This is a genomic window from Nostoc sp. DedQUE08 (assembly GCF_034530895.1).
Classification (GTDB): Bacteria; Cyanobacteriota; Cyanobacteriia; order Cyanobacteriales; family Nostocaceae; genus Nostoc.
Map to the genome: position 1 here is coordinate 57,672 of NZ_JAVRCD010000002.1, position 115,343 is coordinate 173,014.

The following is a 115,343-nucleotide window of genomic DNA, read 5'->3' on the forward strand; positions in this document are numbered from 1 at the left end:
CTCCAGGCTGTGACTGACTTTAATTCCACTTCCCAACTGGGAGAATTTAAGCTCAGGTAGTGGGCGAAGTTCGTCACCGTCCAACCCTGTTGAGGAAAGTCTTTGGTAAAGGCGTAGGCTAAAGTTTTCTCTGTTCCCTTTTTGTGATGTCCGAAGGTTTCTCCATCTGTCGCCACAGAAATCAACTGTGCCAGACGATGATCCCCACGTACTGCCGAACCAATACGTCCGGCAAAGTGACTGGAATTATAAACCACATCACTAAAACCCATATCCCGCGATATCGGCCCGTCGTAAAAGAAGATATCAATGTAGGGTAATTCTTCTGTACTACTATCGTTGGGGCTAGTGGCGATCGCCTCCGGCGGGGCGTAGCCCATCGCACTCAGAGGTGAAGATGAAGTATCTAGCGTCGGCTTCAAATAACAACGATAGGGACGGGTGGAATCAATCTGACTACCACCGACTTCGATCCATTCAGGATGGGGACGATCTGGAGTCGGGAGGGGACGGCAACGCAGGGCTTGAGATGGTGCCAGGACAATGAAGCGAATACCCTCAGCCACAAGAGCTTCTAGGGTGGCGTAGTCTACAGCAGTTTCTGCTAGCCACATTCCTTCGGGATCGCGGCCAAAGCGGGAGCGGAAGTCTTCTTTACCCCAGCGAATTTGGGTATATTTGTCGCGCTCGTTCGCCAGAGGCATGATGATGTGATTGTATACTTGCGCGATCGCATTGCCGTGACCATGCAAGCGTTGGCTACTCTTGGCATCCGCCTCTAAAATGCGCTGATAAACCTCCACATCGTAGCGTTCTAGCCACGACATCAGCGTTGGGCCAATATTAAAACTGAAATACTCGTAATTATTGACGATCCCCACCACTTCACCTTGGTCATTTAAGACTCTGGCAAAGGCGTTTGGACGATAGCATTCCCAATGAATCCGCTCATTCCAATCATGGAAAGGTGCAGCGCTCGGTTGGCGTTCAATTGCGTCCAGATAAGGGTTTTCCCTTGGTGGCTGGTAAAAATGACCATGCACCGTCACATAAACACCATTAGCCTTTCTCAGGGGATCGGTTTCGTGAGCGTTTTTGGGATCTGAATGTAATGTTAACGTTGAGCCAGAGCTAGCTGGCATTTCAGCAGCAGAAGTCATGTATATTTATCCAAAACAAAAAACTTACAGTTGCACCGAAAACATTGTGCGTAAACCTTTCTCCAATGGTTTGAGCGCAAAATCCGGTATAAACAACAACTATGAAATCTAACTAAATTTTTGACAAATCTTCCTCATTGTAGTGGCAAATCTGCGTTATCGCACAGCCCTTTCCCTAAAGGCTTAAATGTAATTAGCCATTGAACAAAGACTCAGTTAGGGGTTTCCTCGTTAGTAGCGCCAATTAAAATTTTAATTGTCTTTTAATATATTAAACCCCATTTTTGGTGTAATATTTTGGCTCAAATTCATAGTTTTGCAACAAAAGATTACGAAAACTCATTATATCGCAATTTTGCTTTACACAACATCTGCAACCTTGAACGGAAAACAGTACAATTTCTGAATTGCTCTACAGGCGGTTGAGAGTATCCTATGGGAGTGCTGAATCAAAGTGATTGTTAATTCAACACTCCAAATTTGAAACTTAGGATTGCTCGCTGTGAATGATACCCTCAACTTAAGACAACAAATGTCAACCAAAAACATTATTCTTTTCGCTTTACTTCTGTTTATCCCAGTTTCCTTAGCAGCCCACTTTCTGGAGTGGGGAGAATTGGCAGTTTTCATTACAGCCGGATTAGCTATTCTGCCCTTAGCAGCTTGGATGGGTACAGCAACAGAAGAAATTGCTGTCGTAGTTGGGCCATCGCTGGGGGGCTTGTTAAACGCCACCTTTGGCAATGCTACAGAATTAATCATTGCCTTAGTAGCGTTGAACGCTGGGTTAATAGATGTAGTCAAAGCCAGTATCACGGGATCGATTATTAGCAACTTACTACTAGTGATGGGTTTTTCCATGCTTTTGGGAGGACTGCGCTACAAAGAACAGACATTTCAGCCAATTGTGGCGCGGGTGAATGCTGCTTCGATGAATTTGGCAGTGATTGCGATTTTGATGCCAACAGCAATGAACTATACTTCTCAAGGAATCAACGAACAAACATTGCAAAATCTTTCTATTGCTGTTGCCGTAGTTTTAATCTTGGTTTACGCCCTAACGCTGCTATTTTCGATGAAAACCCACTCCTATTTATATGATGTGGGTGTTGCGGAAACAGAAGAAGAGGAGATTCCTCATAAAAAACCAAATATGATGTTGTGGGTTGGCGTGCTGCTAGTATGTACCTTGCTAGTGGCACTTGAGTCAGAAATGTTGGTCGATTCTCTGGAAGTGGCTACATCTCAGCTAGGTTTAACGGCGCTGTTTACAGGGGTAATTTTGGTTCCCATCGTCGGTAACGCGGCTGAACACGCTACAGCAGTCACCGTGGCGATGAAAGACAAGATGGATCTTTCTCTTTCGGTAGCTGTGGGATCGAGTATGCAGATTGCCTTATTTGTTGCACCCGTGTTAGTTATAGCAGGGCGGGTATTGGGGCAACCAATGGATTTGGATTTCAAACCCTTTGAATTAGTCGCTGTAGTTGTGTCAGTGTTGATTGCCAACAGTATTAGTTCCGACGGAAAGTCTAATTGGCTGGAAGGCACTTTGTTATTAGCTGCTTATACAGTGTTGGGGTTCGCCTTTTACTTCCATCCAGTTATGGAAGGTATGGGGTAGTTAGCAGGACGGAAGTTAGAAAGAGGAAAAGGGGCAGGGGGCAGGGAGCAGGGGGAAACCCTATAAATAAATTTACTTTCTCTGTACCTTTTTATTTCTCCTAAAAAGTTCGTAGTAAGGAATTTAGTGCTTATCTTCTAAGCACGCTTTGTGCTTAGTACAAACCCTCAAAACGAGCTTATTGTACTAGTTAGTAGTGCGACGCCGAATAGCCCGTCGTAGAGATCGCTCATATTTTAACGGATTCGCAAAAGTCTCCACCCTTAACGCCAGTAAAATAAAGAGATATAAGAGCGATCGCCTGTATGAGCTACTGCCTTAACCCTCATTGTCCTAAGCCTGAAAATCCCAATCATGTCAATTTTTGCGTGACTTGCGGTACCAAGTTACTCCTCAAAGAACGTTATCGTGCTATCAAACCAATCGGACAAGGTGGTTTTGGCAAAACTTTCTTAGCTATGGATGAGGATAAACCCTCAAAACCACGCTGCGTAATTAAGCAATTTTATCCTCAATCTCAAGGCACTAGCACTCTGGCAAAAGCCGTAGAGTTATTTAATCAAGAAGCGGTGCAGTTAGATGAATTGGGCAAACATCCCCAAATTCCCGAACTACTGGCATATTTTACCCAAGAAGCTCGGCAGTATCTTGTACAAGAATTTATCGACGGGCAAAACTTAGCTCAGGAATTGGCACATAGAGGTGCTTTTAGTGAAATAGAAATTTGGCAACTATTAAACGATTTATTATCAGTTTTACAATTTTGTCACGCCAAACACGTAATTCACCGCGATATTAAACCAGAAAATATTATTTTACGCGAGAGCGATCGCAAACTAGTACTAGTAGATTTTGGTGCTGCTAAATCTGCCACTGGCGCTGCCTTAAATAAAACTGGTACTACTATTGGGAGTCCAGAATATGTTGCCCCGGAACAAATGAGAGGTAGGGCTATTTTTGCTAGTGATATTTATAGTTTAGGTGCGACTTGTATTAATTTATTAACAGCGCGATCGCCCTTCGATTCTTATGATACCAGCAACGATACTTGGGTATGGCAGCAATACTTACAAACTCCCGTCAGTAATCAGTTGAGTCGCATTCTCAACAAGATGCTAGAAAGTATTCCAATTCGGCGTTATCAAACAGTAGATGAAGTTCTCAAAGACTTAAATCAACAGCCACAAGTAGCAGCACCAGCGATTGCACCAAAGCCTATCTCTCAATCACCACCAAATTCTCCACCCGCTTTTTTATCGAAATCTCCTAGTCAACTTGAGAAAGAATTAGAAGAAATGAAAACCCAATTTATGGGTAGTAGTAAACCTCAACCAAATAAAATACAGCCACCAAACCCGACACCTCAGCCTTCTAGTAAAAGCAAAATAGATGAAGAATTAGAAGAATTAAAAACCAAATATCTTGGTAATAATAACTCTTAATATTAAGGTAGTGAAAAAGACATAAGCTGTTATACATCTAAGAAAGCACATTTAGGCAGCAGAGAGGCAGAGGAACAAGAGAGAAAGATTGATGCCTTTTCTCTAAAATGAAAAATATGCAAGTTAATTAGACCTCTTGCATAAATCAAAAATAAAGAACCCCACCCCGCATTTGAGTAAGACAAACACTCCCCTCCTCGCAAGCAAAGAGGGATTGGGGGTGGGGTGTTAAGGACTTTTGCAAGAGGTCTAATGTGTATTAGCTTAACAATTAACAGTGATAACTGAACAAAAAAAGTGGCTCTTTACAGAGCCACTTTAAAATTTACAATTTAAAACTCTCTAAACTTTTGGAGAAGTTGTAGGTGTTGTAGGTGTAGTTGGTTCTGAAGTTTGCAGCTCTCTTGGTGTGGAAGTTTGCACTGATGCTTCAGAAATCGGTGTCCATTCGGTGTGGAAAGCTCCGGGCTTATCAAGTCGCTCGTAGGTGTGCGCCCCGAAGTAGTCGCGTTGAGCTTGAGTGAGGTTTTGGGGCAAGCGATCGCGTCGATAGCTGTCAAAATAATCTAATGACGCACTGAATGCTGGCACTGGAATTCCCAGTTTTGCTGCTGTTGCCAACACTTCCCGCCAAGCTGTTTGTCTGTCGAGAATCGTCTGCTTGAATTCCGGGGCTAATAGCAGGTTAGGTGGCGCTGGATTTTCGTTAAATGCCTTCTTAATCTTATTCAAAAATCCAGCACGAATAATACAGCCACCCTTCCAAATCCGTGCCATTTCACCTAAATTCAAGTTAAAATTATAGGTTTTTGAAGCTGTAGCTAGCAGTGCCATGCCCTGAGCGTAAGAACAGATTTTCGAGCAATACAGGGCATCTCGCACCATGTTGATAAAGGCTTTGGTATCTCCCTCATACTTGCCAGAAGGGCCTGTAAGTATCTTGGATGCTGCTACCCGTTCTTTTTTGAAGGAAGACATGATCCGGGCGTTCACCGCTGCAATGATTGTTGGTACAGAAACACCCAAATCCATTGCAGTTTGCACTGTCCAGCGTCCGGTTCCCTTTTGCCCTGCGGCATCAACAATCAAATCGACTAAGGGTAGATTTGTTTCTGGATCAATGTAGGGGAAAATCTTTGCCGTAATTTCAATCAAAAACGAATTGAGTTCGTCGGTAGTGTTCCATTCGGTAAAAACTTCGTGTAGCTGATTATGGTCTAGTCCAGCAACATTTTTCAGCAAGTCGTAGGCTTCAGCAATCAGCTGCATATCGCCATACTCAATGCCGTTATGTACCATTTTGACGTAGTGACCGGCGCCACCAGGACCACAATAGGTTACGCAAGGACCATCGTCAACTTGGGCAGCAATTTTATTAAAAATTGGCGATAGATACTCGTAGGAGCTTTCTGTACCTCCTGGCATGAGTGAAGGCCCATTTAGCGCACCTTCTTCACCACCGCTGACACCCATCCCGATAAACCGAAGTCCAGCCGGTTCTAGTTCCTGAGTGCGTCGTTCCGTATCTTCAAACCAAGAGTTGCCACCGTCGATAATGATATCGCCTTCGTCTAACAAAGGTTTGAGTTGAGCAATCACCGCATCCACTGGCTTACCAGCTTGCACCATCACTAGAATTTTGCGGGGACGTTCCAATAAGGCAACGAATTCTTCTAGAGTAAAGGCGGCTTTGACGTTCCGTCCTGGCGCACGCTGCGCCATAAACGCATCCGTTTTTTCTCGGGAGCGGTTGTAAACTGCAATTGGGAAGCCATTGCGCTCTACGTTTAGAGCGATGTTCTCACCCATAACGGCTAATCCAATCACACCAAAGCTTTGTAGTGTCATAAAAAATTTCTGGCTAACTCTTGCAGATCCTTTTACTTTAAGGGTAGTCCGATATTTTCCCTTCTCTCCTAAAGAAGACCTTAAGACTTGAATAAATGACAAAAATCCACAACTAACAGGGATAATTAATTTTAAATTGTATCTAAATCAACAATTGACTGGCAAAATTTGCAAAATTGAAATAATTAAAGGACGTAGTAAGGAGTAACCAAATAATGCTGGCATATGTCCTAGCTTTGGTGGTCGGTCTTGGTAGTTTAGCCATTTACATAGCAGCTTTCTTTTTCCCAGAAATCCACCGCAAGAATGACTTTATCTGGAGTGGTGTAGGATTATTCTACGCCTTAGTCTTATGGGTGTTTGCACCACGCATTACTGGGGGTTTGTTGCTCGGTCATGTGGCTAGTGTGGCTCTTTTGGTCTGGTTTGGCTGGCAAACTCTATCATTACGTCGGCAATTGACCCCGCAGGTACAACAAACCCAAGTACCCAGTGCTGAGACAGTAAAAACTGGCATTCAGGAACAGGTGAATAAGTTGTCGCTTCAGGAACGGCTGGGCCAGTTGCAAAAAGGTCTGGGTAACACTTTCAGTGGCGCGAAAGACAAGGTGCAGCAGACTGTGAGTAAAAAGACACCCACAACCCCTAAATCTGAAGATATTATCTCTGTAATGTCAGAGAAACCTGCTGTTGAGATTATTGACAAAACTATTGTCATACCAGAACCACCAGCAGAGGAGACAGTTACTACCGACACCAAAGCAAAAACCGAGAGTGTACCGGAAGCGATTCCCCCACATCCTCCATCTCCTGAATTGGTGGAAGCAGCGCAACCAGATTTTGAAATCGAGGATAAGCAACCGATTCCTGTAGAAGAAATTGCGCCGGATGCGGTACTCGCTCCCCCAGCAGAAACGCCACCTGAACAAATACCGCCTAATCAAGGTAGTTGAATTCAGTGAAACCCAACGTTAACCTAATATAGTGTTGGGTTTCACTATTTCCATCAGGCTATTTTAGAGCTAATTTCAAACGCTAATTCAGAACGATAGAAGCACACATCAAACGCTAAAAAGAAATTCATGTGTCCTAAAATCAATGGGGCATTTCTATCTTTTGTCCAAGCAAAAGCTAACTCTACTGTCGGAAATTGTTCAACATTCGCCATCAACACCAATGCCCTCGCCTCAAACCTAGCCAGATTACCACCCAATGGAACGGAGAGTCTTTGACGTTCCCAAACTGCTCCCAGCCTTAACCCGATTTCGTAGGGCAATACGTTGACAGTAGAACCAGTATCTAGCAAGCCTGATACACTTACTGAACGATTTTCATAAGTAAGAATTAGAGGTAGATAAGGCAACGTACTTAATGCACCAAGTTCTGGATTTACCTCAGTAAATGCAAATCTAACTTTATCAACCATGTGTTGCCGCTTTTTCTTCTGCTAATGCCTTCGCTAAAACAGCAGCAGCTTCAAAAGAATCATATAAGCCAAGACTAGCTATTTTGTCTTGAGCATCCAATGGGACTAAACTTGATTCCTTTAACAATTCGGTTGCCAGTAAATGCATTAGTAAAAGTTTATCAGTGTGGGATAATTCTTTAAGTAGCGGTATAAGTTCGGTAAGAAGCATAAGTTAAGGCTTTAATGAATTTAGATAATTAGATAAATTTTAGAGCATAGTTTGGGGGATGCTTGCAAGATACTGTTCTAATTCTGGTGGCAAGTTCAGGGTTAAGGTCATAAGTCTCTTTTGAGTGACACCATACATTTATTCAAGAAAAGATTGAAAAAAACAGAAAAATATTTTGGGATGAGAAAGGCGATATACCTGATGACTTTGCTGCTGGATTGTCTGCTTCTCTCATGGCAGAAGAAATTAGCGATTCAAAAATTTCTGACAAATTTTTACTGAATAATTTTTACTCCTTACCCACTCCAACGGTTAGCAGTGATAATACTGCCGTCTGGCATAGTGGTGTTATGGAGAATAACAGTATCATGACTGTCAAAACTCATATTGGTGACATTCATCAAATTGGTATTGGTAAAGTCAACATTCCTGAAAGAAACGTTAGTTAAATCGGCACCAGTCAGGTTAGCATCCCTCAAGATAGTATCTTCCAGGCAAGACCGATACAAATCAGCACCACTGAGGTCAGCCCCCGTCAGATTAACGCCCTCGAAAAGAACAGTCAGGGAGGCATCTCTGAAGTCAGTCCCAGCGAAGTTAGCACTTCCTCTTACGTAAACACTTTCCAACTTGGCTCTTCTCAAATCAGCCCCAGCGAAGTTAGCACCAATCAATTCCGCATTATCCAACCTGACTCTAAACAAATTAGCACCACTCAAATTGGAACTGATGAGATTAGCACTACTCAAATTGGCAAAACTCAAGTTAGCTCCAGTAAGATTGATACCACTCAAGTCAGCCCAACTCAAATCAACCCCAGTAAAATCTCTTTCCCCAGCAGTATATCGCTGCAACAACTCTTCAGCAGTTATCCTCATGTATATACCTCCGCACTAATCAACACATATAAAGATAACCCACTCAACCTGTGGCAATCACTATTCGACCCCACCTTCAACACCACTGTTTAGACTATCTTTAATTCTCAGTATTCCCAAACAGAGAACGCCGTCTAACTAACACCAGGATATTTATGTAGAATTAAATGTATGAATAAAAACTTTAATTCAGGCGATCGCACTTTTGAAAGTAAGATTAGTACCCAAATAAATTGTTAATTTGAGCCGTTCATGACTCAATGTCTGATTAGACGTTCTTAACTTTCACGAAGAAACAACTTTCAAATGTGAGCCATGATGAGATAGGTAGCTGGAGTTAATCACCCGATTACGCCCAGAGGTTTTAGCCTGTAACAAACATTGATCGGCACGATGCAGCAGACTCTCTCCTTTCTCGTCATCCTCAGCTTGCAGAGAGGCTGTACCCAAACTAATGGTGACATTAATTGTCAGTTTATTGTTGAGTGCAAATGGTTCGTCGCTGACTACGCGATTGAGACGACGGGCTACTAATAGTGCTTCGTCATCGGTAGTGTTAGCTAGAAGAATTACAAATTCTTCGCCACCATAGCGGAATGCTGTATCTTGGCAGCGCAGATTGTGGCGCAAACGCTGACATAATATTTGCAAGATGCGATCGCCTATTAAATGCCCATGAGTATCGTTAACTTTCTTAAAATGATCTACATCCAGAATAATCAAGCTCAAGGAAGTTTTTTGAGTTCTCGCTCTTTGAATTTGCCTTGGTAAGTCCCATTCTAAAGCACGACGATTATTTAATTCTGTCAAGGAATCGGCTAAGGCGATCGCAGATAACATATCATTTGTCCGAATCAAATCTCGGTATTTTTGTGCTTTCCGCAAACCAACTGTCAATTGAGCAAGTATTAGTCCATGATTGGCAGTCAACTCTGCCAAGCTATAGTCTGTTTTTTCTTCAATAAGATGCCAAATATATGCATCGGCTCCTTGCTTTAGTGCCGCAGCACTCATTTCCAATTCCCTATGCCAACCTTTATTTCGATCGGTAAGCTGCTGGGAACGATCCTCGAAAAGAATACAATATATCCACGATAGTTTTGTTTGATCTTTCAACCAACCGCAGAGTTCCATACTACTATCCAGGCTAGCCTGCACCAGGATTATATCGGGGGGTGTTGTTTTAATCCGCGCCACTGCTCGATCCAAATTGTCTATAACTTCTACACTAAAAGCAGTCGCATAACGGATCTGATCTGGAAGTGTGGCGATAAAATTATTTTTTCCAAAGATCAGAATAGAAATATTCATTGCTTTATTTTTTATCCTATTTAAATTTTAAATAAATTCACTTGGGTAACTACTGCTTTTGTCGTCTAATACTAAATATTATGTTTTAGGCTCAATTATATTTTTTCATCTTGTTTTTTAAGCATCGATTAGATAGTGAAATTCCAAACTTAATCTCATTTGAAGACTTTATGTTTACTACTACCGTTTCGGAAAGATTCCTCTCTAATAACTAATGTCTTCTTTACAGTTTATTTTTAAAACAGTAAAAATACTGAATATTATTTAAATGTATAAAAACTATAATTGTGGGTTCTTAAGTACTATTCACATGATGAAAATACCGAAACAAATAGTTTGTAATAACCATTGCATTAGGTAAATAAATTTATTTTCAAGTAAAAAAATAAAGAAAATATAAAATTTTTAATTGAGTTATAAAATCCGAAATTCTATTATGCAATTCAAAATATTATTTCCCATAAAAATTTTTAGCTTTTTTATTTATAAGCTAGGGTTAGATCGCATATTAAGAAAGTGTTGAAAATAATATATAATATACACCGCAAAACTATATCCTGCTATGTACAGGAGCTTTTTGGGGCTTAACTCCCATCGAAAGAAAGACAGAAGCTGTTGGGTAAAAATTTATAATTTAATTAAAATTTTGTCCCCAAAAAACAATGCGTTAGCAGGAGAAATAAAATATTTCTGCCGAGGTTTTATCTAGATTTGCCTATTTACTTAATTCACGTCTTTTTTATTAGCTGTAACATCATAAATTTAGAAAACAAAGCTAAATAAAAAAATTATGTCAAAACCTGCTACTAATTTGGGGAAGTTATTTCTATTCCGCCTTTCTACAGGCAGAAAATATAAAAAAATTTTGTTAGTCTCGCTTGAGATATTAAAGTCTAAACTTCTTCTGTGAAAAGCTGGAATCCGATCGATAACCTTCTCCAGCGTAACCACCAGCAGCAACAATTACCTGTTTGATTGACTCCTCAGAAGCTTCGGACTCCACCGTGACAGTTTTAGCGTTAATATCGACATCCACTTTGACTTCAGGTTCTGTAACCTAGTAATTATTTTTGCACATCCCTCAAAAGCAATATTTGATACTTTCAGTTTTAGTGCCATTTGCTACCTCAGTATGGGATTTTTAAAGTATTTCTTAATGATTAATTTTAAGCATTGAAATGCGATGTTTACGACGGGCTACGCCTATGGACATCCTGCCAAAGTGAGATAGTAGCTTAATAGCATCCTAGTAACTGCATATATATCGCCCAATGGCAGAATTCGCTGGCAGTAATATGAAACAAAATGCAAGAATATATAAAGCTATTTATGAAAATACACTTACCTAGTGCCGCTACGCCTAAGTCTCAAGTCTAAAGTTAAAAACACCTATGTCTTCAAATCCCCAGTACCTAAGCGGTAACGAAATTCGCAACATATTTCTCGACTTCTTTGCCCAACGGGAACACCAAATTCTCCCAAGTGCCTCCCTCGTGCCAGAAGACCCAACTGTGCTGCTGACGATCGCGGGGATGCTACCATTTAAGCCAATATTCTTAGGGCAGCGCACGCCAGAATTTAAACGGGCTACGACTTCGCAAAAGTGTATCCGCACCAACGACATTGAGAATGTTGGACGCACCAAACGGCATCACACCTTTTTTGAGATGCTGGGTAATTTCAGCTTTGGTGATTATTTTAAAGAACAAGCGATCGCTTGGGGTTGGGAAATCTCCACGCAAGTCTTTGGCTTTTCCCCCCAAAATCTCGTAGTCAGCGTTTTTGAAGATGATGATGAAGCCTTTGGAATTTGGCGCGATCGAATCGGGGTGCCGATAGCGAGAATTAAACGCTTGGGCGAAGATGATAACTTTTGGGTATCCGGGCCGACTGGGCCTTGTGGCCCTTGTTCGGAAATTTATTACGATTTCCACCCAGAACGGGGTGACGAAAATATAGATTTAGAAGACGATTCCCGGTTCATCGAGTTTTACAATCTCGTGTTTATGCAATATAACCGGGATGCGTCAGGCAATTTAACGCCGCTACAAAACAAAAACATCGACACCGGCATGGGTTTGGATAGAATGGCGCAAATTCTCCAAAAAGTGCCGAATAACTACGAAACTGACCTGATTTTTCCAATCATCCAAACAGCAGGAAAAATTGCTGGTGTTGATTACCACAGCAGTGATGAAAAAACCAAAACTTCCCTAAAAGTCATTGGCGATCATATTCGCGCTGTCATCCACATGATCGCTGATGAAATTCGCGCTTCCAATGTCGGACGCGGTTATGTGCTGCGGCGATTAATTCGGCGGGTAGTGCGTCATGGGCGATTAATTGGGATTTCTGGTGAATTTACTACCCAAGTTGCTGAAACTGCGATCGCTCTTTCCGAATCAGCTTACCCCAATGTGCGCCAACGAGAAGCAGCAATTAAAGCTGAGTTGCAACGGGAAGAATCGAATTTCCTCAGAACTCTGGATAGAGGCGAAAAACTCCTAGAAGAAATCATTCAAGAGGTGAAACAGCGAGGGGAAACTCAAATTAGTGGTGAAAGTGCATTTACCCTTTATGACACCTACGGGTTTCCCCTCGAACTTACTCAAGAAGTTGCCGAGGAAAATAATCTGACAGTAGATGACGCGGGATTCAATGCCGAAATGCAAAAACAGGTGGAACGTGCCAAAGCAGCACATGAAACCATCGATTTAACTGTGCAAGGTTCCCTCGATAAATTAGCAGAACACATCCAAGTCACCGAGTTTTTAGGTTATACCCAATCGGCAGCGACGGCAAAAGTTGAAGCGATTTTGGTAGAAGGTGTTTCTCAAGAGGAAGCAGAAGCGGGGACACAGGTGCAAGTAGTGCTTGACAAAACGCCATTTTATGGTGAATCTGGGGGACAAATTGGCGATCGCGGTTATATCTCTGGTGATGGTATCGTAGTTCGGGTAGAAGACGTGAAGAAAGAATCTGATTTCTTTGTTCACTTCGGACGTATCGAACGCGGTACACTGCGCGTAGGCGATAATGTTACAGCCCAAATCGATCCGGCTTGTCGCCGTCGCGCCCAAGCTAACCATACCGCAACGCACCTATTGCAAGCGGCGTTGAAGAAAATTGTTGATGATGGCATATCTCAAGCAGGTTCCCTAGTTTCCTTTGATAGGTTGCGCTTCGACTTCAACTGTCCCCGCGCTTTGACAGCAGAGGAAGTTCAACAAGTTGAAGAACAGGTGAACACTTGGATTGCTGAGGCTCATGCTGCAAAAGTGGAAGTATTACCAATAGCCGAGGCGAAAGCTAGGGGTGCTGTTGCCATGTTCGGAGAAAAATACGGTGAGGAAGTGCGCGTGATTGACTTTCCTAGCGTATCAATGGAACTATGCGGTGGGACTCACGTAAGTAATACTGCTGAAATCGGCGTCTTCAAGATTATCTCGGAAGCTGGCGTGGCTTCTGGCGTGCGGCGGATTGAAGCTGTTTCGGGGCCAGCAATCTTAGATTATCTGAATCTGCGGGATAAAGTAGTTAAAGATTTGAGCGATCGCTTTAAAGTTAAACCCGAAGAATTACCAGACAGAATCACAAGTCTGCAAAGCGAACTGAGAAATAGCCAGAAGGAACTAGAAACCTTAAAGGTACAGCTAGCGATCGCAAAATCAGACAGCTTGCTACAAACAGCCCAAACTGTAGGCGATTCTAAAATTATTGTCGCCCAATTAGAAGATGTCGATCCAGAATCATTGAAAACCGCAGCCGAACGTTTATTACAAAAAATTGGTAACGGTGCAGTGGTACTCGGTTCTGTTCCCGAAGAGGGAAAAGTGAGTATAGTTGCAGCTTTTAGTCCAGAAGTGAACAAAAAAGGTTTGCAAGCTGGTAAATTTGTGGGTGCGATCGCTAAAATTTGCGGTGGCGGCGGCGGTGGAAGACCAAACCTAGCCCAAGCCGGCGGACGCGATGCAAGTAAATTACCAGATGCATTGCAACAAGCGGAAAGTGAATTAAAGTCCGCTTTGGGTTAATCTCTTCCTGACTTTTCGCGTCATCTGGAAAAGAAGAGGGTGAAACCTAATCCCATTCCCGACGCGGGAAGAAAACTACAGTTTACTCACAAGTTCTTTGACCTGCAATGCCATTGTTAGTCGAAACAATGGCATTACTCTCGTTCCCATCTTCTGCATGAGAATATAGCGGTTCTCAATTGTATGAAATACAGACCTAACCCCCAGCCCCTTCCCTACTAGCGTTGGGGAGTAAGATTCAAAGCCTCTCTCCTTTTAGGAGAGAGGAATGGAAGTGAGGTCAAACTGTATTGCATCCAAGCGAGAAACGCTATAAGCAAAGCTTCACCAAGCTAAGTCTTTAGGACTATTATTCTCCTATTCCCAATTCCCCATTCCCCAGATATGCTTCAGACTTTTCTATAATTAAGTGATTCCCGTCATCAAAAACAGCCTGTGACTACCACTCCCCTATCTCCAAGTTCAACTGCTCAGGTTCCAGATACACTCGGCCGCTTCGGACGCTTTGGCGGTAAGTATGTACCTGAAACCCTCATGCCTGCGCTTGCTGAACTAGAAACAGCTTATCAGCAATACCGCAATGACCCTGGTTTTCAAGCAGAACTACAGCAGTTGTTACGAGACTATGTAGGACGTGCGACACCATTGTATTTTGCTGAACGCCTGACTGCTCATTATGCTAGACCCGATCGCACCGGGCCACAAATTTACTTGAAACGTGAAGATTTAAATCATACTGGCGCTCACAAAATCAATAATGCTGTTGGTCAAGTATTGTTGGCGAAACGCATGGGTAAGCAACGGATTATTGCCGAAACGGGTGCTGGACAACATGGAGTGGCTACAGCTACAGTTTGCGCTCGTTTTGGGCTGGAATGCATAATTTACATGGGCGTTCAGGACATGGAACGCCAAGCTTTAAATGTGTTTAGAATGCGGTTGATGGGGGCAGAAGTGCGTCCGGTGGAGGCGGGAACCGGAACTTTGAAGGATGCTACTTCTGAAGCAATCCGCGATTGGGTGACAAATGTAGAAACAACTCACTACATTCTGGGTTCGGTAGCAGGGCCTCATCCTTACCCGATGATGGTACGTGATTTCCATGCAATAATCGGCGAAGAAACTCGCGCCCAAGCAATCGAAAAGTGGGGTGGATTACCTGATATTCTCTTGGCTTGTGTGGGTGGTGGTTCCAATGCGATGGGACTATTTTATGAGTTTATTAATGAGTCTTCTGTACGCTTCATTGGGGTTGAGGCAGCCGGCGAAGGTGTCAATACCGAAAAACACGCCGCAACCTTGACAAAAGGACGAGTTGGTGTATTGCACGGAGCAATGAGCTACCTGCTGCAAGATGAAGATGGGCAAATCATTGAGGCACACTCAATTAGTGCGGGGTTAGATTATCCCGGTGTGGGGCCAGAACATAGTTATTTGAAAGATATTGGTCGCGCTGAATACTATAGCGTGACGGATGCCGAGGCTTTGGCGGCATTCCAGCGATTAGCGAAATTGGAAGGGATTATCCCGGCATTAGAAACAGCCCATGCGATCGCTTATCTCGAAACTCTCTGTCCTCAACTAACCGGCAGTCCTCGGATTGTAATTAACTGCTCTGGACGTGGTGACAAAGATGTACAAACCGTAGCCAAATTATTGTATCCAGCGTAAATATAGCTCAAATTTTTGGGAGGAAGCAATCATGAATCGACAATTCCAACACCCAATGTTACCGCAACCTACTCACGACGAGTTGGCACGCCAAAACTTTGTGCAAACTATGAAAATGCACATTTTCAAGAATGTCACTCCTGGTAATAAAGAAATTTATGAAAAACTAGCCAAGCCGAAGTTTGAACAAGAACATCAGCGCCCTCCCGAAAATCGTTATGAAATTCGGGAAGTAATGCAGCACGAACCCTACTATCGCTGGACTAGTGCCCTGAAGCGCATCAACCAGGAAATGTTATGGGATGCTGTAAATGCCAACGTTGACAGAGAACTGCCTGAGTTGATTGAGCGTGCCAAAAATAAGGGTGGTGAACTGGGTACTTTAACCCTCGACCCAAATTTTCAAATACCTGCTTATCAAAAGGCTGTAGACATTCACTGTATGCCCGGAGGATATCACAGTGAATTCACTGCTGATGATGTCGCAGCCGGTGCAACCTACGATCGCGGCGCTTACGTTTATGGACTAGGTTGGTTGGGGCCGCTCAACGATGATATGGGGCTATCTTTAGTCCAAAACTACCTTTTAGCAGAGTTTCCCAACTTTCGACCGAGAAAAATCCTCGATATGGGATGTTCTATTGGCAATAGCACATTACCTTATGTCGATGGTTTCCCAGATGCAGAAGTCCATGCTATAGATATAGGCGCATCTATACTGCGTTATGCTCATGCAAGAGCCGAAGCCTTGGGAAAACGGGTACACTTCTCTCAGCAAAATGCCGAACATACTAACTTCCCTGATGAATCATTTGATTTAGTGGTTTCTCACATTTTGCTGCATGAAATCCCTCCATCATCTGTGCGTAAAGTTATGCAAGAGTCTTATCGTCTACTGGCTCCTGGTGGCATGATGATTCATCTAGAAGCACCCCTTTATCGTCACATGGATGTTTATACACAGTTTATTTATGATTGGGAAACCGCTAACAACAACGAACCTTTCTGGAGTGCTGTACGCGATTTAGATTTGGTGCCGCTAGTTACTGAGGCTGGTTTTGCAGCAGATAAGACATTCGAGAAATTTGTCCCGAATGGGGCATGGAAAGCAAAAGAAACTAATGGTATGTTTCAAAATCGTAACTCAGCCACCCAAGGCACGTGGTTTGTGGTTGCTGCAACTAAGTAAGCAGAGAAAATTTTGTAATTCGTAATAGGCTATGGCCTGCTACGAAGACAATAATTTGTAATTGGGAAAGTCAGATTTTTTCTGGCTTTCCTCATTTTGTATGTCTAGTCTTATTTTTGGAGAATTGGTATCAGGATGACAAAAATAGCCAAGGGTAAACGACCTGTTTACTTAGAAAATCCGCAAACTGATAAATTGTTAGCGATCGTCATGGCCTTGACTGGTGAGGTGTCCGTGCTGCATGAGCGGCTAGACACCATCGAACGATTGCTAGAGGTGAAAGGTATTTTATCGACTAGTGAAATTGAAGCTTACGAACCGGATGTCAAAGTAACCAAGGAACGGGAACAGTGGCGTGCAGAATATATTGCACGGGTATTGCGTGTGATACAGGAAGAGGTAGAAACCTTGAAATAAAGCTAGTTAAAATTACGTAGAAAAATGGCTGAATAAATCCAGCCATTTTTTATGCGACATTCCGCATATTCAACTGCCACAATCGGTTTTTACTGTTTTTGTCACATAAATCAGCTATTTAATATACTTAGGTACAGTAAAATAGCTGAATTTATGAAGATGAATAAGCATAATCTAGAACTAATAAATTCAAAAAACTCTAGTAATTACACTATAGAACAGTTTAAATGCGGAATCTTGAATAAAAAGAATCATACTAATGGTAGAAGACAAATATTGATTAAATAGTAGTAAATTTGCGTTAAATCATGCAGTTAAACGTTTGCTAGTAGTTTTTGAGCAAAAAAGCCCACAATTAAAGCAATTTAGACTTATAAGCAATTTGTCACATTGATATTCATTGGTTACATTGTCTAAAACTTTACTGAAAACAAATGATCAAACAAATAGTTTACAGCGTTGTTTTAGGCACTCTTGCTCTCAGTAGTGGAGCAATCGCTACTTCTGTAACAAATCCAACTTGTACCCCTGTGACTTCAAACGTATCGAATAATACTAATCAAATTGCAGCATCTAGTACGGACATTGCTGCTCTAGAACAGTCGATTTTTAACCAAATCAATAACTACAGAGTTTTCCAAGGGCTACCAGCGCTAACTCGTAACTCTGCTATGGATAATCAAGTTAGGCTTCACAGTAAGAACATGGCTAATGGTACTGTTCCCTTTGGACATAATGGATTTTCACAACGTCTTAATGCAACCGGTGTTTCTTACAGATCGGCTGCTGAAAATGTCGCTTACAACCAGGGATATGGCGATCCTGCCACAATGGCTGTTCAAGGCTGGCTCAAAAGTCCAGGGCATCTTGCTAATATCAGAGGTAATTATAATCTGACGGGGATTGGTGTTGCTAAAAACAGTCAAGGCGCAATCTACTTCACACAAATGTTCATTCGCCAATAGGTTGGACGCGATGTGCAACTTAATAGTTTGACCTAACTTCTATTCCTCTCTCCTGCAAAGAGCTATCCATTACCCGGATCTTTTTCAAAATTTATGAGAGTATTCACTCACGTTTTTTATAACCCTGATTCGTTCGTCGTTAATTCTCAATAAAAACCTACTTTTAGCGAGAAGATTAAGAGCTAACTTGTCAAGTATGCCACACACCGAGTGTGTCAAGATTGTAAAGAAAGATGTGACTAATGGATAGCCTGCAAAAAGAGAGAGGCTTTGAATTTTACCTATTTCTGATTGTTAGGCAAGGAGATTAGGTTTGAGTAAAAATTGTACATAGCGTTAGATTTGGTAAAGTTTAGGTTTTTTCGTAAATTCCCCAGACTTTAACCTGTTAGTAAAGCTTTTGCTAGATAATTCATGAAAATCTGAAATTATTAGCCAAATTAACCATGATTTTCATGAAGCTGACCTATTGAAGTACTGACAATTGGAAATTATTGTTTGTGTTACTTGTAAAGGATGTAGCCAAATTGCCGAAATTCATCATTACTTAATAGTATTGTGGTATATATCCTTGGAACAATAGGGTAGAGTAGAAGTCTTATATCTCTACACATTACGCAATTCTCCATGTTCCGACAAACTGCTTTTGGCATCGCTTTAAGTGCGCTTGTCCTTGCTAGTGGATTAACGACTGCTCCGATACCAAATCATACTTCTACGAATACATCCACCCGTAATAAGCTGTTGTCGCTTTTTTCTAGTCAAGTTGCAATATCGACTCCTACTTTTAAAACTACTGAGCTAGAAAAATCAGTATTTGACCAAATTAATCGATATCGGGCTTCTAAAGGGCTGCCAAAGTTGACTTTAAATGCAAATTTAACTCGACAGGCAAGAATTCATAGTCAAAATATGGCTAAAGGTAAAACCCCATTTAGCCATCAGGGATTTGAAGGGCGAGTCAAAGCTATTCCGATTCGCTACAACAGTGCAGCAGAAAATGTTGCTTTTAACCGGGGATATAGCAACCCTGTAGAGGAAGCTGTTACTGGTTGGATCAAAAGTCCCGGACACCTAAAGAATCTTAAAGGAAATTACAACTTGACTGGAATTGGCGTTGCTACTAATAATCAAGGCGAAGTCTACCTAACACAGATGTTTTTTCGCACTAGGTAGATTTAATTTTTGATTTTTTTGCACAATAATAATGTAGTGTCTGACAAGACTTTTTTCTGCTGGACACTGCTATTATTTTTGAACAATTGATGACATTACTAGATTTTCAGGTGAGCGATCGCGACCTCAGTGACGCAGCCCTTAGCCAGTATTTAGAATCTACAGCGATCGCAGTTGATACAGAAACGATGGGATTGCTGCCGTTGCGCGATCGCTTGTGTCTCGTCCAGCTGTGCAATCTTGAAGGGAAAGTAACTGCAATCCGCATAGCTAAAGGACAAGCTGACGCCCCCAACTTAAAAAAACTCTTGGAAGCAGTCAATGTCGTGAAAGTGTTTCACTTTGCTAGATTTGACTTGGCCACTTTGCGAGCCAATCTGGGTATTCAGGTACGGCCAATTTTTTGCACTAAAATTGCCAGTAAATTAGCCCGTACTTACACAAATCGCCACGGACTCAAAGACGTGGTACAAGAGTTAGAACAAGTGGAACTAGATAAAAGCTCTCAAAGTTCTGATTGGGGTAACGCCGTTAGCTTATCTGAAGCTCAACTAAGCTATGCTGCCAACGATGTACGCTATTTACTTAGTGTGCAGCAGAAGTTAATACAAATGCTGAAACGAGAAGAACGTTGGCAAATTGCTCAAGAATGTTTTGAGTTTCTACCAACTATAGTTTCCTTAGATTTATTGCAATTCAAGGATCTATTTGAACACTAATTGAATAGGGAATAGTGACAAGAAATTTTTATTGATCGTCAATTCCTACTAGTTATATGTCAAGTTGAAATTGATAGATAAGCAGGTTCGTAGTAAGTACTAAAGTCGTTATTTTTTCCCAGGCACTAAAGTGCTTACTACAAACCCTTATACTAAATTACAGCAGATTTCAAGTTAGTGGAATACACAAAGGTTAGTCTCAAAGCCAGGTATATATAAAGCCTCTTTTACTTTTGGATTCTGACGCCTTGGCGGAGCGTCTTTGGCTTTGCTCCCGAATTCTGAATTCTGCTGTATTTTTTACCTAAGAGCCAACATTGGAATCATTGCTGTCTCTAGAAGTAGATTCACTAATGCCTTCCTTGAGGTTACTTGCTTGCTCTTGAGCGCCTTCCTTGAGCTTACTTGCTTGCTCTTGAGCGCCTTCCTTGAGGTTACTTGCTTGCTCTTGAATGCCTTCCTTAAGGTTACTTGCTCCTTCTTGAATGCCTTCCTTAAGGTTACTTGCTCCCTGTTTAATGGAATCCGTGACGCTAGTACCGCCCTTTTGCAGATTTTCTTCGTGGTTTTTTAGCCGATCTACAACATTGTACTCATCTGCACCTGCGGCAGTTTTTGATTCAACAATACCTTCTGTTGGGCCGCCGATCGCCTTCCATGCGCCAAGACCACCTTTGAGTTGGGAGACATGCTCAAATCCATTAGAACGCAGTTGTTGTGCGGCTTGGGCAGTGTCTTGTTCATTATCACCGTAAAGGTAAATGTCACGGCTCTTATCTAAAGAAGCTACTGCACGCTCTACCAATTCATCTGCTGGCATTGGCATTGCCCCCATGATGTGACCTTCGTTGAAGGTAGCGCGATCGCGCACATCCAGGATTGTAAAAGCTGGTTCGCCCCATTCCAGACGACTCTTTAGGATATGAGCTTCAGTTTGTGCTTCTATTGGTGGTTGTGGAGGAATGATGCCGCCGACTAAGTTATTAACCATAATTTTTCCTTGCTGACGATGTTAATAGTAATTTAGCGAACTGAAGATATTCAATTGATCTTTCTCTGGTATGAATATTTTCAAACTCTCTCCTCAGATAGACGAGTATTTTTCCGAAAATCAACCAATTAATCAATTGTAAATAATGCCCTTTGAGAGTATGAATAGACAATATTTTCTTTAAATTTAATTTAATATATTTAAAGTTTATCTTTTTTTGATATTTTAGTTATTTAGATATTTGAGATTTTACTGAATTCCTCATCAATCGATAAAATATTAGTTTTAAATAAAAAAATTAACAATAAAATAGTAATTGATACCTTTTTAATAACAGCGATCGCTAATAATCATCTCTCCTCATTTCCTGCCAAACTTGTAGAGTTATATACAGCAGATTAGAAGTTTGTGAGGTACATAAGTTAAATCTGTTAAGTAGGCAGACATAATTAAATATAAAATAAATTCCTAGTTTGTAGTGAGCATTTTATTGCTCAGAGCAAGGATTATTAGGACTAAAGTCCTTACTACAAACTTTAAATTTATTTCTGCCTAGATACTTACCCAAATACAAAGGGTTTTTACTTCTTAATTCTGCTGTCAGCAGTACTATTGAAACAAGCTCCTAGCAAGTTATTGACATCATAATATTGCTAGAGCAATTCTTGTTGCTATTGCTTTTGTCTGTTAAAGCTGGTTTTGACGCCCTATATACCTTTTGGTGATGCTTTCAGTCTTTTTGTCATAGCTCAGGCTGAAACTTGTAGTATAGTATATGCTTAAGAGGGCAGCTACATGTAAATGCACCAGGGTAGATTTTCGTAGACCTTCTTCAAGAGAACATACCTGTTGGTTATAGTACAGTCGAGTAAGTAGGAGTTGAGAATCTAGATTGGCTGATAAGTTAGTTTCTCAGCCTTTGTAGAGACCTAATTAACCAGGGAGTGCGTTACTCTTTTAAATTTGTAGCAATTACCGTCGCTTCTGGATGTGTCTTTTGACTATTTGCGGTTACGGAGATGGTTTTTAATTACACTTATTCCAAACGTAAAAATTTAATATTATACAATACAAATTCAAAATTATGCAAAAATCATGCCATAATTATAAATTTTATTGGCACTATCGTGGCTGAGGTTGCGATCGGCTTCATGGAAAATTAAATGTACACAAGTACTACAGTAGCGGTGGTACTCAACAGAAACACGTAAAGCTGGCACAACAGCAAATCGCCCAATCTACAAATAGATAGCATTATGGTTATGGTTACTGCTACTACTACTCCCAAAATTCTGATCGTTGATGACGACTTTGGCGTGCGAAATCTTGTCTATCGTTTTTTAAGTCGGAAATATCAAATAGAGTCGGCAGCAGATGGTAGGACTGCTTTATCATTGTTTGAGCAATTCAACCCAGCTTTAGTAATTCTGGATTGGAATTTGCCGGATGTTACTGGTTATAGCCTTTGCCAAGAAATGCAGAGTCGTACTAATGTTTTAGTGCTGATACTAACTAGTAGGACTGATGAGGCTGATAAAATTAAAATCTTAAGCGCAGGTGCTGATGATTTCATGACTAAACCATTTAGTCTTGCAGAAGTTGAAGTTAGAGTAGAAGCTCTTTTGAGGCGGATACGCTACATTAATCCCTCCCCAACACAACGTATCGTTTTCAAGCAGCTAGTAATTAATCCAGAGGGTCGCGAGGTAACACTTAACGATAAAACTCTTCCCTTAACAGCACTAGAATTTAATATCTTACATTTTTTGGCAAGTCATCCTAATCAAGCTTGGAGTCGTCCACAGCTAATCCAAAAAATCTGGGGTTGCGACTATGTAGGAGATGGCCGGGTAGTTGATGTACATATTGGTCAACTTCGCAAAAAGATGGAAGTCGACCCCAGCATACCGGAATTTATTAAAACTGTGCGAGGCTATGGTTATAAGTTTGAAGCACCCGACTAGAATACTAGTTTTTATGGCTACCACAAAAGTGCAAATAACACCGAAATAAAAAAGAAATGCTTAACTGAACCATATTCAGAACTGATTTGGTCGTGTCTTGAAGATTTTAAGCAAAGCTGCACTTAAAAATTATTTATTATAGCAAGGGACTGGGGACTGGTGACTGGGGATTGGGTGAAAAGTCTTGTTGTGTCTAAGTTTTATCATCTGTTAATGTCCTAACCACGAAGGCTTGTGCTATATTTTTCTTAGCCAATCTTTGACTAACTAACTCAGCGGCTAAATGTATTGCTGCTTTCATACTCGTAGCATCAGCAATTCCCCTACCCGCAATATCAAACGCTGTTCCATGATCGGGTGAAGTGCGAACGAAAGGAAGACCAATAGAAGTATTAACTGCCCGATCGAATGCCATCAGCTTCACCGGAATTAAGCCTTGGTCGTGGTAAAGTGCTAAGTAGCCATCAGCAGGATTTTGTACTAAAGAATTTCCATACCAAGCTTGACCAGGTTTAACCCACATCGTATCTGGCGGTATCGGCCCATCTAACTGCAATTGCGGTCGATTTTGACGCTCTTGCTCCAACCAGGGAATTAACCAATCTTGTTCTTCATGTCCAATTTGTCCCTGTTCGCCACTGTGGGGATTCAAACCTGCGATCGCAATTCTCCCTCTATATATACCAAAATCTTTCTCTAAACACTCCACCAGCAAATCCAGTTTTTGTGTCAATAACTGCGGTGTCAACACATCGGCTACTTGACGTAGGGGAATATGTGTGGTGGCTAGTAAAGCGCGGAGTGTCCAACCAGTATGAGGCGATCGCGCTACAAATAACATCCCAAAACGGTCAACACTTGATTTTTGTGCTAAAAGTTCTGTTTGCCCTGGATAATTATATCCTGCGGCCTTCCAAGCAGATTTAGCGATCGGCCCTGTGACAATACCATCAAATTTACCAGCCAGTGTTTGAGCGATCGCATATTCCATATACGCAAAACTAGCCGCACCACTGGCTGCATTACCTATTCCTGAAATAATTCGATCTTTAATTTTTCCATCCAACTGCACATCGCTAACTGACAAGTCATCTGGATTTGCCAAAGCTACTAAATTCTCAGTTAAATTCAGTTTGTAATAAATCTGTGCCAGCAAATCTCCGTTACCCACTACTGTAACGTCATATTTTTGACGAATTTCTGGATCGGCTAAAGCTTTCAAAATCACTTCCGGCCCAATTCCCGCCGGATCTCCGAGCGTCAGCGCCAAACGCGGACGATTCTTTTTCACAAAATTTATTAAATCACCTTGATTATTTTGATACATAAAAATTCTTCATAATTATTATCATCAGAATGTTCCAATTTACCCATCTTCCCTTCTACCAAGAATGGGGATTACCCCCCAAGCCAGTAAGGATTAGCTGCTAAACTAGTTTAAAATTGTTTACACAGGTCTAATCCTAGCAACTGTTGAAAAGCTTCTGGTAGACCTAGTTTACACACCAATTTGCATAAGGAGAATCACACTAATGGGCGGCGAAATTTTGAATGCAGCTCTATTGTCTTTCGGTTTAATCTTCGTAGGCTGGGGCTTAGGCGCGTTGTTACTGAAAATTCAAGGCACAGAAGAATAATTGAGTGCTGACTTAGAAGTACAGACGCGATTAATCGCGTCTGTACAAGAGTTATTATTCTCCCCATTCCCTACTCCCTACTCCCTTTTTCATCGAAATGAGAAAAAAGCTTGTCCGTTAATCGGACAGCTATTTTTTCATGAGTCCATCCAAATAAATTGATTTTCTGAGAAAAGATGTAAACTTTTGTTTGCATAGGTTATTCTGATAACATTCTTTTCATAAAACATTAAAATTTATTACAACCCTGATGACTTTATTAATCGTCGGTGCCACTGGCACCTTAGGAAGACAAGTGGCTCGTCGTGCTATCGATGAGGGATATAAAGTACGCTGTCTTGTCCGCAGCAGTAAAAAAGCAGCTTTCCTTAAAGAATGGGGAGCAGAACTCGTCCCTGGAAATTTACGTTACCCCGATACTCTAGCGGAAGCTTTAGTTGGTGTAACCCAAGTTATTGATGCCTCAACCTCTCGCCCTACAGATTCACTAAGTATCAAACAAGTGGACTGGGAAGGCAAAGTAGCATTGATTCAAGCAGCAAAAGCCGCGGGTGTCGAGCGTTTTATCTTCTTTTCAATTTTAGATGCTGATAAATACCCAGAAGTGCCGCTAATGGAAATTAAGCGGTGTACAGAACTATTCTTGGCTGAGTCAGGGTTGAACTATACCATCTTGCGGCTAGCTGGGTTTATGCAAGGGTTAATCGGGCAGTATGGGATTCCTATTTTGGAAGGACAGCCAGTTTGGGTAACAGGTAATTCTTCTCCCATCGCCTATATGGACACTCAGGACATTGCTAAGTTTGCAATCCGAGCATTGAGTGTACCAGAAACAGAAAACCAAGCTTTTCCTGTAGTCGGTACTCGTGCATGGAGTGCAGAAGAAATTATCAACCTGTGCGAACGCTTATCTGGAAAAGATGCCAGAGTAACGCGGATGCCAATAAACTTACTGCGTGCTGTACGGGGCATAATGCGATTCTTTCAGTGGGGATGGAACGTAGCAGACAGGCTAGCCTTTACAGAAGTATTGGCTAGTGGTAAACAGTTAAATGCTTCAATGGATGAAGTATACACAGTGTTTGGTTTAGATCCGCAACAAACCACAACCCTAGAAAGTTATCTCCAAGAGTACTTCAGCCGAATAATGAAGAAACTCAAAGAAGTAGACTACCAGAAAAATAAAAATAAAAAGCAAAAACCTAAAAAAACTCCTTTTAAACAGTCTTCAAAAGCTAATAGTCAATAGTCATTACGAAACAGACATTAGTCGTAAAACCCTAGACTCTGGATCTTTGACTCTAGATTAATGACTACATGACCAAAATGTGTAACGATTACATAATACAGAGCATCGCCTAAACTTGGATATTTGAGTGTGCCGAAAGCAGGCATTATCTACAATGACGTTAAACCGATAGCGGGCCGTGTCGCTATTGAGTTGAAAGACAAGCTAACCGCAGCCGGTTGGAATGTATGTATCACATCGAGTATCGGTGGGATATTGGGCTACCCTAATCCAGAGAGTCCTGTGTGCCACACTCCCATTGACGGTCTGACACCCCCTGGTTTTGATTCAGATATGGAGTTTGCAGTGGTATTAGGGGGAGACGGCACTGTTCTGGCAGCGTCTCGTCAAGTAGCCCCTTGTGGTATTCCACTGTTAACAGTGAATACCGGCCACATGGGATTTTTGACGGAAACTTTCCTGAATCAATTGCCTCAAGCACTAGAACAGGCAATGGCAGGTGAGTATGAAATTGAAGAACGAGCAATGCTCAATGTCAAAGTGTTTCGGGATGATTCAGTGCTATGGGAAGCCCTATGCCTGAATGAAATGGTGCTACACCGAGAACCTTTGACCTCTATGTGCCATTTTGAAATTGCCATAGGGCGTCATGCGCCAGTAGACATTGCCGCAGATGGTGTGATTGTTTCCACGCCTACTGGTTCTACAGCTTACTCATTGAGTGCTGGTGGCCCAGTGGTGACTCCTGGCGTACCTGTTTTACAATTAGTACCCATTTGTCCTCATTCCCTAGCTTCTAGAGCATTGGTCTTTCCAGATACTGAATCGGTCAATATCTACCCAGTCAATATTCCTCGGCTAGTGATGGTGGTAGATGGCAATGGGGGGTGCTATATCTTACCAGAAGATCGAGTATATATGGAGCGATCGCAATATAGTGCCCGATTTATTCGCCTGCAACCGCCTGAGTTTTTCCGAATTCTGCGAGAAAAATTAGGTTGGGGTTTGCCACATATCGCTAAACCAACTTCGGTAGAATTGCCGTAGTTATTGAGCGTTGGGCATTGGGCATTGGGCATTGGGCACAAGAAGCAGAGGGGCAGAGGGGAAAAACTTAGTGTAACTTCTCCTCTGCTACTATGCCCCATGCCCAAGAAAGCTGATTTCCTTCCAGAATTACTGGTATGGATATGGAATTTGGAGTTAGTTATTAAGATTGCATCCGAGAATTCGATAGCTGACACCTGAACGTGCTAAAACATCCTTAACATCGCGTCAAATCAGGATTGCTACATCACTAAAAGCTCGTAATTGCACTTTATAACTGATGTAAAAATTTTCTTTGGAATATCTTTACAATCCCAAATCCAATATCCCAAATTGTTATGACAGTTGCTCAAAGTCCTTGTGTTTTGGTGATTGAAACCGATGAGAGCCTTGCAAATCAGCTTTCTTGCGATTTGCAAGAGGCCGGTTATGAATCAATTTTGGCTCATGACGCAACGAGTGGTTTACAACACTGTCGCGATCGCCAACCTGCTTTAATTGTTTTAGACCGGATGCTAGCAGGAGAATCAGGACTCTCACTGTGCAAAAATATGAGAAGCACTGGTATGCGATCGCCTGTATTGATTTTAATGGCAAGGGATACAGTTGACGATCGTGTAGCTTGTCTAGAAGCTGGAGCGGATGATTATATCCTCAAACCTTACCGCTCAGAAGACTTTTTGAAATTGATTCGCCTCTACTTGAAACCCGATGTAGATACCACAGAGCAATTACGCTTTGGGGATTTAATTTTAGACATAGCAACTCGCCGTGCCATACACAACGGGCGACCAATTGACCTGACAATGAAGGAATTTGAACTATTAAAATTCTTAATGGAACATCCCCGTGAGGTATTAACCCGCGAACAAATTCTAGAAAATGTTTGGGGTTACGACTTTCTGGGTGAGTCAAATGTAATTGAAGTGTACATCCGTTACTTGCGGTTAAAAATCGAAGATGAAGGTCAAAAGCGCCTGATTCAAACAGTGCGAGGCGTAGGGTACGTTTTAAGAGAATCCTAGTATACTATAGCGGGAGTTTGCCTATCTCCTTGCCTCATTCCCAGTTTCGGATTGGGAATGTAAATTTGGGTGCTAGTGCCTTCCAGCCAAGGGGTTTTTCTGCCTACAACACTGTAAAATTGAAGTCTAAATAACAAAATCGAAAAGCTATATGACTCGTCGGCTAAGTTTGCTCTCGATAGTGCTGAGTATTTTTCTGATGGGTTGTTCTGTGCCAACAACTGCTAAATCTCCTAGCCCCACCTCTGATTCTAAAACTCCAGCACCAGAGAGTTTAGGTCAAAAACTACCAATTTCCGCTAAAGCCATTGTGCCGAATGGTACAACGATTCAATTAGAGGTAGCGCAGACGCCACAACAGCAAGCGATGGGGTTGATGTATCGACCAGCTTTACCAGATGACCGGGGGATGCTGTTTGGATTCCCTTCAGCACAACCAGTCAGTTTCTGGATGAAGAATGTACCTGTACCCCTGGACATGGTATTTCTACATAAAGGTGTAGTTAAATATATTCAGGCTGCTGCGCCTCCTTGTACAAGTGAGCCTTGTCCTACCTATGGCCCCAATACACCAATCGATAAGGTGATTGAACTTCGTTCTGGAAGAGCTGCCGAATTGAAGTTGAAAGTGGGCGATATTCTCAAAATTGAGTTTTGAAACTTTAGTGCTTTGCGGAGATAAAAACTTGGGTAATTACTCGGTTGAGAGCCTATACGGTCGAAATATATGTTTTTTTTGTAAAAAATGTCACTGTATGTGGTCAAATAGCACTTGTAACGCTACTATTTAAAAACTGTGGTAATAATGTAAAATTCTACTGTCTCAAACCGGAAATCGCAGTTTTCAGGTTTAGTCTCAAAAATATTCCCTTGGGCGTAAGTGTAAATAGTCGCCAATAAGAGAGTATAGGCTATGGAATCTTTATTACTACCTGTGTAATTAAATAAAACACAAAGGTAAATAAGATGAAGCCAATTTAATTAAGTAAAAATACTGCTTAATAAGCTAACGAATGATTTGTATGAGAATTTTATTTCTCAGACCATCTATAGGAAGCCTCTGTTGAAGGCGGATTAACAAAAACTGTGCTGGGGTGTATGGCCGAAAACGGCACAGTCACAGATGAAATACTAGCTACTGTCTACCGAGTAATGGTGAACTGATATATGACAATACATTCTGCACAAGGAGGTGAGATACAAATGTCACCATCAAAATATTCTCGGCTGATTCATTTTTTGCAAGAAGATTTGGCAATTTCCACAGCATCACTAGCGGTGGCACTTCGGCATCGGGAGCAAGACCCAGGTCCTTTGGCAATGATTCTTTGGCAATATGGGTTAGTTACTCTAGAGCAATTAGAACAAATTTATGATTGGCTAGAGACGGCGTAGGTTATAGCAATTTTGGCTTGTAGTTTTTAGACTTTGACTTAAAAGTTTCTACCAAATGCATATTAGCAAAATCTCAAACAATACTATTTATGCCAATTTTGGATGATACTAAGTTGCCAAAGTTAGTCTTGTTTGGTGTCAAAGATACAGTACGACTTTCTTCAAAGCAAATAATACTATCTAGGGCAACTTGGTGTTATTTAAAAGGATTGAGGTATGTGACATCAACTCTACCTTATGCAAAGGTTTCTACTCTATATACAAATCAAAAGAGCGAGTTGATAATTTAACTCGCTCTTTTGATTTATTACTCAGGACTGACTAAACACTTTAACTGCTGCTGCTATGCCAGAACCAGGGGTGAAATCTTCGTAGCCAAGTTCTGTGAGGGTAACTTCTAAGGATGCAATACAGCTAAGGATATCGCGATCGCTCACAAAACCCAAGTGACCAATACGGAAAATTTTATTGCTCAAATGATCTTGACCACCAGCTAGGGCAATATCAAAGCGTTTTTTCATCAATGACCGAATTTTATCGGGTTCAATTCCTTGTGGTGCTACAGCTGTAATCGCCGGACTAGCAGAATTATCTGCTGCAAGCAAAGGTAAATTTAACCCTTTTATGGCAGCGCGAGTAGCATTTTTCAGCCGTTCGTGTCGAGCAAATATTGATTCCAAGCCTTCCTCTTTCATGATTCGCAACGTGGTGTGTAACGCTACGATCAAGTTCACAGGCGGAGTAAATGGAGTTGTATTTTTGGCTGTGGCTTTGCGATATTTGCCTAAATCCAAATAATATTTTGGTAGCTTCGCAGTTTTGTAAGCTTCCCAAGCTTTGGCACTGACAGAAACAAAACCCAATCCCGGCGGAATCATATAACCTTTTTGGGAACCAGAAGCGACGATATCCAAGCCCCAAGCATCTACGGGTAGATTGAATGCACCCAAGCTAGTAACGGCATCAACGATAATTAAAGCTTCACCGTGTTCTTTAACGTGGCGGTTGATGGTTTCTAAGTCATTCAACACACCCGTCGAGGTTTCACTGTGGGTAATAATTACAGCTTTGATTTGCTTTTGGGTATCTGCTTGGAGTTTTTCGGCAAATACTGCGGGGTCTAAGGGTTTTCCCCATTCCACCTTAACTTCTTCTACATTCAAACCGTAGGCTTGACCGACTTCTACCCAGCGTTCGCCAAATTTACCATTAGAACCAACTAAAATGCGATCGCCTGGAGAGAGAAAATTGATTATTCCCGCTTCTACAGCACCCGTACCACTGACATTCAGCGTCAGCACATCACTTTGAGTTTGGTGCAGCCACTTGAGGTTTTCTGTCACCTCTGCCAATATGTTGCTAAATTCACTAGTACGATGCCCAATCGGATGCTTGGCTAATGCCAGTAAGGCAGCTTCTGGCACCGGTGTAGGGCCTGGAATCATCAGCATCAGCTTATCGTTCATGTTTCTATCCTAAAAGTCAAATAAAAGTCAAAATTGTGGAAAGTCGGTTAAGTCTGATAGCAAATCCTAGATATTCATCTACAAATTCCACTCAGACTGTCACCAGCATTGTTGTATATTTTCCAAATTTATAGGAAAAGTATTGTGGGAGTTAACGATCGGTCAGCTTGACCTTTGCAATTTATACCAGACTCCAACTCAGATAAAACCTCTGTTCCAGGCAATCTTACCACACACCTAGACGCCAGGTTAAGGTGTCTGCTCGTAGGCGAACGGCTATTTTAGCTAAGGATGAAACATCTATCTAGATGAGGCACAGGTACGATAAATTCTTAAAATCTACCCATAATCCACCTCAGTTGTTTTTATAGAAAAACACGAAATCGTTTTGAATATCGCGGTAATTATCGCTGAAAGAGTTGTGTTTTGCTTCCATGAAAGAAGTAACTCCCTACACTATACAGAAGACTTGGATGTTACCGTTTGCTAAGAGATAAAAGATACCCAACCCAAACTTTTCAATCTATTTGGGTCAAAGATTTGTTCTTGGGTTGCCATTCTCTAAACAATACCTTCGTTTATGATTTATTTGAGTCAAAATCGCTTTGATACCAATATCCAAGCCTTTTCTAGGTTATTTGATAGCGACTAATTTGATGCAGAAGTTGAGATATCTATGCTACTAATTGCTGCACTTTTTGATACTGCACTTAGTAGTAAGCAATGTCGGCGGCGGGTAGTAATAAACTATAAGTTTTTATACTATACTTACAAAATTGCTACAATCGTGCTTAGTCTCCTTAGTTACTATTCACGGTGAGTCGTTTTTAACTAGTGTTCAGTTCATAAAGTGTCACTCACTAGATCCCCGGTATTCTTACAAAAGAGATATTCTTAGTTAGTGCAAGGAGTGATACCATTTCACCACATGTTTGTCACAAGTTATCCCCGTAATACTCTCTCAGTAGGGAGTGTTGCAGATTTCAAATGTTGCATCAAACGAGTGAGTTGGTATAAGCTTTTACGGAAAAGCGCTTGAGTAAGCAAAATTCTCAAGCGCTTTTTTGTGTATAAATAAAACAGTCCAACTCTCTGGACAATCGGATAGATGTTTTTAAATACACATATACCAGAGAAGGAACCTACTGTTATAAAAATTGTTGCAACATATACTTGATAACTCAAGCATTTGTGCGTACCATCAAAACCTTGTTAAGTTACTGGACGTACCACACGAATTAGTTTTCCTTGCAAAGGTTCTTCTTTTGCCACAGCCTCATCTATCCGTGCTGCAAATTGTTGCCAATTACGATTATTCGTGCAAACAAAAATACCGAAGTGGTTAGAATCACGACGATGCAAACGGATAAAATCAACTCTGTTGATAGTTAATATTGAGCGTTCTTGACTTATGGCAAATGCTAGCACTTCCTCATCAGGTATACCTTGGTCTGCATTTTCTGCTTCTTGAACTGTCGAAACATCATGCCCCAAATCGCGTAATAATTCCACAACTGGAAAGGGAAACTGCTCATCTGCGTAAAACCGTGCCATTGATTAGGCTACCTCATTACGCTCAATTGCCAATTCGATTTCATCGGGATGAGCTTCTGCATATACCCAAGCATTAGCTAAATCTGTAGCTGTAATAGTTGGATAGCTCGTCAAAAGGTCAGCATCACTATATCCAAGACCGCGAGCTTCCACAAGTACCCAAACAGGAATACGAGTTTTAGCGATGCGAGCCTCTCCACCACAAACTCTAGGAGTTTTTTCAATTCCTTGCCAATTGTTGCCGAGACTTTGAGCAAGTAACTGTATAGCCTGCAATTTTTCATCAGGACTGAGGGCAAGAAGTTGTTGTTCTAACTCTTTGAGTGTCACGGATGTAAATCCTCTGATGTTTTGTCAGGCTAAATTTACAATTTTATCAATTGCTAAGTACAAGATTTCATTAATTCGTAGCGAATTCCCTATGGTAAGGCGTTCGCGTAGCGTCTCGTAGAGAAGCGCATCTACGTTTAAATTTCAACTCTCAATTTGCCACGATTTTATGCAAAACTGTACTTAGCTAACTACAAAATTCACTAACTTTCCAGGCACCACAATTACCTTTTTAATCTCTTTACCTTCGATGTAACGCTGGGCAATTTCTGATTCACGAGCATATTTTTCCAACGCTCCTTTATCTGCTTGTGCTGGTACTTGAATCGAGCCGCGAGTTTTACCCATAACTTGAATCACTAAAGTGATTTCATCAGCTATTAAAGCAGCTGGGTCAAATGATGGCCAAGTTTGAGTATGAACTGAATCACTTTCACCCAATAAATGCCACAATTCATCAGCAATATGTGGTGCAAATGGTGCTAGTAAAACCACCAAAGTGTGAATACCTTCTGCGTAAATTGGTGAATTTTTGCCGTCAGCATCAGTTAAGGCATTACTCAACTTCATCAATTCTGAAATAGCGGTATTGAATTGATATTCGTCTTCCACGTCTTCTGTCACTGCTTGAATCGCCGTGTGAATCGCCCGCCGCAATTCCTTTTCTACCTTAGTTAAATCAGATTGGGGTTTTTTATGGGATACCCCAGCCGCAATATAATCTGTTACCAAACGCCAAACCCGATTTAAAAACCGGAATTGTCCTTCCACATCGGCTTCATCCCATTCCAAGTCTTTTTCTGGCGGCGCTTTGAACAAGATGAACATCCGCGCTGTGTCTACACCGTATTTGGAAATTACATCTTCTGGCGCTACACCGTTGCCCTTTGATTTAGACATGGTAGCGTAGAGGCGTTGCAGTGGTTCGCCTGTTTGGGGGTCACGGGGGTCGGCTGAATTTACCAGATTAGAAGGAATCCATTTATCTTTCCCACCCTTATTAGGATTTAGATAAGTTAAACCCTGTACCATACCTTGAGTTAAGAGGCGTTGGAAGGGTTCATCAAAGTTTAACAAGCCTCTGTCCCGTAGTACCTTAGTAAAGAACCGCGAATACAACAAATGTAAAATTGCGTGTTCAATCCCACCCACATACTGGTCAACTGGCATCCAGTCGTTTATTTTACTAGAATCGAAAACTTGTTGTTCATTCTTAGCGTCAGGGAAGCGCAAGTAATACCACGAGGAATCAATAAAAGTATCCATCGTGTCAGTTTCCCGCTTTGCTGGAGTGCCACAAGTTGGACAAGGTACATTTACCCAACTCTCTAACTGAGTCAAAGGTGAACCACCACGTCCAGTAAATTCCACCTCTTCCGGTAACTGTACTGGCAAATCTCGATCGGGAACTGGTACTATCCCACAGTTGGGACAGTGAATTACAGGTATCGGTGCGCCCCAGTAACGTTGCCGTGAAATCAACCAATCCCGCAAGCGATATTGCACCCGTACTTTACCAAAACCTTGTTGTTCGGCGTATTCAATTATTGCTTGTTTAGCCTCTGTGGAAGTCATACCAGTAAAAGCCCCAGAATTAATTAAAATTCCTGGTTCAGTGTATGCCTGGTTATATTCAATTTGGATGAGTTGAGTGACTTCATCATTCTCTGATGTTGGAGTTAAGTCAAAACCTGCAACATCATCTGGGGAAGCTATGACAAAATCAACTGGCAAATCATAATTTTTGGCAAACTTAAAATCCCGGACATCGTGTGCCGGTACACCCATCACTGCTCCAGTACCATACTCATACAGTACATAATCAGCAATCCAAATCGGCACTTCTTCCCCTGAAAATGGGTTAATTGCCTTACCACCTGTGGGTATACCCCGCTTAGGTTTGTCTTCAGCAGTACGTTCCAACTCACTTTGATTAGAAACCTCTTTAATAAAGGCTTCTACCGCTGCTTGTTGTTCTTTTGTAGTGACGCGCTTTGTTAAAGGATGTTCTGGTGCTAACACTAGATAGCTAACACCATAAACTGTATCTGGGCGTGTGGTGTACACTCCAATTTTTTCATCTATCCCAATGATAGGGAATTCTAAGTAAGCGCCTGTAGATTTGCCAATCCAGTTTGCCTGCATCGACTTGACGCGTTCCGGCCAACCTGTCAATTGATGCAAGTCATTGAGTAATTCTTCGGCGTAGTCGGTAATCTTGAAAAACCACTGGCGTAATAATTTGCGCTCAACTATTGCCCCACTGCGCCAAGAACGTCCTTCGTTATCAACTTGTTCGTTTGCCAGTACAGTTTGGTCAATGGGATCCCAGTTTACAGCCGCTTCTTTTTGATAAGCTAAACCTGCTTGCAAAAACTGCAAAAAAATCCATTGCGTCCACTTGTAATAATCTGGCGAACAGGTAGCGAGTTCGCATTCCCAATCAATAGATAAACCGAGACGCTGCAATTGTTGCCGCATCTGAGCCATATTCTGATAAGTCCATTTTGCTGGCGGTACGCCACGGTCAATGGCGGCATTTTCTGCTGGCAAGCCAAAAGCATCCCAACCCATTGGGTGTATTACCCGATACCCTTGCATTCGTTTAAGGCGGGCAATCACATCGGTAATCGTATAATTACGGACGTGACCCATGTGTAGGCTGCCCGATGGATAAGGGAACATGGAAAGAGCATAGAATTTTGGCTTGTTGCTAACTGTCGGTGTCTTATCTAAGCCAAATTCTACCCATGTTTTTTGCCATTTTTCCTCAATTGCTGCTGGGTTATATCGGGAATCTACAGAATCACGTATTTCCAATGGTTTCATGCCTGTTACACTTTATTTCTACTAATTTTCTAGCATTTGCTTACTAGTACATCTGAACCACTATATTGAGGGAATTATCTGTCTAGTAATTTTCTAATTTAATTTACAAAATCAATTTACTATTTCTTTCTACCCCCTATTTCTATCTATCTTATATCCCTAAAGTTCAACAAGTTTAGGTATATATAGGACTTACGCATTGACAAGGTTGCCAAGAAGTGAATTCAGGGAAAACAAGGAAATTTTCAGGCGATCGCTAATTAACATAGGCACAGAAAGACCGATAATACCTATGTTGTCTTGATGATGTAGGGTTAGAGCTATCAGAGCAACGACTAAGGCATCTACAGCCAAATGTAATTTGGACACGTATACTCTGTTCTTATTGGCAGAGTCAAAATATGAATATACGCATGACTAAGACAATGATAGAGGAAGTGCAGCAACAAGATAACCCTCCTGAATTTTGTAGAGAAGCTATTCAAGAGAAGTTAGTAGGAATAAAGGGCAAGAGTAGTATTTAATTGTTTAACTTTTAATCTGAGTAAACAAAAATACCTCTAGAACTGATATCTAGAGGTATTCAACATCATAGGTTTTGATTGCTGTCAAGTTAGATGGTTAAAATAGGCGATGGTTGAATCAAATCTAAAATTTATTGATTTAGTACGGGTTTTTGTCTACGGCACGCTTAAGCCAGGTGAAGCTAACTATAAAAGATACTGTGCTGGCAAAGTAGTTGATGTCAAAACAGCCATTGTACAAGGCAAATTATTTGCTCTGCCAATGGGCTACCCAGCGATGACGCTAGGGAATAGCCAAGTTTACGGATATTTACTCTCTTTTTCCAACCCTAAGATTTTAAATGAGCTAGATGTGCTGGAAGATTACCAGCCCAATAGACAAACACCAGAAAACCTCTATAATCGACAAATTATCGAGGTTTATGAGCCACAGTCGCTCTCTTATAGTTGGGCTTGGGTTTATTTAATGACTCTAGAACAAGTTGAGCAATTAGGAGGTTTACTCCAACCTAGCGGCTGGTGGAGCGGCTGTGGTTTAACCCTAGAGTACAGTTTTGAACTGTAAACTTTGCGATTAGTTTATGTCCTGTTTGGGATCGTGTCGTTGCGGCTGAACCTGATAAATTGAATTTTCTGGAGAGGCTACTGCTGCTTTCGGAATTTCAATTACCGGGTTATTTAGTCCCACCATCAGCGGGGAAGGGGGAACTATAGACGCTGAGGACGTTTGTATCGGTTCTCTTTGTGGTTGTTGCGCCAGTTGCGGCACCATCGAACCACCACCTACTAAGCCAGATATTGCACCGATCGCACAAGCAGCAACAGCTGCACCTGCCGCTATCCAGTTTAAACGGGAGCGGCGGCGCAAACGTGTCAATACTTGCCCAACTGTTTCTTCTGGCGACTGTTGGGCTGCTGGCACTGGGAGCGTCCGCAAACCTTGGCGCAGTTTTAACAGTCGGGCATACAAACATTTAACTGAGGCATCATTTGCCAGCCATTCTTCTACTTGCCTGCGTTCGGTGGCTGTGACTTCACCATCGAGGTAAGCACTCAATAACTCGAAGCGATCGCGCTTCACCATATCCATAAGACCCGTTGATTCATTGGTATGCTTGGCCATTCCATCTGACAAATCTTGAGGAAGTTGCAAAGGAGAACGGTCGTAAAACTGAGAATCAGTCGTCATCTTAACATTATTACCAATTCATACACGGGTAAACTGGGCGGGAATTTTGGGAGAATTAGCCAATTTTCTACCTTTAGGCAGAAACAATCTACGTCTTTCTAGTAATTTTTAATCTATGCTTAAATTCTGCCCAATGGCAGAAGCAAGATACTGTAAATTAAGAAAATTAGGAGTCTAGATAATTCTGCAAGTGGGCTTGCAGCCTCGATCTAGCTCTGGCTATTCTGGACTTCACAGTTCCTAGAGAAACTCCAGTGATTTCGGCAATTTCTTCATAAGCCATGCCTTCGATTTCTCTGAGGACAATGGTAGTACGAAAAACTTCTGGTAAATCCGCGATCGCTTCCCGCAATTGCTCGTAAAATTCTCTCGTTGTCAGTTCTTCTTCAGGGCCTGGGGTATCACCAGCGATTTCCCAATCCATCTCGCCGTCCTCTAAGGAACGGGGAGCATCCAGTGACAAAGGACTCATCACCCGCTTGCGTTTACGTAACTCGTCGTAAAACAAGTTCGTGGCAATGCGGCTTAACCAACCGCGAAATTTAGCAGGCTCTTGTAATCGGTTAATGTTCCGATACACTCGAATCCAAACTTCTTGAGCCAAATCGGCTCTGTCAGGCCAATCTGGAGCTAAGTGGTATAGAACTCGATCGACTTGACTTTGATAGCGGCGTAATAGTTCCGCAAAAGCAGCACGATCTGGTCGCAGTCCGGCTTGACAGCGCAAAATTAAATCGTGGTTAGGGAGTTTGTCAACTTGCACTGATGCTTCTGGATACTTTGCATCAACCGTTGACCAGGATACAGTAATCGATTGACTCATAGATCGTACTGGCTCTAAATCATCCCTATCTATTAGACCTGCTAATGGTACAGAAGTTCCATGCTCAGGTGACGGATTTATGACTGGAACACTGAAGTAGACAATTTTGGATATATTTGTAGCAATAAGCAGAGCCACTTTTCCTTATACTGCTCCCATAGTTGCCTAAGACCTATCAACGAACAAAGGCGCGATCTAATGCACATTTTAATACTTTTAGCAACTGGGTATATACGCTTGCTCGAGATAATTAAATTTAGCTATAAAAATGAAGATAAAATTTTGTAATTCTAACTTCTTGATACCTTTAAAATTCGGGTAATAATTTCTGGAAGTTAGGTTGCTGTGGTTGCTAAGATGGTGATTTAATTTTTTGATTTCGTTACCAGAATAGTTGCTGATTGTTCTGATTGTGGACCGAAAGCAGTACTAGAGTTATGTTGCTCTGGTACGCGAACTTGAAAAAATAAATTGAGGGAAAATGTAATTGTTACCGCTAGCAATAGTTTTTCAAACATGGTTTTTCATCCACCTACACCATTAATGATTGATTGCTACATTTCAAGAGTTCCACTAAAAAGTCTGAGGAGAGGCTTACGACCCTCAAAACTTTGGAGGAATGAGGTTGCTCACTTGAAGTTTTGCCGCTGGGAAAATTTGCATAGTCTTAGTTTGCCCAGAGGTGTTGGCAGATTTATAGCGGAAATGATAAGTATTGATAAATTTTTGATGACCGGATGATGAACTCATCCAATTGCTCGGCTGGATATGTCAGGGATAAACAATAGGCGATGGCAATGGTAAGAAACGAATCTGTAGGGCGTATGGTAATGCTGCTTTGTTTTGGCACAGCATTTTTATCCTTAGCTGTCCATTGGCGCATTAGTACGGCGGAACGGCAGTATGAGAAGTCTGCATCTACTTCGATGCGGCGAGATTCTACCCGAACCAATCTTAAGGGAAGCCGGACTGAAGGAGTCTACAAGAATCTTTCCCAAGTGAGTTTGGGGGAAATTGCGCTGGGTGGATCTGTGCCACCTGATGAAGTTACCCAAGGCTCGACTGCCCAGAGGACGTTTACACCAAAGTCCTCTGCTATTAAACCTAAAACTAAATCAAAAATAATTAAGAAGAATCTAGCTAAAACAACTACTCGTAAAGCTTCTACACTCAAGTCTTCTACCATTAAGTCGCAAATAATTAAGAAGAATCTAGCGAAAGCAACTATTCGTAGGGCTTCTAAACTCAAGCCTGCTACCATTAAGCCTCAAACTAAACCCCAAATTATTAAGAATAATGTAGCTAAAGCAAGCGACTTACCAACTCAGCCGCAACTGGTAGCGCCAGTAGAAAGACAAAATCCAGTTGCAGATAGTTGGCCAAAAGGTCTGTGGTCTCAGGCTTCAGCCCAACAAGTACCATCTAGTAGGCTGGCAAATGTCAAGACGCAAGTGGTGGTTGATTTAAGCGATCGCCGCACTTATGTATATGCAGGAGAAGAGGTGATCGCCAGCTATCCCATTGCTGTCGGCAAGAAAGGTTGGGAAACGCCCACAGGTTCTTTCCAGGTGATCCACATGCGACATTATCCAATCTGGCGTCACCCGATTACTGGCAAAGTATTTGAGGCTGGTACGGATAGTCCCTTGGGAGATAGATGGATTGGTTTTTGGTCAGATGGACGGAATGAAATTGGCTTTCATGGCACGCCGGATGTTGACCTGGTAGGAACGGCTGTATCCCACGGCTGCTTAAGAATGCGAAATTCTGATGTCCGATTGTTATATGAGCAAGTGAGTATAGGGACAAAAGTGTTAGTACGTGATTAATTAGTTAAGAGTCATTAGTCCTTTGTCCTTTGTCCTTTGTCTAAAACAAATGACCAATGACTAATGACTAATGACTAATGACTCTTAAAATTATAATTTTTGCTCAAAGTTAGGCGCGTATGTTTGGAGTAAAGCACTAACTTGGCGTACAACCTCATTGCCAGTATTTTTACCCAATGCTTGCCGTTCTGGGAAGAAATTGGGTCGATCGAGGTAACGGTTAATCGCCTCGCTTATTTGTTGAGAAATTAAGTCTTGCAGTTGTGCCTGAGCCGTTTGGCGCTGGAAGTTAGCACCCTCTTCTGTAGTAGCATACAAAGGTGGTAGCCGATTGAGAGCGTAAGCGGCAATATCCCCGACATCTAAAGAACTTTCGCTGGTGGCTTCAATTTCTGCAACTCGGGCGATCGCTTCTGTCAGCACCAATTCTTCCATAACGTTAATGAATTGTTTGCGAGGTACCGCCACTACCTCACCAGTCAATAACGCACCCATTAGGCGATCTAACGCCATATACTCTTCAATTGAGAGTTCCGAGGCGTTATCACAGATTCTACCGACTTCTGCTTCCATAGCTGGTGTCAAATAACCATCCTGGAGAGCTTGTTCTACAATTTTTTCGATACTCATAACGCTTATCATCATTTATGTTGGCAAAGCTTGGTAGGGACGGTATCAATCCAATTTATTTTGCCTAATTCTCAGCAAAAAATACACAAATTATGCAAAGACAGGATCAATTCTGCCTCTACTAGTTAACAACCTTAGTTCGCCAAGGTGTTGGATCAACAGATTGTCCGTTGACATATAGACCCCAGTGTAAATGTGGCCCCGTGGCAGCACCTGTTGAACCTACTGCACCAATTAGTTGACCAGCTTTCACAAAATCACCTTCTTTAACGTTAATACGACTCAGGTGCATGAAAATACTAGTTACTCCTTGACCGTGGTCAATGCCAACTACGTTACCGTGTATCCGGAACCCTTGGGATACCCTACCTACCAAAGCAACTCGCCCAGCGGCTGGGGCAATTACCGGTGAACCGGCAGCACCAGCGTAGTCAAGACCACGATGATAGTAGTCTTTTGCAAATGTACCATTATAGTAGCGACGTACACCATAGTTTGTACTCATCCGCCCTGCATTTGGCTTCAGGAATACTCCATTCCAATACTTTTCTGGTGTTTGTAGCGCCTTAAAAGCTGCCACACGCTTAAGTTCATACTCTGTGGCATCCACTCCAGCTTTACCAGGTGGCAAAGTAATGCGTTGTATGGGGAATTTGCGATTAAGCACATTCACTGCTAAGTTTTGCACTTGACCATCCCCCGCAACCCGAAGTGTTCTAGTTCCAGCTTTTTCTAATGGAGTTGTGGGAACAAAAGCCCGATACTGATTGGGCGCAATTTCAAAGGCTGGGTATGTATTCTTTCCACTGGCTACTGTTGGTTTTGTACTATTCTCTGGATTATCTAGATTAATCTGCACCGAGAGTGTATCCCCTAATTTAGGATTAGTTGGAATCACCTTTACTTGCAAAGCATCTACAGGTAATGCCAAGGCGATCGGGAGAACAGCAAATATTCCCTTTAACACATTTATTGCACGGCAATTGGCTGTCAAAGTTTTGACATCAAAACCGAGCAAATTTTTGTTTGAACTACTAGCGCTATTCTCAATAATCATAGAACTACAAAAACCCTTGCTTGTATTGGAAAATAGATTAGCTTATTATCGCTAGTGTTTCCTGTTTGAAGCCGATGTTGTTGACAACCATAAATTTTCGGAAATTCTCCAGGTATTTATGGATTGCAAGGGCGAATCATTTTATCTGTAATTTTAGGAAATTGGTTTTAACTCTAATAACCAAGGTGTATGACATTGGCAATGAGCATAAAATTTAACTGTGATTACATAAATAATACTTGAAGGAAATCTCGGAATCAACTGGACACTTTTTCAACTGGACACTAATATCACATTCTTAGGTTGAAATTGGTATGGGGAAATTACTTAAACTAGGTAAGTAAGTCAGTGAAGATAAATTAAACTATATACATACCATTTGGAAATATTTTAAAATCTTACTGAGAATAGCGCTTTAGTTGCCAAAAAACTATGATACTAAGGCAAAAATGTGAGTCTGCCACGCCACACTTCAGATTTACTTTATAAATCAACTCTGAATCAGGGAATACGTTAATTAACTTTAGGCTGAAAGTATTACTTTTGACTTGAGTATGCCATCTTCCATCTGAACTATGCGATCGGCAATGTCTAGGATGCGGTTGTCATGAGTAACCATCAAAATGGTACAGCCTTGTTCTTTTGCCAATTTTTGCATGAGATTGACTATATCTCGTCCTGATTGACTGTCAAGGGCGGCGGTGGGTTCATCCGCGAGGATTATTTGAGGATGACTGACTAAAGCACGAGCGATCGCTACTCGTTGTTTTTGTCCCCCAGACAGTTTATCAGGATAGTAATGCAAATGATTTCCCAATCCTACTTGCTCTAACATTTGGGCTGACCTAGCTCGCATCTTTTTTAACCCAAGATGTTTGTGCAATTCTAAAGCCATTTTGACGTTTTGGAGTGCCGTTAAACTACCATGCAAATTATGTCCTTGGAAAATATAACCGTTACGGCGTCGCGCTTGCACTAGTTCTTCAGCACTAGCACCACAAAGTTCTCGTCCCAACACCTGCAAACTACCAGATTGAGCAGAACGCAACCCACCCGCTAAGGTTAGTAAGGTAGTCTTTCCAGAACCAGAAGGCCCAGTCATGATAATAATTTCACCAGCATTAATCTCTAAGTTGATATTACATAAAACTTGCTTGCAGAGTGAGCCGTGACCAAAGTGGTGGTCGAGATTTTTAATAGAGATGACGGGTTTACTAGTCATAAATAGCTCGATTACTCGTGATGATTGTCATTTGTCCTTAGTCATTAGTCCTTTTGAGTAACAAATGACAAATGACCAATGACAAATGACAATTTTTAGAACATATCAGCGGGATCGGTGGCTTGGAGTTTGCGGGTGGCGATCGCACCGGAAATTGTACACATAATGATGGTCAGTACTAATACCTGCAATGCCCGAATTGCAGTCATGTACATGGGCAAATTTGTAGCACTGCGAGTCAGTTGATAAAGCACTAAGGACACTCCCAGTCCGGGAAAGAAGCCCAATGCTGCCAAGATCAACGATTCTTCAAGCACCACACCTAGTAGGTAGTAATTGCGATATCCCATTGCTTTGAAGGTGGCGTATTCTCGAACGTGGGCATTAACATCGTTAGAGAGGACTTGATAGACGATGATCGTGCCTACCACAAATCCCATCGATACACCTAGACTGAAAATAAACCCAATTGGGGAATTTGTTCTCCAAAAGTTATTCTCAAATTCAATAAATTCGGCGTGGGTTAATACTCTGACATCATCTCTGAGGTAGGCTTTGAGCATTGCTGCTACTTTTTTCGAGTCATAGCCTGGTTTCAGAAGAATCAAACCTAGACTGACACTGCTCGACTGTCGCCCAGAAAATAGCCGCAAAAAGTTTTGATCGCTGGTAATCAGGTTGCCATCAAAGCCAAAGGAAGCCCCGACTTGGAATAAGCCACTAATGGTAATTGTGCGCCGTTCTATTTCAGTAGTCAGGGTTTTACCTTGGTCAATTTGAGCGATCGCTTTTTGATAATCTCCTCTTGCACCACGATCGAACAAGACGGTATCCGGCATTTTGATCGCTTGCAATTGCTGGTTAACATCTGGTAAGTCAAAGGCTGGTTTGTCTGGGTTAAAGCCGATAACTAACACCCCTGTCTCACGGTGTGTTTGGGGATTCTTCCAGATTGTGTTGTTAAAATACATTGGTTGTGCTGACTTCACCCCTGGTATATCCATTGCTTGGTAAAGTCGCCGCCGAGAAAATGTAGACAAGCTTGCTAAGTTACGGGCTTGGGGACTGGTTAAAACAATGTCTGCTTGCAAACTGCGATGTAGTCTGGTGTTACTGTCATACAGCGCAGTCTGAAAACCTAGCTGCATAAACATGAGAAGATCCGCAAAGGCAATGCCTGATAATGCCACTAAAAGACGGCTTTTTTCATGATTCAATTGCAGCCATCCTAGAGGAGTTCGCCGTCGCAGTTGTTTGAGCAATCCCATCATTAGGTACTGGGGGTTGGGGAGTGGGGAGTGGGGACAAGGGGGACAAGGGGGACAAGGGGGACAAGGGGGACAAGGGAAATAACCAATGTCCAATTGCCCCATGCCCAATGCCCCATGCCCAATGCCCTTTTCACAATTCAATTACTGCCTTAACTTGCATATTGGTTAAGGTGGCGGCTTTTTGGCTGGAAGTTTCATCTAGTCGAATGTGGACTTCTACTACTCTGTTGTCGATATTGCTGACGGGATCTGTGTTAATGACATTCTGCCGTCGCACTTGCAAGCCTTTGCGATCTACGATTCCCTGCAATTCAATCGGGAGGTTATCACCAAAGATTCGCACTTGCTGTCCTGAATGCACTTTGCCGATATCGCTTTCGTAGACTTCGGCGATGACATACATCTGGCTGGTTTGTCCAATATCTGCAATGCCATCATTTGATACTAATTCTCCAGGATGGGTATGGATCTCAAATACCTGTCCATTTTGGGGCGATCGCACTTCAGCTTGTTCTAGATTAACTTTTGCCAGATTCATCGCTGCTAGGGCACGATTGACTTCTGCTTTAGCAGCTTCTACATCCACTCCGCGCACTTCGGCGATTTCATCGAGTGTTGCTGTAGCTTGTTTAACTTGTTGCTGACTAGTTGATTGGGTACGATTTAACTGTGCTTGGGCTTCTTGCAAGGTTTTTTGAGCGGTTTCCAAGTTTAAACGCTTGCTATCCCGTTGCGAGGCGGGAATTGCGCCCTGTTGATATAGTTGCTGATAGCGTTCGTCTTCTGCTTGAGCGTTACGCACTTCGGCTTGAAATCGCTCAATTGTCGCGGCTTGGGCATTAATATCACCTTGGCGTTCGGCTTCTAGACGAGCGATCGCAGCTTTTTGGGCGGCAATTTCACCGCGTTTAGCACCTGCTTGGGTGCGGCTTAGGTTTGCTTGGGCTACTTTTACCTGTTCTTGCGCCTCTTTTAATGCTGCTTGGAGGCGATCGCGGCTGTTCAAAATTGCGATCGCTTGTCCTGCTTTTACCTTATCCCCCTCTTTCACTAATAACTTTTCTACCCGACTTCCTTCCGCAGACACCGCAGCAGAGAGTTTAATTACCTTTCCCTGTGGTTCGAGTCGCCCTAAAGCTGTTACTGTTTTTAATTGTGGCAATTGTGTTGCTGGCACTTGTGCCTCTTGATTGGCATAATTTTGCCCGCGTTTTACTATATAAAAACTTATGCCGCCAACCAATAAAGATATAGTTATACCTATAGCAACGGATGGACGCAGAATAGACTTAGGGGACGTTCTGTACCCTAGCTTTGAGTTTCGCACCATAGATTACCTCTTAACTAGTGGCGCAGAAAAAAGAACAGATTAGGCTTTTCTCCGTACTTGTTTGCTAATTGCTACTTCTTTAGTCAGTTATTCTTGATTTATAACTTCCAAGTCCATAAAATAATTTGGAAATTGTTGAGCTTTTACTTAGATGAAGTGATTTAGCTGGTTAGGATAACAACGAATATCTCTACCGAATTAGAGGTTTATGTTTTTAGCAAACTACTTTTGTTTTATGAAAGTACTCAGGTATAGTAAACGGTTTTAAAATTCTGGGTTGTAACAGCGCCAACAATCACAATCAAATTAAGTAAATAACAAAAAATATTTGCTGTGATTGCGATCGGTGGAAATTTATATCAAATTTTGATGATTATAGTGTTTCTTAATGACATGATGTACCTCACTCAGCGAAGAACCGCTATAATCCCATTCAAAGATAACGTTAACTAAACCGCATTGGGATACCTGTAGCTTGCAATTTTCACAAATCAAATAGGATTGCTGTATTAATTATGTTTGCTATTGGGAATTATAAAGATAGTGATACAGAACTTTCACAATAGTTTTGACGCATTTTTTATAGTATAATTGTAATATTTTTAGTTATACAGCCATGCAACCTCTTCAGCCAGTTAGCGGATCGGATTTGCAAAGTTTTTTGTCAGCGCCAGAGGAGTTATTGCAACAGTCAGTAGCATTGCAATTAGCCGTTGCTAGTTTTCATCAGACACCGCGTAGTCTCCTAGAGATTCTAGTTAATAGTCCTGATGAGCAGGTAGCACAAGCTGCAAGTTTGCACGTAAATTTGGCTGGTGAACTAACAGACGGATGGCAGCAAGCAGTAGATACGATGCTGCAACAACAGCAACTAGGGCAAAACGATCGCCTCGCTGTAGAACTGCTAAAGTTAGGCCCAGTACCACCATGCTTTCTCAGCGAGTGGGTTCCAGCCGAGCGACTAATTCAAGGGTTACGAAATCCCCAAATGCCCTTGCGCTATCGGTTGCAACTGTTAGAGCGACTGGCACAGGAGCCAACTTTAGAACCACGCTTGCAGGTAGCAGAGTCGCCAGAAACGCCGTCAGCAGTGTTGGAACAGTTAGCGGGTGATTTAGAATTACCAGTGCGGTTGGCGGTGAAATTTAATCCCAGTTGTCCACCACCATTAATTGAACTGGTAGAAGGGCAGCATACCATTGCCTCTGACTGGAATACAGATGCAGAACAGCTAGGGATGCTGGGGCAGAGTCGTTGGGCGTGGGTGCGGTTGGCTGTGGCGCAAAATCCCTCAGCGACAGCAGAGACGCTGATGCAGTTGGCTGGAGATGCGGTGTATAAAATTCAGTTAGCGGTAGCGAAGAATCCAGAAACACCGGCAGATGTGTTGGCTGTGTTGGCAGAAAATCAAGATAAAGCGATACAAGCAGCTGTCGCAGAACATAGGAATGCAACGGAAGAAATATTGCATCAATTATTTCCAACTCAACAGCAGCTTTTGAAAAGAAGGGAAAATTTACCAACTAGTATTTTAGAGCGATTTTTTAACGAAGTAGCGACTAACTCCAATACACCAATTACTGTTTTACAACTTCTTGCAGGTGACGAAAACTCCAGTGTACGCACTGCTGCGGCTAGCAATTCTAACCTACCTGAAACAATACTGACACAACTGGCAAACGATGAAAAAGTCGAAGTCCGCCGCGCAGTTGCTCAAAATCCCAACACACCTGCATCCATCCGCGAAACCCTCCGCGATTTAGTTGTCCAACCCACCACCCGCCAAACTAGTCCCACGTTGCGCGGACTCAGCCGCCTCTACAACCCCAGCACTGATGATTTAGTAAGCATACTTGCAGAATACGCGAGTTCAGAAAATGCCTTTGTGCGGTTCGTGACACTCCTCCACCCGCTAACTCCCCGTGAAGTCTTGACTCAAGCAGCGCAGTCTGCATCCTGGCTGGAACGCTACGCCGTTGCTGATAATTCTGGAACACTTGCCAAAGTTCGAGAAACGTTTCAACTTGTAATTGATGAAAAGCGCAATTTATTCAAAGATGTGTCGTCTATTCAACCTTCCGCTACCTTAACAACGCTCTTAGAAGAATATACTCAACTAGCAACTGCTATTAACACTGAAAAAGCGCGTTCAGAATTACTAATTATGCCAGTTCTGACGGAAGTTAGACGACAGTTGAATTATCGAATATCACTGTTTTCTGGAACAGATTTTGATGTAGATAGTAGTAAAGGATTAAATGGATTTTGTGATTTCATTCTCTCTGGTTCTGAAGAACAATTTTATATTAAAGCGCCTGTAATGACAATTGTTGAGGCGAAAAATGAAAATATAAAAGGTGGTTTAGGACAATGTATTGCCACTATGATAGCTGCCCAATCATTCAATCAAAATACTCAACAAGAAGTTAAGACAATCTATGGAGTTGTCACTAGTGGAACTAACTGGCGGTTTTTAATGTTGGAAGGACTAACAGCATACATTGATATAGTTGAATACTATATCAATGATGTTGAGAAAATTATTGGTATTCTGTTGCAACCATTTCAAACTGCTTTGCTACAAGCATCGTTATGATAATCATCGTAAATAAAAAAATAATTTGCTCAAGTATCAACCTTAAAATTAATTATAGCTAATTTATAAATTTTGAAACCGAAAAAATCTTAGCTACTCTCGAAATTATAACTGAGCAATACCTCAATTTCCATTTACCAAATAATGAAAATTCCTGTTTAGAACCTTTCTTTTGGGATGTAACTCAAAAAGGGGATTTTAGTTTACTTAATCTTGGATACGATCGAGGATGGATAACTCTAACGGATATTGATGTTGCTATAAAAAGTTGGCAAGCATTAGAACGTCGCGGTTATTTAAACCCAGATGATGATCCTGGTGACTATGAAGATGAAGATATTATCAGTTCTGAATTAGCTGATGAAAGAGCAAAGATATATCAGACATTGGCTGATACCATCCAAAAAAATATCTACAATATAGAAGTTTTTAAATTCAGTCAAATTCCTGCCTATTCATTTTATGTTGTGTTAGGGCAAAACCAAGAAAATAATTGGTTTTGTTTTTCTCAAACTGTTGCTAGAGAGACAAGATTAGAAGGAGAAATAAAATGCTCTAATATACCTGATTTAACAATGCAGTCATCTTTGGATAGCAATACCGCTAAATTGAAAGATGAATTTCAGCAAATCATCAATCAATTACAACCTATTAGTATTTATGGTTATTACGGTGGTGGTTATGATTATAGATTCAATCATTATTTAGTCACGGGGATAGCAAACTCTAAAGAAAAAGCTCTGTTAATAGCTCTACATCGAGCAGGAATGGTTGATATTGCTAAATTTTATGAATTTAGCCCAGAAGCTTTATCTTGGAGATGGGACAAAGATGAAATGGTTAATTTTTACCCCAAGTATCAAAAAATAAATCAATTTTTGACACAAAATCTTTCCGATTTAAGAATGATTAGATGTAGTTTTTGGAATCGTGAATGTATATATGTCATTGGTCAAACCAATGCTGGAGATGTAACTGGCATTTATATAGAAAGTGATTTTGATTACAATCCCTAAAAATATGTTGCTCGTTGATTGTATTGGATTTGTGAGAATTGCTCACAAAGAATCTGCTTAAGATGCTGCAACAACAGCACTGTCATTTACTAACTTACCATCTTCCATATAAACGATGCGATCGGCAATATCTAAAATGCGGTTGTCATGAGTAACCAAGAGAATGGTACAATCTTGTTCCTTAGCTAGTTTTTGCATCAGGTTAACTACATCTCGTCCCGATTTACTGTCAAGGGCGGCGGTGGGTTCATCTGCTAAGACAATTTTAGGACGACCGACCAACGCACGAGCGATCGCAACTCTTTGTTTTTGTCCCCCAGATAAATCATCAGGATAATAATTCAGGCGCTCTCCTAATCCTACCTCCTCTAACATTAGGGCTGACCGGGTTTTCATTTCTGTCACCGAAATATTATTATGCACTTCCAAACCCATTCTGACGTTCTGGAGCGCTGTCAGGCTACCGTGCAAGTTGTGGGCTTGAAAAATATAACCGTTATTGCGTCGTGCTTGGGTAAGTTGTCCTTTGTTAGCACCACACAGTTCTTGTTCTAATATCTGCAAACTGCCAGATTGGGCAGAACGCAAGCCGCCAACTAAAGTGAGAAGTGTAGTTTTACCAGAACCAGAAGGCCCAGTCATAATAATAATTTCGCCAGCGTTAATATCCAAATTGATATCAAAGAGAACTTGCTTGCGGAGTTGACCATGACCAAAATAGTGGTCGAGATTTTTAACAGAAATTACAGGTTGACTACTCATAAATAGCTCGATTACTCGTGATGATTGTCATTTGTCCTTAGTCATTAGTCCTTTTGAGTAACAAATGACAAATGACAAATGACAAATGACAAATTTAAAACATATCTGCGGGGTCAGCAGACTGTAATTTCCGAGTAGCGATCGCACCAGAAATTATACACATAATCATCGTCAGAGTTAATACCGTCAAAGCTCGTGCTACGGTCATGTAAACTGGCAAATTGGTGGCATTACGAGTTAAATGATAAAGTCCTAAAGGTGCGAGTGCTCCTGGGATAAAACCTAAAACCGCCAAAATTATCGCCTCTTCAAACACCACACCTAATAAATAGAGATTGTTATACCCCATTGCTTTGAAAGTAGCGTATTCTTTGATATGAGAATTCACATCTGTAGAAAGAACTTGATAGACGATAATCACGCCCACCAAAAACCCCATTGCTACACCCAGGCTGAAGATAAATCCGATCGCCGTATTTGTTTTCCAATAATTTATTTCAAATTCGAGAAATTCTGCTTTGGTTAAAACTTTAACATCATTATCTAAATGAGATTCTAAAGCTGCTTTCATCTGTTTCGGGTCATAGCCTGGTTGCAACTGCACCAAACCGAGACTGACACTACTGGCTTCTTGTCTGGGAAATAATCGCAGAAAGTTCTGGTCGCTGGTGATTAAAGTACCATCGGCTATGAAGGAAGCCCCGACTGAAAATAAGCCGCTAACGGTAATTGTCCGCCGTTCTATTTCGGTTGTGACAGTTTTACCTTGTTCAATTTTGGCAATCGCATCATTATAATCTCCTCTAGAGGCGCGATCGAACAGAACAGTATCTGGTAGCTTAATAGCATCTATCTGGCGATTCACATCCGCTAAGTTCAACATTTGCCGATCGGGATTGAACCCCATAACTAATATTGTCGTCTTCTGATGTGTTTGGGGATTTTTCCAATCAACAATGTTGACATACATTCCTTCTGCCGACTTTACACCTGGTACATCCATTACTTGATACAACCGCCGCCGCGTAAAGCTAGACATATATGCTAGATTACGTGCTTGCGGGCTGATGACAAACATATCAGCCTGCATACTCCGATGCAGCATTGTGTTACTTTCAAACAGGGCATTCTGAAACCCTAGCTGCATGAACATCAAAACATCGGCAAAGGCAATACCTGACAATGCCACCAAAAGACGACCTTTTTCATGACTTAGTTGCAGCCATCCTAAAGGCGTTCGCCGCCGTACTTGTTCGATTAATTTCATAAGAGGGAGTGGGGAGTGGGGAAATGAGGGAGAGGAGGGAGCAGGGGAAGCAGGGGGAGCAGGGGAGATGAGGGGACAAGGGGACAAGGGGACAAGGGGACAAGGGGACAAGGAGATAAACAAAACTCTTAACTCTTAACTCCTAACTCAGCACTCCTAACGCCCAATGCCCAATGCCCAATGCCCAATTCCCTTTAAAGTTCAATCACCGCCTTGACTTGTAAATTAGTTAAGTTAGAAGCATTTTGGCTGGATAGTTTATTTAGTTGCACATGCACTTCTACTACTCTGGCATCAATATTGCTAGAGGGGTCAGCATTGATCAGATTTTGCCGCTTTACCTGCATACCAATCCAATCCACTCTTCCCCCTAATTCATTGCGGAGGGAATCACTGCTTACCAGCACCGGTTGTCCCGGACGCACTCTCTTGATATCACTTTGGTAGACTTCTACTACTGCATACATCTGGTCGGTTTGACCTAAAGCCACAATTCCTTCATTGCCAACAGTTTCTCCGGCTCGTGTATTTATTTCCAAAATTTGACCGGCTTTAGGAGCCACAACGTATGCCTCTGCCAGTTCTGCTCTAATTTTCTCTACAGTGGCTTGAGCGCTGTCTATCTCTGCCTGTGCATTTGCTATATCTGTAGGACGAACTTCAGTGGTTTGATTTAGGTTAGCTTTTGCTTCGTTAATCTGCTGTTGCAAGCTGGCAAGGGTTTGATTTTGGTTGGCTTTTGCTTCGTTAAGCTGCTGTTGTAGGGTCGCTACAGTTCTTGTCTGGGTGGCTTGGCTTTCAATTAAGGCTTGAGTAGAAGTTTCAGCGCTTAAGCGTCTTTTATCAACTTCTTCGCTAGAAATTGCTCCTGCTTTGTATAAAGTTTCGTAGCGCTGTACGTCAGCTTGGGCATTATTTTTTTCGGCGGCTACGCGAGCTACTGTTGCTTGCAAGCTGCGTTGTTGCCCAAGGAGTTCTGCTTCTAGACGATTAATTGTGGCTTGCTGAGTTTTAATGTTTCCTTGTAGTTCTACTTGTACGCGATTCACTGTAGCTTGACGCGCTCCAATTTCTCCCTGTTTGGCTCCAGCTTTTACCTGGTTAAGGCGGGATTTGGCAACTTGAACTTGTTTTTGTGCTTCAGCCAAAGTAGCTTGTAGGCGAGCGCGGTTGTCCATGATCGCAACTACCTGCCCAGCTTTGACGCGATCGCCTTCTTTCACCAATAGTTGCTCTACCCGATTTCCTTCACCCATTGAAGAAGGCGCTGACAGTTTTATTACCTCTCCCTTTGGTTCCAACCGCCCTAATGCTGTTACTGTTTTTACCACAGGCTGAACTGCTACTGGTGCTTTTTGCTTTTCATTACCTGTAGCCTGAAGCCTCGATACTGTATAAACACTGAATGCACCTGTCGCAAAAGCTGCAATAATTGCAAGTAGAAGAGGCGATCGCAAAAGATTCTGAGAAGACCTTAAACCCTCTGAATTCCTGTTTTGCTCCATACTATTTTCCCCTTACCACCAGTAGCAACTTGTACTAAACTGTCCAGTTCAATTTATGCTAAACTAAACGGACTAGTTTAGTCAAGAAGATACAACCAAACTTGTCAATCAATTTACTCGGCATTATCCAGCAAAATGCTATTTCCTATTAAGATTGATTGTCTACCACAAGAAAGTAGCAGAGAGAAAAGCTGATAATAGAGGCTTTTGGGCTTTATCGAAGGGTATATTTATCACCGAAAGCATGAGGAAGACTGCCCCCTGCCCCCTGCCTCCTGCCTCCTGCCCCCTGCCCCCTGCCTCCTTCATTCATCCTGGGGCATTTTGCAGCATCTATTAATATTGTTTATAAGAAAGGATGATTAATAAATGGTACGCATCAAAGCTGACGAAGTGGATCGAGATAATTCCGTTGATAAAGTGGAGCAAATTCTGCAAGGGGCAATGCAAGAATTCCTTCAACATGGCTATGCTGGTACAAGCATGGATCGGGTAGCGGTAGCAGCAGGTGTTTCTAAAGCGACAGTCTACAGCCACTTTCAAGATAAAGAAGGACTTTTTAAAGTACTGTTAGAGCAACTGACAAGTAAAAAGAATAGCTCCATTTTTGGCACAGAACCGATTGAGGGAGAACCAGCCACAATACTGCGCCAGGTAGCAACCAAAGCATTAGATCAGATGCTTAATGACGAAGAACATAGTGCATTTATGCGAGTACTAATCGGAGAATCTGGGCGTTTTCCTGAGTTAGCTCAAATTTGTGTTCGGGTGATGATTAAACCAGTAGCAGAAACTCTCACTCACTACTTGGCGGCTCCAGAATTAAACATACCTGACCCAGAGGCAACAGCAAGAATTCTCTTAGGAACATTGGTGCATTTTCATATTACTCAAAATGTGATGCATGGACAGGACATCGTACCAATGGAAAGCGATCGCCTGATTGATGCCTTGACACACCTAATCACTAAATGTGCTGATTGATTTGGTTATCTCCCGGTGCGTAGCGCTTGTTTGGTCGAAAGGTCATAAACTGATAATTAAAAAACAAGCCCTAACAAAAATATGGCTATTGAAAACCTTCTGCTCACCGCCTTGCCCCGCGAGGTGTACAAGCGGATAGAAAGCAAACTGGAGCAGCTAGACCTTTCATCCGGCAAGATACTCAACAGACCGGGCGAAGCCATCGAAGATGTCTACTTCCCGCTCACCTGCCTGATCTCAGTCACCATCACGATGATGGACGGCATTACAGTAGAAGCCGGAGTGGTCGGAAGCCGCGAGATGGTAGGGATCAACGCCTTCATGGGCGGTGAGGAGACGACGCAGACCGAGTACATCATACAGATTCCCGGTAAGGCGGTGAAAATGAAGGCACATCTGCTGCTTCACGAGTTCGACACCAATAAGTCGTTGCGGGACGTGCTGCTCAAATACACACAGGCTTATATCGCGCAAATCTCGCAGAATGTTGCCTGTAACCGCACTCATACTATAGAAAAACGCATGGCCCGTTGGTTGCTTGAGTCGAGCGATCGTCTCTACTCCGATGAACTATTTTTGTCCCATGAGTTCCTCTCCCATATGCTGGGCGTGCGCCGTTCTGGTATTACCGAAACCGCCCACATCCTAGAAAAGAAAGGTCTCATCGAATGCAGCCGAAAGAAAATCAAAACCATCGATCGGCAGGGACTAGAAAAAGCTTCTTGTGAGTGTTATGAGGTAATCAAACAGGAATACGATCGCTTGCTAAAGTTTAAGCTAGAGAGATAACGAACAAAGTCCTTCTCACCTTTCTAGCGATAATAGAGGCTGATACGAGACGCGATCGGTGTCGCGCACCATCCAGCGCAAGCCTGTTAACTTGCCTTTAACATCGCGGATAGGAGCTACAGTTATAGCAGCCTCAAAAGGCTCACAGTCACGGGGCTGTATCTGTAATATCCACTTTTGCACATAGTCACACTCAGAACTGTGCATCTGGTTTAGTTGGCAACGAAACGCCTGACGTTCTTCTACTGCAATGAAACAGACCAACGGTTTGTTTACCAAAAATCGTTGTTGAAGATTGAACAGTGTAGCAGTGGCATAATTAGCTGACAGAATTTTCCCTTGTGTATCGCTCACCAAGTAAGCATTTGGTATGAAATTTAATAGGTCTTGGTAGCGCTTGTATACTTCTCTAAGCCGCGTTTGTACATTTACCAATTTTTGAGTTTGCTCGAACAGTTTCTCTGTAGCTATCTCTAGTGTTTTTGAAGCAGTATCAAGTTCTTTCAAGACTGCCAGCAGCAAATCGCTTTCTGGCTGTACTGTGGTGTTGGCATCTTCGTACAAGTTAGCTAAACGCTCTTGCAGTGACTGTAACTTCTGGGCAAACATATTTAGATTCATGATCAATTCAGGTGACATATAAGTTCAATCCCTGAATAGAAAGAGACTGTTAACCAATTCCTAATGGGTTTTATCCCACCAATCATTCGTTACTGGCTATAAACCTAGTAACGAGAAGTTAAGAGATATTGCCATTGATGAATTTGTTCTCAAATTTCTTAGACTTAGGGGTTACTTAGATTTAAGTATTGTTTAAAGACTAAAAAACTTAGTGGCTCCTAGTCAGTACGATTCCGTACAATAGACCTGCAAGAGGTCTATTATCTTCGCTCTAAAAAGTGATAAACGACATAAACCCAAAAGCCGCACCTTTAATTGTTAGTGCGGCTTTGAGTTCTACAGAGATGGGGTTGGCTCTATTAATATTTGTAAAAAGTATCTGGGATATTTTGATGTCCCAGTACTTGGGGTTATGGCATCCCCCACTGGTTTAAGATTTCATCATCTCCAGCGTAGCTCTGTGCAAGCACGACTTGATGCACAATGAAAAAATCCCCTTGCTGTCTTAAACAGAGAGAATGCCAATGTTTTTTTCATAGAAGCTACAGTGCCTTCCTTACAAGCTGCTACAACTATATCCTCCAGCGATCGCTAGATAACTAGGCAGGAATGACTTGAATAACTAGGGCACGTTTATCTAGCGACTGGATCTTACCTACTTTACTAAGATCGTTTGCAATTCGGTCTAGCATCTCTCCCGCTTTGTCACGATATTGATGTTCTCGGCCTCGTAAACGAATGGCAAACTTGACAGAATCGCCTTTACTCAACCATTGACCTGCTTGTTCGATGCGTAAATTGTAATCAGCCAGACCCACGTTTAGACCGAATCGAACTTCTTTTACCGTGGGTCTAGCACTTTGGCTTTGACGTTTTTTCTTTTGATACTGAAGCTTGCCATAGTTGAGAATCTTGGCGATTGGAGCGTCTTTACCTTGAGAGACTACAACTAAGTCAAGCTCTAAGCTTTCGGCTAGCTGTAACGCCTCATTGGTGTCGATTAGACCACGATTGTTATTCTCATGGTCGATCAAGAAGACGCTAGGTGACTTGATTTGTGAATTAATCAGTTGCTTTTGGATTGCGATAACGAATTTCTCCCATTTGTTCAATACTTTGCTTTACAAGCAGGTAATGCCAATTTAACACAACACAGAATCAGAGCAACTTTAAACAACACAATGAACGCCAATCTGTTAGAATGAAGCACTGCGGCACTCGCTCTCAGTCTTTGCGCTACTGCCCATCCAGCTTTTCAATGATTTTTATCCGTCCGCCTAAGACTGACGCCATCATTGGCGACAGGCCGATGTTATTTTTGGAGTCTTATGTCTTTTTCCAATCTCGGCTTGTCCAATGAAATTATCCGTGCAGTTACCGAACGAGGGTACACGGAACCCACGCCAATCCAGATGCAGGCGATTCCTGCTGTTTTGTCGGGTAAAGATTTATTAGCTGGGGCACAAACTGGCACTGGAAAGACCGCTAGTTTTACACTGCCGCTCTTGCATCGATTGTCGTCTAATAAGAGCAAAGGTACGCCAAATGGATACCCACCAATCCGGGCACTGATTCTCACCCCGACTCGCGAACTCGCTGCCCAAGTGGAAGAAAGCGTGCGCGAGTACGGCAAGTACTTAAATCTTAACTCGATGGTGATGTTTGGTGGAGTCAGTATTAATCTGCAAAAACAGCGTTTGAGGGGTCGAGTGGATATTTTGGTTGCGACTCCAGGGCGACTGCTAGACCACGTACAGCAGGGTACGCTGAATTTATCGCAGATTGAGGTTTTGGTGCTGGATGAAGCCGATCGGATGCTGGATATGGGTTTTATTAATGATATCCGCCGCATCCTCTTACTTTTGCCCAAACAACGACAGAATTTGCTATTTTTCGCGACTTTCTCAGACAAAATTAAGACACTAGCCGCCGGACTACTCAATAATCCGACGATGATTGAGGTAGCACGCCGCAACGTTACCGCCGATACGATCGCCCAGAAAGTTTACCAAGTAGACCGTGACAAAAAACGCCAATTACTTGCTCATCTGATTCGGCGAGACAATTGGTATCAAGTGCTAGTGTTCACTCGTACCAAGTATGGCGCCGATCGTTTGGTGAAGCAGTTGGGCGAAGACCGCATTCAAGCCTTGGCAATCCACGGTAATAAGAGCCAGCCTGTGCGTACCAACGCTCTGGCCAAGTTCAAAAATGGCACCTTACAAGTATTGGTGGCGACAGACATAGCTGCTAGGGGGCTTGACATCAGCGAACTGCCCCATGTTGTTAACTTTGATTTGCCCAATGTACCAGAAGATTATGTTCATCGTATTGGTCGCACCGGTCGCGCTGGCGCATCAGGTGAAGCTGTATCGCTAGTGTGTATCGATGAACAGCATCTATTGAAAGATATCGAAAAACTGATTGAGCAACGCTTGCCGAAGGAAGTGGTTGCTGGTTTTGCGCCTAACCCCGATACCAACCCCGAACCAATCCCAAATGGACGGCAACACAGAGCCAAGCCTGGAGGTGAGAAGCGTCCGGCTCGTACTCCTAAACCGTTACCACAGAAATCGGCTAAACGTAAAGCAGCGCCACCTGCCACCAATGGCGAGAAACCTGGCGCTCGTTCATCGGCATCGCGCCGTTCTGCTAAAGGCGATCGCTAACATTCGCTAGCTGTTCAATAGATTGATTTTTCACGGCTCCTGGAAAACATTCAATGTAATCTCTGTCACATACAGTTGTCGGAATGCAGTTAACAGTGTCATAAACAAAAGGTGAAGGTTAATCTGTAGGGTATAACTTACCTTAGAGTTGCTTGACCTCTAGCTTCGATGGATCTATCACACTCATGACTGAACTGACGCTACGCCTACAAGAGGGAGATACCGAAACCACGATCGCAGTTGACCAAGATGTATTTACAATTGGTCGTTTGCCGGAATGTAACTTGTACTTACCTTTTGGTGGAGTATCCCGCACCCATGCTCGCCTAGTAAAAACGGCTGACGGTGTGTGGACTATTGAGGATCTGGGCAGCAAAAACGGGACGCAAGTCAATAAATATCTGGTTAACTATCCCCAAGAGTTACATCATGGTGATATTGTTTGGCTGGGCAATGTTAGCCTGGTAGTGCTGCTCACAACCCCTGTTTCTCAACCGACACATGAGTATCCCGGAATTTCGGACATTAACGAGCAAAGAACAATCCTTCATAATGTTGAACAATTACAACAGCAATGGATTGCAGCTGATAGCAAAGATGGCAACATCAGTAATAAGGACAAAACTATTGCCCGTCTCAAAGATTTAGTTGACATAGCGAAAAATCTTTGTGCAGCCGCATCTATAGAAGAGATTTTTTCTCAGGTGCAGCAAGTAGTTTTTCGTTATCTTGATAGTATCGATCGCTTGGCATTATTAATTGATGTCAATGGTTGCGGCCAGTTGGAATTAATGAATGCTGCCACTCGAAATATTTCCCAACAGAAACATCTCCCTTCTGATGGTAGTTGGATTAGTCGTAGTATCTGTCAAAAAGTCTTTGACGAAAAAGTCGTCATTCAAACCGGTGATACTCATCAGGATGAACGGTTTGCTAGCGAACAGAGTATTTTAGTCAAAGGCATTCGTAGCGCGATGGCAGTGCCTTTATGGGATGAAAATAAAGTTGTGGGCGTATTGTATGCCGATGCCAATTTTTCTTCTTATCATTGGGCAAATGAAGGTGAAGAAGAATTGAGCTTTTTTTCCGCTTTAGCAAACCTTGTCGCTTCTAGCGTGCAGCGTTGGCTATTAGTAGAAAAACTCAAAACTGAAGAGATGATTCGTCACCGACTAGAACGCTATCATTCTCCAGCAGTTGTACAGCAGTTGATCTCTGTAGGCGGATTACCAGGTGGCCGTTTAGCTCCCACCGAGAGCGAAATCAGTATTTTGTTTGCTGATTTAGTTGGCTTTACGGCAATTTCTGAAAGATTAACACCAACTGCGATCGCTCAACTATTAAATAATTTATTTGAAGAAATGCTAAAAGAAGTGTTTACTTGCGGTGGCACTTTAGATAAATATATTGGCGATTGTATTATGGCATTTTTTGGCGCTCCAGAACCGCAAGCAGATCATGCCGATCGCGCTGTTACAGCTGCCAAGGGAATGCTCACTCGTCTCGAACATCTGAATGCCAATGGTTTTTGGCTCGAACCCCTGCAATTACGGATTGCGATTAATAGCGGTAAAGCAGTGGTGGGAGATGTCGGTAGTTCCCAAAGGGTAGATTATACGGCATTAGGCGCAACGATTAATCTTGCTGCTCGGATGGAAGCAGTTTGTCCCCCTAGTGAATGCGTGATTAGTGAAGCCACCCATACAATGCTTTCACAACCCTCAGACTTCCAAGAAATGGGAGATTATCGTTTCAAAGGTATTGAGCGACTAGTTAAGGTTTATCAGACAAAATTGCAACCAGTACCAACAATCATTGCTCCAATCATGAATCTTTAGGGATTGGGCATAATGGGGAATAGGAAAAAATCACTAATTATGAATTATGTTAGGGGCTTCTAAATAAAAAATATCTAACTATTTCTTGTGGGCTGGGTGTCTCACCCGCCCCATTGGTGTCAACTTAAAGTTAAAGAACAATTGTCAATAAGTCATCCTACTCAAAAGGTTGCTGAAATCAACTAATTTAATTTATTTAATCTTGGGATCACTTTTCTCTTGAGTAGTGATGGTGTATCCGCCCCCTTTATAGTGATCGCACTTTTGAAAGTTGGTAACAACTTTCTAGAAGTTCAATAATTTCAGTAGCTATTTAGTTATATAAGAAAGTCTACTTTTATACTAAGTTAGCTGTGATATAAGTCTACAAATGCGATCGCCTACGGTGGGTAGGTACGCCATCACTTTTCTCTTCAGTGGCACTGTTCAGCACTGAAGATGTTTATTAAGCCTCTGATTGCAGCGATCGCTTGATTCATATTTTGGTTCAGCAACACCGGAAATTTTCTATATTGTTTTTTAAACGGGGCCTATATACGGAAAAAGTTTGTCTGTTGCTCAAGAAGAAATATTACAGAGAAAGTTTCTATATATTTATAACAAATTAAGTAAATAAGCGGAGAAGCTCTAGTATATTATTGTTGCTATAGGAAAACTCTGTAACAGTACCAATTTCAAAATCCCCGATTGGAATTACAGGTAGTGAACAACCTAAGTAACAAGTATCTTAGACATCTGTAAGGTTAAACTTATGACTTCATTTGCTTCTCTCTATGAGAAATTTGATGCTTCTCAAGCTCGAAAACTTGCAGGATTCATTCAACAAGCCTATGACCAATTTGACCTAAGAGGAACAGGAATTTGGAAACTTGAAGGGTCTTACGAATTAGTTGGTCAACTTGGTACAGAAGAAGTTCCCTTTGGTTTTGTTGTCTCTGAAACTGATAGCAATAATGTAGTGGTTGTATTTCGAGGCACAAAAAGATTTATAGAGTGGTTCAAAGACGTAAATATTCAACTTGTTTCTTACAGAAATAGCACAGAAAAGAATGGGCCAATGGTGAAAGCAACTTGGGATATTGCTGATGGTGTTACTCAGGAGTCTTCAAGCGAAATTCCGACTACTAATGATTTTGGCGATGTAACCGCAGGTTTTCGAGGGATCTACATTAATCTCCGGCAACAGATGATTAGAGCACTCGATCAATGCTCGGCAGATTATCGAATTTTTGTAACGGGACATAGCCTCGGTGCTGCGTTAGCAACTTTGGCAATTCCGGATATTCTCAACAATACTAAGTTTAACAACCATCAAAAGATTGAACTGTATACCTTTGCCAGTCCACGATGTGGGGACAGGACTTTTGCTACTGCCTTTCAAGAGACAGGCATACAGCACTGGAGAATTGCAAATACTGAAGATTTTGTGACGACGCTTCCATTCCCAACAGGAAATGTTTTTAGAGCGGAATCACCAATGAAAGCACCAGAGGCAGAACTTGGTCAAGGTGGAGTAAACGGTGTGGATGAAAATCCAAATCCAATTTTTGGGTTTTTCAAAGAAATGTATAACAGAAGAAAAAGAAGAATGCCAGATTACGTACATACTGGTACACCTGTCTATTTTACATTTCACGCAGCTGCTCTAGAAATGCATCACAATTTGCATGGGGTTTATATGAATGGAATTGGTCAAGATCCACTTAATCTTAGAAAATAATTTGTTAGTAAAATTTTGGCTGATACCAATTCTCTGTGAAGTTGCACATTATTTTGATCCCTCCCAATCTCCCTTTAACAAGGTGAAGTGCCGCAGGCGGTGGGGTTCTTTCTATGCGTCTTCATAAAGAATTGGTGTGACTATGCAAAATGTTAAATTGGAGGTGATCAAGACTTAAGTTTTTAGTTTTCAAAGCGAATCAATTTATAAAATATGGGAGATACTTAACCCTAGTATCAGTTGATTTTCGTGTCTTATATAGGTAGTAAAAAGTAAATGTGTGATGATTTAGACAAGATATCAATGTCTGACTTTCAGAAAGAATTCATTCTTTTAGAGTATTCTGAGATTCGCAGACAGAACCAATCCTACTTTGAAGAAACTAATAATTTGGCTCGTTATGCAGTAATCATTGCAGGTTTAGTTTGGACATGGTTATTAACACAAAAACCTCCACAAAGGGTAACTATAATTGCAAGTTGGTTGCCATTTGTTACTTCTTTCTTGTTCACAATTAGAGTGATTACTCTTTGGCTTGAGTTACGGCACCGAAGCAGATATATAAAAAACATTGAAGAAATGCTTAATATTCCCAAAAACTCAAATCCAAATGACCCTAAATTTGAATTTGGATTCGAGAAGAATCTTCCAACAAATGGGAGAAGTTGGATTTTTGGGAGTGCAGCCGCTTTCTGGATTATATTAATAATTACTACAGCAATAGTACCAAAGCTATTATTTGGCTGATCCTACTTAATTTTGAGATCAAATTTAATAGCCTGATGCTCAATTTAGCTGACTGTGCCAGCGTGAAAAATTTGCTCTGCGGTCAAATTCAACTCTGGAAAAGTTGGCGACTGGATACGGTCATCTCCTCGAAACTTACTAACGCGATACTCACCTTCTTCTAAAGAGCAAACCAAAATAGTAGGTTGTTTGGGTTTGCCAATAAATTCTCTACCGCCTAATGCAGCATAATCGACAATCCAGTATTCAGGAATTCCCATTTCTTCATAATCAGCATATTTTTTCAGATAATCATCACGCCAGTTTGTACTTACCACCTCAATTACTAAAGGAATTGATGCTGCTTGAGTAACAGTTGATTCTTTTTTCCACCGAGGTTCATTAACTAAATTAGGCTGATTTAGTATCAGGATATCTGGGGAATAAGCAGATTCGTTCTCAACTGGTTTAATGAATACTGTTTTAGGGATGAAATAACGAAGATTTAAGCGACTATATTCTAAAGTAATTTTTGTAGCTAAAAATCCAATCACCTCTTCATGGTCGCCTGTTGGTGGTGGCATCTCTACTACTACTCCATCATATAATTCGTAACGTTGTCCTGTGTTATCTGGATATTTAGCAACGAATTCATCGAATGTAACTACTTTGCGTAAGACTTGAGTCATGGCTTGATTCCTCAATTGTGCAAATTATAGCAACTTTACTTCTATTGAATTCATCAATATTAATACTTATTGATTGGTATATTTTATTTCAGAAATAATTGCAAAATTGTAATATTCAGCAACTAATTCTGGGTTATAAGACTAGAATTTGGGTGTAGCTTCCAGAATTGATCTGTGTAACACTAGGAAGCCTACCGAAGCTATTTTTAACGGGAGGTCAGGTAATGGCGATCGCCACCATTAATCCCGCCACTGGGGAGACGCTTAAAACCTTTGAGGCGCTCAATGATGCAGAAATTGCCGCTAAACTCGATTTAGCCGATCGGACTTTTGAACAGTATCGTCAGACTAGTTTCTCTCAACGATCGCAGTGGCTTTCAAAAGCTGCTGATATTTTAGAGCAGGACAAAGCAGAATTTGCTAAATTGATGACTCTAGAAATGGGTAAACCATTTAAAGCTGCGATCGCAGAAGTCGAAAAATGCGCCCTTGTCTGTCGCTACTATGCCGAACACGCCCCTGATTTCTTGGCTGATGTCAGTGTAAAAACTGATGCCAGCCACAGTTTTGTACGTTATCAACCAATAGGTGCAATTCTCGCAGTGATGCCGTGGAATTTCCCCTTTTGGCAAGTGTTCCGCTTTGCCGCACCAGCTCTGATGGCGGGGAATGTCGGCTTACTCAAACACGCTTCCAACGTGCCGCAGTGCGCCTTAGCAATTGAAGATATTATCCGACGCGCAGGTTTTCCTGAAGGTGCGTTTCAAACTCTATTAATAGGCGCTGCCAAAGTTGCCGATTTAATGGCTGATGACCGCGTAAAAGCTGCTACCTTGACCGGAAGCGAACCAGCAGGTGCATCCCTCGCCGTCGCCGCCGGCAAACAAATTAAAAAAACAGTTTTGGAATTAGGAGGAAGTGACCCGTTTATTGTGTTAGAAAGTGCTGACTTAGAGACAGCAGTTGTCACAGCTACTACAGCACGAATGTTAAATAACGGGCAATCATGTATTGCAGCGAAACGTTTTATTGTCGCAGATGCGATCGCAGACAAATTTGAAAAATTGCTTTTAGAAAAATTTGAGGCGCTGAAAGTTGGCGATCCCATGCAACCAGATACCGATTTAGGGCCACTGGCAACTCCTGGTATTCTCCAGGATTTAGACCAACAAGTGCAAGGTGCTATTAGCAGCGGTGGTAAAGTCCTCACCGGTGGACATCCTTTATCAGATCGTCCTGGAAACTTTTATCCGCCAACGATTATCATAGATATCCCCACCGACACACCAATTGCCAAAGAAGAATTCTTTGGCCCGGTAGCCTTGTTATTCCGGGTTCCAGATATTGATGCAGCCATTAAACTCGCTAATGACTCACCCTTTGGCTTAGGTGCAAGTGCTTGGACAACCAACGACCAAGAGAGCGATCGCTTGGTTGAAGAAATCGAAGCAGGTAGCGTGTTTATCAACAGTATGGTCAAATCCGATCCTCGGTTGCCCTTTGGCGGCATCAAGCGTTCTGGATATGGCAGAGAATTGAGTATCCAAGGTATACATGAGTTTGTCAATGTTAAAACCGTGTGGGTTAAATGATTAGTCATTGGTCATTGGTCATTGGTCATTAGTCATTGGTCATTAGCGATTAGTCAAAGAACAAAAGACAAATGACAAAGGACAAAGGACAAATGACAAATGACAAAGAACAAAAGTCTTATTCGTTAATAGAGTTGTCGGAAAATAAAATGAATACAGCAGAATTATTGGTGCAGTGCCTAGAAAATGAAGGAGTGGAATACATTTTTGGACTTCCTGGTGAAGAAAATCTTCACGTTTTGGAAGCGCTAAAACATTCTTCAATTAAATTTATTACGACTCGTCACGAACAGGGTGCAGCATTCATGGCCGATGTCTATGGACGCTTAACCGGAAAAGCCGGAGTATGTCTTTCTACTCTTGGCCCTGGAGCAACCAACTTAATGACTGGGGTAGCAGATGCTAATCTCGATGGTGCGCCCTTAGTGGCGATTACCGGTCAAGTGGGAACAGATAGAATGCACATCGAATCTCATCAATATTTAGATTTGGTGGCAATGTTTGCACCTGTTACCAAGTGGAATAAGCAGATTGTGCGACCAAGTATTACACCAGAAGTAGTGCGGAAAGCATTTAAGCGATCGCAATCTGAAAAACCTGGTGCAGTTCACATCGATTTGCCAGAAAATATTGCTGCTATGCCCGTCGAAGGCAAACCTTTGCGTAAGGATAATAGCGAAAAAACTTATGCATCTTTTGCTAGCATTCGGGCAGCAGCTGCCGCAATTTGCCAAGCTGTGAACCCATTAATCTTAGTCGGAAATGGAGCAATTCGCGCTCATGCCAGTGATGCCGTAACGCAATTTGCTACTTTGTTGAATATACCTGTTGCCAATACTTTCATGGGTAAAGGCGTGATTCCCTACACACATCAACTAGCTTTGTGGTCAGTGGGATTACAGCAAAGAGACTTCATTACCTGTGCCTTTGATAACACAGATTTAGTAATTGCGATCGGCTATGATTTGATTGAGTTTTCCCCGAAGAAATGGAATCGTAATGGTGAAATTCCCATTGTGCATATTGGGGTAAATCCGGCAGAAATTGATAGTAGTTATATTCCCAACGCCGAAGTTGTGGGAGATATTTCCGATTCCCTCTATGAAATCTTAAAATTAGCAGACAGACAAGGCAAACCCGATCCCTTTGCTATTAGCTTAAGATCGGAGATTCGGGCTGATTACGAACAGTATGCCCATGATGACGGATTTCCGATCAAGCCGCAAAAGTTAATTTATGATTTACGCCAAGTGATGGGCCCAGATGATATCGTCATCTCTGATGTTGGCGCACATAAGATGTGGATGGCTCGTCATTATCATTGCCATAGTCCCAATACTTGCATAATTTCCAATGGCTTCGCAGCTATGGGTATTGCAATTCCTGGCGCTTTAGCAGCAAAACTTGTTCATCCTAAGCGCAAAGTTATTGCTGTCACAGGCGATGGCGGCTTTATGATGAATTCTCAGGAATTAGAAACAGCCTTGCGTGTCGGTACGCCTTTTGTGACGATAATTTTCAATGATGGTGGCTATGGGTTAATTGAGTGGAAGCAAGAAAATCAATTTGGCAAAGGAAACTCATCCTTTGTGCATTTTAGCAATCCTGATTTTGTCAAATTAGCCGAAAGCATGGGTTTAAAAGGCTACCGAGTTGAATCAGCTTTAGATTTGATTCCCACTTTGAAAGAAGCCCTCGCTCAAGATGTACCCGCCGTGATAGATTGTCCCGTAGATTATCGGGAGAATCACCGCTTCAGTCAAAAAGCCGGCGAGTTGACTTGTGCGTTGTAAATGTAAAAAGCAGAGATGCAATTAATCGCGTCTGTACAAGAGTTAGGAGTTATTTATTCCTAACTTTTTTAGTGTTTTGGTAGGGTGCGTTCGCACTTGGTGTAACGCACCACTTTATTCTTTACGGGCAACAGTTATTCACTATGAAGATCCCTTTGAGCCTACCGTACCTATAAAGGATTGGGAAGTCTTGCAACGATTTAAATTGTTATTGCGATCGCGCAGCGTCTCGTAGACAGGAGGAACGAAGAAGCAATCCCACCCGCAAGCGAATTTGATTGCGATCGCAATCAATACTAAGTTTGTACTTGATAACCCGCAACTTGGGTTAATAGATAGCCTTAACCATCCTCAAAAATTCTAAATTTCAGCACCTGATTTTGCTTCAGTACCCATTGGCGAAACATAATCGCGGAAAAGAGTAATCTGCTGCTCAAACTCTAATCCTTGAATTTTGCCAAACAAAGCTTTAGCTTCGGAAGGAAGTTGATAATCACCAGGTACAGGAATGATAGTCCCATCATCCATTCCTTGAGATAATCGATACCAAAATAGGAGTTTTGTGGTATCACCCAAAGAGCCATACTCACGAGAAATTTGGCTATCCGCTTTATTAATCAAATCACGCTGAACTTGTAATTGTTGTTCGTGAGATAATTCCTTAACTTGATTAAATAAACCTTCGGCTATTTCTGGAGAAACAGTACTGGCTCCAGGAGCAGCTGGAGTAATTGAACCCCCCATTTCTTTATAGATAAACCAAAACAAAGCAAGTTGTTGATCTACATTTAAGTTTTGCCAAGCTTGAACGTGTTCGCGAATAGTTGGATCGTTGGTTTGTGTGTATGTCATGATTAATTTCAATTGCAATTACTTATTTATTCTTAAGCAATGTTACCAAATGTATATTTAGAGTTTTACCCTACTGAAGACATATGTCTTAAAATCATAAAGAAGATCGTTCAAAGCCACAATAATGCTTGACAAGTGCCAAATGAAATAGTTAGCAATTAAAAGTCTGCTGCCAAATTGAATAATTGTTAAAAGCTATTTCCCTGGATAGATGTTATTTTTATTGTAATTGTGCAAACCAGTGATAGCGAGTTTGCGAACATTATTAGTAATTACTGAAAAGGGGAAAAGGTTAAAGGGAAAGGAAAAATTCCATTCCTTTACCCCTTCCCCTTTCCCCTCTGCCCATTCCCCTCTTCTTCATAAATGAAGAATTGTTAATCTCTATTTTCACGGGTTGCGTTGGCGTAGCCCGCCGCAGGCATCGCTCTGCATAATTCAGTTTTTCATTATTTTCTTAACTGTCTTCTTAACTGTCTTAACTGTCATTGCATTTTTTTGAAGATAGCTGGAAAATACAAACGTAATATTCAGAAGCACAGAAAGAACCCATCTTTAAAAACAGTTATTTGCTTGCTAATAATACAATTATATCAATCAATTCTATTCTTTGGGAGAAGAAAAATTTGTGAATTCATTCAACGAAAGACAAAGTTATATAATAACGCAAGGTCAAGGCATTTATCTATCTGGCAATCCCGTTAAAACTGAAAGTTTTTCTATTCAAAAGACTCTACGCGATGGTGGAAAAATCCGTTTCAAAATTCGTTATTCTGCTGAACTACAGGGTTTCTGTCTGCTAGAAATTTTTCTAATGAGAACACAAAATGGAACACTAACTGCTAGCATGACTATCCCTAATAGTGGTTCTACAGCTAGTTTTCAAGAACAAGAGCAAGAATTTGGTATTTGGGAGCCAGAAGATTATTACTTCTTTTTCAAAATGTCTTCCAATAATGGAAAATTTTATATCGAGAATTATCAGCTTTATTGGTCAAAGAATTAATTATTTTTCGTTGCAAACCTTGTTTCTAATCCCTAGAGGGTTGCCAAGTAGGGGATTAAAAGGAGCCATTACGGTGAACCTCAGAAAAAGAGTCTGTGACAGTTTGTTCTCAAGCACGTTTTTGCAATGATTCATATTCAAATTCAGCAACACCTAGTTGTTTTCTAAAGTAAGCACGATAGAGTTCACAACGCGGTAAGATGCGATCGCTTTCATAAGCGATCAAACCCAAGCTTTCGAGCTTATGAGCGTCAATGGGATTGAGAGAAATACTTTGCTTTGCCGCTACAACGTCAACATACGCCTTTACTAAACTAGGATTTTCTTGTAAGATTGCCCAGTGTCGCCATAGATGATAGCGATAGATACCGCCGTTAGCGATCGCATCTTCTATCAGCTCTTCTAAGGTCATTCCTTGACAGCATAGATAATATAGAGCAATCCGAATCAGTGCTGGATGTCCCCCTACAAGAGACATCAGTTGCTTAACTTCGTTATCAGAAGTCCAATCTAAACCATGTCGTAGGGCTAAGTATTTTACTTGGTGGGCAGTAAATTCTGGCAGACGGATCGGTAGTCCAATATTAAATGGAGAACGGTTGATATCCAGCGAGACATATACTTCTGTGGAGTAAACTACCACTAGTCTGAGTTTCTGCAAATTGCCATCTTGTCGTGCTTCTTCATACCAAGAGCGCAACAAACCAAAGAACTCTGGAGCAATTTCTGGATATTCAAAAAAGCGGTCAACCTCATTTAAAACTAAAACTACTGGATTTTTGCACTGCTTGAGCAAATAAGATTGCAAATATAAACTGCAACTCAACTTACAACCTATTTCCTCATCCCAGTTTTCATTTAGCTTTGGATCAATGCCTAATTCTGTTGCAATTTGCCAACAAAGAGAACGCAAAAGTTTATTTAAGTCTGTCAGACAACTTGAATCGATTTGGTTGCAATTCACATTCACCGAGCGATAACTTTGCATCTTGGCAAAAGCTAACAGCCGCAGCACAAGAGAACTTTTTCCCATTTCTCTTGGTGCTCGAATCCGAATCACACAGCCTGGTTGAATTACTTCTCGATAAACAAGTTCCTCGATGGGGGGACGATCGACATAGAAGGGGGAATCTACAGGTACTGGCCCATCTGGGTATGACCAAAGATTTTCGAGCTGGTTGTGGTGTTGAGTCGCAAAAGAATCTAAGGATAAAGACGGAAATAATTTTCTTTCTCCTGTATCTAAACTCATTGAGAGAGTTGGAGAAGCTTCATTACGATCTGGCTCATTCAGGATTGCATAGTCTCCGCTGCATAATTCTAGGTTAAAGGCGCTAAAGCACAATTTCAAGGTTTTTTGATCCACGCCTGTATTCAATGACCATAATCGGTTTAGAGTTTTGGTAGATACCTTCATGCGATCGCCTAAATCTTCTAGAGTGAAGCGATGTCCATTGTTTTCTACCTTTTCTATAGCCAGAATTGCCCTTTGTAAACGCTTCAGCCCAGCGATCGTTAAGATAAGTCCCCGCTTTCGTGTATTCTTAGATTGCTTCATATCATTAATTATCTATCTACTTTTTTCTGACCGTCTTAGCTATCTCCTCATTGTTTCATGTTTTTAAGTAGTTATTGAACAGTTACTTACCCGTTCTTAAACTGTTTTTCAGCTAGTAAAAAAATATACATTTATATTTGAAGATAGTTAGATGGGTAGGTATAAATAAACGTCACTACATCAATTGCCATTTTTGCTATTTCTATGGAAAGGTGCAGACATTTCTGTATCAAGCATCCTTTACCATTTGCAAATAAAAAATCACAAGCCTTAATAGTTCACTTTATTTATACTGCTTTATTAAGTGTTATAAAAATTACATCATAGAAGTAGGAGAGGAATGGAAGTGAGGTATTTTGAATGCAACACGCAGTAGGGGCGCATAGCTAACTATGCGCCCCTACTAAAGACCTATATTTTAGGCAACTGAGAAACGCTATAATCTTTCATCAAGAAGAGTAAGCGCGTTACCCAAGAAGTATTTGAAGACTTTGTTGATTTATTACCAACGTCTCTATGCGTAACTAATTTATTGGCGAAAAGTTATTACTACTTGCTGCCAATAGGATATTCTGACGCATTTAGCGTGCAACTTTGTTTGTGATATTTCTGCCCGCCTTTGCCGCACTATCCCCTACATCACTAGCAGTTTCTTGAGCGCCCTCTACATACCCAGATCCAAATTCTTTAAAGGCTTCTCCTGACTGTTGCCCAATCTTCTGAAGTCGTTCGCCAGGAGAAGCTTCTGTTTCACGAGCGTCTTTAAACCACTGCCCTACTGTTTTCGGTCTTTGAGCATCATTCTGCTCTACCTGTTCACGAACTCTCTCTTTTAAGCCCTTGTCATTTTGCCCATCACTAACATTCGTTGTCAGCATTATAAAACCAACTAGGACAACAGCTAAAAAACCTTTTATCTGAAGTCCTTTAAGCAAGGAATTGATGTGACTAATCGTCCTAGAAACCAAATTTATCATGCCAATTAACTTATTTTTTGGAGTACTAGTAAAGACTAACTATAAAAAGGCAATCATCCTTCTAGCAAAAGGCATATCTTAGTTATAAAAAAGAAAGGCTTATTCAACCCTGGGGAAGAGAGAACTTATTTACGCTCTTTTGTGGATCTGAAAAAATACAATATTTGTAGATTGGGTTGAACAGAGTGAAACCCCCAACAAAAGCAAGGATTCTTGGTGTTAGGTTACTCTGCGGGAAGCCTCTTTGTGTCTACGTTCGTCAACTAAAGCTACACCTGTATTTATAAAAACTAGTCACAACAAGGGTTTCTTATTTTTATCTGTCAAGATTTCTAGTCTGTTATTTAGCATACTCACCTAACTCTGTCCTTAACAGTTATTCAATGTTAGATAATTTTGTATCAAAGTCTACCCCCGGCTCTTTCTCAACTGTTGTTAGCCCATTACGGAAAAGTATTATGCTCAAACAAATACAACAACTCAAAGCACTTCTGGCTTATAAAAACTCAGAAAACTTGGTTGATATTGCCATTCTTAAATCCAAGTTTTTTGGTACTAAAGTTTCTCCAAAAGTTGCTTCCAAACTACAACCAATAGTAGGATATTATCCCGTAATTGATTTGAACCAATTAAGTTAATATCCTCAAGGCTCCTTTGGACGAGAATATGCCAACTATATGCAAGCAAATCAACTAAAATCATTAAACATCAGTCCTAAACTAGAAGACGTTGCCAAACGTAATCTATTTGCTCTGCGATATTTAGTTACCCATGATATTTTTCATGTCTTACTTGATTTTGACACCACTTATGCAGGAGAAATTGGTGTACTTGCTTTTGCTGCTACACAAAACTACAGTAAATCACTTGAAATCGGTCTGTGCTTGGCTAGATTGCTCTATCCAATTTTAGCTCGCCAACAAATCAAAGCGATTTTCGCCAACCTGGAGAAAGGGCGAGAACTAGGCAAGAAAGCTGATTTTCTGTTGGGCTACCGCTTTGAAGACCATTGGGAAGAACCAATTGACCATCTGAGAAAAAAGTTGAGATTACCATAAATTTCCACAATTCATCCGAAAAAAGGATTTACTTGCTTAATAACAGCTTTTTTAAAAGCCCTGCTCTTTTTTTATAAAAAATGCTTGATATTGCTTAGGCTGTCAAATGTAGCGCTAAATACATTTTTAATGCTACATTTGGTTTTTAATACAGATATAAGTAAAAAAAACATATATCTTTAGCGGTAAAAATTATCTGCTTTAAGACATAAATACTTAATGGGTAATTCCTAAAGAGCTACTAATAACAATTAATATTTACAGACTTTTAGGTTAGAGACATTGTTTATCTGACTAAGTGGATTTATATAGTAGTCCTTAGATATTTGAAGGACTTGCAGATGACAAACTAATCCACATTTTTCCTTAACACGATAACTGCTTCAGGTGGAAAGCCAAAGGATGAAATACTGGATAACGAAATTAGTATTTTGTATAGTATTACTGTCTAACTTGTTTCTATCAAATGATTATGCAAGAGCAAACCAACTTTCAAATACTTCTAATATTGATGTACAGCAATTAAATACACTGCCAGTAGTTGAAAACGTAGCAAGTGCTGACAAGAATATTGCTGAGATTAAAAAGGAGGATTTTTGCCGATTTAATGGGATTGTTAATCGGGTAGATAAACTAGAGGGACTTTTCACACTTTATTGCAGCGAGGATTCGGGAAAAGTTTTCTTAGAACTTAAGCCAGAGCAGCTAAATAAAGATTATCTAGCTATAGTGACATTGGAATCAGGGGTTGGGGAAAGTGGGATTTATAGTGGATTACCTCTCTCTGATTTTATCTTTTACTTCCAACGAGTAAATAATAGATTGCATTTTGTTGTACGTAATTTAAAATTCCGTACAGATAGTATACCAGAACAGCGATCGCTTGCTCGCTCATTTAGCGATTCAGTCCTTTATTCACTCGAAATAGCTACTATCGATCCAAAAAGTAAAAATATTCTGCTCGACCTGAATGGACTGCTAATGCAGGATTTACCTGGATTAACTCCTATATTAAAATATTCTTTACAAGCTGATTACCGCTTAGATGTACGCAAGTCATATTTTGGTGATGTTAACAGCTTCCCAGAAAACGTAGAGATTGATTCGATTTACGGTTTTTCATCACTAGAAGGCTCAAATTTGATCGCTGTACCCGATAGCAGGGCACTCACTCTAAAGGTACACTACAGTTTTTCTCAACTGAGAGAAAACAATGGTTATATTCCCAGACTTGCCGATGACAGAGTTGGATATTTTACTACTGCTTTCCAAGATTTCTCTAAAAATAATGCTCGCGAATCATTTGTACGTTATATTAATCGCTGGCATCTAGAACCATCCAATCCTGATGCCCCCTTATCTCCACCCAAAAAACCAATTGTGTATTGGATTGAAAATGCCGTACCACTAGAATACCGCGATGCGATTCGTGAAGGTGTTTTGATGTGGAACAAAGCATTTGAAAAAGCTGGATTTCAAAATGCCATTGAAGTGCAGCAAATGCCAGATGATGCTGATTGGAAACCAGCAGATGTACATTACAACACCATTCGCTGGTTCAATTCTTTAGATGCAGGTTTTGCCAAAGGGCCGATGCGCGTCAATCCATTCACCGGGGAAATATTGGATGCAGATATCATTGTGGATGCCAATATGGTGCGTTTAGTTCAGCAAGAATATCACGCACTGATGGAAGCAAATTCATGTCAAGAAAAAACGAAAGGACGTGAAGACGCGGGGAAATTCCTGGATAGATTTGCGTCATCTTCCTCTGCTCGCTTTTTCTCCTCAGAGTCCTGCTATGGTATGGAATCTTCAAATCAAGCAGCTATGGGGGCGCTGGCGTTGTCAATGTTACCAAACACTACATCTAGTAGTGAAACGATGAAGGAGTATGTGCATCAATATTTGCGTTCTCTCATCGCTCACGAAGTCGGGCACACTCTGGGTTTGCGCCACAACTTTTACGGCAGCACCATGTTAGCGCCAGAAGAATTAAATAATACTGAAATCACTCGCACCAAAGGTTTAGTGGGTTCGGTGATGGACTATGTACCTGTGAACATAGCACCACAGGGAGTACAGCAAGGTGACTATTTTCCAAGAATTATTGGGCCTTATGACGAATGGGCAATTGAGTATGGTTATAAAAAATTTCCATCAACAGCGCTGGAGGTAACTATTCCAGAATCAGAAAAAAGTTTTTTAGACCAGATTGCCCTAGCGTCGCCTCAACCAGAATTATCTTATGCAAGCGATGAAGATATCTGGGACATTAATCCTTTAGCAAATGTCTGGGATATGAGTAGTGATGTGCTACTGTATTCGCAGTGGCAAATGGATAATGCTCGTTTTATGTGGGAGCGTCTTGATAAGGGTTATCTATCGAAAGCCAAAAGCTATAGTAACCTACGCCTTCAGTTTAATAGAGTACTTAAATATTATTTTCGGAACGCCACTTTGCTTTCTAAATACATTGGCGGACAATCGTTTCGGCGTCTCCATACCAGTAATGATGCTGCTTGGGCATTTGTACCAGTTTCACTTTTAAAACAACGCCAAGCATTGACAAAATTGCAAGAATATGTATTTGCAGATGATGCTTTCAGCTTTTCACCACAATTGCTCAATCAACTAGCACCATCGCGTTGGGGAGACTGGGGTAGTTCTGCACCTAATAACCGCCTTGATTATCCAATTCACGATCGCATTTTGAGTTTTCAAAGTATGATATTGCGATCGCTATTAGACAGCGATCGCCTAAATCGGTTACAAGATATAGAATTAAAAACTCTGCCTGGAGAAGCGCTTTCCATACCAGAACTGTTCGACACCCTGCAAACAGGCATCTGGACAGAAATTTTTGCCCCCGGAGAACCAAAGCCAATTTCGAGCATCCGGCGTTCATTGCAACGGGAGCATCTGAATATTTTGTTACAGATGATGTTGGGTACTACTAATACACCTGAAGATGGTCGGACATTGGCTTGGTATAAATTGCGTCAACTCCAAAAAGCCATTGATGTCAAACTCAAACAACTTGGCGAAAGCCTTGATGTTTACACCTTAGCTCACTTAGAAGCTTCTGGCGATCGCATTACTAAAGCATTAAACGCACAATTACTTTCTAGGTAGACATAATAAATTGGGCATTGGGCATTGGACATGGAGAAGAGACAAAGGAGACAAAGAAGAGAGTTTCAATAATTCCTCCTTGTCCCCCTTGTCTCTCTTGCCCTCTGCTCCCCTGCTTATTCTCTTGTTTCCATGTCCCATGCCCAATGCCCCACTTCCTCAAGATACCGCGTTCTTTATGAAAACATTGATTGGCAGATTTTTTCAAAAATTATAACCAATTGCCCAGAAGAACATAAGGGGCCCAAAAATATGGACGATTTTCTTTAGCTAAAATCGCAAGTTGGGCGCGTTGCAGAGCTTGGGCTTTAGTTACTCCAGCATCCAATTGTCGATATAATTCACCCATAAAGTCGCTAGTAGATTCATCATCTACTGTCCACAAAGTTGCTAGGGTACTGCGTGCGCCCGCCCGTACTGCTACTCCAGCTAATCCCAAAGCAGCTCGTTTGTCTCCTGTGGCAGTTTTACAGGCACTAAGGACGAGTAATTCAATTGTTCCTCGTCGATTTTCACCCCTAGCTCGAAGTAAATTATCTAGCTCTCTACCCCTGAGTAACTTATCCCACATAAGAATATAGGTTTCTTGAATATCTGAACTAAATTGCCCATGAGTAGCTAGATGCACCACTGAAAAGGAAGTAGATTGAATTTGCTTTTGCAGATTAGCTATAGTAAACTCTTGATTTAAGAGTTCTTTAGTTGATTTGACTTCAGATTGGACTAGTTTTAATTCCTGTGTGACATTTGAGAGTTTGGGAAATGATTTACCTTCAATCAAGCGTTCTTGCTCAACCCCAGCAATTAAAGCGTTTAGCCGCCGCACGTTATGTAAAGGCTTAGGATCGAGGAGTTGTAGTCCGGGCATTAAAGAAACAGCATACTTTTCTATCAGATATTTCTGCTGTTTTTTATCATAAAGAATCGCCATTGGAATATTCCGCAAAGAACCATCAAGCACAAACACTATGGATGCGATCTCTGCATTTTCTAAATCTGATTCTATAGGTTTAATTAACCAATCATATAACTGTTGCGAATGCTGCTTAACATTAGGCTCACGACTAGCAATGGGTAAATATTTCTGTAGTTGTTCTACAACGTTTTCTAATACATCTTTAGAGACTTTAGTTGTTTGACGGGAGATTGCATCTTGCCCTGGCAACCTAGTAATAATTTCCAGTCGATTATCTAAAATAATTGGATAGATAACTACTGTAGATTTTTGCTTTTCAACTAATTTATCAAGGTCAATTCTTGGTAGCAAACAGGGCGAACGAAAGAAGTTATCTAATTCTGCTAACTGGAGAGATTCAATTACCTGACGGGCTTGAACGAGATTATCTGGCTTTTGAAGAGTATTTTCCGGAAGTTGCAGCAGTAAATCAACGTACTGTCGATATACGGGTTCTACGCTTTCACGGAAAGAAAATTGTACGTCAGGATTAATCGCAACTAAATCATTACGAAGAGATTTGAGGGCATTATAAGCTTGATTATAAGCAGCTGTTGCTGCTGGGATATCGGATTGCTTTTGCAGTATCCGTCCCATCTGCCAATGCCATTGATAAGTAATGTCTTGAGCATCAACAGACTCGGCTTTCACCAAGGCTTGTTGTGTAAGGCTATTAGCATCGGCTAGCTGTCCACTTTGTTCGTACAAACCACCAAGAGTACCAAGGGCATAAGACTCGGTTCGTTCATCTTTTAAACTCTTAGCTATTTGGACAGCTTGCGCTAGCATTTTAGCAACATCTTTTGGCTGAACTGAGTTTTGTGTCATTTTGCTCAGACTTTGGGCAAAGTTAATTCGGTAATTAACAGCCGTCCGACTTGGAGGTAAACTGTCTATCTGAGACTGAATTTGAGGTAATAATGCCTTTGCTTGGCTAAATTCCTTTTGCTCTACCAGTAGTCTTAATAAATTTAGTTGAGCCAAAAGACGTACAGTAGGTTTAATTGATGCAATCTGTGCTGCCTGTTGATAGTATTGAATTGCTGTTTGAGTGTAATCTTTGGCGTTGTTTGAGTTACCCAAACTAAGTTGAGCATAGATTTGAGCGCGGGCTGTATTACCTAAACTTAGTAAAGCATTACTTTGAGCGATCGCATCTTTGACTCGTCTAGCCACAAAATAACTTTCTTCGAGAATTTTGTGCGAATCGTCTAAATAACCCAAACTTCGCCGGACATTCCCTAAGTTATACAATCCTGTAGCTTTAACAGAAGAGTCTGGTTGGTTTTTAAGAATTTCTTGGGCTGAGGTTAAGGTTTTATCTGCTTGGAGATAATTTCCCAAAGCTTGCATTGCTTGGGTTTGATTAACACGATTGTGAATCAGTGCAGATATATGATCTAAGCGTTGATAAATTTCAGCTGCTGATTGCCAAGTACCCAAGGCTGCTTCAGTTTGTCCCTGTGCTAATTCCAGTCCACCTCGAACATCTAAAGCTTGGGCTAAGATTTGTGAAGAATTTGCATCTTTGAGAGTTTGTAATAGTTTAATACTTTGTGTAATAGCTTCAGTTGCTTCTTGCCATTGTCCTAATTGCTGATAGGCTAAACAAAGATTGCTTAAAGCTATAGCTTCATTCAATACATCATTAGTAGCTTTAAATTCAGCTACTGCTTTTTTGAGAAGTTGTACCCCTTCTATAAACTGTCCTGCTTCATAAAGTACTTGACTTTGCTGTACTAAGCTAGAAGTCTGGGTTGGGTTAACAGCAGGTGTAGTTGCTAAAACAGAATTAAATCCAACTTTAGATTTTGCAAATGCTGCTGTTAAATAATTAAATGAATCAAACAAATATGGCAAAAAGGCACAAAGTAATACAGTCAATAATGCTATAAAAAAATGCTGGGAAAATTTCATATAATTTTAAAACTTACTTTCTTAAATAGTATAGCCGTAGTCACATAGTTTAGGACATTTTGAAAGCGTGAAAGCTAGGAATAATAGTTTTACCTTCTGCCTCCTGCTATATTTAATCCTTCTAATTAGTGAGAATACAAACCTGATATAACTCTCTGTAGCTCTGCAATTTTGTGTAAAATTAAAATGGATTATAGTGTACAAAAAAATATAAACCGTTTTCTTGCCATGTATTGCTTTGAGTATCAACAGAAACTAAAGGGATACCCCACTCAACACCAGCAGTAAAGTTATTACCCTGTAACCAACGTAAACCCAAACCAACAGAAGCTAGAGTGTTAGTAGCGGAAGTTGCGGTAGTGTTGGTGGTGTTGGTGTTTTGGGTGAGGGTGGTTGGACATCCTGCGGTGGCGGAAGTTGCCGAAGCGAAGCAGAATTGTTTTGGGATGGTTGTACGCGATTGAGTGTCTGTGCCCTGCTGAGTGTAGTTATCAGGCTGTTGAACAACATCAGCAAGCAGGACACTATCAAAATATGAGTAACTTTAGCGACCATGACACTGAATAGGGTTGTGTCTGAAAGTGTAGGGGGCGGCAGATGAATTAGCACTCAAGACTATTTGTCCTTTGGCGTTTAGCGTCGCACCTGTGGCTTCAACAATGCGTTTAGGAGTGGAAATAGTTGTACTGCTAACAGGTGGTATGGAACGATTGTTGTTAGTAGGTTTAACAGACACCCAATCGATTTGAGGCACATCAGGAGTGAGAATGTCTTGGGGATTGGGTGGTAAACCGCCGCGTCCAGCAATCACAAATCGGTTTTGAGCATAATCTGGACTGTAGCAGCCTTGAGCCACCTGAGTGTCAACTAGTGTTGTTGGCAATTGTACTAAGCCACTGTTGGGGTCAACATCTGGGGTGTTGAGTTCTACAGTGCCTTGTGTACCAAATTCTGAACTAGCAGTGATGTCACTCAACACAGTTGGACTTTCACGGAACTCGATACCATAAATGCCAGTGGCTTGAATATCCACTCTGCCACCACTGCCTGTAAAAGCATTGGCAGTGATGTCACTATTTTCACTAGGCACAGCGAGGATGAAACCATTGGGGGCAGTGATTTTGATATTGCCACCATTACCACCAAACTGATCAACGCCAGCATTGGTGGTGATTTGACTGCGATCGCGTAATAATAACTCTTGCAGGTTGAGAGTGATATTACCACCAGTATTACTACGAGTTGCGGCGGAGATTGTGCCTCGATCTAGTGTGAGGAAGCCTGCGGTCAGTTGGATATTACCACCAATACCTTCTCCCTGACTGTTAACGGCAATTGTAGCACCATCTCGAATTGTCATGATTCTGGGGTCGATGATAATATTACCGCCATTACCAATAGAACCTTCACTGGTACTGGCAAATAGACCAGTTTTTAAACCAGAGAGGGTAATGTTGTCTTTGACATGGAATGTAATATTACCAGCGTGGAATTCACCAGAAGTTATGGTAGATACTTGACCACCATTGCTAGCTTCAAAAGTGTTAGCAAAAATGCTGACACTGCCTGCATCTCCTTTTCCAAAGGTACTGGCATCAATTTGGGCACCATTGGTTACTTCTAGTGAGCCAGTGGTAATCGATACACCTCCGGCTTTGCCCTCTGCTCCAAAGTTGACTTGGCTGTATGCCCCACTGTTAACTCCATTCTTATCTTCACCATCAAACTTGACAGTATTTCTAGCAAAAATGCTGACACTGCCTGCATCCCCTTTTGCAAACGTACTGGCACCCAGTTGGGCACCATTGGTTACTGCTAATGAGCCAGTGGTAATCGATACACCTCCGGCTTTGCCCTCTCCTCCAGGTCTGACTTGGCTGTATGCCCCACTGTCAAATCCATACTTATCTTCACCATCAAACTTGACAGTATTTCTAGCAAAAATGGTGACACTGCCTGCATCCCCTTTTCCAAGCGTACTGGCACTGACTTGGGCACCATTGGTTACTGCTAATGAGCCTGTAGTAATCGATACACCTCCGGCTTTGCCCTGCCCGTTTTCTTCTACTCTGCTCCTAACGGGACTGTTATCCAAGGCAACAGTATCGGTAGCATTAATTTTAATATCTCCTGCTGTAGCCGTTGCTGTACCCAAACCTGACTTAATCCCAGCAATAAGTTGACTTTGTTGTTTTAAATCTAAATTCCGAGCATTGACTATAATTGAGCCTCCCCCACCAGCACTCACATCCACTACGCCATGACTCAAAGAAATATCGGCTCTTTGTACACCATTAGGGACACTCAAACTCAGGTCTTGACTATCAACATTTAATCCCACAGTCCCATTACCAGAGACTCCTGCCAATTCTACTAGTCCACCTAAAGCATTCAAGGAGCCACCATCAAGTATAATATCTCCACCCACTAACAACAAACTTCGCGCATCTCGGACTCTCAGCCCTTTAAGATTATTTCCGGCATCGGTGGTTGACCTGTTCTTAATTTTGGCTGCTTGCAGTTGATTGAAAAACAGTGCTGAAGGATTGATTGCTAGTAATTCAGAGGCAAGTTGAGGATTGGTGGCGCTGAAGGTACTACCATCGCTCCATTTGAAACTGCTGGCTGTGGTTGCTAAAAATGAACCACCAATATCTAATCGTGCATTCACTTCAAAGATAATGCCATTGGGATTAAGCAAAAATAGGTTAGCTTTACCGTTAGCGCGAATTAAGCCATCGATATTCGAGATAGACCCACCTGTGACTCTAGTAATGATATTTTGAATATCCAAAGCATTATTAAAAGAAGCAGTGCCACCAGTAGGTACAGAAAACTCGCTAAAGCTGTGAAACAAATTACTTCCTGCTTGGGTTCCTCCAGTGATATTAAAGGTATTACCCTCTTTTGCAACGCTAGAGTTATTAGGTAAGGTGTTATCTGGAGTAATTTTTTGGGCAAAAACTCTATTTTGTAAGCAAGTAATTAAAACACTTCCCACCGTCAAACTACTACACCAACACCGCCAATCTTGAATCCCTGACATAGCACCCCCATTCAACAATTCGCAATTCGCAATGACGCTCGTTCGCCCTTGGCGTCTCCCCTTGGGAGAAGACTCGCTCTAAGCGAAGCCATGCCGAAGGCTTTACGCTGCGCTAACGCAATTCGCAATTACGTAAATCAGTAACTGCATCGTGTGACTAGTCTTATTTTTCCAAGTTGTAATCCTTTACAATTGGCTCTTTAGCAATGTCTTGCAAGCCAACTGCATTTAATAAGTCCAGCCAATCTTTATTAAGAGTTGCATTCTGCGGATTGGTGCGGCGTTGTTGACCTAAATTAGTTAGGGCATCGTACCAAATATTATTGGCATTATAAACAATGTACTCTTTTGATTTTGCTGACTTTAACTGACTATCAAGAGCCTCTGTCAGAACTTGCCTTTGCACAAACCCATCGACATAAAAATTGTCAGATGTTTTTTGTACATCGCCGCAATAAATATGAAAGTACCAATGATATTTCTTATCTACTTTTAAAGAATATTGCGGTTGTGCTGGCAAAGTAATGCTGATAACTCCTGGTTTTCCAGACAGAGTAAGAGGTGTTCGATAGACATTTTGTACATCTTTACCATCTAGCACTTGTAACACAAATTCTCCAGAACGTGTGGTTTGTGGTAATTGGGGAATATAAAACCAAAAAGTTGGATTTTCTGCAACTGTTGATGCTAAGACTGATTTTTCTGCATCACCAGGTACTAAAGCTGTCAGACGTGTAAGATTGCTAGGACAATCAGTGCGCCCAGCCCCAGCTCTGCGCCGACCTGTGGGTGCGCCGTTTCTAGGCAATTTCGGTTGCTGAGAGGATTGGGAAGGCGAATTTTTAACAGTGTTTGGAATCGAATTTGTCTGTTGTGCTTGCACTGATTGCGAGGAACTCATCAAACCAATAAATACCAAATAAATTACGCAAGCGCGTTGAATTGGTTGGTCAAGTAATTTTTTTTTAATCATAATCAAAATTTAATTATTTTCTCTTATGAATATGCAAACGTCTAAACCATGAGATTACCATTACTTGGGTAGCTAGTAACGCTAATACTGAGGGGATAAATGGCACCCATCCAGCTAGTGCAAAAATACCAAAACATAATCCAAATACTGTTAAAAGTGTGACTATCACCGCCAATCCCAGGTGCAGAGGTTTTGAATAATACCACGCTGTAATACCTCCTACCAATGACCATCCCCATATCCAAAGTGCCTCTACCCATCCAGACCACCACCACAATAAAGGTCTGTTATCTAAAACTGCGCTGAGGATTTGACTTAGCATCTGCGCCTGTACAAATACCCCCGGTGTTTGCTTTTGCTTCGGTTTGGCATTGGAACTGAAAGGTGTTTTCCAATAATCATTTGTATTGGTGAGGGCAGAAAGACCAATCAGAATAATGCGGTCTTTGAGTGATTGAACTGTTTCTAATGAGATTTTTTCATTTAACACATCTCTCAAACTAACTTGCTCGGCAATTTTTTCCACAGAGTCAAGAGAACGATAATTCAACAAGATTTGATAACCGGATGCATCTACTTTTTGATAACCGCTAGTGTGTTCGTTTAATTGCTGAAACACAATATCACCAATTTGTAAATAACCTGATTTTGTAACACTTGATGTTTTACCTTCTTTCTTTAAATAATGAAGTGCTAGTTTGAGATTAAAAGCGTCTTCTGTAGAACAGGGAGATGTTGGGGGAGGAGTCAAATTTAAAAGCTGGCGACGAGCAAGATCATCTTCATCTGCAACAAAATCACTAAAACTTAAGCGTTCTATTGAAACTCCAGAAGGTGGCGGAATACCATCACTATCCCCATCATCACCAGTAGTAGGAACTTTGCATACAAAAAATAAACGATTATCCTTTTGAAAACGAGTAGCTAATTTTGAGTATTTTGGATCTACACTACCATCACGATAAATATCTAAACCGATAGTTCGTGGTTGGTATTTATTTAATTTATCTAATAATAAAGCAAGGGCTTGGTCAGATAATGACCATCGCATTTGCATTCCTTTATTGAGTTGGTATTGAATATCTGCTTCATCAACTGTGATAATTAAAATCCGCTCGTCAGGTTTTTCGGTGACAAAATGCGATCGCAACTGCATAAAATGGTCAAAAGCCTGTAATTCTGACGTTTGCAGATAACCCCCATACCGCACTCCCATGACTAAACTTGTTATCAACAAGCTTGTTAGCAATATTACTAAAACACTCTTAGTGGTGAGCATCTTTCGGTGCGACTGCCAAATCATTGGTGCTGACAAGGGATTTTGGCAAATTACTGGCAACCAAGTTGCACAAGGATATTTATCTTCTATTCCTTCGAGCCTTTTTCGCGCCTCGCGCAGTGCAGAGTATAGTGATTGTCCGCTAGAAAATTCACCTAAAAAATGTTTTAAAAATTCCTGTGCTATTAAGTCTGGGATTGGTTCGCGCATAACGATGACTTGGGGAATGTGTAAATCCTCTAATGCTTCTGCTAAACCTAAGCCATCGCAAGAATTGAAAATTGCTAAGTGCAATCCGCTTTCAATTGCTTTCTTAAGTCCATATTTTAATTTATCTAGAGTAATTGTTGTTGTTTGATTAATTTGCAGAACTCCTCTTTCTTGACTAGAACTATGTCCAGCAAAAAATAGAATATTCCAACCTTTCCCCCAAAGTTCGTTACTTAACTCCTTGAGTTGTGGCTCAATTAAGAAATTTATTTGAGCTTGGTTTGATAATTTCTCTAATAAATACTTATCTTTACTAATATCAATTCCTTGATTATTGCCAAAAATCGCTAAAATTTTAACTTTTTTTTCTTGAGTATATATTTTATTTAGTCTTTGTGGTTCTAAGGGACTAAGCGCGACTTCAGCATTTGGATAATCTTCAAAAAAGTTCCATAGATGCCAAGGAAGTCGTCGTAGTAATTTATCAGAAGTTGCAATTACAAAGCAAATTTCTTCATTTGGATTTAATTGCGTACGTAATTTTTGGTCGATTTTGCGAAACTGCTCACAATTGAGCCAAATATTGATTCTAGATGATAATTGCTGACATAAATCGTTAAATTCCAATTCCGAAAAATTTGTTATGTCATTATCTTCAACTTCCAGACGTGTCCACCATCCATAGTAACGATAGAGAGCTGAATATAATATTTGCCAATTTCGATAAAGTTGAGAAATTTCTGGTGCTGGTGGTAAACTTCCGCGAAATTCCATCGCACGTGGGTCATTTATTAACCCAAGTTGAACCGTGACATCAGGAAAACCTTTATGGAGGTCGCCCTTACCTAAATTCAAGACAACTAACTTACTCATTACACTCCTACAAAAAAGTGTCAGATGACAAAAGTTTCCTTGATTGTGAAATTACCATAAGACACTTGGATATGAAAGCTTTCTCCAAAATCCCCTCGAAACCTTTTTAATTGAATAAAATTATCATTACTTCGTGATACGACTTCTTGAATAATTTTTCCTGCGTCTGAGAATAAATTAATTTTCAGATTAGATGGCAAATAGAGTTTTTCAGATAAAGGATGTATTTGTACTAGTATTTCTACTTTCTGTTGAGAGAATAGTGCGATCGCTACAAGCAGCACTAGTGATTGATTTCCCAGTTGTAGTCCTAAATCTATGATTTTTGCTCTCGCTACGCTATTTTCACCCAACGATGAAATATTTCTGAGAGCAAATTTTTTCTCATTTATATTGCCGAAAATTTCTTCTAAAGCCTTCCAACTGTTTTCAAATAGATTCTCGAACCATTGACTTAAGTTCACCTGTATCTGGCTTGCCCTAAGTGCAGGGTGAGTGACAGTGTTAGGAATATAGTCAAAAAGGAAATTAAGGGGTTTAAGGCTTGTTAATGATATTTGCTCTGAAGTAATAGAAATAGTAGTTGTTCTCACAAATCCCAACAAGTCCGCTTCTTGAAGGCGTTCGCTAAATTGGACAGCTACATAACCAATCCGATTTTTCATCACTTCGGGAGGTAAGTAAATTGCCGTCTCTCCAGGTCGAACTGGGCGACACTCTAACTTACCAATGTTAGGAATAACTAAATCGGCAACATCAAAGAAAGCTCGTTTTAGGGGATGCCAACTATCACTTTTCTCTAAAGCTGTATCAATCTGCAACCATTTCAAGTAACTGTAAACAGCATAAAGTGCTAGTGTATTCAAATAGATTTGTTTACCTTTTTGAGATGTAGTTTGTTCAAGAGCAAACTGGCGGGCGATCGCATGGGCTTCTCGTCCAAGTGGAATTTTTAAATAAAGCGTTTCTGTGCTACTCATGATTGTTAATTAGATTGATATCCAAGTTGAATTGCAACATTTTGTAGGAGCGGTATTGCTTTTAATTTCCAATGAGATACCAGAGTTTGGTAATTGATTTGGCTCTCGCGAGCAATATCTGCAAGTGTATCTGGTGGGTTCTTAAAAATAAACAGCAATCTTTGGCTTAGTACTTGACAGTTGCATTCGGGATGTTTGCGAGGATAACAATTTTGTAGTTGCTTGTCTGGATCTTGCTCAATGTAAACTGCCAGGTTGTCTACTAAACGTTGTTGTGACTGCTGCTTTAAATTTTCCAGATAAATTTCTAGTCCACTCAAAATATATGGATTTGCTGGTGTTCCTAATAGTTGTCCTTGTTCTGATACTCGTTCCAACCAAGTTGTTATTTCTGCATCAAAATTCAAAATGCTTTCATCCAAAGACAAATGAAATTTTTTTCCCCAAGGTGGAGATGGTGAATTTAAATCTTTGATGCCCCAGTAAAGGTAGCTTTTGATCCATCTTATTAAATCATCTCCAACTGAAGATGTACGTGGTTGAAAGTTTCTAATATTTTGGCTGAACCACTCCAAAGTTTGATTCAGGGGCATCTAAAAAATAATCGGGGCAGTCTATACTTGAATATTTTCTAAATTCTGGTAGTCCCTGAATTAAAATCAGAAGCCGACTCATAGCCTTTCGCCATTCTCGGCTGCCATCTGGGTGTTGGCACACTGTTGCAATCAATTGGCGCAGGCGTTCATCCCGATCGTCCATAAAAGCTTTAACCAAAAAAAGTACAGTAGACACGAGACAGCAGCACAGTTATAAGCATTATTTTGACCTTATTTGTATATCAGTTAAAATTCAGAAAATTATGAAAACTTTGGAATAGTACTTGCAGAGATATGAATAATGTAAAAATTATGACAATTGCAATGACTATACAATGTTCTTTTATGGCAGTCATAGTCAGGTTTGCGATGTTAATTAAAAGATTACCGTATTTTTACATATAATAAAATTTACACAATAATTAAGAATTATACGTAGAGAGAATATTGATGAGCAATTTCTTGTTTCATAACTAGCTGATTATTCACTGAAGATAAAAGTATAGGCTCGATCTCGAAAGGAAATTTCAAATACTCATCACGATTAATCCCAGCCAGACTACTGGCACAGAATGCGTAACAACAATGGCGATCGCTATTAGCCTGTAGAAATCGACCGAGCCATAAATACTTATTTTATCTTTAAGGCATTAAATGTACGTGTTTTCAATCGCGTTTGAAATTTTGATACACTCGATCGAGCCATGTATTTAGATTGACTATGATTTGACTATGAAAATCTTTCCTAATTCTTAAAGATACCGCTGCAACAGACCAATGAAAACTTCTGGTATTTCCAAATGAGGTAATATTCCGGTATCTGCAATCGCATAAAAATCTCGAATTGCTCTTGGATTTAAATTTGCCAAGCGTTGTCCTAATTTGATGTTGGTAAATTGTGCTTTTTCTCCCCAAAAAATGACGGTGGGAACTGTTAGTTGTTGAATATATAAACTCAAGTCGAAGTAAAGATCGCCTCGCAAAAATGCTAAAGCAGCAAACTTGGCATTAGGTTGTTGTGCTGAGGTTAAATAAGCCTCTACCATCTCTTGAGATACTCGTTGTGACTTAGCAAAGAGAAAACTTTGTAAAAAATTTCGGACTGCAATTTCATTTTCAGCACCAATCATGTAAATAAAATTGTCCAACAGAGGCGCATTGATTACCGAAAGCGGAAGTCTGCGTCCAGCACCCTGTCCAAAATCATCAAATCCAGAAGGGGAAACCAAAAACAGTGCTTTGAATAAATTGGGTTGAACAATAGCTAGGCGAATAGCAAAAGCAGCTGTAAGAGATGAGGCTACCACTGTCACCGGCTGGCGACAAGTTTGGATGATAAACTCTGCGATCGTGCTGAGATAATCCCTAATTTTATAATCCCGCACTGGATGGGCCGACTCTCCCCACCCGATTAAATCGGGAGCTAAAATGTGGTAATTAGAGGCAAAAGCTGGGTAAACTTTAGACCATTCATAGGCAGACGCTCCCCCACCAAAGTTATGGAGAAATAGTAGTGGAGGTAAATCTTCAGTGTCAGCAATCGTCCAAGGTGCATTCGTTTGGGTATAGTAAACCATTGCCCCCAAGAATGTATGAATGACTTTATGCCCAAAGCCAGGAGGTTGAAACTGAAGCATAAAATTAAAAAGTTTAGTTTATTTGAATTTGCCTACAGTCAAACTAATTCAGGAGTCAAAATACATCTGTCTGAATAGTTATATAGCAGAATTCAGTCCTTCTGAATTCAGAAGTAAAACAGGCTTTCAACCTGGTTTTTAAACTTAGATTGTGTACCTCTCTAACTTGAAATTCGCTGTATCCATTAGACTTGATTCTTTCTAAATTCTAAATTATGACTCCTAGATGCTGAATTATTGCAATTCATAATTCATCATTTACCCTTGCTTTTTCTCGGCATCTCCTGTGATTTGAACAAGTTGATGAAGGTTATCGCCACTAATATGATATGCTCCCCCAAAACCAACTACAAAGCGACCTTCACTTGGAGTTAATCGGAAAATCCGGAAGTCAGATAAGCCGCGCAACACCTCGATAATTTCACCAAACCGCCCTTGAAATTGTTCAACAATTTGATTCCAATTGTCAGTTTCACGCTCTATCAAAGTCGCCGTACAATCAAAACTCAAACGACGACGGGCAAAAATTAGATTACTTTTAGCTTCATCCTCGATAAACAAGATACTAACATGAGGATTGGCATAGAGATTTTTGGTGTGAATCGAAAGACCACTAACGTAAATGTAGATATTCTTGGAATCATCTATTACAAAGGGAGCATAACTAGCATTGGGTATTGCTTGTGCGCTCACAGTGCTAATAATTACACTCTCAAATGCTTCAGGGAACTTTTCGTACTCAGCTTGAATGTTATCAAGTTGACTCATAAAGTAGATTACCACGCTTATTAGGAACACCTAATTAAGTATCTTAACGTGATTGAGCGATGTCTACGAGGAGCTACAGTTACGCATGGAATGCCCAAAAAATAAAAGCGATCGCTCCCTTTAACTCAAGAGCGATCGCTAATTTTTAACTTACAGAATACAGCTTAAGCAGCAACAGGTTCCAACAATTTAATGTCAGAGAAAATAAATTCCTGAGTAGAAAATTGTCCTGCTGTCTCGGTGCGAATCTCCCGACGATTTAGGATGAAATAGTCACCAACTTTTTCATACTCATCAATAAATTCGCTTCTACCGCCCTTCTGTTCCCCAGTTTTGGGGTCATGGTACACAGAGTCATAGGTATGGGACAGGTAGCCTTCCCCGGTATCGTGACTGCTCAAGGTGTCAATGGTAACGTAAGTCCCGTGGATTAGACGGTGAACATGGCAGACTTCATTATTGCGGACTTTGTATTTATCGCCCTCAGCCTTACCACCCATTAAAAGCTCAACCGCACCTGTTTCGTCAGTTTTACCATAACTAAACGTATTGGCGCTGTGGGTATCTTCAAAGCTGCGGCGGACGCGGTGAATTGCTATCTCCCAGGCTTGACCATGAATTGCTTTCTGGGCTGACTCATCATCTACATCCAAAACTTCGGCTTTGAGATTGGCACTGATGATAACTTTGCCTGTAAACACTTTACCATCATGCTTATAGGTAATATTTGCAGTATAACCAGGGAAATTTTTGTCCCAAGTATAGCGGTTTTCATAAGCAGCCCGGAAAAGTTCCTGAGCAGAGAGTTGTGTAACTGTCATGTGCTTCTCCTAGTCGCTACTGTAATTAGCGTTTTAGTTTCCTTGGTATTAGCATAGAAGTAATTGTTGAGGCTTGGATAGTCCCCAACTGGGTACACTTATGGCTAATTCTCTACACGCTGTATTTCAGGCGATCGCTAATGTCCAAAATGAGCAAGAGTTAAGACTCGCTCTCACGGATAAAATTAGCGAGCATTTTGGCGTGCAAAATTGGGGTATTTATCTCCTAGATGAGCAACCAACCACTGAGATTAATGTTCCAGGCATTCCAGCAGTATGCTTAGAGAGCAATCCAGTGGGACGCTATGTAGTTGAGCGTCATGCTCCCGCCCACGAACAGTTATTATTATCGCCAGGAGACTGGAAGCATTTTTGTTCGCGTTCCGACCACGAACACGTGATGACCGGGCCAATTGTTTGCGATGGTCGTCTTGTCGGAACCCTTAACTTGGCACGTGACAAGGGAAATCCTGCCTTTAATGGTAACGATTTAGCTGACTTGAGCGCTTTATGCATTCATTTGTCAGCAAAAATGGCAACCCTACGAACAAAACCCAAAATATCCAATTCCCTTTTAGTTAGTCCTTTGACAGCGCGTGAGTTAGAAATTGCCGAGTTAGTGGCACAGGGGTTAACGAATGCAGAAATTGGAGAAAAACTTTGGATTACGCAAAATTCCGTCAAACAAGCTTTGAAGAGAATGTTTCGGAAGTTGAAGGTTTCGGCGCGTGCAGAAATGGTGGCAAAGCTACAAGATATACAAGTTTCTTGAAGGAGGTAGAGGCAGAAGGCAGTTCATTGGTGTCAGTAGTGCTGAGTGCTGAGTGCTGTTAGCGGATAGCTAAGGTTTAGCCCGTGCTGAGTATAACCCCATAGTTGAAATAAGAACGTATTTTTTCTTGCACTACGTGTCCTTGTGAACAGTGAACAGTGACCAGTGACCAGTTACCAACCGATTCTTGCTGATATAGCACAAGCTTTGGTGGTTAGGACATCAATAGACGATAAAACTTAGACACAAAAAGGCTTTTCACCCAGTCCCCAGTCCCCATTACCCCTTATCCCCAGAGGGGGCCCCACCATCCCCAGTCCCTTGCTATAACTGATAACTGTTATCTCAGCATCGCTAACAGCACCGATCATAATAATCCCTCCAATTCTGCAAACTTACGCAAACGCGGTAAACATTGGCGTTGATAAAAACTGCTTAATGTCGGAATTGACAACCCAAATTCCTCAGATAAATCTTTCCAGCTAACTTCTGGGGGTAAGCGTTTGAGAATTAACACCTGACAATTCACATCTGGACGCCCTTTAATGTAAGTACCGCGCAGTTCCCCATCCGAATCTGTCTTCGCCCATATCTCCAACTCTTCCAAAATCGGAGGTGCTTGGGGGGTAGCCTGTAGGTTATCTACAGGATCGATAGTTTCACTTGTTCCACCGGATGTAGACTGACGAATTCTCAGAGGGACTGTTGTGGCTTGTTCTCGGTTCTGCTTAAGGTAAAAGTCTTGTAGTCTCCGTTTTAAGTAAGCATTCAGCCAGGTGATCACACTGCCATAATTTGGATCGTAGATTTGACCTGTCAAACCTTCACAAACATTGCGACAGAAATACAACCAAGTTTGTTGTAGTGCGTCTTGATAGTAGGGAGTAGTTTCCCTCCAGAGTCTATTTGCTGTCAAGCGAATAATTTGCGTGAGCAGCTTCTGACGCTGAGGGCTTCCAGGTTGGTGTCCACAGGCTTCTGTAACTAAGCGGCGTAGCTGTTCATCGAATTGAACCATGACAATCTTGGGGAAGAAAGCAAGAATATCTTAGTATTGCGTATAACAACACCCGAAGAATTACCTTTCGTCAAGATAAGTAGAAGGAGTGGAAAAAATCAAACTATGTTAATAAAAGTAAAGTAGGCTAAAATCCTCTTTCTTCCTGTTTCCTGCGGACGCTCTCTACGTTCGCGAACAGCGTGTGGCAGACAGACGCTCTTGCTAGCTTGCAACTCTTACAGAGTACGCGGACTCGCTCTAAGCGTTGCTATGCCGTTGGCGTTCGCGTTCGCTGACAAATCCGGGTTCCACATCCCGTGAAAAGTCAGCTGAATTCCTTATCAATCCTTAAATTTAGAATTGCTGGTATTTTTTCTGAATATAATTTGGTAAATTCTTTAATATTTATACTTGAGAAAATTACGTGGGATGAACCTGGAGATTGCCAATTTTATTGATATTGTTAAAGCCAGAGCCTTGATTGAGCCAGATAAAACATCTTTTATTTTTCTGCAAGACGGAGAAACAGAAGTTGCCAAGCTTACCTATAAAGAGTTAGACCAACAAGCAAAGGCGATCGCATCTCAACTACAAAATATCATAAATCCTGGCAATCGCGCTTTACTTCTCTACCCACCTGGACTTGATTTTATTGCTGCCTTCTTTGGCTGTTTATATGCTGGGATAATTGCAGTTCCCGCTTATCCACCCCGGCGGAATCAACATCAGTCTAGATTAGAGGCAATTATTATAGATGTTCAACCGCTAGTTGTTCTCACCACATCTGATTTGTTAGCAAATATCAGCAATCAACTAGGTCAAAATCAACAGTTACCAAACTTGCACTATATAACTACTAACAATATCGTTAGTAGTGAAAATTTTATCCCCTATCAAGCCTCACCAGACACTCTAGCTTTTGTGCAATACACTTCCGGATCTACAGGGATACCAAAGGGTGTAATGATTACGCATGGCAATTTGCTATATAACAGTCAGCTAATCCAGAGTTGTTTTCAAGACACACCATATAGTTTGGGAGTGTCTTGGTTGCCACCTTATCATGACATGGGATTGATTGGTGGAGTGCTACAACCGTTATATGTTGGTGCGCCTACGATCTTAATGTCACCTGTAGCATTTATCCAAAAACCTTGGCGCTGGCTACAAGCTATTTCTCGCTACAAAGCAACTACCAGTGGCGGGCCAAATTTTGCTTACGAATTATGTGTAAAAAAAATTACTTTAGAACAAAAAGCAGAACTTGACTTGAGTAACTGGATATTAGCTTTTAATGGAGCAGAACCTATTCGTATAGAAACTTTAGAACGATTTGCAACAGCTTTTAAGTCTTGTGGTTTTCGGCAGGAAGCATTTTATCCCTGTTATGGTATGGCAGAAGCAACTTTATTGGTTTCTGGCGGTTTGAAAACATCTCTACCTAGTGTTTGCCAAGTTGACAAAGCAGCATTAGAGAAACACCAAATAGTTGCAGATGTCAATACTTCAGAAAATCTTCAGAAAATGGTTAGTTGTGGTTACGCAAGATTAGACCAGAAAATAGCGATAGTCGATCCTGAGTTACAAATCCCATGTCCAGAGGGTAAAGTAGGAGAAATTTGGGTATCGGGTGCAAGCGTAGCTATGGGATATTGGCAGCAACGAGACCTAACAGAACAAACTTTTAATGCTTATCTAGCAGATGAAGGCCCCTTTCTCAGAACTGGGGATTTAGGATTTTTACAGCATGGTGAGTTGTTCGTAACTGGCCGAATTAAAGATTTAATTATCATTAGAGGTTGCAACCATTATCCTCAAGATATTGAACAGACAGTGCAACAAAGCCATCCTGCTCTAGTTTTCGGTTCTGGTGCGGCATTTGTAGTAGATTTAAACGGCGAACAGAAATTGGTAGTAGTTCAGGAAGTCGAGCGTACTTACTTGCATAAGCTAAATGTTCAAGAGGTAGTCAGAAATATTCGTCAAGCAGTAGCAACCGAAGATGGGATACAGATTAATACTATAGTACTGGTTAAAACGGGCAGTCTTCTTAAAACTTCTAGTGGTAAAATTCAGCGCTTTGCTTGTCGAGAGGCATTTTTATCTGGAAATTTACAAATAATAGATATGTAAATAACTATAAAAATGCATTGCATTCCGCAGCTTTTATAGTAATATCAATTTTACTCTGAAAGATAAATTTATAAATCAGAAATAAAGAATAAGGACGTTAGTCACCAGAATTATCTAATTAAATTCTGCGTGATTTACGGATGTAGCTTGCTTTTTAGTAAGAGTATAAATGGGTTTAAATTCACCATAAAATTAACAATTTTGTAGTCTTGTTTTGGTGGGTTTAAATCCACTCACTTATTGATTATGACTTTATATTTAAACTTATTGCTAGGGGTAAAAAATGTCCGCTCAACTTAAAGTTTCAGTATCAAGTATTTATTTAGAAAACATTAAGCGACGTTTTATTTTAGGAATTTTTTTTATATCTTTATTTGGATGTCTAGCGGCTTTAGCTGATTTTTTTCTATTAGGTATTACGGCTTGGAAAATAGGTCTATTGTTGTTCATGTTAATCCTGACTGGTATAGGAATTACTGTTGGCTTTCATCGATATTTTGCTCACAAAACTTTCAAGAGTATACCAGTAATCGGCATTATTCTAGCTATTCTTGGTTCTATGGCAGGTCAAGGTTCGGTGATTTCTTGGGTGTCTGTTCACCGATGTCATCATCAATATAGCGATCGCCCTGGAGATCCCCATTCTCCTCATCTTCACGGTGAAGGAATTGGCGGGAGGCTCAAAGGTTTATGGTATGCCCATCTTGGTTGGTTATTAGATGGAGAACTCCCCAATTCTCTTGTTTTTGCTAAAGATTTACTCCAAGACCCTATTTATCAAAAAATCAACCGACTATATGGGATTTGGATTATTTTAGGTTTAATTCTCCCAGCTATTTTAGGGGGAATTATTACTTGGAGTTGGCTGGGTTTTTTACAAGGATTTATCTGGGGAGGAATGCTCAGACTTTTTTTCAGCTTTAATAGTGGTTACATTATTAATTCTATAGGTCATGTTTATGGAAAAAGCTTGTTTAAAAACATAGACCAAAGTAAAAATAACATTTGGTTGGCGATTCTTACCCTTGGTGAAGGTTGGCACAACAATCATCATGCTTTTCCTAACTCAGCAAAATTTGGTTTAAAGTGGTGGCAAATAGATCCAGGATACTGGGTTATTCTTACTTTACAAGCTATAGGTTTAGCTTGGGATGTAAAGCATCCTAGTTTAGAAGCAATTGAATTCAAAAAACTGAATGAAATTTCACAATAATACTCTCAATTAGCTAAAAATAATTAACAAAACTTTCAAATAATAAAAAATGGAACTTGAAAATTTACAAATTGATTCCACATTAAAAGCCTCAGAAGTATTGAAAACAAAGGTTACTGTAGCAGACATTCAAGCCTGGTTAATTTCATATCTAGCTACCGCTTTAGAAATAGCTTCAGATGAAATAGATGTCACTTTGCCTTTACATAGTTACGGATTAGATTCTAGTGCCGCAGTCAGTTTGACTGGCGATCTAGGTGATTTTCTGGAATGCCAGTTAGAACCGGACTTACTAATTGATTACCCAACTATTGAAGCTTTGGCTCAACATTTGGGTGATATAGAGGAAATAACCTTATGAATCTCTATCAACTTTTTGATTGGCTTAATAAACAAGGAATTAAGTTATCGGCTCAGGATGGTAAACTACATCTGCGTGCGCCGAAAGGAGTATTATCTCCAGAAATTCAGACGATTCTCAGCGAACGGAAAGCTGAAATTCTGGAATTTATGACTCAAAATCATCAAAAAATTGAAAAATTTATAGATTTATCCGCAGAAGCAGTTTTAGAATCAACTATTTATCCAGAAAATACCGCTACCTCATGGGTAACTGAACCCACTTCTATTTTTTTAACCGGAGCAACAGGTTTTTTAGGGGCTTTTTTACTATCCGAACTGTTACAACAAACTCAAGCAAAAATTTATTGTCTTGTGCGCGCATCCGAACTTGAAACTGCCCAAGGGAGATTGCAAAATAATTTAAAGTTTTACAACTTGTGGAATAGTTCTTTCCAGTCAAGAATTATACCAGTTTTGGGTGATATTTCTCTGCTACAACTGGGTTTGACAACAGCAACATTTAGCAAACTAGCAAATGAGATTGACAGTATTTATCATAGTGGAGCATTACTAAGTTATGTGTACTCTTATGCTCGATTGAAACCTTGCAACGTTTTAGGAACGCAAGAAATTTTACGATTAGCCTGCCAAAGTAAAACCAAATCTCTGCATTACATTTCGAGTTTTGCTGTATTTGAATCATCAACGTATTGCCAAAAAATAGTTGATGAAAACGAATCACTATCTGATTGGCAAGATATTTATTTGGGATATTCTCAAAGTAAATGGGTAGCAGAGAAGTTGGTTATGGAAGCCCGCGATCGCGGATTGCCAATAAATATTTATCGTTCAGCTTTTATCTCTGGAGATAGTCAAACCGGAATTTGGAAAAACAATGATATTATTTGCCGAATGATTAAGGGTTATATCCAGATGGGTAGTATGCCCCAACTCGACTATTTTTTAGATTTATCTCCAGTTGACTATGTAGCCCAAGGAATTGTTTATTTATCCAGACAAAAGCAAGCGATCGGCAAGTGCTATCATCTGAATAATCCTCATCCTTACCATTGGCAAGATTTGTTTGCTTGGCTTTGCTCTTTAGGTTATTCTATCCAACTTATTCCTTATCAAGAGTGGCAAAAACAGTTGTCTGCCACTATGCGAACAAACCAAAATGTTTTAACATCTCTAATTCCTTTCTTTTGCAAACAATGGGGGCGAGAACAAATCACTATTCCTGAGTTATACCAGCAAAATATAAGGCCAAAAATTAGTTGTCAAGAAACTCTTAATATGTTTAGAGAAACTGCGATTATTTGCCCTGCCGTAGATACTGCTTTACTTAAAATATATTTTTCGTATTTCCTGAGTAGTGGTTATTTAGAACCAGCTTCATAAAGCGAAAACTAGGGAAATCTCAGATTGCCAAACCTAGCTAATTCTGAAAGCTTGTGAAGATAGAAGGAAATGCAGAGAAAAAATTCCTAATGACTAATAGCTGATAAATATTTACTAACCAATGATTAAGATAAAATAATGATAGAAAATCAATTTCAAAATTGGCTAGTTAATATAGGTCAAAATATTATTTGGATAAGTGGTAAATTGCTTTACCAACATTGGTTTCAGCTTAAATGTCAAGGATTAGAAAATATTCCCCAGGATAGAGCTTATATAATTGCAGCTAACCATGTTAGTCATCTTGATGGCCCAGCAGTGATAGCGGCCCAAGGCAAACATTTTAGAAATGTTTACAGCTTGGCAGCAAAAGACTACTTTTTCAATCGACCGTTCAAAGCATGGATGTGCCAGAATTTTTTCAATATGATTTGCTTTGAACGCAAAGGCAATTTTTTAAATTCTCTGCGTTCCTGTCAAAAAATTGTGGAACAACACAAAGTAATTCTGTTTTTCCCAGAAGGAACTCGCTCGATAACGGGTGAACTTCAACACCTAAAACTGGGATTAGGATTGTTAGTGCTGCATTTAAACGTTCCTGTCGTTCCTGTTTATATTCATGGAACTTATCAAGCATTGCCTAAAGGTAAACATTTTCCCAAACGACATCCAATTTATGTGAGTTTTGGCTTACCTTTAGACTTTAGGCATTATCAAACTAAACAAAATATACTTGACACTCGTCAAATTCAACAACAAATTATTAATGATGTGTATGTAGCGATCGCCCAACTGCACGACAATTTAAGAGGAGGAGTGAATTATGGAAACTTGGGGACATAAATGGGGGTTTGCCGATACCCAGTTTATCATCAATGACGATCGCTCGGTAACTTTGACAGGCGATCGCTATAATTTATCAGGCTACAAAATGCCTTATTTTCTTTCCCATATAGAAGAACAATTAGGTATTGAAATTAATCCCCATGAACAGCAACCAGAAATAACAGAAAAATTTATTTACCCTTTAAATATCAATAAAAGCTTTTGTCAACAATTAGAAAATATATTTCCTAGTAATCAATACACATTTGACGAGCCAGAACGTCTTTTTCACAGTCATGGGCAAAGTGCTTTTAAAGAAGTTTACAAAGTTCTTTACTCTAAATTAGACCGAACTGTAGATATGGTATTTTACTGCCAATCAGAGTTAGATGCCCAAAAAATTATAAATCTTGCTATAAAACACAATATCTGTCTTGTTCCTTTCGGTGGCGGAACTAATGTTAGCTGCGCCTTAAAGCTACCAGAAGATGAAAAAAGAATGGTAGTTTCTGTAGATATGCGGCGGATGAATAAAATTGAATGGATAGATAGAGATAATCTCCGCGCTTGTGTACAAGCAGGAATTACAGGTCAGCAGCTTGAGGAACAGTTAAGAAAAAATGGATTTACTTGCGGTCACGAACCTGATAGTTTAGAGTTTTCGACTTTAGGGGGTTGGATTTCTACAAATGCGAGTGGAATGAAAAAAAATCGCTATGGCAATATTGAGCAAATTGTAGAAAACATTACTCTAATTACCCCCAAAGGCACAATTGAGCAAATACAACCAATTACCCGCGCTTCAATGGGAATGCAGATTCAAAATATTTTGTTTGGTAGTGAGGGGAACTTAGGATTAATTACCAAAGCTGTGATTAAAATTCATCCTATTCCCCAGGTAAAAAAATATGGATCTCTCGTTTTTCCTAACTTCGAGTTAGGAGTAGGATTTTTATACAGTTTAGCTCATAGCGGATTTGTTCCAGCTAGTATTCGTTTGGTAGATAATAATCAATTTCGCTTCGGTCAAGCCTTGAAACCACAGCCAACTAATATCAAAGGCTGGATTGATAAACTCAAAAAGTTTTATTTATTAAAGCTGCGTGGCTTTAATCCCTATCAAATGGTAGCAGCTACTATTGTTATGGAAGGATCTGCTCAAGAAATTGCTTATCAACAAACTAATATATATGCATTAGCTAAAAAATTTCAAGGCTTGGCATCGGGGGCAGAAAACGGACAACGAGGCTATATGCTAACTTATGCTATTGCCTATATGCGAGATTTTTTAGCTAGTTTTTTTATTCTTGGTGAAAGTTTTGAAACATCTGTCTCTTGGAGTCAAATTCACCAGGTTTGTCATGCTGTTGACCAGACATTAAAAGAGCAGCATGAAAAGTTTAACTTACCTGGAAAACCTTATTTATCTTACCGAATTAGTCAAGTGTATCATACAGGTGTTTGTTTATATTTTATGTTTGGCTTTTATAGTAAAGGAGTTGAATCTCCAGAAATAATTTCTCCTCAAATCGAGCATTATATCAGAGTAGCAATCATGGAAAATGGTGGTTCTATTTCTCATCATCATGGTGTTGGGAAAAGTCGCCAAGAATTTATCAAAAATACTTTGTCATCTGACAGTATAGAATTGATTAAAGAAATCAAACAAGCCAACGATCCACAAAACATTTTTGGGATCGGCAATTTTTGTGCAGACGCTAAAACTATATGAGTCAGTTTAATGGTTTAGTGGCGTTGATTACTGGGGCTTCCTCTGGAATTGGGGCAGAAGTTGCCAAAGAACTTGCCCGTGAAGGTGCAAAGGTTGTGCTTTTGGCGAGACGGACGGAACGATTAGCAACTATAGCCGCAGAGATTGACCCCAGCAATCAGAGGGTACTAGCTATATCCTGCGATGTAACTTTAGATAGCGAAGTAGAAAAAGCTGTCAGTCTTGCTCGAAGTCAATTCGGTAAGATTGATATCGTTGTTGCCAATGCAGGCTGGTCTTTAAAAGGCAAATTGGCAGACTTAAATGTGGATGATTACCGCAAGCTGTTTGCAACAAATATTTTTGGAGTTCTCAACACAATTTACGCTACTTTAGATGACCTGAAAAAAACGCAGGGAAGATTAGTTGTTATTAGTAGCGTCAAAAGTTACATTGCTTTGAGTGGTGATTCTGCTTATAGCATGAGCAAATTTGCGTTGCGGGCTTTATGCGAGTCATTATCTCAGGAGTTAGCGCCCGATGGTGTATCGATAATACATATCTGTCCTGGCTACGTTGCTACTGAAATTCGTCAGGTAGATAACCAAGGTATTTGGCATCCAGAGTGGCAAGATTCTATTCCGTCAATGTTGCTGATATCGCCGTCACAAGCAGCAAAAGAAATTGTGCAAGCGATTTCTCAACGGAAGAAGGAAAAAGCGATCGCCAATTACAGTAAGGTAATTATTTTTCTGAAACGGCATTTACCAGGCTTAGTTTTATGGATAATATCTAGGTTCAAAATTAAAGTTTCTTATAAGAAGTGAGAGGAGTTGTGGAAATTTTCAACCCGTTAATTTTGCCGACGCTTGCTATTGCTGGGGGGGAAATAGCGATCGCTTTATTCTTTTTCATGATTTTCGCTATTCTCTATCGACGCGACCCAGACAAAGTTAAAAATGATGCTTTCAAGTTAGCTATCTTAATCGGCATTGGATTAATTTTAATTGCTGCGGCAGGACTAGGAAAATACGGATTACTACCTGTTGCTTTGTTCTTAGCCTATTTTGGCTGGCAGGAATTACTAGAAACTGTGCAAATTAAATATGGCGCGATCGCTTTACCTGTGCTATTGCAGTTGTTAGGAACTGTTGGGATTGTGGGCGGAGTTTGGGGAAATGTTTTTGCTATTTTTTGCAGCGCGATCGTTGCTACTTGGGTGGCGATCGCTTTACCAATTTTAATCCTGCGTCATCCACCCCCAATGCACGGTATTTTAACTACAGCTTTTGGCATGGTTTTTATCACTATCCCTTTAGCCAGCTTATTAACACTTGCTGACTCTGCTTATCAGGAATTTAACCTACTCATCTTACTAGTATTAACTAATGATGGTTTTTCTCAAGGAATTGGCAAAATATTAGGAAAAATGCCTTTAATTCCTGGAATTAGTCCTAACAAAACTTGGGAAGGAACTCTGGGAGGATTCGTAGCTTGTCTTGTTTTAGGTTGGAGTATCAGCTTTCTGTTACCAAATTGGCAACTTTGGCAGGTTTTGTTATTGTCTGGAGGAGTTGCTTTGATGGCATTAACTGGCGATTTGATTGCGTCTTCGCTAAAGCGAGAAGCAGGAATTAAAGATTTTGGTCAAGTTTTAGCAGTAACTGGAGGAGTTTTAGATAAGTTTGATAGTGTAATGTTTACAATTCCAATTTTTTATTTTATTGTGCATTGCAAACAGTCTTTAAATTAACGCTTTTAATAGTTTTCTGAATCTCCTGTATTTCTGGAGATAATTAAATTTGCTTGTCGGGTCTTATTTCCCTGAAATCTGGGTATTCTAGCAATATCTTCGTTAAACCCGTCCTGACAAAATGTAATCAAATAAGTTTTTTATATTATCTGCAAAAACGCTATGTTTAGTCCAATTATACGGCAAATTGATTTAGCTAACAGTTTAACTTTAACAGGGCTAGTTTTGAGTTTAATTTCAGTTTTTTTAGCAGTGAATGGACATTATAATGAGGCTGTAATCTGCATGATGTATGCAGGAATAATTGATTTATTTGATGGTCTGGTTGCTAAAAAAATTTCCCGCACAGAATTACAATCTGAAGTCGGTAAGCAATTAGATAGTATTGTTGATGTTTGTTCGTTTGGTTTTGCTCCAGCAATTTTTGCTTACTGCTTTGGATTGAAGGATTTATTATCTATTGCAGTGCTAATATTTTATCTCGCAACAAACGCCTTGCGATTAGCATACTTTAATACTACAGGTTTAATGAATGAGGGAAGCGAACAATATTATACAGGCTTACCTGTGACTTACGCGGCTTTGTTTATTCCCCTAGCATTTACAGCTAGATTTGCTTTACCTGATGAAACAATGAAGTTTATCTTAGATGGTGTTTACCTACTATTAGCTCTAGCAATGATAGGCAATTTTAAAATGCTCAAGCTGCGAGGCGTTTGGTATGGGATATTTGCTCTCGGCGCGATCGCACTTACGGCTGTATATGGTTGGGTAAGTACTGTAGGCATATACTTCTAGGAATAAATGACAAGTAAAACGCTGAAAACTGAAATTTATTACCTCGAACGTCAGACAGGAGAAATTATTTATGAGCAGATATTTGCTGAAAAAACTTTACGTTTATTATATGAAAATTATTTTGGATTTATAGTTTTTAATTATTTACTTAATAACAAGACATTTTGTTGGCTTTATGGCAAATATCAAGATTTACCTTTGACTAGAAGCCAAATTAATAAATTTGTTCGTCGGTATCAAATTGATATTAAAGAGACTGAATTGCCACTGAAAAATTATCATAGCTTTAATGCTTTTTTCTCACGCCGACTCAAACCTAATGCTCGCATATTTACTACCGAGTCAAATATATTTTGCGCTCCAGCAGATAGTAGAATTTTAGTTTATCCAAAATTGACAGCAGAAACTCAGATTCCTGTGAAAAGTTCTTCTGTTACGATCGCAGAATTACTAAACTGTGAAAAATTAGCTCAAATCTATCGCCAAGGTTCAGCACTTTGTCTGCGTCTTGCTCCCTATGATTATCATCGATTCCATTTTTCTGATACAGGAAAAGCGTTACCAGCAAAATATATTCAAGGAAAATATCACTCCGTTAATCCACTTGCACTTGCCAAAGTATGTAATATTTTTTCTCTCAATAAAAGAATGGTAACAGAATTTATTTCTAATAATTTTGGCAGAATCGCCTATATAGAGATAGGCGCTTTTACTATTGGCAGTATCATTCAAACTTATACTCCTGGCATAGTTTATAAAGGTCAAGAGAAAGGATATTTTCAGTATGGAGGTTCTACTTTAGTTCTGTTGTTCCAACCTGGAACTATTTGTTTTGATGACGATTTAATTCAACATTCACTAGAAGGTCTTGAAGTTTACGTTCAGGCTGGTAATCAAATTGGAAAAAAAAACCAAATTCAAAGTTAAGGAATGGAAAAATGCGGACTTTCCTTTTCATCTGGTTTGGACAGCTAATTTCTCTAATTGGCTCTGGATTGACTAGCTTTGCGCTGGGAGTGTGGCTGTATCAGACTACTGGTTCATCAGTACAATTTTCTCTGATGTATGTATGTGCTGAACTTCCCTATATTATTCTTGCTCCTTTTGGGGGTGCGATCGCCGACCGATGGAATCGACGCTGGCTAATAATTTTAAGTGATAGTATTTCCGCTGTTTGTACTCTTTCTATTGCTCTATTAATGTGGCAAAATTGGTTACAAATCTGGCATCTTTACTTAGCAGTTGCAGTCAGTTCTGGTTGCAAAGGATTTCAACAACCCGCCTATTATACAACCCCGACTCTTTTTGTTTCTCCAAAACATTTTGGTCGTGCTAATGGCATGATTCAGCTTGCTCAAGGAACGGGACAATTATTATCTCCTATTTTAGCTGGGATATTGGTAGATATAATTAAAATTTACGGCGTTATTTTAATTGATTTTATCAGCTTTATTGTTGCTCTATTGACCCTGTTGGCAATCCCTTTTCCTAGTGTTTCTAGTTCCCAATATATTCAACATTCTCAGACTTCACTGTTAGATAATATTGTTGAAGGCTGGAACTATATTAAAGCTCGTCCTGGTTTATTGACGCTGCTGATGTTCTTTTTTATTACTGACTTCACTATTGGTTTAGTACAAGTTTTGATAACTCCAATGGTTTTAAGCTTTGCTAATGCTAAAATCCTCGGTCAAATTTTTTCCATCGGTGGAAGTGGTTGGTTATTTGGGGCAATTTTAATGAGTACATGGAGCGGTTTTAAACGTAAAGTTAATGCAGTTTTATGTTTTGAGTTTATATTAGGTTTATCGATTTTAGTTGCTGGTTTGCAACCTTCTGCAATCTTGATTACTGTTGCGGCTTTTTTTGCTTTTTTCAGCGTTCCGATTATTATTAGCTCTCATAATTCGATTTGGCAGGTTAAGGTTGACCCGAAAGTTCAAGGTCGGGTTTTTGCGTTGCGGGGTGCGATCGCCTGGGCCGCTTTTCCCCTTGCTTATCTCTTGGCTGGCCCTTTAGCAGACTATGTATTTCAGCCTTTACTACTTCCAGATGGATTGCTAGCAAACAGTATTGGACTACTCATTGGTGTTGGCCCAGGACGGGGTATTGGTTTGTTATTTAATTTAGTTGGAATTTTTGTCATGCTGGCAACAATTGTCGCTTATAACTATCCCTATATTCGCAGAGTAGAAGACGACTTACCTGATTTTGTAAAACCTGTCTAGGTAATCATGGATAGCCAAAGCGTTGAAACTGCAACGATGGTATCAAAACAAGTGGTTTCGATCCTGACAAAAAAATTAAGGGACGTAAGCGGTATCTGATGGAGCGACAAAAGAGCTAGGATGCAGCTAGAATAAGTTCCATCGCCCTAAGAGGTTATGTGAGGAGTATTTTTTGAATTAATCTTACTCCCCACTCCCCACTCTCCTTAATATAATCCCAGCCAGGATAGGACATTTTCCCACCAAGAATATTGCAGATTACCTACACTCAACTTCATTTTGTTGCGAATATCTTGGATTTTCCAGTTGGTTAGTTTAGCTAGAGTTTGCGCCTCTTGTTCAAAACGTTTGGGTAAAGACTGCTTATATTGTCTGCCAGCCTGACATTTGAGTTCCCCTTGGAACGGATGTTGTAAAACATAACGTCCTTGAAAAGATTCACTGTTGGCAGTTTGTTGAAATATCAAGTCTTCAGGGAATTTGTCGCGGGTATAGCGAACATGCAATCGAGAGATGAAGACGTTACTACTAGGAGAGGGACGACGAAAACTAGGGGGTACTGGCACATTACTTGTAGAATTGTCATCTAGCCAAAATACACCTGCTTGCTTGAGTTCTTCTGGAGTCAGGGGTTCGGCGGAACAAGGATCGCAACTACCCATATCCCAAGCGTATTCTAAAAAACCAACTTTCCTGTCTTCTTTGGTGTAGACAGTTTGAAACATGGATTTGTAGAATTCACCAAATTCATCTTTGACAAACAAGGGAATATTTGCATCGGATGGGATTTTCACCGTTCGGTAGTTAGTGATTTCTGCCTGTCCTTGGGGCGAGAGAATGTAGACAATTAAATCCTGCTCTGTCGTAGCATTGATCATGCCTAAACGAATTGGCAGCATGAATTTAGGTGATTGATAGGAAATTTGTAGCGGACGGAGAAACTGGTAGCCAGATTGCTCGAATTTATCTAAGTTGACTTTAGCAACAAAGAATTTCATTGAGGAGCGAATATAAGGCTGAAGTAACTGTTTCGCACCTCTGGGGATTTTGTAGCCATTGCGTTTAAGCCAAGTTTCCAATCCACCAGATTCTTTCGCACTGAGGATCAGGATGTCGTATTCGCCAACGTTAAAACGTGCTTCAACCGTCACACCCAAACTAGCATCGCCCCTTGCATTCCCCGCCTCACTTCTCGGTGCTGCTGGCGCTGGTGCTGCTGATAACTCTCTATCGTAAACTGGGGCACAAGGATCTGGGTCAAAATATTCTACCAATCGCGGCGCACTAAAAGCATCTAGGCGTTCGATAATCTTGGGTTCAGTGACGCGAACTTGTTCTTTTTGCAGCACCGTTGGCACTGGTACTACCATTGCAAAATCTTTGACTTCGCCTTGAAAGTCGTTTGCCATTGTCATGATAGTGCGATCGCCATCCCGCGCTATTACCACCTGAGAAGCTTTGTTATACAGTTTTGTATCAGCTTTGGCTACATAAAATCCACAAAATGCCCAAGCTGCTGGTGTAAAGCACAAAACAGCTACAATTGCTAACAATAATGGTGTTAAAAGTCGAAAAAATTTCATTATTTTATACCTCTATTTTTTTAGTGCTAGAGACTAGAGACGCGATGAATCGCGTCTGTACAAGAGTGAAGTTCTTCCCCTGCTTCCTCATCTTTTTCTTGCCAAGTAAATCTTGGGGCTAACCAGAAAACATCTAGGAGGATGCTCAAGGGTGCAAGGGCAAATAGCGCCCAGAAAACTGCTGTGGAAACAAAGAAATAATTTCGTAGGATAAAAGTTAATCCAGCGATGCAAACTGCCCAAACTACACGCCCAATTCGGGAATTGGGAATCGATCGCGGATCGGTAATCATAAATAGGGCGAACAGCAGCAAAGACCCACTCATCAATCGATGCCAGTAAACATCCCAAGTCCAACCCAGCCAGAAATTGCGAATGGCTTCTAGCAAAGAGTAGGAACCTAAAAAAGCTGCTGTGGTGTCCCAACGACCAATGCGCTGCAAAATCATGCCGCCAGTACCGAGAAATAATAGCCCATACCACCACTCTTCACCCCATTGTCCTGGCGAAACCCAAGCATCGGGGGTGAGAATCAAGGCAGATATGATGCCAAAGTTGGCAGGATTGAAGAAATGCTTATCGCCGACTCGGAAGATAAATTTGCTGGCGATCGCAATTGCTGCGGCTATTGCCATTGTCGTCCAGTGGTCAGCCCGCAACAGTAAACTCAGTCCCAGTGAGGTAATTAAAGCACTGCGAAGATTCGGCATTTGTTTTTTGTCATTTGTCATTTGTCCTTTGTTGTTTGCTAATGACCAATGACTAATACTTCGACTCCCTTCGGCTTCGCTCAGGGCGAGTCGCTCAGTACAAGTGACTAATGACAATATCCATTGAGTTGCTAGACTTGTGGCGATCGCTACCCCAATCAACTCTGGTCGCAACGTCCAATCTCGTGTACCGATTCCCAAGACTAGAAATAAGCCGAGAAATAGAATTTGATAATCTCGTATATCTTTGAGCAACATTACCCTTTTATTCAGGGATATCCCGTAGATTTCTCATCAATTTAGACGAGTACTAAGTAAAATGGCATTGCTGTTACAGATTTTGTTACAAAATAAAGCATTGACAGACCAAAGCGATCGCTCTGCTGTTTGAACTTAAAGATCGCCAAAAAAGGTAGGGATGCGATCGCATCTCTACCTTCTTCAAGTTAATTCACCGAAGTATGAAGATATGGAATAAAAGGAAAAGATTTATACCAGCACAACATCCAGATTAACTGAGAATAAAGAAGGCTTGTTCTCAATGGTGGCGAATTGATACCCTGCGAAGAATAAGTCACCATTAGTGCTGTTGTAGCTGAACTGGTTGTTAGAGCTAGCACCAAATGCAGACTTGGAAATCTGGATTTTGTCACCCTCTTTCCACTCGAAGTCTTTGATGATATCGATACCTTCAAATTTGCTATTGAAGACAAACTTATCTGCGCCAGCACCACCTGTGAGTACGTCAGTGCCATAACCACCAACGATGAAGTCATTACCCGCTCCACCGCTGAGAACATTATTGGCATCATTACCAACAATCGTATCGTTGCCAGCTGTACCGATTAAATTCTCAATGCTGACTAATTTATCCGTGAGAGGAGAATTTCCCGGAAACTTGACTACACCACTAGAGAGATTGGCATCAATGGGGCCAGAGAAGAAAGCGTAAGATGTGGTATCAGTTCCAGCACCGCCATCAATGGTGTCAAAGCCAAAGCCACCATCGATGAAGTCATTACCCGCTCCACCGCTGAGAACATTATTGGCATCATTACCAACAATCGTATCGTTGCCAGCTGTACCGATTAAATTCTCAATGCTGACTAATTTATCCGTGAGAGGAGAATTTCCCGGAAACTTGACTACACCACTAGAGAGATTGGCATCAATGGGGCCAGAGAAGAAAGCGTAAGATGTGGTATCAGTTCCAGCACCGCCATCAATGGTGTCAAAGCCAAAGCCACCATCGATGAAGTCATTACCCGCTCCACCGCTGAGAACATTATTGGCATCATTACCAACAATCGTATCGTTGCCAGCTGTACCGATTAAATTCTCAATGCTGACTAATTTATCCGTGAGAGGAGAATTTCCCGGAAACTTGACTACACCACTAGAGAGATTGGCATCAATGGGGCCAGAGAAGAAAGCGTAAGATGTGGTATCAGTTCCAGCACCGCCATCAATGGTGTCAAAGCCAAAGCCACCATCGATGAAGTCATTACCCGCTCCACCGCTGAGAACATTATTGGCATCATTACCAACAATCGTATCGTTGCCAGCTGTACCGATTAAATTCTCAATGCTGACTAATTTATCCGTGAGAGGAGAATTTCCCGGAAACTTGACTACACCACTAGAGAGATTGGCATCAATGGGGCCAGAGAAGAAAGCGTAAGATGTGGTATCAGTTCCAGCACCGCCATCAATGGTGTCAAAGCCAAAGCCACCATCGATGAAGTCATTACCCGCTCCACCGCTGAGAACATTATTGGCATCATTACCAACAATCGTATCGTTGCCAGCTGTACCGATTAAATTCTCAATGCTGACTAATTTATCCGTGAGAGGAGAATTTCCCGGAAACTTGACTACACCACTAGAGAGATTGGCATCAATGGGGCCAGAGAAGAAAGCGTAAGATGTGGTATCAGTTCCAGCACCGCCATCAATGGTGTCAAAGCCAAAGCCACCATCGATGAAGTCATCGCCATTACCACCAAACAGTTTGTCATCACCATCCAAGCCTCTGAGGGTATCGTTGTCACTACTGCCGAAGATAACATCATTGCCATTAGTTCCGGAAAAATTAATTGCCATGAGAGTTTATCCTGAATAAAGAGTAATTGTTAATATCAGGACTTACAATTTGCTAAAAAGACAATTATATGAAAAAGCTGTAATTTTCTTTTCCGCCCTACTTCTGTGACTACGATATTTCCTGTTGAGCTGACAACTAAAAAATAAGTTGAGTCAGCTAGCTAGGAATAGATTGTGATGGAAACTACATTTCCAACTTGGAAATAGGAACAAGGGAAAAACTCACTAACATTACAATAAGTGCTAATTCATATAACTGTCCATTTGTACAGCGTGTAAGTTTTAGATATAAGACTGTTAAGCGTCCGAATCGCGCTTGACATCATCATATTAAGTAATCAGTGTAGTTACGCAAGATTACGGAAAAAAGAAAAAACTTTATGCAGCTAGCTCCCCTCTTTCCAATTTTCTACCGCATTCTCCAGCCGAGTTTTCCCAACTGCCTTTGGGCTGGAAATCCCGGTTCTAAAACGATCGCACTCACATTCGATGATGGGCCACATCCTGAATACACACCCGAAGTCTTGGCAGTGTTAGACCGTTACAAGATTACAGCGAGTTTTTTTTGGTTGGGTGTTTGCGTCAACCGTTCACCAGCTATTGCTAAAGCCGTTAGCGATCGCAGACACTGGATCGGATTGCATGGCTACGATCATCGCTCTTTTCCCATGCTTTCCCCAAATGACTTGAAGGACAGTTTAGAAAAAACCCAAGCTGCCATTTACAATGCCTGCAACCTGCAACCTCAACAAGTGCGAGATGTCCGCCCGCCTAATGGTTTCTTTACACCTGTTACTTTAAAATTGTTTTCTCAGTGGAATTACCGCCCAGTTATGTGGAGCGTTGTACCAGAAGACTGGGTGCGTCCAGGTGTAACTACTGTGGTAGAGCGAATTATGCAGCAGGTCAAAAATGGTTCAATAATTGTTTTGCACGATGGTGCTTGCGGTGGAGAAGATGTTGCTGCCACAATTCAAATTCTCATTCCACAACTGCTACAACAAGGTTATGAGTTTGTAACTGTTGATACTCTGTGGCAGCAAACTCAGGCTAACTAAAGTAACGTGAGTGCGACAAGCCCTTTTTTGGCCTCTCCCCCAACCCCTCTCTGACACGGAGAGGGGAGCCAAAACCCTAATTTTTCATTGCTCCTCCCTTGCCCCGTGGGAGAGGTTCATCGAACTCACGTTAAAGTATTAGCCTGTCAAGTTAAATAAAAGTGTGGTACTGGCGTGTTTATTACTCAAACTTAGCGATCGCTTATTTACATATTTTGCATAGCAAATGTTTATCTGCGATTACGACATTGTAGTGGATAGCGCTTACCCCGCCATGTCGTCCAACCATCTGCTATTTTAGTACGACTGTTATATTTGAGATACCAGTTATCTTGTTCTGCACCTAAATAACGAATACCTAAATCCTGTTTTTGTCTGCTGGAAAAACGTTTTCCTAGAGGAACCCACGCACTACCGTTATCACTAAACCGCCCGACGAGACGGACACCAGAAGTAGTAGAGCAAACATCACCGTTACAACTAGTTTGTGGGTCATCGACTACTTTCCACTGCATTTTTGCTGGTCTACCGTCAATATTACAATCCCAGAGACCAAAGAACCACTCACCAGCAATTTGACTGGCTTTAACATGACTAGATGCCAATACCAAACTTGCAGGAACAATCGCCAAGCCCAAAAGCCATTTTGTGATGTTTTTCATAATGCTTCACCAATTCCTTAAGCTAATCTATGCTTTCTATTCACTTACACTTTCTATTCACTTATAGATATCAGTATTACTATTTATGCAGATCGTGAAAGTGTAAAGATTCAATGTTTTTTGTGCATAGACTGCGACACCTTCCTGTTTGTACAACTGAACGGATTAATCAATTACAAACGGGTGAACTGTTATACAGCAGATTTTAAGGAAAGTGAGGTACACAACGATTCGTCTGTTACGCAGGTATAAAGCGTGTTTTACTCCGTAATTCTGAATTATCCAGTATTTATCTAACTAATCTCAAAATCTATCTGACCTGAGTGCATTGCTCTCATACACTGAGGATAATTCAGAACTTCTAAAAGTAAAAATTGAATGCATTAACCTAATATCAAAACTTCTCCAACTGCGTTTATTGTTTAATATGACCGTAGAATGGTATGAAGATTTTTTTACATTTTCTAGTCGGGAGTATCAGCTACTAAATGCTGATATCCCAGTGGCTTATGCTAGTTCCTAGAGTTGATGTGTGGCGAGAAAAGCTTCGACTTCAGCAGCAGTAGGTTGAGAAGCGATCGCACCTGGTTTAATAGTAGTCAGTGCCCCAACAGCGCTGGCATAAGTGACAATGCGTTTTGCTGTTTCTGCATCTCGCAAGCTGTGGATACCATACTTACTCAGTTGATGGATGAATCCTGCCAAAAAGCTATCTCCTGCACCAGTTGTATCAACTACAGGGATAGAAAACGAGGGTAATTTGCCTTCGTTCTCACCCAGACAATAAGTGCAGCCGTTTTCCCCATCTGTCACCAATACCCCCTCAATCGAAGCTAGACGGTAAGTAATGGCTCCGGGATCTGCGGTTTCAAATAGCCATTCAGCTTCTTCTTTGGAGAGTTTGAGGAAATCAACTCGCTTAAATAATTCTGGAATTTTTTGATGGGCGATGTTTGGCTCTTTCCAAAATACAGGACGCCAGTTAACATCCAGCACAATTTTTAAGTCGTAATGCTCTGCTAATTCTAGAGCGCGGTGAATTGCCGCTTCACTTTCAGGATAGGCTAATTCCAAAGTACCCAAAACCAGAAAATCTGCTTCTTGAAACAGCGAATCTGACAATTGTTTAGCTTGCAGGCGAGTATCGGCAAATTCTGCGGTATCGTACTGACCAAATCCGGCAAAGGTGCGATCGCCAGCCAGATCCCGTGTAACATAAACTTGCCGCGTTGGTGCTGTGGGATGGCGTTGTACTCCCGTAGTCTCTACACCTACATCTTGTAATAGCTTAACCAGTGCATTTCCTGGCTCATCTTCGCCAACAGCACCGATAAATCCTGCTGACATTCCCAGCTTGACTAAAGCACAGGCTACATTAGCTGGTGCCCCTCCTGGGTAGGGAGTCCAAGATTTCACTTCTTCCAACTTTAGCCCTAATTGATCGGCTAAACAATCAAACAAAATTTCACCAAGGCACAAAACACGGGGATTGCTCATCTCATTTTCAATTTTAGATTTTGATGTAGGATTAGGAATTTACAGTATAAAATCTACAATAGTTTTTGCTAATCTGTCGCCAGTCCTTCATAGAATTAAATAGCAATTTTTACTACTCCTATAGCGTGTATGTGCTTCTAATTCTCGCTTATTTTATCTCAGTGCTTAGACAATATATTTGTCAAAATGAGCTATATTTATTACATGATATTTCGCATGGTTTATATTTTTAGCAGCTTGAAATCCAAAGAAAATATTGACAATCATATTACTGCTAACACTTGAAACCCCTACCAAGAAAAGAATCTTCTAGAATTAGAAAGAGCGATTAAGTACATATACCAAGGGAGGATAGAAATAGTCATGGCTGGTGGCAAGTCTGAGACCCCCGTTAGTCTGTCAGACAGAGAACTGCAAATTATCGACTTAGTAGCCGCTGGCTTAACTAACCAAGAGATTGCAGCAAAACTGGAGATTAGCAAGCGTACAGTTGATAACCATATCAGTAATATTCTCACTAAGACTGAGACAGATAATCGAGTAGCCCTTGTCCGCTGGGCTTTACAGTGGGGCAAAGTCTGTTTGAATGATGTCAATTGCTGTACTCTGCCTAACCAGATTGAATAAACAATTTACTAGTAGAAGCTTAATTGCTTTGGTCTAGTAAATTACAAGCCAATTTTGAGTTGTACTGATTGTTCCTCTCCTTACGCCTAAGTTTTCAGTGTGAACACTCTACCAAAAGTTCCGAGTCCTTCACTCAGCCGGAGTTTATGTAAGTGGAGCCAGCTGACCCTCGGACTCGGAAACTAAAAAGATCAGAATTCCTTTCCAAATTCAACAGAACAGATATAGGACTAAGGATTGGGGATTAGTGACTGGGGACTGGGGACTGGGGACTGGGAAGAAGCATCTACAATGCCCAATGCCCCATGCCCCATGCCCAATACCCTAACTAAACAATCATCTACAAAAATTAGCAACAATTCAGTGGTGCAAGCGTTACATTTGAAAGAAATCTATGTTGCCCCATCGGCTTTGGGAGTAGTGTTCCAATGAATACTTCCGCTTCTTTTCAGGGTAGCTCGTCTCCCTTTGAATTTTTTAACTTTAATTTTACGATACCTGTATCTGAGAAGGTTCCGAGTCTGGAAGACCAATCTTCAGACTTTCCGCAACCCACACAAGATGCCGACTTACTCAGACAGCTATCGTTTATTCCAGGGTTAAAAGAAATTTTGATGCTGCGGCAGGTTCATGCTTTAGAACATGCTACTGTTTGGGTTCTTAGCGAATCAAAAAGCGCCTATTCTGCCCCATCAGAATCCACTAACGTTCAATTAGATAATGAACTATTAGGCGGTTTATCTACTGAGCAGGGATTCTACCTCTATGGTGAAGTAAATATTAGTGATTTGCGGCGTGCAGTCACACTTGCTCGGCATCGCATCACCAGTGGAGAATGGGATTTGGCTGTACATCCCCGTTGTGGCACAAATTTGTCAGTAGCAATGTTCTTAACAGCTGGATTAGCTATGGGTGTGCATCTGTTGCTACCATTTCGACCAATTGAGCAACTTATAGGTTTAGGATTAGCAGCGACGACAGCCGCAGAACTCGCACCTGATTTAGGTTCCATAGTGCAGCGTTACCTAACAACTGCCATTCCTTTTAACCTAGCAATTGAAAATATTACCCGTACGCGCGATGTTTGGGGGCGTGAGGCACATTTTGTTAAAGTAGGCTGGCAAGAATGAAGAGAGCAAGAAGCACAAAGGCAGGGAGCAGAGGGGAAAAGAAGTAATTTTTCTTCTCTCCTTAATGCCCAATGCCCAATGCCCAAGCCCAATGCCCAATGCCCAATGCCCTAAAAAAATTATGAGAAAACTTTACTTCTTACTTCCCGGTACAGATAGCAAATTTGCCTGTGGTGGTCTTTGGGCTGAGTTAAAAGCACTTAATCTAGCTCAGAATTTCTGTAGTGCTGATGTTGTAACTTACCGTCAACGCGAAAAAGATAAGCTTTTTATTGATGATTTGCTAAAAGAGAAAAATTTAAATAATGTAATTTTTGTAATTAGTTGGGGATTTGATATAGCTCAACTCGTGGCTAAACTTAAGGAATATAATGTCGTTTACCATGCACATAGTCCAGGTTATTCATTTAGGCTACCTGCAAGTATTCCAATCATGACTGTTAGCCGCTATACAATGGGATATTGGGGAGAAAAATCACCCAATTCTCTGATTTATTATTTGCCCAATCAAATTTCTGATGAGTTTCAAAATTTAGGTTTGGAACGGGATATTGATGTTTTAGTTCAAGCTCGGAAGTCTTCTGAGTATTTAATTAAAGAATTGATTCCGGCGTTGCAAAAACGTTGTAAAGTATTGGTTGTTGACTCATACATAGAGGATTTACCTGGACTATTTAACCGAGCTAAGGTTTACCTCTATGATTCGGCTGAGTACTGGGCACAACAGGGTGTTAGTGAAGGATTTGGTCTACAACCAATGGAAGCTCTTGCTTGTGGCTGTCAAGTATTTTCTAGTGTTAACGGTGGACTAGCTGATTATTTAGACCCTGGATTTAATTGCTATAAAATTGCTGGATATTCCCAAGAATATGATGTGCAACGGATTCTGAAAGTAATTGAATCTTCAGTAGCTTTTAGTTTATCTGAAGATTTTTTGGTTGAGCATCGTACTGAAAATATTATTAAGCGTTTCCAAGTTATTTTGGATGAGTTAAATGAGTTTTTTGACCATAAAATACAGCAGCCATCTAATATTAAGAGTTTGACTAAAATACGGATGGCGAAATTACTCGCTCAGAAGATATATGGTAAATTGAGGAAGAAATATTTTAAGTCATAGAAACGAACCGCAAAGACACTGAGAACACAGAGAAAAGAGAGGAAATTGAATGAGTCGGCGGTTATTAGTTACTGGGGGTGCGGGGTTTATTGGGGCAAATTTTGTGCATCATTGGTGTCAGGTTTATCCAAACGATCGCGTGGTGGTGTTGGATGCTCTGACATACGCGGGGAATCGTCTGAATTTGGCGCCCTTTGAGGGAAGAGAGAATTTTCGGTTTGTGCAGGGGGATATTTGCGATCGCACCATCATAGACAACCTATTAGCAACGGAAAATATTGATACCATCGCCCATTTTGCCGCTGAATCTCATGTCGATCGTTCCATTCTTAGCCCAGCCGCTTTTGTGCAAACTAATGTGGTGGGAACTTTCACCCTACTAGAAGCTTTTCGGCAACATTGGGAAGCGAAAGCACAACCATCTGATTATCGTTTCTTACACGTTTCTACTGATGAAGTCTACGGTAGCCTGGGCGCAGATGACCCAGCTTTTTGTGAAACCACACCCTACGCTCCCAATAGTCCCTATTCAGCTTCCAAAGCGGGTAGCGATCATTTAGTCCGTGCTTATTATCATACTTATCAACTTCCAACCATTATCACAAATTGCTCTAATAATTACGGGCCTTATCAGTTTCCCGAAAAACTAATTCCCCTAATGTGTATCAACACTTTGATCGGGAAACCATTACCTGTTTATGGTGATGGTAAAAATGTACGGGATTGGCTTTATGTGGGCGATCATTGCCGTGCTTTAGATGTAGTAATCAATTATGGTCAGCCAGGAGAAACATACAATATTGGTGGCAATAATGAGGTGGAAAATATTAACCTCGTGCAACTTTTATGTCAAATGATGGATGAATTAGCACCTGATTTACCAATATATCCAGCCAAGCAGTTGATTACTTTTGTTAAGGATAGACAGGGACACGACAGGAGATATGCAATTAATGCAAACAAAATTAAAACTCAGCTTGATTGGACGCCTTCAGTAACAATTGCTAAGGGTTTACGTTTAACAGTTGAATGGTATCTCAATCATCGTGATTGGTGGGAACCTCTGCTGTCTGCGGAATATCAAGCTTACTATCGCAAAAATTATCTGTAGAATGACCTAAAATTGGGCTAACTTTAACGAGTAATGGTCTCAAATTTTTATGGGGAACTAATTTGTCATAATGTAAGCGACCAAGAATTATGCCTGGATGTCTATTTTGATTGTGAGCAAATTCTTCAATCCCTTTCCGAGAAAAGACTTTTTTACTTGTAATAATAAATTCATTTAATGTCTGAGGATTTATTAACCAGTCAGCGGCTTTTTCGTTAGCTGCTCTTTCCTCATCATTCTCTTCTAACGCATCCAAATTATCTAAATAAGCTCCTTGATGTCCTAAAACAATATGTGCTAACTCATGCATGAGGGTGAACCAGAATGAATCTATCCGGTCATATCTCAATGTCAACGCGATAACGGGATTGCTGTTTAAATATAAGGCTGCACCATCCAAGTAGGTTTTGCTTAAATGCGACACAATTATAAAATGTACACCTAAATCTGCCAGCAATTTAGGAATCTGCACAATACTTTCTACTTGTTTCGCACAAGCAAGAATTTTAGGGATAGCAGTCTCAAGTTTTTTGCGTTCAAAACTAGCAACTGCTTGTTGTTTCGCTAGGTTCTCAACTTGTTTTACCCAAGCTATGCGAGAAGTTTCCTCTGGCTCTCGATGCTCGGAACAACGAAAATTAACATCTAGCTGGAGTATTTCATCTAAAGATGATATGCCGAAAAAATCACATACTTGCCGTTCTAAGTCATCAATTGAATCTGCTGCTTGAATCCACTTATTTTTGATTAGTTCAGAGATGGGAGCAATTGTATACAATCGACTTTTACGAGCTATATCTTGCTCTTTTTTTTCTTTTCCTACTAGATGAAGCCGATACTTTGCTTCAAGATTTGTCCAGAACTCTGGAGAAGTACCCAAGGCTTGAGAGAGTTCGATAGCTGTTTCAGGTGTAATTTGCTTGCT

General features: G+C 40.9%; 96 protein-coding genes and 5 pseudogenes (2 of these 101 cut by a window edge). 52 read left to right on the forward strand and 49 right to left on the reverse strand.

Annotation, left to right across the window (positions count from 1 at the left end; translation table 11 throughout):
- On the reverse strand, positions 1 to 1,160 hold the 5' end (the start) of the coding sequence (locus RMY64_RS01540; protein WP_322699119.1) for a DUF3536 domain-containing protein. Its footprint begins 1,582 nt before the window's first position; 1,160 of the gene's 2,742 nt are visible here — the first part of the coding sequence; the start codon lies at positions 1,158 to 1,160; its stop codon lies beyond the left edge, outside the window.
- A 532-nt stretch (positions 1,161 to 1,692) separates the two neighbouring features.
- Here RMY64_RS01540 and cax point away from each other — a divergent pair.
- Positions 1,693 to 2,784 (forward strand): calcium/proton exchanger, encoded by a 1,092-nt coding sequence (gene cax / locus RMY64_RS01545; RefSeq protein ID WP_322672476.1) that lies wholly within the window; start codon positions 1,693 to 1,695, stop codon positions 2,782 to 2,784.
- 305 nt (positions 2,785 to 3,089) lie between these two features.
- A complete protein-coding gene (locus RMY64_RS01550; RefSeq protein WP_322699120.1) occupies positions 3,090 to 4,226 on the forward strand; it encodes a serine/threonine-protein kinase in 1,137 nt (378 codons plus the stop codon).
- Between the two features lie 426 nt (positions 4,227 to 4,652).
- On the opposite strand, the pseudogene gndA reads toward RMY64_RS01550, so the two are convergent.
- Positions 4,653 to 6,074: pseudogene (gene gndA, locus RMY64_RS01555) on the reverse strand (NADP-dependent phosphogluconate dehydrogenase); the annotation flags it as partial.
- A gap of 215 nt (positions 6,075 to 6,289) precedes the next feature.
- Here gndA and RMY64_RS01560 point away from each other — a divergent pair.
- A complete protein-coding gene (locus RMY64_RS01560) occupies positions 6,290 to 7,027 on the forward strand; it encodes a Ycf66 family protein (RefSeq protein WP_322699121.1) in 738 nt (245 codons plus the stop codon).
- 53 nt (positions 7,028 to 7,080) lie between these two features.
- On the opposite strand, the gene RMY64_RS01565 is transcribed toward RMY64_RS01560, so the two are convergent.
- From RMY64_RS01565 to RMY64_RS01585, 5 genes and pseudogenes are all read right to left on the reverse strand, one after another.
- On the reverse strand, positions 7,081 to 7,500 hold the full coding sequence (locus RMY64_RS01565) for a hypothetical protein (protein WP_322699122.1): 420 nt from the start codon (positions 7,498 to 7,500) through the stop codon (positions 7,081 to 7,083).
- The gene (locus tag RMY64_RS01570) at positions 7,493 to 7,711 is read right to left on the reverse strand and encodes a hypothetical protein (protein ID WP_322672480.1); all 219 of its coding nucleotides are present in this window, start codon (positions 7,709 to 7,711) and stop codon (positions 7,493 to 7,495) included. Before RMY64_RS01570 ends, RMY64_RS01565 begins: the two co-directional genes overlap by 8 nt.
- A gap of 296 nt (positions 7,712 to 8,007) precedes the next feature.
- Positions 8,008 to 8,589, reverse strand: coding sequence for a pentapeptide repeat-containing protein (locus RMY64_RS01575; protein ID WP_322699123.1), 582 nt, complete (start codon positions 8,587 to 8,589; stop codon positions 8,008 to 8,010).
- Positions 8,590 to 8,874: 285 nt separating this feature from the next.
- Positions 8,875 to 9,900 carry a diguanylate cyclase gene (locus tag RMY64_RS01580; protein ID WP_322688086.1) on the reverse strand — a complete coding sequence of 342 codons (1,026 nt, stop codon included), beginning with the start codon at positions 9,898 to 9,900 and terminating at the stop codon, positions 8,875 to 8,877.
- An 886-nt stretch (positions 9,901 to 10,786) separates the two neighbouring features.
- A pseudogene (locus RMY64_RS01585) lies at positions 10,787 to 11,019 on the reverse strand (heavy-metal-associated domain-containing protein).
- 272 nt (positions 11,020 to 11,291) lie between these two features.
- Between RMY64_RS01585 and alaS the strand changes: the two are divergent.
- From alaS to RMY64_RS01620, 7 genes are all read left to right on the forward strand, one after another.
- On the forward strand, positions 11,292 to 13,934 hold the full coding sequence (alaS, locus tag RMY64_RS01590; protein ID WP_322699124.1) for an alanine--tRNA ligase: 2,643 nt from the start codon (positions 11,292 to 11,294) through the stop codon (positions 13,932 to 13,934).
- A gap of 435 nt (positions 13,935 to 14,369) precedes the next feature.
- Positions 14,370 to 15,605 carry a tryptophan synthase subunit beta gene (gene trpB, locus RMY64_RS01595; protein ID WP_322688088.1) on the forward strand — a complete coding sequence of 412 codons (1,236 nt, stop codon included), beginning with the start codon at positions 14,370 to 14,372 and terminating at the stop codon, positions 15,603 to 15,605.
- 31 nt (positions 15,606 to 15,636) lie between these two features.
- Entirely contained in the window at positions 15,637 to 16,794 is a 1,158-nt protein-coding gene (locus RMY64_RS01600; RefSeq protein WP_322699125.1) for a class I SAM-dependent methyltransferase, read from the forward strand.
- Between the two features lie 135 nt (positions 16,795 to 16,929).
- On the forward strand, positions 16,930 to 17,211 hold the full coding sequence (locus RMY64_RS01605; RefSeq protein ID WP_322672486.1) for a hypothetical protein: 282 nt from the start codon (positions 16,930 to 16,932) through the stop codon (positions 17,209 to 17,211).
- Between the two features lie 434 nt (positions 17,212 to 17,645).
- Positions 17,646 to 18,176, forward strand: a complete 531-nt coding sequence (locus RMY64_RS01610) for a CAP domain-containing protein (RefSeq protein ID WP_322699126.1) — start codon at positions 17,646 to 17,648, stop codon at positions 18,174 to 18,176.
- A 627-nt stretch (positions 18,177 to 18,803) separates the two neighbouring features.
- Positions 18,804 to 19,352, forward strand: coding sequence for a CAP domain-containing protein (locus tag RMY64_RS01615; protein WP_322672488.1), 549 nt, complete (start codon positions 18,804 to 18,806; stop codon positions 19,350 to 19,352).
- Between the two features lie 89 nt (positions 19,353 to 19,441).
- Complete coding sequence (locus RMY64_RS01620; protein ID WP_322699127.1) at positions 19,442 to 20,071, forward strand: ribonuclease H-like domain-containing protein; 630 nt, start codon at positions 19,442 to 19,444, stop codon at positions 20,069 to 20,071.
- Positions 20,072 to 20,615: 544 nt separating this feature from the next.
- On the opposite strand, the pseudogene RMY64_RS01625 reads toward RMY64_RS01620, so the two are convergent.
- Both RMY64_RS01625 and RMY64_RS01630 read right to left on the reverse strand, forming a co-directional pair.
- Positions 20,616 to 21,062, reverse strand: a pseudogene (locus tag RMY64_RS01625) (rhodanese-like domain-containing protein); the annotation flags it as partial.
- 1,082 nt (positions 21,063 to 22,144) lie between these two features.
- The gene (locus RMY64_RS01630) at positions 22,145 to 22,282 is read right to left on the reverse strand and encodes a hypothetical protein (protein ID WP_322672490.1); all 138 of its coding nucleotides are present in this window, start codon (positions 22,280 to 22,282) and stop codon (positions 22,145 to 22,147) included.
- Positions 22,283 to 22,318: 36 nt separating this feature from the next.
- On the opposite strand from RMY64_RS01630, the gene RMY64_RS01635 reads away from it, so the two are divergent.
- A complete protein-coding gene (locus RMY64_RS01635; protein ID WP_322672491.1) occupies positions 22,319 to 23,026 on the forward strand; it encodes a response regulator transcription factor in 708 nt (235 codons plus the stop codon).
- Between the two features lie 193 nt (positions 23,027 to 23,219).
- On the opposite strand, the gene pdxA is transcribed toward RMY64_RS01635, so the two are convergent.
- Entirely contained in the window at positions 23,220 to 24,353 is a 1,134-nt protein-coding gene (pdxA, locus tag RMY64_RS01640) for a 4-hydroxythreonine-4-phosphate dehydrogenase PdxA (protein WP_322699128.1), read from the reverse strand.
- Positions 24,354 to 24,558: 205 nt separating this feature from the next.
- Between pdxA and RMY64_RS01645 the strand changes: the two genes are divergently transcribed.
- The 6 genes from RMY64_RS01645 (at position 24,559) to RMY64_RS01670 (ending at position 29,379) form a co-directional block, all read left to right on the forward strand.
- Complete coding sequence (locus RMY64_RS01645) at positions 24,559 to 24,663, forward strand: PetM family cytochrome b6-f complex subunit 7 (protein WP_094344256.1); 105 nt, start codon at positions 24,559 to 24,561, stop codon at positions 24,661 to 24,663.
- Between the two features lie 250 nt (positions 24,664 to 24,913).
- Entirely contained in the window at positions 24,914 to 25,912 is a 999-nt protein-coding gene (locus tag RMY64_RS01650) for an SDR family oxidoreductase (protein WP_322672493.1), read from the forward strand.
- Between the two features lie 129 nt (positions 25,913 to 26,041).
- Positions 26,042 to 26,959, forward strand: coding sequence for an NAD(+) kinase (locus RMY64_RS01655; protein ID WP_322663367.1), 918 nt, complete (start codon positions 26,042 to 26,044; stop codon positions 26,957 to 26,959).
- Between the two features lie 338 nt (positions 26,960 to 27,297).
- On the forward strand, positions 27,298 to 27,984 hold the full coding sequence (gene nblR / locus RMY64_RS01660; RefSeq protein ID WP_099103317.1) for a response regulator transcription factor NblR: 687 nt from the start codon (positions 27,298 to 27,300) through the stop codon (positions 27,982 to 27,984).
- A 151-nt stretch (positions 27,985 to 28,135) separates the two neighbouring features.
- Positions 28,136 to 28,642: a DUF192 domain-containing protein gene (locus tag RMY64_RS01665; protein WP_322686806.1), complete on the forward strand. Its 507-nt coding sequence runs from the start codon at positions 28,136 to 28,138 to the stop codon at positions 28,640 to 28,642.
- Positions 28,643 to 29,151: 509 nt separating this feature from the next.
- Positions 29,152 to 29,379: a DUF2949 domain-containing protein gene (locus tag RMY64_RS01670; RefSeq protein WP_292736094.1), complete on the forward strand. Its 228-nt coding sequence runs from the start codon at positions 29,152 to 29,154 to the stop codon at positions 29,377 to 29,379.
- A 311-nt stretch (positions 29,380 to 29,690) separates the two neighbouring features.
- Here the strand turns inward: RMY64_RS01670 and RMY64_RS01675 are convergent, their stop codons facing one another.
- The 5 genes from RMY64_RS01675 to RMY64_RS01695 all read right to left on the reverse strand — a co-directional run bounded on the left by RMY64_RS01675 (position 29,691) and on the right by RMY64_RS01695 (position 35,927).
- The gene (locus RMY64_RS01675) at positions 29,691 to 30,845 is read right to left on the reverse strand and encodes an alanine--glyoxylate aminotransferase family protein (RefSeq protein ID WP_322671398.1); all 1,155 of its coding nucleotides are present in this window, start codon (positions 30,843 to 30,845) and stop codon (positions 29,691 to 29,693) included.
- 1,212 nt (positions 30,846 to 32,057) lie between these two features.
- Positions 32,058 to 32,399, reverse strand: coding sequence for a DUF5615 family PIN-like protein (locus RMY64_RS01680; protein WP_322688092.1), 342 nt, complete (start codon positions 32,397 to 32,399; stop codon positions 32,058 to 32,060).
- Between the two features lie 3 nt (positions 32,400 to 32,402).
- The gene (locus tag RMY64_RS01685) at positions 32,403 to 32,729 is read right to left on the reverse strand and encodes a DUF433 domain-containing protein (protein ID WP_322686809.1); all 327 of its coding nucleotides are present in this window, start codon (positions 32,727 to 32,729) and stop codon (positions 32,403 to 32,405) included.
- 183 nt (positions 32,730 to 32,912) lie between these two features.
- Positions 32,913 to 35,558 carry a leucine--tRNA ligase gene (gene leuS, locus RMY64_RS01690; RefSeq protein ID WP_322699129.1) on the reverse strand — a complete coding sequence of 882 codons (2,646 nt, stop codon included), beginning with the start codon at positions 35,556 to 35,558 and terminating at the stop codon, positions 32,913 to 32,915.
- A gap of 192 nt (positions 35,559 to 35,750) precedes the next feature.
- Entirely contained in the window at positions 35,751 to 35,927 is a 177-nt protein-coding gene (locus RMY64_RS01695) for a hypothetical protein (RefSeq protein ID WP_322699130.1), read from the reverse strand.
- 264 nt (positions 35,928 to 36,191) lie between these two features.
- Here RMY64_RS01695 and RMY64_RS01700 point away from each other — a divergent pair, with 264 nt between their 5' ends.
- Entirely contained in the window at positions 36,192 to 36,647 is a 456-nt protein-coding gene (locus tag RMY64_RS01700) for a gamma-glutamylcyclotransferase family protein (RefSeq protein WP_322699131.1), read from the forward strand.
- A gap of 9 nt (positions 36,648 to 36,656) precedes the next feature.
- Here RMY64_RS01700 and RMY64_RS01705 read toward each other — a convergent pair whose 3' ends face one another.
- Positions 36,657 to 37,271, reverse strand: a complete 615-nt coding sequence (locus RMY64_RS01705; protein WP_322686816.1) for an anti-sigma factor family protein — start codon at positions 37,269 to 37,271, stop codon at positions 36,657 to 36,659.
- A 166-nt stretch (positions 37,272 to 37,437) separates the two neighbouring features.
- A complete protein-coding gene (locus RMY64_RS01710; protein ID WP_094352725.1) occupies positions 37,438 to 38,094 on the reverse strand; it encodes a sigma-70 family RNA polymerase sigma factor in 657 nt (218 codons plus the stop codon).
- Between the two features lie 1,226 nt (positions 38,095 to 39,320).
- On the opposite strand from RMY64_RS01710, the gene RMY64_RS01715 reads away from it, so the two are divergent.
- On the forward strand, positions 39,321 to 39,923 hold the full coding sequence (locus tag RMY64_RS01715; protein ID WP_322686919.1) for a L,D-transpeptidase: 603 nt from the start codon (positions 39,321 to 39,323) through the stop codon (positions 39,921 to 39,923).
- Between the two features lie 90 nt (positions 39,924 to 40,013).
- Here the strand turns inward: RMY64_RS01715 and RMY64_RS01720 are convergent, their stop codons facing one another.
- From RMY64_RS01720 to RMY64_RS01740, 5 genes are all read right to left on the reverse strand, one after another.
- Positions 40,014 to 40,553 (reverse strand): late competence development ComFB family protein, encoded by a 540-nt coding sequence (locus RMY64_RS01720; protein WP_190909652.1) that lies wholly within the window; start codon positions 40,551 to 40,553, stop codon positions 40,014 to 40,016.
- A gap of 121 nt (positions 40,554 to 40,674) precedes the next feature.
- Complete coding sequence (locus tag RMY64_RS01725; protein ID WP_322688097.1) at positions 40,675 to 41,610, reverse strand: M23 family metallopeptidase; 936 nt, start codon at positions 41,608 to 41,610, stop codon at positions 40,675 to 40,677.
- A gap of 523 nt (positions 41,611 to 42,133) precedes the next feature.
- The gene (locus RMY64_RS01730) at positions 42,134 to 42,832 is read right to left on the reverse strand and encodes a DevA family ABC transporter ATP-binding protein (RefSeq protein ID WP_322699132.1); all 699 of its coding nucleotides are present in this window, start codon (positions 42,830 to 42,832) and stop codon (positions 42,134 to 42,136) included.
- A 95-nt stretch (positions 42,833 to 42,927) separates the two neighbouring features.
- The gene (devC, locus tag RMY64_RS01735; RefSeq protein WP_322671407.1) at positions 42,928 to 44,100 is read right to left on the reverse strand and encodes an ABC transporter permease DevC; all 1,173 of its coding nucleotides are present in this window, start codon (positions 44,098 to 44,100) and stop codon (positions 42,928 to 42,930) included.
- A gap of 133 nt (positions 44,101 to 44,233) precedes the next feature.
- Positions 44,234 to 45,430, reverse strand: coding sequence for an ABC exporter membrane fusion protein (locus tag RMY64_RS01740; protein ID WP_322671406.1), 1,197 nt, complete (start codon positions 45,428 to 45,430; stop codon positions 44,234 to 44,236).
- A 1,963-nt stretch (positions 45,431 to 47,393) separates the two neighbouring features.
- Here RMY64_RS01740 and RMY64_RS01745 point away from each other — a divergent pair.
- Positions 47,394 to 48,029 (forward strand): hypothetical protein, encoded by a 636-nt coding sequence (locus tag RMY64_RS01745; RefSeq protein WP_322671405.1) that lies wholly within the window; start codon positions 47,394 to 47,396, stop codon positions 48,027 to 48,029.
- Positions 48,030 to 48,415: 386 nt separating this feature from the next.
- Positions 48,416 to 49,045, forward strand: a complete 630-nt coding sequence (locus tag RMY64_RS01750) for a nuclease A inhibitor family protein (RefSeq protein WP_322671387.1) — start codon at positions 48,416 to 48,418, stop codon at positions 49,043 to 49,045.
- A 57-nt stretch (positions 49,046 to 49,102) separates the two neighbouring features.
- Here RMY64_RS01750 and RMY64_RS01755 read toward each other — a convergent pair whose 3' ends face one another.
- The 3 genes from RMY64_RS01755 to RMY64_RS01765 all read right to left on the reverse strand — a co-directional run bounded on the left by RMY64_RS01755 (position 49,103) and on the right by RMY64_RS01765 (position 52,579).
- Positions 49,103 to 49,807 (reverse strand): DevA family ABC transporter ATP-binding protein, encoded by a 705-nt coding sequence (locus RMY64_RS01755; protein ID WP_322699133.1) that lies wholly within the window; start codon positions 49,805 to 49,807, stop codon positions 49,103 to 49,105.
- 94 nt (positions 49,808 to 49,901) lie between these two features.
- Positions 49,902 to 51,074, reverse strand: coding sequence for an ABC transporter permease DevC (gene devC, locus RMY64_RS01760; RefSeq protein WP_322699134.1), 1,173 nt, complete (start codon positions 51,072 to 51,074; stop codon positions 49,902 to 49,904).
- 194 nt (positions 51,075 to 51,268) lie between these two features.
- The gene (locus RMY64_RS01765; protein ID WP_322699135.1) at positions 51,269 to 52,579 is read right to left on the reverse strand and encodes an HlyD family efflux transporter periplasmic adaptor subunit; all 1,311 of its coding nucleotides are present in this window, start codon (positions 52,577 to 52,579) and stop codon (positions 51,269 to 51,271) included.
- A gap of 369 nt (positions 52,580 to 52,948) precedes the next feature.
- Here RMY64_RS01765 and RMY64_RS01770 point away from each other — a divergent pair, with 369 nt between their 5' ends.
- Entirely contained in the window at positions 52,949 to 53,563 is a 615-nt protein-coding gene (locus RMY64_RS01770; protein WP_322671383.1) for a TetR/AcrR family transcriptional regulator, read from the forward strand.
- Between the two features lie 81 nt (positions 53,564 to 53,644).
- Positions 53,645 to 54,352 carry a Crp/Fnr family transcriptional regulator gene (locus RMY64_RS01775; protein ID WP_322686824.1) on the forward strand — a complete coding sequence of 236 codons (708 nt, stop codon included), beginning with the start codon at positions 53,645 to 53,647 and terminating at the stop codon, positions 54,350 to 54,352.
- Positions 54,353 to 54,367: 15 nt separating this feature from the next.
- Here RMY64_RS01775 and RMY64_RS01780 read toward each other — a convergent pair whose 3' ends face one another.
- Together RMY64_RS01780 and infC are read right to left on the reverse strand one after the other, a co-directional pair.
- A complete protein-coding gene (locus tag RMY64_RS01780) occupies positions 54,368 to 54,991 on the reverse strand; it encodes a PAS domain-containing protein (protein ID WP_322699136.1) in 624 nt (207 codons plus the stop codon).
- Between the two features lie 581 nt (positions 54,992 to 55,572).
- Complete coding sequence (gene infC, locus RMY64_RS01785) at positions 55,573 to 56,085, reverse strand: translation initiation factor IF-3 (RefSeq protein ID WP_322671380.1); 513 nt, start codon at positions 56,083 to 56,085, stop codon at positions 55,573 to 55,575.
- A gap of 216 nt (positions 56,086 to 56,301) precedes the next feature.
- On the opposite strand from infC, the gene RMY64_RS01790 reads away from it, so the two are divergent.
- The 4 genes from RMY64_RS01790 to RMY64_RS01805 all read left to right on the forward strand — a co-directional run bounded on the left by RMY64_RS01790 (position 56,302) and on the right by RMY64_RS01805 (position 61,947).
- On the forward strand, positions 56,302 to 57,642 hold the full coding sequence (locus RMY64_RS01790; protein WP_322699137.1) for a DEAD/DEAH box helicase: 1,341 nt from the start codon (positions 56,302 to 56,304) through the stop codon (positions 57,640 to 57,642).
- Positions 57,643 to 57,827: 185 nt separating this feature from the next.
- On the forward strand, positions 57,828 to 59,480 hold the full coding sequence (locus tag RMY64_RS01795; RefSeq protein WP_322699138.1) for an adenylate/guanylate cyclase domain-containing protein: 1,653 nt from the start codon (positions 57,828 to 57,830) through the stop codon (positions 59,478 to 59,480).
- Positions 59,481 to 60,231: 751 nt separating this feature from the next.
- On the forward strand, positions 60,232 to 61,200 hold the full coding sequence (locus tag RMY64_RS01800) for a lipase family protein (RefSeq protein ID WP_322671377.1): 969 nt from the start codon (positions 60,232 to 60,234) through the stop codon (positions 61,198 to 61,200).
- A 276-nt stretch (positions 61,201 to 61,476) separates the two neighbouring features.
- The gene (locus RMY64_RS01805; protein ID WP_322671376.1) at positions 61,477 to 61,947 is read left to right on the forward strand and encodes a hypothetical protein; all 471 of its coding nucleotides are present in this window, start codon (positions 61,477 to 61,479) and stop codon (positions 61,945 to 61,947) included.
- 44 nt (positions 61,948 to 61,991) lie between these two features.
- Here RMY64_RS01805 and RMY64_RS01810 read toward each other — a convergent pair whose 3' ends face one another.
- Entirely contained in the window at positions 61,992 to 62,615 is a 624-nt protein-coding gene (locus RMY64_RS01810) for a Uma2 family endonuclease (protein WP_322671375.1), read from the reverse strand.
- A gap of 224 nt (positions 62,616 to 62,839) precedes the next feature.
- Between RMY64_RS01810 and RMY64_RS01815 the strand changes: the two genes are divergently transcribed.
- Both RMY64_RS01815 and RMY64_RS01820 read left to right on the forward strand, forming a co-directional pair.
- Positions 62,840 to 64,207 carry an NAD-dependent succinate-semialdehyde dehydrogenase gene (locus tag RMY64_RS01815; protein WP_322699226.1) on the forward strand — a complete coding sequence of 456 codons (1,368 nt, stop codon included), beginning with the start codon at positions 62,840 to 62,842 and terminating at the stop codon, positions 64,205 to 64,207.
- Between the two features lie 149 nt (positions 64,208 to 64,356).
- Positions 64,357 to 66,000 (forward strand): acetolactate synthase large subunit, encoded by a 1,644-nt coding sequence (locus tag RMY64_RS01820; protein ID WP_322671403.1) that lies wholly within the window; start codon positions 64,357 to 64,359, stop codon positions 65,998 to 66,000.
- Between the two features lie 360 nt (positions 66,001 to 66,360).
- Here RMY64_RS01820 and RMY64_RS01825 read toward each other — a convergent pair whose 3' ends face one another.
- The gene (locus RMY64_RS01825) at positions 66,361 to 66,852 is read right to left on the reverse strand and encodes an orange carotenoid protein N-terminal domain-containing protein (RefSeq protein ID WP_322671374.1); all 492 of its coding nucleotides are present in this window, start codon (positions 66,850 to 66,852) and stop codon (positions 66,361 to 66,363) included.
- Positions 66,853 to 67,480: 628 nt separating this feature from the next.
- On the opposite strand from RMY64_RS01825, the gene RMY64_RS01830 reads away from it, so the two are divergent.
- The gene (locus RMY64_RS01830) at positions 67,481 to 67,858 is read left to right on the forward strand and encodes a hypothetical protein (RefSeq protein WP_322699139.1); all 378 of its coding nucleotides are present in this window, start codon (positions 67,481 to 67,483) and stop codon (positions 67,856 to 67,858) included.
- Positions 67,859 to 67,967: 109 nt separating this feature from the next.
- Here RMY64_RS01830 and RMY64_RS01835 read toward each other — a convergent pair whose 3' ends face one another.
- Positions 67,968 to 69,416: an AAA-like domain-containing protein gene (locus tag RMY64_RS01835; protein WP_322699140.1), complete on the reverse strand. Its 1,449-nt coding sequence runs from the start codon at positions 69,414 to 69,416 to the stop codon at positions 67,968 to 67,970.
- Positions 69,417 to 69,997: 581 nt separating this feature from the next.
- On the reverse strand, positions 69,998 to 70,393 hold the full coding sequence (locus tag RMY64_RS01840) for a hypothetical protein (protein ID WP_322699141.1): 396 nt from the start codon (positions 70,391 to 70,393) through the stop codon (positions 69,998 to 70,000).
- Between the two features lie 458 nt (positions 70,394 to 70,851).
- Between RMY64_RS01840 and RMY64_RS01845 the strand changes: the two genes are divergently transcribed.
- The 3 genes and pseudogenes from RMY64_RS01845 (at position 70,852) to RMY64_RS01855 (ending at position 74,586) form a co-directional block, all read left to right on the forward strand.
- On the forward strand, positions 70,852 to 71,031 hold the full coding sequence (locus tag RMY64_RS01845; protein ID WP_322671370.1) for a hypothetical protein: 180 nt from the start codon (positions 70,852 to 70,854) through the stop codon (positions 71,029 to 71,031).
- A 12-nt stretch (positions 71,032 to 71,043) separates the two neighbouring features.
- Positions 71,044 to 71,451: pseudogene (locus RMY64_RS01850) on the forward strand (Coq4 family protein); the annotation flags it as partial.
- Between the two features lie 402 nt (positions 71,452 to 71,853).
- A complete protein-coding gene (locus RMY64_RS01855; RefSeq protein ID WP_322699142.1) occupies positions 71,854 to 74,586 on the forward strand; it encodes a zinc-dependent metalloprotease in 2,733 nt (910 codons plus the stop codon).
- Between the two features lie 211 nt (positions 74,587 to 74,797).
- Here RMY64_RS01855 and RMY64_RS01860 read toward each other — a convergent pair whose 3' ends face one another.
- Entirely contained in the window at positions 74,798 to 77,458 is a 2,661-nt protein-coding gene (locus tag RMY64_RS01860; protein ID WP_322671368.1) for a CHAT domain-containing protein, read from the reverse strand.
- Positions 77,459 to 77,639: 181 nt separating this feature from the next.
- Positions 77,640 to 77,804: pseudogene (locus tag RMY64_RS01865) on the reverse strand (ShlB/FhaC/HecB family hemolysin secretion/activation protein); the annotation flags it as partial.
- Between RMY64_RS01865 and RMY64_RS01870 the strand changes: the two are divergent.
- Positions 77,794 to 77,922 carry a hypothetical protein gene (locus tag RMY64_RS01870; RefSeq protein WP_322671367.1) on the forward strand — a complete coding sequence of 43 codons (129 nt, stop codon included), beginning with the start codon at positions 77,794 to 77,796 and terminating at the stop codon, positions 77,920 to 77,922. The pseudogene RMY64_RS01865 and the gene RMY64_RS01870 sit on opposite strands and share 11 nt — an antisense overlap.
- Before the next feature lie 80 nt (positions 77,923 to 78,002).
- On the opposite strand, the gene RMY64_RS01875 is transcribed toward RMY64_RS01870, so the two are convergent.
- From RMY64_RS01875 to RMY64_RS01915, 9 genes are all read right to left on the reverse strand, one after another.
- Positions 78,003 to 80,504 (reverse strand): filamentous hemagglutinin N-terminal domain-containing protein, encoded by a 2,502-nt coding sequence (locus RMY64_RS01875; protein ID WP_322671366.1) that lies wholly within the window; start codon positions 80,502 to 80,504, stop codon positions 78,003 to 78,005.
- Positions 80,505 to 80,667: 163 nt separating this feature from the next.
- Positions 80,668 to 81,477, reverse strand: coding sequence for a DUF928 domain-containing protein (locus RMY64_RS01880; protein WP_322671365.1), 810 nt, complete (start codon positions 81,475 to 81,477; stop codon positions 80,668 to 80,670).
- Between the two features lie 13 nt (positions 81,478 to 81,490).
- Positions 81,491 to 83,839, reverse strand: coding sequence for a CHASE2 domain-containing protein (locus RMY64_RS01885; RefSeq protein WP_322671364.1), 2,349 nt, complete (start codon positions 83,837 to 83,839; stop codon positions 81,491 to 81,493).
- A 20-nt stretch (positions 83,840 to 83,859) separates the two neighbouring features.
- Positions 83,860 to 84,819 (reverse strand): DUF1822 family protein, encoded by a 960-nt coding sequence (locus RMY64_RS01890; protein ID WP_322699143.1) that lies wholly within the window; start codon positions 84,817 to 84,819, stop codon positions 83,860 to 83,862.
- A 5-nt stretch (positions 84,820 to 84,824) separates the two neighbouring features.
- Positions 84,825 to 85,412 carry a hypothetical protein gene (locus tag RMY64_RS01895; RefSeq protein ID WP_322699144.1) on the reverse strand — a complete coding sequence of 196 codons (588 nt, stop codon included), beginning with the start codon at positions 85,410 to 85,412 and terminating at the stop codon, positions 84,825 to 84,827.
- Complete coding sequence (locus RMY64_RS01900; protein WP_322699145.1) at positions 85,369 to 85,611, reverse strand: hypothetical protein; 243 nt, start codon at positions 85,609 to 85,611, stop codon at positions 85,369 to 85,371. Before RMY64_RS01900 ends, RMY64_RS01895 begins: the two co-directional genes overlap by 44 nt.
- A gap of 556 nt (positions 85,612 to 86,167) precedes the next feature.
- Entirely contained in the window at positions 86,168 to 87,052 is an 885-nt protein-coding gene (locus tag RMY64_RS01905) for an alpha/beta hydrolase (RefSeq protein WP_322688121.1), read from the reverse strand.
- 258 nt (positions 87,053 to 87,310) lie between these two features.
- Positions 87,311 to 87,820, reverse strand: a complete 510-nt coding sequence (locus RMY64_RS01910) for a HugZ family protein (protein WP_322699146.1) — start codon at positions 87,818 to 87,820, stop codon at positions 87,311 to 87,313.
- 164 nt (positions 87,821 to 87,984) lie between these two features.
- Positions 87,985 to 88,641 (reverse strand): DUF3386 domain-containing protein, encoded by a 657-nt coding sequence (locus RMY64_RS01915; RefSeq protein WP_322699147.1) that lies wholly within the window; start codon positions 88,639 to 88,641, stop codon positions 87,985 to 87,987.
- Positions 88,642 to 88,741: 100 nt separating this feature from the next.
- On the opposite strand from RMY64_RS01915, the gene RMY64_RS01920 reads away from it, so the two are divergent.
- Complete coding sequence (locus RMY64_RS01920; RefSeq protein ID WP_322671358.1) at positions 88,742 to 89,413, forward strand: LuxR C-terminal-related transcriptional regulator; 672 nt, start codon at positions 88,742 to 88,744, stop codon at positions 89,411 to 89,413.
- Between the two features lie 367 nt (positions 89,414 to 89,780).
- Here the strand turns inward: RMY64_RS01920 and RMY64_RS01925 are convergent, their stop codons facing one another.
- A complete protein-coding gene (locus tag RMY64_RS01925) occupies positions 89,781 to 90,431 on the reverse strand; it encodes a sigma-70 family RNA polymerase sigma factor (protein ID WP_322671357.1) in 651 nt (216 codons plus the stop codon).
- 411 nt (positions 90,432 to 90,842) lie between these two features.
- Between RMY64_RS01925 and RMY64_RS01930 the strand changes: the two genes are divergently transcribed.
- The 11 genes from RMY64_RS01930 (at position 90,843) to RMY64_RS01980 (ending at position 102,817) form a co-directional block, all read left to right on the forward strand.
- Complete coding sequence (locus RMY64_RS01930; protein ID WP_322699148.1) at positions 90,843 to 92,546, forward strand: fatty acyl-AMP ligase; 1,704 nt, start codon at positions 90,843 to 90,845, stop codon at positions 92,544 to 92,546.
- Positions 92,547 to 92,829: 283 nt separating this feature from the next.
- Positions 92,830 to 93,759: an acyl-CoA desaturase gene (locus RMY64_RS01935; protein WP_322699149.1), complete on the forward strand. Its 930-nt coding sequence runs from the start codon at positions 92,830 to 92,832 to the stop codon at positions 93,757 to 93,759.
- A gap of 49 nt (positions 93,760 to 93,808) precedes the next feature.
- Positions 93,809 to 94,120 carry an acyl carrier protein gene (locus RMY64_RS01940; RefSeq protein WP_322699150.1) on the forward strand — a complete coding sequence of 104 codons (312 nt, stop codon included), beginning with the start codon at positions 93,809 to 93,811 and terminating at the stop codon, positions 94,118 to 94,120.
- Positions 94,117 to 95,502: a thioester reductase domain-containing protein gene (locus RMY64_RS01945; RefSeq protein WP_322699151.1), complete on the forward strand. Its 1,386-nt coding sequence runs from the start codon at positions 94,117 to 94,119 to the stop codon at positions 95,500 to 95,502. Before RMY64_RS01940 ends, RMY64_RS01945 begins: the two co-directional genes overlap by 4 nt.
- A 138-nt stretch (positions 95,503 to 95,640) precedes the next feature.
- Positions 95,641 to 96,345, forward strand: coding sequence for a lysophospholipid acyltransferase family protein (locus tag RMY64_RS01950; RefSeq protein ID WP_322699152.1), 705 nt, complete (start codon positions 95,641 to 95,643; stop codon positions 96,343 to 96,345).
- On the forward strand, positions 96,326 to 98,059 hold the full coding sequence (locus RMY64_RS01955; protein WP_322699153.1) for an FAD-binding oxidoreductase: 1,734 nt from the start codon (positions 96,326 to 96,328) through the stop codon (positions 98,057 to 98,059). Before RMY64_RS01950 ends, RMY64_RS01955 begins: the two co-directional genes overlap by 20 nt.
- Entirely contained in the window at positions 98,056 to 98,865 is an 810-nt protein-coding gene (locus RMY64_RS01960) for an SDR family oxidoreductase (RefSeq protein ID WP_322688129.1), read from the forward strand. The genes RMY64_RS01955 and RMY64_RS01960 overlap by 4 nt, the downstream gene beginning before the upstream one ends.
- Before the next feature lie 8 nt (positions 98,866 to 98,873).
- Complete coding sequence (locus RMY64_RS01965) at positions 98,874 to 99,791, forward strand: phosphatidate cytidylyltransferase (protein ID WP_322699154.1); 918 nt, start codon at positions 98,874 to 98,876, stop codon at positions 99,789 to 99,791.
- Between the two features lie 162 nt (positions 99,792 to 99,953).
- On the forward strand, positions 99,954 to 100,589 hold the full coding sequence (locus RMY64_RS01970; RefSeq protein ID WP_322699155.1) for a CDP-alcohol phosphatidyltransferase family protein: 636 nt from the start codon (positions 99,954 to 99,956) through the stop codon (positions 100,587 to 100,589).
- 6 nt (positions 100,590 to 100,595) lie between these two features.
- Positions 100,596 to 101,516: a phosphatidylserine decarboxylase gene (locus RMY64_RS01975; RefSeq protein ID WP_322699156.1), complete on the forward strand. Its 921-nt coding sequence runs from the start codon at positions 100,596 to 100,598 to the stop codon at positions 101,514 to 101,516.
- Between the two features lie 11 nt (positions 101,517 to 101,527).
- The gene (locus tag RMY64_RS01980) at positions 101,528 to 102,817 is read left to right on the forward strand and encodes an MFS transporter (protein WP_322699157.1); all 1,290 of its coding nucleotides are present in this window, start codon (positions 101,528 to 101,530) and stop codon (positions 102,815 to 102,817) included.
- Positions 102,818 to 103,023: 206 nt separating this feature from the next.
- Here the strand turns inward: RMY64_RS01980 and RMY64_RS01985 are convergent, their stop codons facing one another.
- From RMY64_RS01985 to RMY64_RS01995, 3 genes are all read right to left on the reverse strand, one after another.
- A complete protein-coding gene (locus tag RMY64_RS01985; protein ID WP_322699158.1) occupies positions 103,024 to 104,400 on the reverse strand; it encodes a DUF2330 domain-containing protein in 1,377 nt (458 codons plus the stop codon).
- 26 nt (positions 104,401 to 104,426) lie between these two features.
- Positions 104,427 to 105,368, reverse strand: coding sequence for an RnfABCDGE type electron transport complex subunit D (locus RMY64_RS01990; RefSeq protein ID WP_322699159.1), 942 nt, complete (start codon positions 105,366 to 105,368; stop codon positions 104,427 to 104,429).
- A gap of 231 nt (positions 105,369 to 105,599) precedes the next feature.
- Entirely contained in the window at positions 105,600 to 107,213 is a 1,614-nt protein-coding gene (locus RMY64_RS01995) for a calcium-binding protein (protein WP_322699160.1), read from the reverse strand.
- Between the two features lie 380 nt (positions 107,214 to 107,593).
- Between RMY64_RS01995 and RMY64_RS02000 the strand changes: the two genes are divergently transcribed.
- Positions 107,594 to 108,271 (forward strand): polysaccharide deacetylase family protein, encoded by a 678-nt coding sequence (locus RMY64_RS02000; protein ID WP_322699161.1) that lies wholly within the window; start codon positions 107,594 to 107,596, stop codon positions 108,269 to 108,271.
- Between the two features lie 230 nt (positions 108,272 to 108,501).
- Here RMY64_RS02000 and RMY64_RS02005 read toward each other — a convergent pair whose 3' ends face one another.
- A complete protein-coding gene (locus RMY64_RS02005; RefSeq protein ID WP_292816760.1) occupies positions 108,502 to 108,933 on the reverse strand; it encodes a DUF6006 family protein in 432 nt (143 codons plus the stop codon).
- Between the two features lie 519 nt (positions 108,934 to 109,452).
- Positions 109,453 to 110,430: a carbohydrate kinase gene (locus RMY64_RS02010; protein WP_322671341.1), complete on the reverse strand. Its 978-nt coding sequence runs from the start codon at positions 110,428 to 110,430 to the stop codon at positions 109,453 to 109,455.
- A gap of 363 nt (positions 110,431 to 110,793) precedes the next feature.
- Between RMY64_RS02010 and RMY64_RS02015 the strand changes: the two genes are divergently transcribed.
- From RMY64_RS02015 to rfbB, 5 genes are all read left to right on the forward strand, one after another.
- Complete coding sequence (locus RMY64_RS02015; protein WP_292870113.1) at positions 110,794 to 111,057, forward strand: helix-turn-helix domain-containing protein; 264 nt, start codon at positions 110,794 to 110,796, stop codon at positions 111,055 to 111,057.
- A 237-nt stretch (positions 111,058 to 111,294) separates the two neighbouring features.
- Positions 111,295 to 111,489 (forward strand): hypothetical protein, encoded by a 195-nt coding sequence (locus tag RMY64_RS02020; protein WP_322699162.1) that lies wholly within the window; start codon positions 111,295 to 111,297, stop codon positions 111,487 to 111,489.
- A complete protein-coding gene (locus RMY64_RS02025) occupies positions 111,486 to 112,187 on the forward strand; it encodes a DUF6391 domain-containing protein (RefSeq protein ID WP_322699163.1) in 702 nt (233 codons plus the stop codon). Before RMY64_RS02020 ends, RMY64_RS02025 begins: the two co-directional genes overlap by 4 nt.
- A gap of 121 nt (positions 112,188 to 112,308) precedes the next feature.
- A complete protein-coding gene (locus RMY64_RS02030; protein ID WP_322699164.1) occupies positions 112,309 to 113,307 on the forward strand; it encodes a glycosyltransferase in 999 nt (332 codons plus the stop codon).
- 49 nt (positions 113,308 to 113,356) lie between these two features.
- The gene (rfbB, locus tag RMY64_RS02035; protein WP_322699165.1) at positions 113,357 to 114,418 is read left to right on the forward strand and encodes a dTDP-glucose 4,6-dehydratase; all 1,062 of its coding nucleotides are present in this window, start codon (positions 113,357 to 113,359) and stop codon (positions 114,416 to 114,418) included.
- Here the strand turns inward: rfbB and RMY64_RS02040 are convergent.
- Positions 114,345 to 115,343: the 3' portion of a HigA family addiction module antitoxin gene (locus tag RMY64_RS02040; RefSeq protein WP_322671338.1), read on the reverse strand. 144 nt of this gene lie beyond the right edge of the window; 999 of the gene's 1,143 nt are visible here — the last part of the coding sequence; its start codon lies beyond the right edge, outside the window; its stop codon occupies positions 114,345 to 114,347. The two genes, rfbB and RMY64_RS02040, sit on opposite strands and share 74 nt — an antisense overlap.

What these genes read in the sequence shown, in the direction of transcription:
- RMY64_RS01810 (WP_322671375.1), bottom strand. Translation starts at nt 62,615, where the DNA reads ATGACTCAAGTCTTACGCAAAGTAGTTACATTCGATGAATTCGTTGCT.
- RMY64_RS01975 (WP_322699156.1), top strand. Translation starts at nt 100,596, where the DNA reads ATGACAAGTAAAACGCTGAAAACTGAAATTTATTACCTCGAACGTCAG.
- rfbB (WP_322699165.1), top strand. Translation starts at nt 113,357, where the DNA reads ATGAGTCGGCGGTTATTAGTTACTGGGGGTGCGGGGTTTATTGGGGCA.
- RMY64_RS01580 (WP_322688086.1), bottom strand. Translation starts at nt 9,900, where the DNA reads ATGAATATTTCTATTCTGATCTTTGGAAAAAATAATTTTATCGCCACA.
- RMY64_RS01800 (WP_322671377.1), top strand. Translation starts at nt 60,232, where the DNA reads ATGACTTCATTTGCTTCTCTCTATGAGAAATTTGATGCTTCTCAAGCT.
- RMY64_RS01955 (WP_322699153.1), top strand. Translation starts at nt 96,326, where the DNA reads ATGGAAACTTGGGGACATAAATGGGGGTTTGCCGATACCCAGTTTATC.
- RMY64_RS02025 (WP_322699163.1), top strand. Translation starts at nt 111,486, where the DNA reads ATGAATACTTCCGCTTCTTTTCAGGGTAGCTCGTCTCCCTTTGAATTT.
- RMY64_RS01650 (WP_322672493.1), top strand. Translation starts at nt 24,914, where the DNA reads ATGACTTTATTAATCGTCGGTGCCACTGGCACCTTAGGAAGACAAGTG.
- RMY64_RS01720 (WP_190909652.1), bottom strand. Translation starts at nt 40,553, where the DNA reads ATGAGTATCGAAAAAATTGTAGAACAAGCTCTCCAGGATGGTTATTTG.
- RMY64_RS01940 (WP_322699150.1), top strand. Translation starts at nt 93,809, where the DNA reads ATGGAACTTGAAAATTTACAAATTGATTCCACATTAAAAGCCTCAGAA.
- RMY64_RS01705 (WP_322686816.1), bottom strand. Translation starts at nt 37,271, where the DNA reads ATGACGACTGATTCTCAGTTTTACGACCGTTCTCCTTTGCAACTTCCT.
- RMY64_RS02015 (WP_292870113.1), top strand. Translation starts at nt 110,794, where the DNA reads ATGGCTGGTGGCAAGTCTGAGACCCCCGTTAGTCTGTCAGACAGAGAA.
- RMY64_RS01805 (WP_322671376.1), top strand. Translation starts at nt 61,477, where the DNA reads ATGTGTGATGATTTAGACAAGATATCAATGTCTGACTTTCAGAAAGAA.
- RMY64_RS01795 (WP_322699138.1), top strand. Translation starts at nt 57,828, where the DNA reads ATGACTGAACTGACGCTACGCCTACAAGAGGGAGATACCGAAACCACG.
- RMY64_RS01915 (WP_322699147.1), bottom strand. Translation starts at nt 88,641, where the DNA reads ATGACAGTTACACAACTCTCTGCTCAGGAACTTTTCCGGGCTGCTTAT.
- RMY64_RS01890 (WP_322699143.1), bottom strand. Translation starts at nt 84,819, where the DNA reads ATGAGTAGCACAGAAACGCTTTATTTAAAAATTCCACTTGGACGAGAA.
- RMY64_RS02010 (WP_322671341.1), bottom strand. Translation starts at nt 110,430, where the DNA reads ATGAGCAATCCCCGTGTTTTGTGCCTTGGTGAAATTTTGTTTGATTGT.
- RMY64_RS01855 (WP_322699142.1), top strand. Translation starts at nt 71,854, where the DNA reads ATGAAATACTGGATAACGAAATTAGTATTTTGTATAGTATTACTGTCT.
- RMY64_RS01920 (WP_322671358.1), top strand. Translation starts at nt 88,742, where the DNA reads ATGGCTAATTCTCTACACGCTGTATTTCAGGCGATCGCTAATGTCCAA.
- RMY64_RS01770 (WP_322671383.1), top strand. Translation starts at nt 52,949, where the DNA reads ATGGTACGCATCAAAGCTGACGAAGTGGATCGAGATAATTCCGTTGAT.
- RMY64_RS01875 (WP_322671366.1), bottom strand. Translation starts at nt 80,504, where the DNA reads ATGTCAGGGATTCAAGATTGGCGGTGTTGGTGTAGTAGTTTGACGGTG.
- RMY64_RS02030 (WP_322699164.1), top strand. Translation starts at nt 112,309, where the DNA reads ATGAGAAAACTTTACTTCTTACTTCCCGGTACAGATAGCAAATTTGCC.
- RMY64_RS01565 (WP_322699122.1), bottom strand. Translation starts at nt 7,500, where the DNA reads ATGGTTGATAAAGTTAGATTTGCATTTACTGAGGTAAATCCAGAACTT.
- RMY64_RS01835 (WP_322699140.1), bottom strand. Translation starts at nt 69,416, where the DNA reads ATGAAGCAATCTAAGAATACACGAAAGCGGGGACTTATCTTAACGATC.
- RMY64_RS01700 (WP_322699131.1), top strand. Translation starts at nt 36,192, where the DNA reads ATGGTTGAATCAAATCTAAAATTTATTGATTTAGTACGGGTTTTTGTC.
- RMY64_RS01610 (WP_322699126.1), top strand. Translation starts at nt 17,646, where the DNA reads ATGATCAAACAAATAGTTTACAGCGTTGTTTTAGGCACTCTTGCTCTC.
- RMY64_RS01885 (WP_322671364.1), bottom strand. Translation starts at nt 83,839, where the DNA reads ATGAGTAAGTTAGTTGTCTTGAATTTAGGTAAGGGCGACCTCCATAAA.
- pdxA (WP_322699128.1), bottom strand. Translation starts at nt 24,353, where the DNA reads ATGTATCAAAATAATCAAGGTGATTTAATAAATTTTGTGAAAAAGAAT.
- alaS (WP_322699124.1), top strand. Translation starts at nt 11,292, where the DNA reads ATGTCTTCAAATCCCCAGTACCTAAGCGGTAACGAAATTCGCAACATA.
- RMY64_RS01950 (WP_322699152.1), top strand. Translation starts at nt 95,641, where the DNA reads ATGATAGAAAATCAATTTCAAAATTGGCTAGTTAATATAGGTCAAAAT.
- RMY64_RS01645 (WP_094344256.1), top strand. Translation starts at nt 24,559, where the DNA reads ATGGGCGGCGAAATTTTGAATGCAGCTCTATTGTCTTTCGGTTTAATC.
- RMY64_RS01675 (WP_322671398.1), bottom strand. Translation starts at nt 30,845, where the DNA reads ATGAACGATAAGCTGATGCTGATGATTCCAGGCCCTACACCGGTGCCA.
- RMY64_RS01570 (WP_322672480.1), bottom strand. Translation starts at nt 7,711, where the DNA reads ATGCTTCTTACCGAACTTATACCGCTACTTAAAGAATTATCCCACACT.
- RMY64_RS01985 (WP_322699158.1), bottom strand. Translation starts at nt 104,400, where the DNA reads ATGAAATTTTTTCGACTTTTAACACCATTATTGTTAGCAATTGTAGCT.
- RMY64_RS02005 (WP_292816760.1), bottom strand. Translation starts at nt 108,933, where the DNA reads ATGAAAAACATCACAAAATGGCTTTTGGGCTTGGCGATTGTTCCTGCA.
- RMY64_RS01960 (WP_322688129.1), top strand. Translation starts at nt 98,056, where the DNA reads ATGAGTCAGTTTAATGGTTTAGTGGCGTTGATTACTGGGGCTTCCTCT.
- cax (WP_322672476.1), top strand. Translation starts at nt 1,693, where the DNA reads ATGTCAACCAAAAACATTATTCTTTTCGCTTTACTTCTGTTTATCCCA.
- RMY64_RS01845 (WP_322671370.1), top strand. Translation starts at nt 70,852, where the DNA reads ATGCTCAAACAAATACAACAACTCAAAGCACTTCTGGCTTATAAAAAC.
- devC (WP_322671407.1), bottom strand. Translation starts at nt 44,100, where the DNA reads ATGGGATTGCTCAAACAACTGCGACGGCGAACTCCTCTAGGATGGCTG.
- RMY64_RS01905 (WP_322688121.1), bottom strand. Translation starts at nt 87,052, where the DNA reads ATGCTTCAGTTTCAACCTCCTGGCTTTGGGCATAAAGTCATTCATACA.
- RMY64_RS01635 (WP_322672491.1), top strand. Translation starts at nt 22,319, where the DNA reads ATGGTTATGGTTACTGCTACTACTACTCCCAAAATTCTGATCGTTGAT.
- RMY64_RS01615 (WP_322672488.1), top strand. Translation starts at nt 18,804, where the DNA reads ATGTTCCGACAAACTGCTTTTGGCATCGCTTTAAGTGCGCTTGTCCTT.
- RMY64_RS01680 (WP_322688092.1), bottom strand. Translation starts at nt 32,399, where the DNA reads ATGGCACGGTTTTACGCAGATGAGCAGTTTCCCTTTCCAGTTGTGGAA.
- RMY64_RS01620 (WP_322699127.1), top strand. Translation starts at nt 19,442, where the DNA reads ATGACATTACTAGATTTTCAGGTGAGCGATCGCGACCTCAGTGACGCA.
- RMY64_RS01930 (WP_322699148.1), top strand. Translation starts at nt 90,843, where the DNA reads ATGAACCTGGAGATTGCCAATTTTATTGATATTGTTAAAGCCAGAGCC.
- RMY64_RS01755 (WP_322699133.1), bottom strand. Translation starts at nt 49,807, where the DNA reads ATGAGTAGTCAACCTGTAATTTCTGTTAAAAATCTCGACCACTATTTT.
- RMY64_RS01725 (WP_322688097.1), bottom strand. Translation starts at nt 41,610, where the DNA reads ATGATTATTGAGAATAGCGCTAGTAGTTCAAACAAAAATTTGCTCGGT.
- RMY64_RS01790 (WP_322699137.1), top strand. Translation starts at nt 56,302, where the DNA reads ATGTCTTTTTCCAATCTCGGCTTGTCCAATGAAATTATCCGTGCAGTT.
- RMY64_RS01600 (WP_322699125.1), top strand. Translation starts at nt 15,637, where the DNA reads ATGAATCGACAATTCCAACACCCAATGTTACCGCAACCTACTCACGAC.
- RMY64_RS01980 (WP_322699157.1), top strand. Translation starts at nt 101,528, where the DNA reads ATGCGGACTTTCCTTTTCATCTGGTTTGGACAGCTAATTTCTCTAATT.
- devC (WP_322699134.1), bottom strand. Translation starts at nt 51,074, where the DNA reads ATGAAATTAATCGAACAAGTACGGCGGCGAACGCCTTTAGGATGGCTG.
- RMY64_RS02000 (WP_322699161.1), top strand. Translation starts at nt 107,594, where the DNA reads ATGCAGCTAGCTCCCCTCTTTCCAATTTTCTACCGCATTCTCCAGCCG.
- RMY64_RS01815 (WP_322699226.1), top strand. Translation starts at nt 62,840, where the DNA reads ATGGCGATCGCCACCATTAATCCCGCCACTGGGGAGACGCTTAAAACC.
- RMY64_RS01860 (WP_322671368.1), bottom strand. Translation starts at nt 77,458, where the DNA reads ATGAAATTTTCCCAGCATTTTTTTATAGCATTATTGACTGTATTACTT.
- RMY64_RS01820 (WP_322671403.1), top strand. Translation starts at nt 64,357, where the DNA reads ATGAATACAGCAGAATTATTGGTGCAGTGCCTAGAAAATGAAGGAGTG.
- RMY64_RS01945 (WP_322699151.1), top strand. Translation starts at nt 94,117, where the DNA reads ATGAATCTCTATCAACTTTTTGATTGGCTTAATAAACAAGGAATTAAG.
- RMY64_RS01605 (WP_322672486.1), top strand. Translation starts at nt 16,930, where the DNA reads ATGACAAAAATAGCCAAGGGTAAACGACCTGTTTACTTAGAAAATCCG.
- RMY64_RS01840 (WP_322699141.1), bottom strand. Translation starts at nt 70,393, where the DNA reads ATGATAAATTTGGTTTCTAGGACGATTAGTCACATCAATTCCTTGCTT.
- nblR (WP_099103317.1), top strand. Translation starts at nt 27,298, where the DNA reads ATGACAGTTGCTCAAAGTCCTTGTGTTTTGGTGATTGAAACCGATGAG.
- RMY64_RS01765 (WP_322699135.1), bottom strand. Translation starts at nt 52,579, where the DNA reads ATGGAGCAAAACAGGAATTCAGAGGGTTTAAGGTCTTCTCAGAATCTT.
- RMY64_RS01935 (WP_322699149.1), top strand. Translation starts at nt 92,830, where the DNA reads ATGTCCGCTCAACTTAAAGTTTCAGTATCAAGTATTTATTTAGAAAAC.
- RMY64_RS01880 (WP_322671365.1), bottom strand. Translation starts at nt 81,477, where the DNA reads ATGATTAAAAAAAAATTACTTGACCAACCAATTCAACGCGCTTGCGTA.
- RMY64_RS01550 (WP_322699120.1), top strand. Translation starts at nt 3,090, where the DNA reads ATGAGCTACTGCCTTAACCCTCATTGTCCTAAGCCTGAAAATCCCAAT.
- RMY64_RS01780 (WP_322699136.1), bottom strand. Translation starts at nt 54,991, where the DNA reads ATGTCACCTGAATTGATCATGAATCTAAATATGTTTGCCCAGAAGTTA.
- RMY64_RS01730 (WP_322699132.1), bottom strand. Translation starts at nt 42,832, where the DNA reads ATGACTAGTAAACCCGTCATCTCTATTAAAAATCTCGACCACCACTTT.
- RMY64_RS01925 (WP_322671357.1), bottom strand. Translation starts at nt 90,431, where the DNA reads ATGGTTCAATTCGATGAACAGCTACGCCGCTTAGTTACAGAAGCCTGT.
- RMY64_RS01775 (WP_322686824.1), top strand. Translation starts at nt 53,645, where the DNA reads ATGGCTATTGAAAACCTTCTGCTCACCGCCTTGCCCCGCGAGGTGTAC.
- RMY64_RS01560 (WP_322699121.1), top strand. Translation starts at nt 6,290, where the DNA reads ATGCTGGCATATGTCCTAGCTTTGGTGGTCGGTCTTGGTAGTTTAGCC.
- RMY64_RS01825 (WP_322671374.1), bottom strand. Translation starts at nt 66,852, where the DNA reads ATGACATACACACAAACCAACGATCCAACTATTCGCGAACACGTTCAA.
- RMY64_RS01895 (WP_322699144.1), bottom strand. Translation starts at nt 85,412, where the DNA reads ATGCCCCTGAATCAAACTTTGGAGTGGTTCAGCCAAAATATTAGAAAC.
- RMY64_RS01970 (WP_322699155.1), top strand. Translation starts at nt 99,954, where the DNA reads ATGTTTAGTCCAATTATACGGCAAATTGATTTAGCTAACAGTTTAACT.
- leuS (WP_322699129.1), bottom strand. Translation starts at nt 35,558, where the DNA reads ATGAAACCATTGGAAATACGTGATTCTGTAGATTCCCGATATAACCCA.
- RMY64_RS01710 (WP_094352725.1), bottom strand. Translation starts at nt 38,094, where the DNA reads ATGAGTCAATCGATTACTGTATCCTGGTCAACGGTTGATGCAAAGTAT.
- RMY64_RS01910 (WP_322699146.1), bottom strand. Translation starts at nt 87,820, where the DNA reads ATGAGTCAACTTGATAACATTCAAGCTGAGTACGAAAAGTTCCCTGAA.
- RMY64_RS01670 (WP_292736094.1), top strand. Translation starts at nt 29,152, where the DNA reads ATGACAATACATTCTGCACAAGGAGGTGAGATACAAATGTCACCATCA.
- RMY64_RS01665 (WP_322686806.1), top strand. Translation starts at nt 28,136, where the DNA reads ATGACTCGTCGGCTAAGTTTGCTCTCGATAGTGCTGAGTATTTTTCTG.
- RMY64_RS01995 (WP_322699160.1), bottom strand. Translation starts at nt 107,213, where the DNA reads ATGGCAATTAATTTTTCCGGAACTAATGGCAATGATGTTATCTTCGGC.
- RMY64_RS01990 (WP_322699159.1), bottom strand. Translation starts at nt 105,368, where the DNA reads ATGTTGCTCAAAGATATACGAGATTATCAAATTCTATTTCTCGGCTTA.
- RMY64_RS01575 (WP_322699123.1), bottom strand. Translation starts at nt 8,589, where the DNA reads ATGAGGATAACTGCTGAAGAGTTGTTGCAGCGATATACTGCTGGGGAA.